108 protein-coding genes, 3 tRNA genes, 2 pseudogenes and 1 other annotated feature (1 of these 114 only partly in view) are annotated in these 110,671 nt (G+C 67.1%); of the genes and pseudogenes, 66 read left to right on the forward strand and 47 right to left on the reverse strand.

Annotated features, from left to right (window positions below):
• A protein-coding gene (locus ACFQXB_RS05265; protein WP_377400197.1) for a hypothetical protein crosses the window boundary here: on the forward strand, nt 1–290 show its 3' portion. It extends 19 nt beyond the left edge of the window; the window shows 290 of its 309 coding nt (coding positions 20–309); its start codon lies beyond the left edge, outside the window; it ends in the stop codon at nt 288–290.
• On the opposite strand, the gene ACFQXB_RS05270 is transcribed toward ACFQXB_RS05265, so the two are convergent.
• Entirely contained in the window at nt 243–449 is a 207-nt protein-coding gene (locus ACFQXB_RS05270; RefSeq protein ID WP_377400200.1) for a hypothetical protein, read from the reverse strand. The genes ACFQXB_RS05265 and ACFQXB_RS05270 overlap by 48 nt on opposite strands.
• Before the next feature lie 51 nt (nt 450–500).
• Nucleotides 501–1,007, reverse strand: coding sequence for a flagellar basal body-associated FliL family protein (locus ACFQXB_RS05275; RefSeq protein ID WP_377400203.1), 507 nt, complete (start codon nt 1,005–1,007; stop codon nt 501–503).
• Nucleotides 1,008–1,243: 236 nt separating this feature from the next.
• Here ACFQXB_RS05275 and ACFQXB_RS05280 point away from each other — a divergent pair, with 236 nt between their 5' ends.
• Both ACFQXB_RS05280 and ACFQXB_RS05285 read left to right on the forward strand, forming a co-directional pair.
• Nucleotides 1,244–1,639, forward strand: a complete 396-nt coding sequence (locus tag ACFQXB_RS05280; protein WP_377400206.1) for a hypothetical protein — start codon at nt 1,244–1,246, stop codon at nt 1,637–1,639.
• Entirely contained in the window at nt 1,636–2,334 is a 699-nt protein-coding gene (locus ACFQXB_RS05285; RefSeq protein WP_377400209.1) for a tetratricopeptide repeat protein, read from the forward strand. Before ACFQXB_RS05280 ends, ACFQXB_RS05285 begins: the two co-directional genes overlap by 4 nt.
• A gap of 524 nt (nt 2,335–2,858) precedes the next feature.
• On the opposite strand, the gene ACFQXB_RS05290 is transcribed toward ACFQXB_RS05285, so the two are convergent.
• Genes ACFQXB_RS05290 through ACFQXB_RS05315 form a run of 6 tightly spaced genes read right to left on the reverse strand, consistent with a single transcriptional unit; the run spans nt 2,859 to nt 6,446 of the window.
• A complete protein-coding gene (locus ACFQXB_RS05290; protein ID WP_377400212.1) occupies nt 2,859–3,350 on the reverse strand; it encodes a hypothetical protein in 492 nt (163 codons plus the stop codon).
• A complete protein-coding gene (locus tag ACFQXB_RS05295; protein ID WP_377400215.1) occupies nt 3,350–3,592 on the reverse strand; it encodes a hypothetical protein in 243 nt (80 codons plus the stop codon). The genes ACFQXB_RS05290 and ACFQXB_RS05295 overlap by 1 nt, the downstream gene beginning before the upstream one ends.
• A gap of 8 nt (nt 3,593–3,600) precedes the next feature.
• The gene (locus ACFQXB_RS05300; protein ID WP_377400218.1) at nt 3,601–3,903 is read right to left on the reverse strand and encodes a flagellar biosynthesis anti-sigma factor FlgM; all 303 of its coding nucleotides are present in this window, start codon (nt 3,901–3,903) and stop codon (nt 3,601–3,603) included.
• A 35-nt stretch (nt 3,904–3,938) separates the two neighbouring features.
• Complete coding sequence (gene flgA / locus ACFQXB_RS05305) at nt 3,939–4,655, reverse strand: flagellar basal body P-ring formation chaperone FlgA (protein ID WP_377400221.1); 717 nt, start codon at nt 4,653–4,655, stop codon at nt 3,939–3,941.
• Nucleotides 4,652–5,857, reverse strand: a complete 1,206-nt coding sequence (locus ACFQXB_RS05310; RefSeq protein ID WP_377400223.1) for a flagellar assembly protein T N-terminal domain-containing protein — start codon at nt 5,855–5,857, stop codon at nt 4,652–4,654. Before ACFQXB_RS05310 ends, flgA begins: the two co-directional genes overlap by 4 nt.
• Nucleotides 5,850–6,446: an LPP20 family lipoprotein gene (locus ACFQXB_RS05315; RefSeq protein ID WP_377400227.1), complete on the reverse strand. Its 597-nt coding sequence runs from the start codon at nt 6,444–6,446 to the stop codon at nt 5,850–5,852. The genes ACFQXB_RS05310 and ACFQXB_RS05315 overlap by 8 nt, the downstream gene beginning before the upstream one ends.
• A gap of 244 nt (nt 6,447–6,690) precedes the next feature.
• Here ACFQXB_RS05315 and flhA point away from each other — a divergent pair, with 244 nt between their 5' ends.
• Genes flhA through ACFQXB_RS05335 form a run of 4 tightly spaced genes read left to right on the forward strand, consistent with a single transcriptional unit; the run spans nt 6,691 to nt 11,646 of the window.
• Nucleotides 6,691–8,811 (forward strand): flagellar biosynthesis protein FlhA, encoded by a 2,121-nt coding sequence (gene flhA / locus ACFQXB_RS05320; RefSeq protein ID WP_377400229.1) that lies wholly within the window; start codon nt 6,691–6,693, stop codon nt 8,809–8,811.
• Nucleotides 8,812–8,819: 8 nt separating this feature from the next.
• Nucleotides 8,820–10,079 carry a hypothetical protein gene (locus ACFQXB_RS05325; RefSeq protein ID WP_377400232.1) on the forward strand — a complete coding sequence of 420 codons (1,260 nt, stop codon included), beginning with the start codon at nt 8,820–8,822 and terminating at the stop codon, nt 10,077–10,079.
• A 29-nt stretch (nt 10,080–10,108) separates the two neighbouring features.
• Nucleotides 10,109–10,912, forward strand: coding sequence for a P-loop NTPase (locus ACFQXB_RS05330; protein ID WP_377400235.1), 804 nt, complete (start codon nt 10,109–10,111; stop codon nt 10,910–10,912).
• 14 nt (nt 10,913–10,926) lie between these two features.
• Nucleotides 10,927–11,646: a sigma-70 family RNA polymerase sigma factor gene (locus ACFQXB_RS05335; RefSeq protein WP_377400238.1), complete on the forward strand. Its 720-nt coding sequence runs from the start codon at nt 10,927–10,929 to the stop codon at nt 11,644–11,646.
• Nucleotides 11,647–11,845: 199 nt separating this feature from the next.
• Here ACFQXB_RS05335 and ACFQXB_RS05340 read toward each other — a convergent pair whose 3' ends face one another.
• The 3 genes from ACFQXB_RS05340 to ACFQXB_RS05350 all read right to left on the reverse strand — a co-directional run bounded on the left by ACFQXB_RS05340 (nt 11,846) and on the right by ACFQXB_RS05350 (nt 13,651).
• The gene (locus ACFQXB_RS05340) at nt 11,846–12,631 is read right to left on the reverse strand and encodes a flagellar hook basal-body protein (RefSeq protein ID WP_377400241.1); all 786 of its coding nucleotides are present in this window, start codon (nt 12,629–12,631) and stop codon (nt 11,846–11,848) included.
• 62 nt (nt 12,632–12,693) lie between these two features.
• Nucleotides 12,694–13,041 (reverse strand): hypothetical protein, encoded by a 348-nt coding sequence (locus ACFQXB_RS05345; protein ID WP_377400244.1) that lies wholly within the window; start codon nt 13,039–13,041, stop codon nt 12,694–12,696.
• Between the two features lie 4 nt (nt 13,042–13,045).
• Complete coding sequence (locus ACFQXB_RS05350; protein WP_377400247.1) at nt 13,046–13,651, reverse strand: hypothetical protein; 606 nt, start codon at nt 13,649–13,651, stop codon at nt 13,046–13,048.
• A 104-nt stretch (nt 13,652–13,755) separates the two neighbouring features.
• Between ACFQXB_RS05350 and flgB the strand changes: the two genes are divergently transcribed.
• The 13 genes from flgB to ACFQXB_RS05415 all read left to right on the forward strand — a co-directional run bounded on the left by flgB (nt 13,756) and on the right by ACFQXB_RS05415 (nt 32,607).
• On the forward strand, nt 13,756–14,145 hold the full coding sequence (gene flgB, locus ACFQXB_RS05355) for a flagellar basal body rod protein FlgB (protein ID WP_377400249.1): 390 nt from the start codon (nt 13,756–13,758) through the stop codon (nt 14,143–14,145).
• Nucleotides 14,145–14,564, forward strand: a complete 420-nt coding sequence (gene flgC, locus ACFQXB_RS05360; protein WP_377400252.1) for a flagellar basal body rod protein FlgC — start codon at nt 14,145–14,147, stop codon at nt 14,562–14,564. The genes flgB and flgC overlap by 1 nt, the downstream gene beginning before the upstream one ends.
• Before the next feature lie 34 nt (nt 14,565–14,598).
• Nucleotides 14,599–15,303: a flagellar hook assembly protein FlgD gene (locus ACFQXB_RS05365; RefSeq protein WP_377400255.1), complete on the forward strand. Its 705-nt coding sequence runs from the start codon at nt 14,599–14,601 to the stop codon at nt 15,301–15,303.
• A gap of 31 nt (nt 15,304–15,334) precedes the next feature.
• Nucleotides 15,335–19,087 (forward strand): flagellar hook-basal body complex protein, encoded by a 3,753-nt coding sequence (locus ACFQXB_RS05370; RefSeq protein WP_377400257.1) that lies wholly within the window; start codon nt 15,335–15,337, stop codon nt 19,085–19,087.
• A gap of 103 nt (nt 19,088–19,190) precedes the next feature.
• Nucleotides 19,191–19,952 (forward strand): flagellar basal body rod C-terminal domain-containing protein, encoded by a 762-nt coding sequence (locus ACFQXB_RS05375; RefSeq protein WP_377400260.1) that lies wholly within the window; start codon nt 19,191–19,193, stop codon nt 19,950–19,952.
• 1,381 nt (nt 19,953–21,333) lie between these two features.
• Nucleotides 21,334–22,122: a flagellar basal-body rod protein FlgG gene (flgG, locus tag ACFQXB_RS05380; RefSeq protein ID WP_377400263.1), complete on the forward strand. Its 789-nt coding sequence runs from the start codon at nt 21,334–21,336 to the stop codon at nt 22,120–22,122.
• Between the two features lie 15 nt (nt 22,123–22,137).
• On the forward strand, nt 22,138–22,806 hold the full coding sequence (locus ACFQXB_RS05385; protein WP_377400266.1) for a flagellar basal body L-ring protein FlgH: 669 nt from the start codon (nt 22,138–22,140) through the stop codon (nt 22,804–22,806).
• Between the two features lie 16 nt (nt 22,807–22,822).
• Nucleotides 22,823–23,968, forward strand: a complete 1,146-nt coding sequence (locus ACFQXB_RS05390) for a flagellar basal body P-ring protein FlgI (RefSeq protein ID WP_377400269.1) — start codon at nt 22,823–22,825, stop codon at nt 23,966–23,968.
• A 7-nt stretch (nt 23,969–23,975) separates the two neighbouring features.
• Nucleotides 23,976–24,296, forward strand: a complete 321-nt coding sequence (locus ACFQXB_RS05395; RefSeq protein ID WP_377400272.1) for a rod-binding protein — start codon at nt 23,976–23,978, stop codon at nt 24,294–24,296.
• A complete protein-coding gene (locus ACFQXB_RS05400; protein ID WP_377400275.1) occupies nt 24,293–28,528 on the forward strand; it encodes a FlgK family flagellar hook-associated protein in 4,236 nt (1,411 codons plus the stop codon). Before ACFQXB_RS05395 ends, ACFQXB_RS05400 begins: the two co-directional genes overlap by 4 nt.
• A 17-nt stretch (nt 28,529–28,545) precedes the next feature.
• Nucleotides 28,546–29,835, forward strand: a complete 1,290-nt coding sequence (gene flgL / locus ACFQXB_RS05405; RefSeq protein ID WP_377400278.1) for a flagellar hook-associated protein FlgL — start codon at nt 28,546–28,548, stop codon at nt 29,833–29,835.
• Between the two features lie 27 nt (nt 29,836–29,862).
• On the forward strand, nt 29,863–31,101 hold the full coding sequence (locus tag ACFQXB_RS05410) for a hypothetical protein (protein WP_377400281.1): 1,239 nt from the start codon (nt 29,863–29,865) through the stop codon (nt 31,099–31,101).
• 357 nt (nt 31,102–31,458) lie between these two features.
• Nucleotides 31,459–32,607, forward strand: coding sequence for a sigma-54 interaction domain-containing protein (locus ACFQXB_RS05415; protein WP_377400284.1), 1,149 nt, complete (start codon nt 31,459–31,461; stop codon nt 32,605–32,607).
• A 439-nt stretch (nt 32,608–33,046) separates the two neighbouring features.
• On the opposite strand, the gene ACFQXB_RS05420 is transcribed toward ACFQXB_RS05415, so the two are convergent.
• The 3 genes from ACFQXB_RS05420 to ACFQXB_RS05430 form a co-directional block, all read right to left on the reverse strand.
• Nucleotides 33,047–33,550 carry a pseudoazurin gene (locus ACFQXB_RS05420; RefSeq protein ID WP_377400287.1) on the reverse strand — a complete coding sequence of 168 codons (504 nt, stop codon included), beginning with the start codon at nt 33,548–33,550 and terminating at the stop codon, nt 33,047–33,049.
• Between the two features lie 129 nt (nt 33,551–33,679).
• A complete protein-coding gene (secD, locus tag ACFQXB_RS05425; RefSeq protein ID WP_377400290.1) occupies nt 33,680–36,127 on the reverse strand; it encodes a protein translocase subunit SecD in 2,448 nt (815 codons plus the stop codon).
• 36 nt (nt 36,128–36,163) lie between these two features.
• Nucleotides 36,164–36,541: a hypothetical protein gene (locus ACFQXB_RS05430; RefSeq protein WP_377400293.1), complete on the reverse strand. Its 378-nt coding sequence runs from the start codon at nt 36,539–36,541 to the stop codon at nt 36,164–36,166.
• Between the two features lie 741 nt (nt 36,542–37,282).
• On the opposite strand from ACFQXB_RS05430, the gene ACFQXB_RS05435 reads away from it, so the two are divergent.
• The 5 genes from ACFQXB_RS05435 (at nt 37,283) to ACFQXB_RS05455 (ending at nt 41,334) form a co-directional block, all read left to right on the forward strand.
• Complete coding sequence (locus ACFQXB_RS05435; protein WP_377400296.1) at nt 37,283–37,585, forward strand: SH3 domain-containing protein; 303 nt, start codon at nt 37,283–37,285, stop codon at nt 37,583–37,585.
• Nucleotides 37,586–38,022: 437 nt separating this feature from the next.
• A complete protein-coding gene (locus ACFQXB_RS05440; RefSeq protein WP_377400299.1) occupies nt 38,023–38,580 on the forward strand; it encodes a methanogen output domain 1-containing protein in 558 nt (185 codons plus the stop codon).
• On the forward strand, nt 38,577–39,626 hold the full coding sequence (locus ACFQXB_RS05445; protein WP_377400302.1) for a sensor histidine kinase: 1,050 nt from the start codon (nt 38,577–38,579) through the stop codon (nt 39,624–39,626). Before ACFQXB_RS05440 ends, ACFQXB_RS05445 begins: the two co-directional genes overlap by 4 nt.
• Complete coding sequence (locus ACFQXB_RS05450; RefSeq protein ID WP_377400305.1) at nt 39,623–40,189, forward strand: response regulator; 567 nt, start codon at nt 39,623–39,625, stop codon at nt 40,187–40,189. Before ACFQXB_RS05445 ends, ACFQXB_RS05450 begins: the two co-directional genes overlap by 4 nt.
• Before the next feature lie 542 nt (nt 40,190–40,731).
• Nucleotides 40,732–41,334: a superoxide dismutase gene (locus ACFQXB_RS05455; RefSeq protein WP_377400308.1), complete on the forward strand. Its 603-nt coding sequence runs from the start codon at nt 40,732–40,734 to the stop codon at nt 41,332–41,334.
• A gap of 1,096 nt (nt 41,335–42,430) precedes the next feature.
• Here ACFQXB_RS05455 and tpiA read toward each other — a convergent pair.
• Entirely contained in the window at nt 42,431–43,177 is a 747-nt protein-coding gene (tpiA, locus tag ACFQXB_RS05460; protein WP_377400311.1) for a triose-phosphate isomerase, read from the reverse strand.
• A 1,217-nt stretch (nt 43,178–44,394) separates the two neighbouring features.
• Nucleotides 44,395–44,751: a HesB/IscA family protein gene (locus tag ACFQXB_RS05465; protein WP_377400314.1), complete on the reverse strand. Its 357-nt coding sequence runs from the start codon at nt 44,749–44,751 to the stop codon at nt 44,395–44,397.
• 107 nt (nt 44,752–44,858) lie between these two features.
• Here ACFQXB_RS05465 and tspO point away from each other — a divergent pair, with 107 nt between their 5' ends.
• A complete protein-coding gene (gene tspO / locus ACFQXB_RS05470) occupies nt 44,859–45,335 on the forward strand; it encodes a tryptophan-rich sensory protein TspO (RefSeq protein ID WP_377400317.1) in 477 nt (158 codons plus the stop codon).
• Here the strand turns inward: tspO and ACFQXB_RS05475 are convergent.
• Both ACFQXB_RS05475 and rimK read right to left on the reverse strand, forming a co-directional pair.
• Entirely contained in the window at nt 45,328–45,693 is a 366-nt protein-coding gene (locus ACFQXB_RS05475) for an SUF system Fe-S cluster assembly protein (RefSeq protein WP_377400320.1), read from the reverse strand. The genes tspO and ACFQXB_RS05475 overlap by 8 nt on opposite strands.
• A gap of 58 nt (nt 45,694–45,751) precedes the next feature.
• Nucleotides 45,752–47,164: pseudogene (gene rimK / locus ACFQXB_RS05480) on the reverse strand (30S ribosomal protein S6--L-glutamate ligase).
• A gap of 90 nt (nt 47,165–47,254) precedes the next feature.
• Between rimK and tgt the strand changes: the two are divergent.
• The 7 genes from tgt to ACFQXB_RS05515 all read left to right on the forward strand — a co-directional run bounded on the left by tgt (nt 47,255) and on the right by ACFQXB_RS05515 (nt 55,576).
• A complete protein-coding gene (gene tgt / locus ACFQXB_RS05485) occupies nt 47,255–48,385 on the forward strand; it encodes a tRNA guanosine(34) transglycosylase Tgt (protein ID WP_377400323.1) in 1,131 nt (376 codons plus the stop codon).
• Between the two features lie 42 nt (nt 48,386–48,427).
• Nucleotides 48,428–49,000, forward strand: coding sequence for a hypothetical protein (locus ACFQXB_RS05490; protein WP_377400326.1), 573 nt, complete (start codon nt 48,428–48,430; stop codon nt 48,998–49,000).
• Between the two features lie 175 nt (nt 49,001–49,175).
• Entirely contained in the window at nt 49,176–51,581 is a 2,406-nt protein-coding gene (gene lon / locus ACFQXB_RS05495) for an endopeptidase La (RefSeq protein WP_377400329.1), read from the forward strand.
• A gap of 1,145 nt (nt 51,582–52,726) precedes the next feature.
• Nucleotides 52,727–52,801 (forward strand) — tRNA-Val (locus tag ACFQXB_RS05500).
• 408 nt (nt 52,802–53,209) lie between these two features.
• Entirely contained in the window at nt 53,210–53,944 is a 735-nt protein-coding gene (locus ACFQXB_RS05505) for a PIG-L deacetylase family protein (protein ID WP_377400332.1), read from the forward strand.
• A 2-nt stretch (nt 53,945–53,946) separates the two neighbouring features.
• Nucleotides 53,947–54,903 (forward strand): VOC family protein, encoded by a 957-nt coding sequence (locus ACFQXB_RS05510; RefSeq protein WP_377400335.1) that lies wholly within the window; start codon nt 53,947–53,949, stop codon nt 54,901–54,903.
• A gap of 1 nt (nt 54,904) precedes the next feature.
• Complete coding sequence (locus ACFQXB_RS05515) at nt 54,905–55,576, forward strand: 4-carboxy-4-hydroxy-2-oxoadipate aldolase/oxaloacetate decarboxylase (RefSeq protein ID WP_377400338.1); 672 nt, start codon at nt 54,905–54,907, stop codon at nt 55,574–55,576.
• On the opposite strand, the gene ACFQXB_RS05520 is transcribed toward ACFQXB_RS05515, so the two are convergent.
• Complete coding sequence (locus ACFQXB_RS05520; protein ID WP_377400341.1) at nt 55,573–55,695, reverse strand: hypothetical protein; 123 nt, start codon at nt 55,693–55,695, stop codon at nt 55,573–55,575. The two genes, ACFQXB_RS05515 and ACFQXB_RS05520, sit on opposite strands and share 4 nt — an antisense overlap.
• Nucleotides 55,696–55,711: 16 nt before the next feature.
• On the opposite strand from ACFQXB_RS05520, the gene ACFQXB_RS05525 reads away from it, so the two are divergent.
• On the forward strand, nt 55,712–56,773 hold the full coding sequence (locus tag ACFQXB_RS05525; protein WP_377400344.1) for a 4-oxalomesaconate tautomerase: 1,062 nt from the start codon (nt 55,712–55,714) through the stop codon (nt 56,771–56,773).
• A 91-nt stretch (nt 56,774–56,864) separates the two neighbouring features.
• Entirely contained in the window at nt 56,865–57,752 is an 888-nt protein-coding gene (locus ACFQXB_RS05530) for an NAD(P)-dependent oxidoreductase (protein ID WP_377400347.1), read from the forward strand.
• 268 nt (nt 57,753–58,020) lie between these two features.
• On the opposite strand, the gene ACFQXB_RS05535 is transcribed toward ACFQXB_RS05530, so the two are convergent.
• Nucleotides 58,021–59,202 carry a LysR family transcriptional regulator gene (locus ACFQXB_RS05535; protein ID WP_377400350.1) on the reverse strand — a complete coding sequence of 394 codons (1,182 nt, stop codon included), beginning with the start codon at nt 59,200–59,202 and terminating at the stop codon, nt 58,021–58,023.
• Nucleotides 59,203–59,363: 161 nt separating this feature from the next.
• On the opposite strand from ACFQXB_RS05535, the gene ACFQXB_RS05540 reads away from it, so the two are divergent.
• On the forward strand, nt 59,364–59,690 hold the full coding sequence (locus tag ACFQXB_RS05540; protein ID WP_377400353.1) for a hypothetical protein: 327 nt from the start codon (nt 59,364–59,366) through the stop codon (nt 59,688–59,690).
• Between the two features lie 31 nt (nt 59,691–59,721).
• On the forward strand, nt 59,722–60,195 hold the full coding sequence (locus ACFQXB_RS05545; RefSeq protein WP_377400356.1) for a DUF421 domain-containing protein: 474 nt from the start codon (nt 59,722–59,724) through the stop codon (nt 60,193–60,195).
• A gap of 8 nt (nt 60,196–60,203) precedes the next feature.
• Here the strand turns inward: ACFQXB_RS05545 and ACFQXB_RS05550 are convergent, their stop codons facing one another.
• The 5 genes from ACFQXB_RS05550 to tyrS form a co-directional block, all read right to left on the reverse strand.
• Nucleotides 60,204–60,992, reverse strand: a complete 789-nt coding sequence (locus ACFQXB_RS05550) for a hypothetical protein (protein WP_377400359.1) — start codon at nt 60,990–60,992, stop codon at nt 60,204–60,206.
• 668 nt (nt 60,993–61,660) lie between these two features.
• A tRNA-Val gene (locus ACFQXB_RS05555) sits at nt 61,661–61,736 on the reverse strand.
• Nucleotides 61,737–61,982: 246 nt separating this feature from the next.
• Nucleotides 61,983–62,681, reverse strand: coding sequence for an RES family NAD+ phosphorylase (locus tag ACFQXB_RS05560; protein ID WP_377400362.1), 699 nt, complete (start codon nt 62,679–62,681; stop codon nt 61,983–61,985).
• Nucleotides 62,675–63,088, reverse strand: coding sequence for an MbcA/ParS/Xre antitoxin family protein (locus ACFQXB_RS05565; RefSeq protein WP_377400365.1), 414 nt, complete (start codon nt 63,086–63,088; stop codon nt 62,675–62,677). The genes ACFQXB_RS05560 and ACFQXB_RS05565 overlap by 7 nt, the downstream gene beginning before the upstream one ends.
• 962 nt (nt 63,089–64,050) lie before the next feature.
• The gene (gene tyrS / locus ACFQXB_RS05570) at nt 64,051–65,304 is read right to left on the reverse strand and encodes a tyrosine--tRNA ligase (protein WP_377400368.1); all 1,254 of its coding nucleotides are present in this window, start codon (nt 65,302–65,304) and stop codon (nt 64,051–64,053) included.
• 63 nt (nt 65,305–65,367) lie between these two features.
• On the opposite strand from tyrS, the gene ACFQXB_RS05575 reads away from it, so the two are divergent.
• Nucleotides 65,368–66,453 carry an anhydro-N-acetylmuramic acid kinase gene (locus tag ACFQXB_RS05575; RefSeq protein ID WP_377400371.1) on the forward strand — a complete coding sequence of 362 codons (1,086 nt, stop codon included), beginning with the start codon at nt 65,368–65,370 and terminating at the stop codon, nt 66,451–66,453.
• 402 nt (nt 66,454–66,855) lie between these two features.
• Here ACFQXB_RS05575 and ACFQXB_RS05580 read toward each other — a convergent pair whose 3' ends face one another.
• From ACFQXB_RS05580 to ACFQXB_RS05605, 6 genes are all read right to left on the reverse strand, one after another.
• Entirely contained in the window at nt 66,856–67,275 is a 420-nt protein-coding gene (locus ACFQXB_RS05580) for a cupin domain-containing protein (RefSeq protein WP_377400374.1), read from the reverse strand.
• Nucleotides 67,276–67,322: 47 nt separating this feature from the next.
• Nucleotides 67,323–68,597: a phosphopyruvate hydratase gene (eno, locus tag ACFQXB_RS05585; RefSeq protein WP_377400377.1), complete on the reverse strand. Its 1,275-nt coding sequence runs from the start codon at nt 68,595–68,597 to the stop codon at nt 67,323–67,325.
• Nucleotides 68,594–69,013 carry a Fur family transcriptional regulator gene (locus tag ACFQXB_RS05590; RefSeq protein ID WP_377400380.1) on the reverse strand — a complete coding sequence of 140 codons (420 nt, stop codon included), beginning with the start codon at nt 69,011–69,013 and terminating at the stop codon, nt 68,594–68,596. The genes eno and ACFQXB_RS05590 overlap by 4 nt, the downstream gene beginning before the upstream one ends.
• A gap of 131 nt (nt 69,014–69,144) precedes the next feature.
• Nucleotides 69,145–70,581 carry a protein adenylyltransferase SelO gene (locus ACFQXB_RS05595; protein ID WP_377400383.1) on the reverse strand — a complete coding sequence of 479 codons (1,437 nt, stop codon included), beginning with the start codon at nt 70,579–70,581 and terminating at the stop codon, nt 69,145–69,147.
• Nucleotides 70,582–70,650: 69 nt separating this feature from the next.
• Complete coding sequence (locus ACFQXB_RS05600; protein ID WP_377400386.1) at nt 70,651–71,592, reverse strand: nucleoside hydrolase; 942 nt, start codon at nt 71,590–71,592, stop codon at nt 70,651–70,653.
• A 389-nt stretch (nt 71,593–71,981) separates the two neighbouring features.
• Entirely contained in the window at nt 71,982–72,089 is a 108-nt protein-coding gene (locus ACFQXB_RS05605) for an IS3 family transposase (protein WP_377400746.1), read from the reverse strand.
• 86 nt (nt 72,090–72,175) lie between these two features.
• Nucleotides 72,176–72,290 (reverse strand) — a sequence feature (AL1L pseudoknot).
• A gap of 393 nt (nt 72,291–72,683) precedes the next feature.
• Here ACFQXB_RS05605 and ACFQXB_RS05610 point away from each other — a divergent pair.
• Nucleotides 72,684–72,773, forward strand: a tRNA-Ser gene (locus tag ACFQXB_RS05610).
• A gap of 257 nt (nt 72,774–73,030) precedes the next feature.
• Entirely contained in the window at nt 73,031–73,744 is a 714-nt protein-coding gene (locus tag ACFQXB_RS05615) for a phage major capsid protein (RefSeq protein WP_377400390.1), read from the forward strand.
• Between the two features lie 36 nt (nt 73,745–73,780).
• Here the strand turns inward: ACFQXB_RS05615 and ACFQXB_RS05620 are convergent, their stop codons facing one another.
• On the reverse strand, nt 73,781–74,068 hold the full coding sequence (locus ACFQXB_RS05620) for a type II toxin-antitoxin system RelE/ParE family toxin (protein WP_377400393.1): 288 nt from the start codon (nt 74,066–74,068) through the stop codon (nt 73,781–73,783).
• Nucleotides 74,069–74,074: 6 nt separating this feature from the next.
• Complete coding sequence (locus ACFQXB_RS05625) at nt 74,075–74,314, reverse strand: ribbon-helix-helix domain-containing protein (protein ID WP_377400396.1); 240 nt, start codon at nt 74,312–74,314, stop codon at nt 74,075–74,077.
• 219 nt (nt 74,315–74,533) lie between these two features.
• Between ACFQXB_RS05625 and ACFQXB_RS05630 the strand changes: the two genes are divergently transcribed.
• From ACFQXB_RS05630 to ACFQXB_RS05640, 3 genes are read left to right on the forward strand one after another with little or no spacing between them, the layout of a single operon-like run.
• Complete coding sequence (locus ACFQXB_RS05630; RefSeq protein ID WP_377400399.1) at nt 74,534–74,719, forward strand: capsid cement protein; 186 nt, start codon at nt 74,534–74,536, stop codon at nt 74,717–74,719.
• Nucleotides 74,719–75,030: a head-tail joining protein gene (locus ACFQXB_RS05635; protein ID WP_377400402.1), complete on the forward strand. Its 312-nt coding sequence runs from the start codon at nt 74,719–74,721 to the stop codon at nt 75,028–75,030. The genes ACFQXB_RS05630 and ACFQXB_RS05635 overlap by 1 nt, the downstream gene beginning before the upstream one ends.
• Nucleotides 75,027–75,659 carry a DUF6441 family protein gene (locus ACFQXB_RS05640; RefSeq protein WP_377400405.1) on the forward strand — a complete coding sequence of 211 codons (633 nt, stop codon included), beginning with the start codon at nt 75,027–75,029 and terminating at the stop codon, nt 75,657–75,659. Before ACFQXB_RS05635 ends, ACFQXB_RS05640 begins: the two co-directional genes overlap by 4 nt.
• Here the strand turns inward: ACFQXB_RS05640 and ACFQXB_RS05645 are convergent, their stop codons facing one another.
• Nucleotides 75,660–77,006 carry a phospholipase D family protein gene (locus tag ACFQXB_RS05645; RefSeq protein WP_377400408.1) on the reverse strand — a complete coding sequence of 449 codons (1,347 nt, stop codon included), beginning with the start codon at nt 77,004–77,006 and terminating at the stop codon, nt 75,660–75,662.
• A 53-nt stretch (nt 77,007–77,059) separates the two neighbouring features.
• Between ACFQXB_RS05645 and ACFQXB_RS05650 the strand changes: the two genes are divergently transcribed.
• Both ACFQXB_RS05650 and ACFQXB_RS05655 read left to right on the forward strand, forming a co-directional pair.
• The gene (locus tag ACFQXB_RS05650) at nt 77,060–77,479 is read left to right on the forward strand and encodes an acyl-CoA transferase (RefSeq protein WP_377400411.1); all 420 of its coding nucleotides are present in this window, start codon (nt 77,060–77,062) and stop codon (nt 77,477–77,479) included.
• A gap of 26 nt (nt 77,480–77,505) precedes the next feature.
• Nucleotides 77,506–77,694, forward strand: a pseudogene (locus ACFQXB_RS05655) (phage tail tube protein); the annotation flags it as partial.
• Between the two features lie 315 nt (nt 77,695–78,009).
• Here ACFQXB_RS05655 and ACFQXB_RS05660 read toward each other — a convergent pair.
• Entirely contained in the window at nt 78,010–78,651 is a 642-nt protein-coding gene (locus ACFQXB_RS05660; RefSeq protein ID WP_377400414.1) for a nitroreductase family protein, read from the reverse strand.
• Nucleotides 78,652–78,774: 123 nt separating this feature from the next.
• Between ACFQXB_RS05660 and ACFQXB_RS05665 the strand changes: the two genes are divergently transcribed.
• The gene (locus ACFQXB_RS05665; protein ID WP_377400417.1) at nt 78,775–79,164 is read left to right on the forward strand and encodes a winged helix-turn-helix transcriptional regulator; all 390 of its coding nucleotides are present in this window, start codon (nt 78,775–78,777) and stop codon (nt 79,162–79,164) included.
• Nucleotides 79,165–79,741: 577 nt separating this feature from the next.
• Here ACFQXB_RS05665 and ACFQXB_RS05670 read toward each other — a convergent pair.
• The gene (locus ACFQXB_RS05670; RefSeq protein ID WP_377400421.1) at nt 79,742–80,731 is read right to left on the reverse strand and encodes an alpha/beta fold hydrolase; all 990 of its coding nucleotides are present in this window, start codon (nt 80,729–80,731) and stop codon (nt 79,742–79,744) included.
• 132 nt (nt 80,732–80,863) lie between these two features.
• Entirely contained in the window at nt 80,864–82,213 is a 1,350-nt protein-coding gene (mgtE, locus tag ACFQXB_RS05675) for a magnesium transporter (RefSeq protein WP_377400424.1), read from the reverse strand.
• Nucleotides 82,214–83,316: 1,103 nt separating this feature from the next.
• Here mgtE and ACFQXB_RS05680 point away from each other — a divergent pair.
• The gene (locus ACFQXB_RS05680) at nt 83,317–84,141 is read left to right on the forward strand and encodes a sulfite exporter TauE/SafE family protein (RefSeq protein WP_377400427.1); all 825 of its coding nucleotides are present in this window, start codon (nt 83,317–83,319) and stop codon (nt 84,139–84,141) included.
• Between the two features lie 16 nt (nt 84,142–84,157).
• Here the strand turns inward: ACFQXB_RS05680 and ACFQXB_RS05685 are convergent, their stop codons facing one another.
• The 4 genes from ACFQXB_RS05685 to ACFQXB_RS05700 all read right to left on the reverse strand — a co-directional run bounded on the left by ACFQXB_RS05685 (nt 84,158) and on the right by ACFQXB_RS05700 (nt 87,110).
• Entirely contained in the window at nt 84,158–84,352 is a 195-nt protein-coding gene (locus ACFQXB_RS05685; protein ID WP_377400430.1) for a DUF1289 domain-containing protein, read from the reverse strand.
• Complete coding sequence (gene ruvX, locus ACFQXB_RS05690; RefSeq protein ID WP_377400433.1) at nt 84,349–84,831, reverse strand: Holliday junction resolvase RuvX; 483 nt, start codon at nt 84,829–84,831, stop codon at nt 84,349–84,351. The genes ACFQXB_RS05685 and ruvX overlap by 4 nt, the downstream gene beginning before the upstream one ends.
• A complete protein-coding gene (gene ccmI / locus ACFQXB_RS05695) occupies nt 84,828–86,126 on the reverse strand; it encodes a c-type cytochrome biogenesis protein CcmI (protein WP_377400436.1) in 1,299 nt (432 codons plus the stop codon). The genes ruvX and ccmI overlap by 4 nt, the downstream gene beginning before the upstream one ends.
• Nucleotides 86,127–86,567: 441 nt before the next feature.
• A complete protein-coding gene (locus tag ACFQXB_RS05700; protein ID WP_377400439.1) occupies nt 86,568–87,110 on the reverse strand; it encodes a carboxymuconolactone decarboxylase family protein in 543 nt (180 codons plus the stop codon).
• 236 nt (nt 87,111–87,346) lie between these two features.
• Here ACFQXB_RS05700 and ACFQXB_RS05705 point away from each other — a divergent pair, with 236 nt between their 5' ends.
• Nucleotides 87,347–88,528, forward strand: coding sequence for a cytochrome P450 (locus ACFQXB_RS05705; RefSeq protein WP_377400442.1), 1,182 nt, complete (start codon nt 87,347–87,349; stop codon nt 88,526–88,528).
• Between the two features lie 67 nt (nt 88,529–88,595).
• A complete protein-coding gene (gene hpaR / locus ACFQXB_RS05710) occupies nt 88,596–89,108 on the forward strand; it encodes a homoprotocatechuate degradation operon regulator HpaR (protein ID WP_377400445.1) in 513 nt (170 codons plus the stop codon).
• A 4-nt stretch (nt 89,109–89,112) separates the two neighbouring features.
• On the opposite strand, the gene ACFQXB_RS05715 is transcribed toward hpaR, so the two are convergent.
• Nucleotides 89,113–90,039, reverse strand: a complete 927-nt coding sequence (locus tag ACFQXB_RS05715; RefSeq protein ID WP_377400448.1) for a LysR family transcriptional regulator — start codon at nt 90,037–90,039, stop codon at nt 89,113–89,115.
• Between the two features lie 79 nt (nt 90,040–90,118).
• Between ACFQXB_RS05715 and ACFQXB_RS05720 the strand changes: the two genes are divergently transcribed.
• Genes ACFQXB_RS05720 through ACFQXB_RS05745 form a run of 6 tightly spaced genes read left to right on the forward strand, consistent with a single transcriptional unit; the run spans nt 90,119 to nt 93,920 of the window.
• The gene (locus ACFQXB_RS05720) at nt 90,119–90,442 is read left to right on the forward strand and encodes a 2Fe-2S iron-sulfur cluster-binding protein (RefSeq protein ID WP_377400749.1); all 324 of its coding nucleotides are present in this window, start codon (nt 90,119–90,121) and stop codon (nt 90,440–90,442) included.
• Nucleotides 90,443–90,472: 30 nt separating this feature from the next.
• A complete protein-coding gene (locus ACFQXB_RS05725) occupies nt 90,473–91,441 on the forward strand; it encodes a fumarylacetoacetate hydrolase family protein (RefSeq protein WP_377400451.1) in 969 nt (322 codons plus the stop codon).
• 4 nt (nt 91,442–91,445) lie between these two features.
• Nucleotides 91,446–91,904 carry a nuclear transport factor 2 family protein gene (locus ACFQXB_RS05730; RefSeq protein ID WP_377400454.1) on the forward strand — a complete coding sequence of 153 codons (459 nt, stop codon included), beginning with the start codon at nt 91,446–91,448 and terminating at the stop codon, nt 91,902–91,904.
• Complete coding sequence (locus ACFQXB_RS05735) at nt 91,901–92,713, forward strand: alpha/beta fold hydrolase (RefSeq protein WP_377400457.1); 813 nt, start codon at nt 91,901–91,903, stop codon at nt 92,711–92,713. Before ACFQXB_RS05730 ends, ACFQXB_RS05735 begins: the two co-directional genes overlap by 4 nt.
• Entirely contained in the window at nt 92,710–93,084 is a 375-nt protein-coding gene (locus ACFQXB_RS05740) for a hypothetical protein (protein ID WP_377400460.1), read from the forward strand. The genes ACFQXB_RS05735 and ACFQXB_RS05740 overlap by 4 nt, the downstream gene beginning before the upstream one ends.
• Nucleotides 93,084–93,920 carry a DODA-type extradiol aromatic ring-opening family dioxygenase gene (locus ACFQXB_RS05745; protein WP_377400463.1) on the forward strand — a complete coding sequence of 279 codons (837 nt, stop codon included), beginning with the start codon at nt 93,084–93,086 and terminating at the stop codon, nt 93,918–93,920. The genes ACFQXB_RS05740 and ACFQXB_RS05745 overlap by 1 nt, the downstream gene beginning before the upstream one ends.
• Here the strand turns inward: ACFQXB_RS05745 and ACFQXB_RS05750 are convergent.
• On the reverse strand, nt 93,917–94,846 hold the full coding sequence (locus ACFQXB_RS05750) for a LysR family transcriptional regulator (RefSeq protein ID WP_377400466.1): 930 nt from the start codon (nt 94,844–94,846) through the stop codon (nt 93,917–93,919). The genes ACFQXB_RS05745 and ACFQXB_RS05750 overlap by 4 nt on opposite strands.
• Before the next feature lie 254 nt (nt 94,847–95,100).
• Between ACFQXB_RS05750 and ACFQXB_RS05755 the strand changes: the two genes are divergently transcribed.
• The 6 genes from ACFQXB_RS05755 (at nt 95,101) to ACFQXB_RS05780 (ending at nt 100,771) form a co-directional block, all read left to right on the forward strand.
• The gene (locus tag ACFQXB_RS05755) at nt 95,101–95,502 is read left to right on the forward strand and encodes a carboxymuconolactone decarboxylase family protein (RefSeq protein WP_377400469.1); all 402 of its coding nucleotides are present in this window, start codon (nt 95,101–95,103) and stop codon (nt 95,500–95,502) included.
• Nucleotides 95,492–96,388, forward strand: coding sequence for an NAD(P)-dependent oxidoreductase (locus ACFQXB_RS05760; RefSeq protein ID WP_377400472.1), 897 nt, complete (start codon nt 95,492–95,494; stop codon nt 96,386–96,388). The genes ACFQXB_RS05755 and ACFQXB_RS05760 overlap by 11 nt, the downstream gene beginning before the upstream one ends.
• 70 nt (nt 96,389–96,458) lie before the next feature.
• Nucleotides 96,459–97,502, forward strand: coding sequence for a TRAP transporter substrate-binding protein (locus tag ACFQXB_RS05765; RefSeq protein ID WP_377400475.1), 1,044 nt, complete (start codon nt 96,459–96,461; stop codon nt 97,500–97,502).
• A gap of 92 nt (nt 97,503–97,594) precedes the next feature.
• Nucleotides 97,595–98,047, forward strand: a complete 453-nt coding sequence (locus tag ACFQXB_RS05770; protein WP_377400478.1) for a TRAP transporter small permease — start codon at nt 97,595–97,597, stop codon at nt 98,045–98,047.
• A complete protein-coding gene (locus ACFQXB_RS05775) occupies nt 98,044–99,336 on the forward strand; it encodes a TRAP transporter large permease (protein WP_377400481.1) in 1,293 nt (430 codons plus the stop codon). The genes ACFQXB_RS05770 and ACFQXB_RS05775 overlap by 4 nt, the downstream gene beginning before the upstream one ends.
• A 28-nt stretch (nt 99,337–99,364) precedes the next feature.
• On the forward strand, nt 99,365–100,771 hold the full coding sequence (locus ACFQXB_RS05780; protein ID WP_377400484.1) for an aldehyde dehydrogenase family protein: 1,407 nt from the start codon (nt 99,365–99,367) through the stop codon (nt 100,769–100,771).
• A 10-nt stretch (nt 100,772–100,781) separates the two neighbouring features.
• On the opposite strand, the gene ACFQXB_RS05785 is transcribed toward ACFQXB_RS05780, so the two are convergent.
• Genes ACFQXB_RS05785 through ACFQXB_RS05800 form a run of 4 tightly spaced genes read right to left on the reverse strand, consistent with a single transcriptional unit; the run spans nt 100,782 to nt 105,745 of the window.
• A complete protein-coding gene (locus ACFQXB_RS05785; protein WP_377400487.1) occupies nt 100,782–101,498 on the reverse strand; it encodes an SDR family oxidoreductase in 717 nt (238 codons plus the stop codon).
• Between the two features lie 10 nt (nt 101,499–101,508).
• Nucleotides 101,509–102,882, reverse strand: coding sequence for an FAD-binding oxidoreductase (locus tag ACFQXB_RS05790; protein ID WP_377400490.1), 1,374 nt, complete (start codon nt 102,880–102,882; stop codon nt 101,509–101,511).
• Nucleotides 102,879–104,522 (reverse strand): thiamine pyrophosphate-requiring protein, encoded by a 1,644-nt coding sequence (locus ACFQXB_RS05795; RefSeq protein ID WP_377400493.1) that lies wholly within the window; start codon nt 104,520–104,522, stop codon nt 102,879–102,881. The genes ACFQXB_RS05790 and ACFQXB_RS05795 overlap by 4 nt, the downstream gene beginning before the upstream one ends.
• Nucleotides 104,519–105,745, reverse strand: a complete 1,227-nt coding sequence (locus tag ACFQXB_RS05800; protein ID WP_377400496.1) for an alpha-hydroxy acid oxidase — start codon at nt 105,743–105,745, stop codon at nt 104,519–104,521. The genes ACFQXB_RS05795 and ACFQXB_RS05800 overlap by 4 nt, the downstream gene beginning before the upstream one ends.
• A gap of 222 nt (nt 105,746–105,967) precedes the next feature.
• Here ACFQXB_RS05800 and ACFQXB_RS05805 point away from each other — a divergent pair, with 222 nt between their 5' ends.
• The 5 genes from ACFQXB_RS05805 to ACFQXB_RS05825 all read left to right on the forward strand — a co-directional run bounded on the left by ACFQXB_RS05805 (nt 105,968) and on the right by ACFQXB_RS05825 (nt 110,413).
• Entirely contained in the window at nt 105,968–106,978 is a 1,011-nt protein-coding gene (locus ACFQXB_RS05805) for a TRAP transporter substrate-binding protein (RefSeq protein WP_377400752.1), read from the forward strand.
• Between the two features lie 86 nt (nt 106,979–107,064).
• Nucleotides 107,065–108,087, forward strand: a complete 1,023-nt coding sequence (locus ACFQXB_RS05810) for a TRAP transporter substrate-binding protein (RefSeq protein ID WP_377400498.1) — start codon at nt 107,065–107,067, stop codon at nt 108,085–108,087.
• A gap of 44 nt (nt 108,088–108,131) precedes the next feature.
• Nucleotides 108,132–108,650, forward strand: coding sequence for a TRAP transporter small permease (locus ACFQXB_RS05815; protein ID WP_377400500.1), 519 nt, complete (start codon nt 108,132–108,134; stop codon nt 108,648–108,650).
• Nucleotides 108,637–109,932, forward strand: a complete 1,296-nt coding sequence (locus tag ACFQXB_RS05820; protein ID WP_377400503.1) for a TRAP transporter large permease — start codon at nt 108,637–108,639, stop codon at nt 109,930–109,932. The genes ACFQXB_RS05815 and ACFQXB_RS05820 overlap by 14 nt, the downstream gene beginning before the upstream one ends.
• Before the next feature lie 7 nt (nt 109,933–109,939).
• A complete protein-coding gene (locus tag ACFQXB_RS05825; RefSeq protein ID WP_377400506.1) occupies nt 109,940–110,413 on the forward strand; it encodes a DUF3237 domain-containing protein in 474 nt (157 codons plus the stop codon).
• The last annotated feature ends 258 nt before the right edge of the window (nt 110,414–110,671 follow it).

Here is a 110,671-nt window from a genome sequence, read left to right on the forward strand (position 1 = left end):
CCCCCGATCCACCCCGAGAGCCGGAGCCGCAGGGCCCGACGGCACGCCGTGCGCCCTGTGCCCGCTGCCAGTTCATCCGCGGCTTTCTGGTGGCCGCGGCGCTGCTGCTTCTGGTAATGCTCCTGCGGCCCGGCTTGTTCGCACCGCTCGAGGGGCTGCGTCCGGCGCATGTCGCCGGGGCGATGATGATCGCGGGCTGCGCCGGCTTCGCCTGGCGCTGGTGGCACTGGCGCCGTTCGCTCTCAGCGGAGCTTGCGCAGCGGTCGGATGCCCGGGACGATCCGCGCTAGGGCGCGGCCACCCTCCAGGTAACTGCCCAGGGGCAACTGCTGGCGCCGAAGCGGCGCCCCCGCGCTGTCGCAGTGGGTGATGATGATGTAGGGCTGGCGCCCCGCGTCGCTTTCGCGCCCCGAGGCGGCAAGGGCGGGTCCGGTCTTGGGCAGGTGCATGTCATTCTCCTGACGCTGATATCCTGCCAAAGCAGGATCCGTGCCATGTGGTCAGGTCGCGACAAAGCCGGTCAGGATCACCGCGTGAATCTGCTGGTCAAGCCCGCGCCGGGCAAGCTCTTCGTTGAGGGCGGTGCGGATGATCTGGGGCAGCGTGCCGCGCAGGGCCTGAAGATCCTGCTCCGGCTGCGCCGAAAGATGGTCCTGCACGGCGCTGACGCTGAAGGGGCGCAGTTCCGCCTCGCTGTCACGCAAGACCTGTTCCAGAAGCCCCGCCTCGTGTGATGGCAGGCGCAGCTCCATCGCGATCTCGATCCGCAGGAAGGAACCCGCCGCCCGCGTGACGGTGATCGCTTCGGGCCAGGCGACATAGACAGCCGGGTGCTGGGCGGGCAGCACCGGTGCGTCAGGCAGATCGACCGCCGGCGCGGGGCGCAGGGCCGCAAGGCGTTCGGCCGGATCGGGAAGGGCGAGGTGAAGCCCGGCAAATCCCATCGTGACGCCCAGAAGGGCTCCGGTAAAGGCGAGGCTGTTCTGGGTGGCGCTTGCGACGACCATGGCATTCCCCATCCTGGCGATATCGGCAGAATACCGGCCCGGGCACGGCAGGTCGATCCGCGGGCGCCGGCGCATCGGGATGGGTGGCGTTGCAAAGGGATGGGCCATCTCGCGCGGGGCGCGGCGATATGGGAACAGATTTCCGGTCGGCCGGGCTAAAACATCTCTTTCCGGTGCCGATACCGTTAGCGGGGCCAGAGGCAAGAGGCGGTTCAGCATGTCGGAGGAAGTGACGCATGGCCAGAGGTGACGCGCGCGCGCTCGTGCCTGTTCGGAGCGGCCCGCCTCCGGCACCGGTGACGCATGACACCACCCCGCCGGGTGCCGAGGTCGAGCTGGTTCAGGGACAGGTCCATCTTGATGACCGCGCCGCCGTGCAGAAATACCTGCCCGACATTCTGGGACGGGCGCTGGCACGGATCTGGATCGACCCGCAGTTCCTTGCCGATTTCGCCGCCGATCCCAAGCTGACCCTGCGACGCCACGGCGTTCATCTGCCGGACTCGATCTCGATCGAATATACCAAGACGGTGGCCGACCGCCCCAAGATCATCGTCTACGAACAGCATCCCGGCAGCCGGTTCCGGGTGCGGGTTCTGTATCTGCAACTTGTCATGCTGGCGGGAAAATGAGCGGCCTGCATGCCTTGCGGCGGGTGCTGCTGCCGGTCGCGCTGTTGTCGACAGCCGGGGCCGCCGGCGCGGGGCCGGGAGGAGCGCTTGCGCCCGGGGCCGGGGGCCTCGGCACCGACCCGTTCATCCACGCCGCAGCGGCGTTCGAGGCGCGCGATTATCCTGCCGCGCTTGCGGGCTTTGAACAGGTTGCACGGGCAGGGGATGCGGAAGCGCAATATCTGCTGGCCTTGATGCATTGGGCCGGCAAGGGCGTGCCGCGCAACTTCCGGCAGGCGCTTTACTGGGCCCGGCACGCGCAGGTCTCGGGCTATCCGGAGGCCGAAGCGCTGGTGCGCAGGCTGATGCCGGTTGTCCCGCCCGATGTTCAGGCCGAGCTGGGCCTGGCGCTTGCTGCGGATATCGGGGGGCGGGCCAGGGCGGGCGAACGTGCGGCGATCATGCCCTACGGGCGGGTGCTGGCCGAGGTTCTTGTCGAGCCTGATCTTGAGGCTGCCTATGTCTGGTTCTCGATCGCCCATGCGCTTGATCTCCCGGGCAGTGCCACGGCGCTTGCACGCATCGGCGCGCAGCTGGCGCCCGATACGCTTCTGGCGGCTCAGGACCAGGCGGTGCAGATCTACGCAGCCGCACCCTTCCGGAACCCCGCGGAGCCCCTGGCGCCGGCCGGGGACGGGTTCATGACCGACGACTAGGCGCCGCCAGAGGTGGATGGACGTGATGTCTATGAAGCCAGAAAGCTTTCGGCGGTGTTGACGTAACGGGTCGCGACCCGGCGCGCGTTCCCGAGCGTGTCGAAACCGCGCGCCACCAGCTTGCGCAACGACTGGAGTGAATGATCCCCCCGACCCGTATCTTGTGTGATCTGCGCGCCGGAATCGGGGCGAGCACATCCGGCGCCTCCGTCCTGTTCCGAATGCTGTCAGCGTCAAAGCCCCTTTTGGCAACACGGCCTTGGCCAAGGCGCGCTATTGCCGCTCGTGTGGGGAAGGCGGCCTTCGCATGATCCTGTTGCTGGCCTGCGGTGCCCCTGGCGTTCTGGCGCGCGTTGCGCAGGAGAGATCCGGTGTCGCGGGGCCTCCGGCGGCCCTCGTCAGGGGCCGCAACAGCGCCCGGTGCAGGCGCCCGAGGATCATCGGGCAACTTGTGCGGGTGTCGGGCGCTGCGGAAGGCCGCTGGGGACGCCGCTGCGATCAGGCGCCCTTCGGGCCGGACCCGGTCAGTTCGGCTGTGCCACGCCACCGTCGATCCGGCGCGGGCGGTGCCCCAGGGTGATGATCTCGATCTCGCTGCGCATCAGGCCGGTTTCACGGGCGATGGCCGCGGCGTCGAGGCCGCTGCGCGCCAGTTCGATCGCGCGGCCAAGCGCACGCTCGTCGTCCTGACCGCTCAGATGGGTCTGGATTGTCTCGATCTCGCGGCACAGGGCGTGAAGTGCGGCTTCCTGGGCAGCGGTCCCGCTGGCCGCACGCGCCTGAAGCGCATCGATCCGCAGCCGCAGCGCAAGGATTTCCGCGCCCTGCTGTTCGCTGTCGCGCCGCAGCCCGTCCACGGTTCCCGAAAGGCGGGCAAGCTGATCCGACTGCAGGCGCAATGCCGAGGCCAGATGGCGCGCGGCCAGCCACAGGCCGATCGCAAACAGCGCAAGCGCGCCCAGCGGCACTGCCTGCGACACAAGCGCGGCAAGGATCTGGGACGAAAGGACAGTCATCAAGGCATTTCTCCGGCGCGGCTGCGAACGTGCTGCTCCAGCTCTTGCAAGTCCCGCGCCAGGTCCTCGATCCGCCCCGGATCCAGATGCGGCGAGGCAAGCGCCGCCGGCAGATCCTCGGCGATCCGGTCCAGCAAGGCGGTGGCAAGCGCCTGCAACGCATCGGGCGCGTCAAGGGCGGCGCGTGCCTCGGCGACATGGGCCGCAATTCCGGCAAGCGGGTCGTGGGCGCCGTCGGTCATGCCCGGCCTCACGAGGTCATGTCGAGAAAGCTTTCCATCAACCGCTCGGTGATGCGGTCAAGGTCGAGCGGGTAGTTGCCCGCCGCGATCGCCTCGCGGATGCGCGATACCGCCTCGAGATCGACGGGCGGGTCGCGCGGGATCTGCGCGAGGCTCTGGCGCGGAGCGAAGGGGCTCATTTCCACGGTATCCGTGGCGGTAACCGCAGCCGGCCCTGCCGGCGGCAGCGTTTGCTCTGGCACCCGCAGGACATCTTCCTGGGCGCGGGGGGTCCGGATCGTCTGAACCCCAGACAGTAGCGGATCAACCATGACAATTCTCCTTCGCAGCCGACAACGACAGGGATTCAGTTCATGTTAGGGTGCGCGCGGACTTTTTTATCGGCGATGACGATGGCGCGGATTTCGCGGTTGCTTTGGGTATTCAGAACGCGGATCACATCGCCGCGCTGTCCGCGCATCAGCGCAGTGCCGGCACTCTGGGCAACGAACGGGCCGGCCCGGCTTTCGATCACCACCGGATGGCCCTGTTCGACCAGCCACACACGTTCCAGATGCCGTGCCAGAAGCGGCGCACCCGCGTTCAGCGACACGGCCAGCCGCCGTCCTGCGACGGCGGCGGGATCGGTGAAATCCACGGTGCTGCCGGGGGCGAGGGGGGCAAGCTCCAGGTCCTCGGGGGCAAGCACCGCGCCCTGACGCAGCCCGTGGCGCAGGCGCAGCCCCTGCGGGCCCATGGTGCCGGGCGCGGTATCGGGGGCGGTCGCGGGTGGCACAGGCGCAAGAGCCGGAACGGTGCGCAATGCCACATCCCAAGCGCGGGGGCTGGTGCAGCGCACCTGCACCGTGTCCCAGCCGTAAAGGGCAGTGACTTCGGGCGGGTGATCGCAGGGAAAGAAGCGCCGCGAGGCGGCAAGGGTGACGCTGCGTGCCTGGCCCTGGGCGGCAAGCGCCTGCTGGACATGGGCCGCCATTTCCGCGCCGGTGATGGCGGCTGCGCCGCTCGTGGCAAAGACCAGCAGAGCCGCCGTTACAAGCGACACTCGCCACTGTGCGCCGGTCATCGCGCCGCTGCCATGAACTGGATCGTTCGCCCGGCAAGGCTGTTCAGCGGACGGTTGCGATCAATCGGACGCAGTTCGGCGGATGCGTCGCCCAGCTGCACGATCTCGAGGATGTTCCAGGGCGTATCCTCGCCGCGGGTGAAGGCCAGGCTTTGCGGTGTCAGCCCGTGGCGGCGGCCCAGCGGCACGGTCAGCCGGCCGCCGGCCAGCGTCAGTTGCGCCGTCATCGGTTGGCAGAGCAGCTGATCCACCAGGGCAACAAGCTGTCGGTCCACGCCCTGCGCAAGTTCGGCCGCCATCTGCAGCCGTGTCTGACCTGCCAGAACGCTGGCCGACCGCAGGGGCAGATGCGGCGGAAGCCGCGTTTCACTGCGCAGCACCTGTTGCGCCGCCAGGGTTGTCCCGCCGGCGCGCAGTTGCAGATCGGTGTCGAGGACCACACGCGCCCCGGAAAGGCTGTTTCCTCCGGCAGCAAGCGTCAGCGTGAAGACCGGCACGAAGGCCAGATCGCCGGGCGCGGGGGCGGTGCTGCCGCGGGTCAGGGCGGTGTAGTCGAATCCCGGCGCGGTGCGTCCGGCGTCCGGCAAGGGCGTGCCCGTGGCGCGGCGCAGGCTGACCGCCGGGTGGCGATCAAGGGCTGCCAGAAGCTGATCCGTCACGGCGCCGGCCACCTCGATCCCCCAGGCGGGAACCTGCGGATCCATGCGCAGCTGCGGCTGATAGGCGGTGATCTGAAGATGACGGCGCGCGCTGCAGCCGGCCTGTGGCGGCGGGCCGATCAGCGCGCGCACCGTGACCTGCCAGAACGGCCCGCTCTGGCCCTCGGCCATAATGCCATAGTCAAGAACTTGCGCCGCCGGGCGCACAAGCGTGGTGTCGCTGGTGATTACCGACTGATTGGTGATGGTATGGCCGCGCACTTCGGCGCCGCCCTGCAGGGCCGCTGCAAGCAAGGCATCTTCAAGCGCACGGCGCCGCGCGGCATCCATCCCGGCGCCGCCCTCGATCACGGCGCGGCCTGTCGCCTCGACCAGCCGGGCTTCGGCCTGCGCCAGGGTCGGCAGAAGGCTGGGGACGGTGCCAAGCACCAGCCACAGAAGCACCAGAAAGACCTGTCGGCGCGCCTTGCACCACGGCAGGCCGCCCCTTGCGGGCAGGGGCAGACGGGCCGCCCGCGCGGCCGGAACCAGGGCCTCAGGCATGACCGCGCGCCAGATTGATCAGATAGCCGATCGTGTCCTGATCAAGCTCCAGCAGCACCTCATAGCTGTCGGCGCCCTTCGGGGTGATGCGCACCGTGCGCGCGCCCCGGATCGAGCCGGAAACGGCGGCTGTCAGCCGGTCGTCACGGACCATGGCCTGTTGCAGCGTCAGATAGCCGTCGATCCGAAGCCCGTGGATCTGCTCGGTCAGGTCGCGCATCGCCTCCATCCGTGCGGCCTTGATCGCCATCAGCCGCTTCTGGTTCAGCCCCTGCCCGGGCTGCGAGGAAACCACTGCAAAGCCGAGCCCGGTGATGGCCCCCGGTGAGGCCTGCACCAGCGTCATCCCTTCGGCACCGGGCATCGGCGGAAGGCTTGCAATGGTCTGCGGGCGGCTGGGGGCGGTCTGGGCATCCAGCATGTCGTTCATGTCCTTGACCTCGGCCAGCGTCCGGGTGCGCGGGCTGTGATCGGCCGGCAGGAAATCGGTGGCCTGCTGCGGGGCGGGCGGGCTGGCGGAACAGGCCGCCACAAGCGGCAGCGCCAGGAACAGCGACAGGGGGGTCAGGGAAAATCGGGGCACGGGCATGGTTCCTCATCTGGCGGGGCTGCGGCGGGCGCGGCGGGGATTGCCCGCGATGTGCAGGTTCCGTGCCAGCCGTGCCCGCGCCTCTCTCGTCCGCAGTTGGTACGGCAGTTGCATTCCCGTCCCTGAACGCCAATCGCAGCCAGGAGCCGCGGCAGATGAACAGGGCCCCAAGCCTTCAGGAACAGCACAACACCCCTTGTCCGGGTGCGGCGTCGCGTCGGCTTTCCGACGCCGGGCGGCTGTCATGGAACTGACGGGCGGGCGCGGCACGCTGGGCTTGCTGCGGCAGACAGCGGGCGGGATCGTCCTGCCGCTGGGCATTCTGGTCATCGTGGCGATGATGGTTCTGCCGCTGCCGGTGTTCCTGCTCGACAGTTTCTTCGTGCTCAACATCCTGTTGTCGCTGCTGGTGCTGATGGTGGCGATGCACAGTTACCGGCCGCTTGATTTCTCCAGCTTTCCGACGCTGCTGCTGATCGCAACGGTCCTGCGGCTGGCGCTGAACGTCGCCTCGACCCGCGTCGTGCTGAGCGAGGGCCACACCGGCCCGGACGCGGCCGGCAAGGTCATCCAGGCCTTCGGCGAATTCGTGATCGCAGGCAACTTTGCCGTCGGGATCTTTGTCTTTGCGATCCTGGTCATCATCAACCTCGTGGTGATCACCAAGGGCGCGGGCCGGGTGTCCGAGGTTTCGGCGCGCTTCACGCTGGACGCCATGCCCGGCAAGCAGATGGCGATCGACGCCGATCTGAACGCCGGCATCCTGACGCCCGAGGAAGCGACGCGCCGCCGCGCCGAAGTGGCCAGCGAGGCCGACTTCTATGGCGCGATGGACGGTGCCTCGAAATTCGTCAAGGGCGATGCGGTCGCCGGCATCCTGATCCTTGCGGTCAACATCATCGGCGGGCTGATCATCGGCGTGGCGCAGCACCGGATGTCGATGCTGGCCGCCGCCGAAACCTATGTGCTCCTGTCGATCGGGGACGGGCTGGTGGCGCAGATCCCGTCGCTGCTGCTGTCCATTGCCACCGCAATCATCGTGACGCGGGTATCCTCGACGCATGACATGGCCGAACATATCGCGCGGCAGGTGAATCTCTCGCGCGCCTGGTTGCCGGTGGCGGGGGTGATGATGATCCTCGGCTTCGTGCCGGGCATGCCGAATGCGCTGTTTCTGGGCAGCGCCGCCCTGGCCGGTTTCGCCGCATGGGCCGCGCGCGGGCGCGAGGGCGCCGATCCCGGCCCGGCCGAGGGCCCCGCGGCCGCGGGCGAAACAGGTCCGGACGGCGCGCAAGAGGCGATCACCGCCGAGGATGTCACCGATTATTCCGCCATTTCGGTCCAGCTTGGCTATGGGCTGATCGATCTGGTGGATACCGAGGCGGGCGGGCCGCTGGTCAAGCGCATCACCGGCATCCGGCGCGACGTGTCGCGCAGCCTCGGCTTCGTGATCCCCGCCGTCCGGATCCGCGACGATCTGGCGCTGGGGGCGCGGCAATACCGCATCCGTATCGGCCAGACCATTCAGGGCGAGGACGAGATCCACCCTGACCGCAAGCTGGCCATCCCGGGGGCGGGATCGGCACTGCGGCTGAAGGGGATCGAGGTCAAGGACCCCAGCTTTGGCCTGGACGCGATCTGGATCCTGCCGCACCAGCAGGCCGAAGCCGAGGCCGACGATCATGTGGTGGTCGAGCCGGATTCGGTCATTGCCACCCATCTCAGCCAGATCCTTTACAAGAACGCGGCCGAGCTGCTGGGCCAGGACGATGTTCAGGCGCTTCTCGACAATCTTGGCCGCGTGAGCCCCAGCCTCGTGCAATCGGTGGTGCCCAAGCTGGTGCCGCTGCATGTGCTGACGGCGGTGCTGCGCGCCCTTCTGGCCGAACGCATCCCGATCAGCGATCTGCGCCGGATCCTGGAAGGGATGTCGGCGATGTCGGGCCGGAACCTCGGCATCACCGACATGGCCGAGGCGCTGCGCCCGGGGCTTGTGCCGCTGCTGATCCAGCAGGTCGTGCCCTTGAACCAGCCGTTGCCGGTGGTGACGCTGGCCCCCGATCTGGAACAGCTGATCCTGCGCATGGCCCGGCAGGGCGGCGAGGGCGGGCTGATGCTGGACGCTTCGCTGGCCGAGATGCTGGTGCAGGGGCTCAATGGTGCGACCGAACGTCTGGCCGCCGAGGGCCGTCAGGCGCTGGTCGTGGTGGCGCCGCAGATCCGCCGCGTCTTTGCCGATTTCCTGCGCGTCCATCTGCCGGATGCGATCGTGCTGGCGGTGACCGAACTGCCCGAGGCGCGCCGCGTCGAGATCATCGCCACCCTGGGCGGGGCCGAGGCCCTTGCACAGCCCGAAATGTCATGAGGTAAGACATGCCATCGCTGACCGTCCTTGCCCCGGATTCCGCGCTCGCCATGGAAATGGTGATGAAGGAACTTGGCCCCGACGCCTTCATCCTGTCCACCACCCAGCGCGATGGCCAGATCGAGATCTGCGCCACGAACGATCCGATCCCGCAGACATCGCGCCCGGTCTCGGCCGCCCGGCGGAACTTTGGCGCGCTGCTGGCCGCCCATGCCGAACGCGCGGAACCGGTGCTGTCGCCGCTCGCTGGCCGGCAGCCGTTGCCGCCCCGCAGCACCCCCGGAGCCGGGGCGGAACCCGCCGCGCCAATGGCCGCCCTTTCGGCCGCGCGCGAGGCCGCGCGCATCGCCGCGGCGCCCCCGCGCCCCCCCGAAAGCACCGGACCCGAACGCGCCGCATCCGCACCCGCCGGCGCCCCTCCGACCGAGGCGGGGCTTCAGGCGCTTGAGGGAACCCTGCGCGGCCTGATCGAAAGCATGCAGGTCGGGGTGATGGCCGGGGCGGGCGCGGCGGTGGATACCTCGAGCCATCCGGTCGCGCTGCTGCTGGGGCGGGCAGGATTTTCCCCGCGCCTGATCGCCGAGCTGCGCATCACATTCGAGGCCGCCCCCGACGCCGCCACCGGCCGCACCGCCTTTGTCGAGGCCGTGGCAGCCCGTCTCGCCCCGCCCGAGGTGCAGGACCTGACCCGCGCAAGGGTGATCCTTGTCGCCGGCCCCTCGGGCAGCGGCAAGTCGATGCTGGCGGCCCGGCTGGCGGCCCATCTCGCAACCAGCGGCATCACCCCGCGCCTGGTCGAGATTGCACCGGCCGCGCTGGGGGCGGGCGAGCGGTTGCGGATCTGGGCGCGGATGCTGGGCCTGCCGGTGCGGCGCTGGGATATTGCCCATCCGCCGGCCGTCGCCGGTATCGGCGAAGGTCCGGCGATCGTCGATCTGCCATCCAACCCCGAACTTGCCCGACGGCTGGTCGAACGGCTTCTGGCGGTGATGCCGCCCGGCGCGCTTCAGCTGCTGATCGCGCTTCCGGGCGGGGCGAGCCGGCATCTCGTGACCACCACTTGCACGGCCTATGCCGGGCTTGATCCGACACTGGTCCTGACCCGGCTGGATGAATGCGACATCACCGCCAATGAACTCTCGGCCATCGCCGAACTTCAGGTCCCGCTGGGCTGGATGGCCGCGGGCGAGGGGCTGGCGCAGGCGCTTGTGCCCATCACCCGCGCCGTTCTCGTTCAGCACATCGCCCAATGGCTGCCGGCAGCATGACCGCGCCGCACGGAAGGACAGGAAACACCATGATCGAGTCGATCACCATCGCAAGCGGCAAGGGCGGCGTCGGCAAGACCTGCGTCGCGGTGAACCTTGCGCTGACGCTTGCGCGGCAGGGGCGGCGGGTGGCGCTGCTGGATGCGGATTTCGGGCTGGCCAATGCCCATATCCTGATGGGCTGCGACACCAGCCTGTCGATGCGCGAGGTCCTGAGCGGCGCCTGCAGCATCGAAGAGGCGATGGTCGCGACACGTGGCGGCGTGCGGCTGATCGCGGGCGGGGCCGGCGCGACCGAGATGCGCAATCTCGATGCGCTGGCGCAGGCTCAGGCGATCCGGGCCATGGACGGCCTTTCGGGGCAGATTGACCTGCTGATCGTCGATGCGCCGGCCGGCGCCGGCGACGGCACGCTGGGGTTCATGGCCGCCTCTGACCGCGTGCTGGTGGTGATCGTGGGCGAACCGACCAGCTTCATGGACGGCTATGCGCTGATCAAGGCGGCCGCGCAGGAACGCGGGCTGCGGCGCTTCTCGATCCTTGTCAACATGGCGCGCAACGGCGCCGAGGCGCAGGCGCAGTTCGACCGCTTTCGCGCCATCGTCGCGCGGTTTCTGGACGTGGAACTCAGCTTTGCCGGGCATCTGCCTTTTTCGGCGCAGTTGCGGCGGTCGGTCATCGCCCGCACGCCGGTGGTGCAAAGCCACCCCGCAGGCCCCGAGGCCCTGGCCCTGTCGCGGGCCGGTCAGGCGCTGTTGCGGGGGCCGGCCAACGATCTGTCCGGGCTGCGGTTCTTTCAGGACGCCCGGCTGCGTCACCCGGTCGGAACCTGAGGCGAGGGCGCGCGATGAGACCCGGACACTATCCCGAAGGCCGGCTTGATCCCGAAGCGCTGGTCACCCGGCATATGGAACTGGTGCGCCGCGTGGCGTGGCATATCCATGGGCGCGTAGGCCATGCCGCCGAAATCGACGACCTGCTGCAGGCAGGTTACATCGGACTGGTCGATGCCAGTCACCGCTATGTGCGCAGGGACGGGGTGAGTTTTGCCAGCTATGCCGCGATCCGCATTCGCGGCGCGATCATCGATCACCTGCGCCGCAATTCGAACCTCTGCCGCACCACCATCGCGATGCACCAGCGCGCAGTTGCGGCCCAGCGGCGGCTGGAGCAGCGGTTGCAGCGCATCCCCACCAATGTCGAGATCGCCGCCGAGCTGGAGCTTGACCCCGAGGAGTACAGCCGCTGGGCGCAGGCCTTCGAAGCCAACAGCACCCAGTCCCTTGATGCGGTCTATTCCGACCAGTCACCGGCCTTCGAGGCCGCGGGCGGCACCCCGGAGGACGCGCTCGGCCGCAGCGAGACCGCCGCCGCCCTGCGCGCAGCCCTTGCCACCTTGCCCGAGCGCGAGGCGATGGTCCTGCAGCTTTACTATGTCGAGGAACTGAATGTCTACGAGATCGCGGCGGTCCTTGGCGTGACCACCGGACGGGTGTCTCAGATCAAGAAGGCGGCAGTGGATAGGCTGCGGGATGCGCTGCAAGGCGCCTTGGGCGAGCTGTTCTGAACCCCCGGTCCTGGCTCGGGATGCGCTGGGGGCGCGTTGGGCGGGTGCAATGGTTCGCGGCCTTTGCTGGGCATGAACCGCGTTGCAGGTGGCCTTGACCCTGGACGACCGGGCCAGCATCTCGGTTGCTGCACGCCGCACTGGCGTCGCGCTCAATCTGCTGAATCGTGCGCAGGCGCGGGCTTCCGGGCGGCGAGTTTCAGCGGTCGATCAGGCGCTTGTCCATTTCCGCCACGGTCTGAAGCAGCCGCGCGCTGCTTCCGAAGGCCTGCTGTGCCCGGATCAGCGAGGTGAGTTCGCTGGTCATGTCGACATTCGCAGCCTCGGTTGCGCCGGCGACGAGATAGCCGAAGCCTTCATCGCCCGGTGCCCCGATCCTGGGGCCGGCCGCGCCGGGGGTTTCGCCATAAAGGGTGCCGCCCAGGCGCCGAAGCTGGCTTTCATCCTCGAACCGCGCAAGGCCGATCTGGCCGAGGCGGGCGACCGTGTTGATCCCGTAGCGGCCCATGATGGTGCCGTCGGCGCCGATTTCCAGCGCGGACAGCCGGCCGCCTTCACCGGCGGCATCACGCAGTTCGGGCGGAATCACGATGGGTTGCAGCGCGGCCGAGAGAACGGCAAGCCCGTCCATCCCGGTCAGGGTTCCGTCCGGCGCCAGCCGAAGGGCACCGTTGCGGGTATAGACCGGCGTCTCCTGTCCCGGCGGCGGCGCAAGCACCAGCATGCCATTGCCGATGATCGCCAGATCAGTCTCGACGGCCGAGGTGACGATCCCGCCTTGCGTATGGCTGCGGCGCGGTTCTGCGACCAGCGCGCCACGGCCGCGATAGGGCGGCTGGCTTTCGGCCGCGGGATGGGAATAGACATCCTCGAACCGGGCCATCTGGCGCTTGTAGCCGGTGGTGCGCGCATTGGCGATATTGTCGGACAGGACGGCGATTTCCTGGGTCGCCGCAGCGAGTCCGGTGCGGACGATGGAGAACATGGCGGGCCTCATGCGTAACGGGTTGGGCTGACAGGGCAAGAACCGTGCCGGGTGACGGGCAGCTACATGCGAAACCTGGCCTTGCGGCAGTCGTGGCTGCGCAGCGTGCTGCCGCTGAGGATGGCGATGCGGCCATCGCCGCGGTGGACCGAGAGGCTCATGCCCGCGCCTGCGACGTCCAGATGGGTATCGCTGAGCGCGCGCAGCGTCAGGATATGCTCCGCGCCACCTTCGGGGACGAACCGTGCCTCGGCGCCCTGACGCAGCCGGGGCAAGACCAGCGTGAAGCCTGGCTGACCCGCAGCGCCGGGACAATCATAGCTTTCCCGATCGACCCGTGTCAGCAGCGGGCAAGAGGCCGCAAGCGCAGGCAGCGCCAGCAGCAGGACCAAGGGCAGGAACGCGGGCACCGGCTCAGGCTTTCAGCTTGGGCGCGCGCTTGGCACGCGGCTTGGGGGTCTTCGCGGGCGGTTCGGCGGGCGGCGGGGCTTCGGGGGGCGCGTCTTCGACAAGCACCGCCGCACCGGCACCGATCAGCCATTCCGCGCTTTCGGCCTGTACCTCGATCACGGCACCTTCAGGAAAACGCACGCCGTTCACCTCGCCGGCGCGGGTCAGCCGCACACGCTTCCAGTTCGCGCGGACATCGGGTTCCTCGGAATCGACCGGGCGAAAGGCGGGTTCCGCCCGCGCTGCGGGTTCGGGGGCAGAAGCCTGCGCCGGGGCAGGGGCCGGATCGGGTTCGGCAAGCTCGGCGGCCGGATCGAAGCTGTCCGTGGCAATCGCGGTGATCCGGCGCCGAAGCACCGCGATCCGGGCCAGCAGCAGGGCCGTGCGATGGCCTTCATTCGTTTCGGCCTTCAGCAGCGTCGCGATGGCACGCGCCGCCTCGCCCGGGGCAAGGCCCGCAAAGCGTTCAAGCACGCCGTCGCGATAGGCGGTGATTTCGGGGGGAAGCCGGTCGTCCAGGGGCGCGGCGCTCGGGGTGCCCTGGGGTGCGGCGGCGGTCTCGTCCTGCATTTTCTCTCCAATCCGTGGTCCCGCCGGGGGACTTGGCACCGGACTTGCAAAAACCGATCCAGCCACGGCGCCTTGCGCAACTTTTTTCCGGGATGGAGGATCGTATGAAAGCCTTTGCCACGACGCTTGGGGTGCATGCCCAGGCCCTGCAGTTGCGGGCCAGGCGCAACGACATCCTTGCCTCGAACATCGCCAATGCGGCAACGCCCAATTTCAAGGCCCGCGACATCGACTTCGCCGCCGAACTGCGGCGGGTGGCGGGCGGCCCGGGGCCGATGACCACCACCAGCACCAACCATTTCAGCACGCGGGGCAGCATCAATCCGCGCGGGCTGGCCTATCGCGATCCGGTGACGCCCGCGCTGGACGGCAACACCGTGGACATGGGGGTAGAGCAGATGCAGTTCTCCGAGAACGTCCTGCGGTATCAAACCAGCCTCGGATTTCTCAACCGCCGGATCTCCGGCCTCATGTCAGCCATAAAGGGGGAATGATGACCGCGATCCAGTCGGTTTTCGATGTGGCCTCGCGCGCGTTGTCGGCGCAGCAGGTGCGGCTGAATGCCGTTGCATCGAACCTTGCCAACGCTCGCAGCGCCGCCGGCACCCCCGAGGAAGCCTATCGCGCGATCCGCCCGGTGTTCGAGACGGAGTATGCCCGCCAGATGGGCGCCGGACGCGGCCTGTCCACGGTCAATGTGGCCGATGTGGTCGCGCTGGACCGCGAACCCGAACGGGTGCTGATGCCCGACCATCCCGATGCCGATCCGGATGGCTATGTCTACCGCGCCGCGGTGGATGTGGACGAAGAGCTGGTGGAGATGGTCGAAAGCAGCCGCCAGTATCAGAACATCCTCGAGGTGGTCTCGACCCTGCGCACGCTGATGTCGCGCACCGTCAGCATGGGCCAGTAGGCCCCACCCAGAACCGCCAGATCCGGAGAGCCAGATGTCCTCGATTGACGCAAATGCCACCGCCGCACAGCAGGCCCTTTTCGACCGGCTGGGCCTCAGCCGGGCCCAGTCCAGCGGTGGATCGGGCCGCGACAGCCTTGGGCAGGAGGATTTCCTGAAGCTGATGACCGTCCAGTTGCAGAACCAGGATCCCTTCGCCCCGATGGAGAACGGCGAGTTCATCGGCCAGATGGCGCAGTTTTCCACCGTGTCGGGCATCACCCAGCTGAACCAGACGCTCAGCAGCATCTCGGACGAGATGAAGCAGTTCCGCATCGCCACGGCCGCGAACTTCCTTGGCCAGTCGGTTCTGGTGCCGGGCAACATCACCCGCGCCGATGACATGGGCGAAATCCACGGCGCGGTGGACCTGCCGCAGACCGTGTCGAACCTGCGGGTGATCTATTCCGACGCCACCAACGGGCAGGTGTTGCATTACGACGATCTTGGCCCGCAGCAGGCCGGGATGATGGGCTTTTCCTGGGTGAACGTGCCGCCGGCCGTGGCGATGACCCGGATGCCGGTGCAGGTGGATATTGCCGCGCTGACCGGAACCGGGATCGAGACGCTGAGCCCGCAGGTCTTTGCGCGCGTTCTGTCCGCCTCGCGCGGGGGGGGCACGGGCGGCGAACAGGAAATGACCCTGACCGTAGAAGATTTCGGCCCGGTGCGCACGGGCAGCGTGACCACGATCCGCTGAAGCGGCGCGGCAGACAGCAAAGGGACAAGCCATGTCATTCTATACCGCACTTACGGGGCTGAACGGCGCACAGGCCGATCTGTCGGCCACCTCGAACAACATCGCCAACGTCGGCACCACCGGATTCAAGCGCAGCCGGGCCGAGTTCGGCGATATCTTCGCCACCTCGCCGCTGCAAAGCTCGGCCTCGGCGATCGGATCGGGCGCAATCCTCAAGGGGATCCGCCAGCAGTTCACGCAAGGCAACATCGCCTCCTCGCTCAATGTGCTTGACCTTGCCATCTCGGGGCAGGGCTTCTTCGCGCTCAAACCCTCGCTCGGGTCCTCGCAGACGGTCTTCACGCGCAACGGGTCGTTCAGCGTGGACAACAACCGCTATGTGGTGGACAGCACCGGCCAGCACCTGCTTGTCTATCCGGTCAACCAGGACGGATCGGTCACCGCGCGCGACCTGATCAGCGCCGTGCCGCTGCAACTGCCGGTATCCTCGGGCGATCCCAAGGCCACCAGCCGGATCGAGCTGGGGGTGAACCTTCCGGCCGGGTCAACCGCGCTTGGGGCGCAGGATGCGGTGCCGCCCACCCGCGCCTTCGATCCCGCCGATCCGCGCACCTTCACCAATTCGACCTCGATCACCATCTTTGACGATCTGGGCAACCCGACCATCGCAACGGTCTATTTCATCAAGACCCAGCTGGCCTCGGCGCAGGATCCGACAAGCAAGTTCGACACCAAGCTGGTGATCAACGGCACGGTGGTCGAACCGAACCTGGTCAAGGCCGTGGACCAGCGTGGCCGCCAGATCTTCATCGACCGCTTCGGCAACCAGACCAGCCAGGTGCCCGATGACAACTATTATCTCGATGGCCGCGCCTCGCCGCTCTACAAGCTGGACGACCTGCGTTCCAAGGTGCCGTCGCAGCCTGCGCGGATGACGGGCGCCACCAGCTTCTTCGACTTCGGCCCCGAAGGCGACCGACTGGTCGAGATCGTCACGGATCCGCTGATGTTCCACGCCACCCGCGATTCCGGCAATGCAGAAAGCAACGTCTACTGGGGCCGCGACTTCCTGATGGTCAATGTGGATGATGGCGATCAGCCGGTGTCGGTCAACATCCGTCCGGGCAAGTACACGGCCGCCCAGCTGGCGGCCGAGGTCGAACGCGCGATCAACGAAGCCTATGGCGACGACCGCAAGATCCGCGTGGTCAAGAATGTCGATGACCGGATGACGATCGACCTGTTCCGGCTGAACAGCGACGGCACGACGATCGGGCTTCAGCCCAAGTTGACCCTGGATCTGCTGCGCCCCAGTTTCGTGAGCGAGCAACTGGGCATCAACCTTGACGTGCCCGGCCCGAATTTCCGCCGCGACGAGTTCCTGGCGCATATGCAGGCCACGATCGTCAACGGGCTGAACGACTATATCTTCGATTCCAGCGGCGCGATCTCGGCACCGCTTGCCGAAGGGCTCGGCGTGGGGCAGCGGCTGTTCACCCGCGCCGCGGGCGAGCGGATGGGCCAGGTCTATCGCAGCACCGAGGTGATTTCCTTCGATTACGCCCAGCAGCGCGATGGTGTCTGGGCGTCGCAACCGAAGCATCTCGTCTATTCCACCTTCGCAAATCGTCCGACGCTGTCGGTCTATGACAACCGCACCGCCCTTTCGGCCGCCGGCGCCGGCAATGCAGTCACCTATGATCCGGGCCAGAACACGCTGACCATAAACGTCCCGGCCGATTTCGACATGGGCTCCAGCCCCACGATCCGCCTCGCGGGCACCTTTGCAAGCGATCTTGCCGCAACCCATCTGAACGGGCGCGAACTGCGCGTGTTCGAGGTGGTGGATCTCGTCGATGCCGACGGCGCCCCCTACAAGCGACTGCGCGTGGACACGACCCAGCTGGGCATGCCCGATACGCCCTTCAGCCTGGCCGCGAACGGTGCGATCAGCATCCTGTCGGGCGCCTCGGAAGAGGTCGAGGCCTTCTTCGAAGGCGCGGGCGCCGATGGGGGGCTCGGGATCCTGGGCAGCGAACGCATCGTGTTGCGGGAAAAGGGTGCGGCGGCAACCCGGTCGGTCGGCTATTTCGACGGCGCGCCGCCCGTGTTCACCGTGACCGGCGCGCTGCTGGGCGGGGACGTGGCGCTGCAGGCGCTGGGGCTTCAGTCTGCCGGTGGCGCGGCGGCGCTGTCCAGCAAGGTGATGTGGGTCGATGAACGCAACCCGCCGATCCGGGCCAATTACGATCATGTGAACCAGCGGTTCCAGTTCTCGGTGGAACGCGGCAGCCTTGGCGAAGGCTCGCCCAGCAACTTCCATTCCTTCTCGGTGTTCGGCTATCCCGAGGCGCTGTCGGTCAACAACCTGGGCATTCCGGGGGGCAATGACCGCCAGCAGGTGCAGATCCGCGGGGAAGAGGTGCTGTCCACCCGGCCCTTCGTGGCACAGGGCGGCGACATCCAGCCCAATGACCGCCGCTATGGCATCCGGGTGACCTATAACAGCGATACCCGCAACTTCAGTATCGCCAGCGGCACCACCGGCGAATCCATCGCTGCCAATGGCGCAGTCGGGGTGCGTGCGGCGCAGTCGGCCTCGAACATCCAGGTGGGGCGGCGCACGATCCTGGCCGATGGATCGGTCGATCCCAACGAGAGCTTCGACCGCAGCGCCCGGACGCTCGGCTTCGGCGACAACCACCTGATGGGTTTTGGCCTGTCGAAAAGCAGCGTGGGCTTCGAGGCCGGGCGCGGGCTTGCGGCGCAGCCCGCGACGGTGCGCGGTGGCACGGCGCTGGTGCCCCTGAACCAGGTGTTCCGGCTGAGCGAACTGGGCGGCGAGAACCGCTTCTCGATCTCGGTCAACGGGATTTCGGGGGTGATCGAACTGCCGCCGGGCTCCTATGTCGGCTCGTCCCTGGCCGCGGCGCTTGAGGAAAGGATCAACCAGATCGAGGATCCGCTTACCGGGCGCACCGTGGGCGGGGTCAAGGTGCGCTATCTGCCCGACAGCAACAGCTTCGAATTCACCACCGGCACCACCGGTGACAATTCGATCATCCGCGTCCGTGGTGCCGCCCGGTTCGGCCTAGACGATGTCGCGCTGGGGGTGGGGTCTGTCCCGCAGATCTTCAATCTGGTGCAGGCGACCTCGCCCGAGGGGCTGCCGCTTTATGTCGATGCCTCGGGCAAGGTGGTGACCACGCCGCCCGACAACCTGGTCAGCGGTTATTTCCCGCTGTACATCGACGAGGGGGAACTGACCTTCGACCGCGCCGGCCGGCTGCTCAGCCCCTCGACCAGCGTGCGCTATGACCAGTTCGGTTCGGGCGTGTCGCTGTCGCTTGACATCGACTTTTCCGGCTCCACCCAGTTCGCGCAGCCCTTCTCGGTGCTGACACTTCAGCAGGACGGTTTTGCCTCGGGCCGGCTGGACGGGATCGAGATCGACGCCTCGGGGGTGATCCGCGCCTCCTATACCAACGGCCAGAACAAGCCGCTGGGCAAGGTGGTGCTGGCGACGTTCAACAACCAGAACGGGCTCAAGCAGATCGGCAATGCGACCTATGTGGCAACGGCCTCGTCCGGGGCGCCGCAGGTGGGCGAAGCCGGGGGCGAGGGGTTGGGCAACATCCTGTCCGGTTCGCTTGAACGGTCGAACGTGGACATCACCGAGGAGCTGGTGAACCTGATCACCGCGCAACGCAACTTCCAGGCCTCGGCCAAGGCGATCGAAACCACGACGACCCTGACCCAGACCATCATCAACATCCGCGGCTGATCCGCCGCGCGACCCCGAGCCAAGGGCCCGCGCCAGGCGCCGGCCCTGACCCCATCGGCCCGCAGCCGTCCTGTTGCGGGCCGTTCAACCGACCGGAGGCGTCATGGACCGGATGATCCACACCGCGCTGAGCGCGCTGCACAATCTGCGCGACAGCCGCACCATCACGGCGCAGAACCTTGCCAACCAGAACGTCCCCGGGTTTCGCCGCGATCTGCCGAACGAAGGCGGCAGCCGCTTCATGGCGCAGTTCGACGAGATCTCGGCCCGCGCCTTCCCGCTGGAACGTGGCCCGCACCTGTTCTCGGACCTTGCCGGTCCGCTGGTCGAAACCGGCGAGCCTGCCGATGTGGCGCTGGCGGACCGCGGGTATTTCTATGTCCAGCCCACGGGCGGGGGCGGCCTGGCCCTGACCCGTCGGGGCGATCTGTCGCGCGATGCCGAGGGTGTGCTGCGCAACGGCGCGGGCGACGCGTTGCTGGACGTGGAGCTGCAACCGATTACCGTTGATGCCTGGCGGGCGATCCAGATCAACGAACTGGGCCAGATCTGGATCGAACCGCAAGAGGGCCAGCCAGGCCAGATCGAGCTTGCCGCGACGCTGGCCACCGTGGACCCCGAGGGGCTGCTGCTGCGCAAGGGGCCCGACGGGCGCATCCGCCCGGCCGAGGGGCCGCTTCCGCCCCCCGACCAGCGCGGGCGCGTGCAGCAGGGCTATCTGGAATCGAGCAATGTCAATGCGGTGGAAGAGCTTGTCCTGTCGCTTGAACTCCAGCGCGAGTTCGAGCTGAACGTCAAGCTGATCACCACCGCGCGCGAGATCGACGAGGGCGGCGCACGGCTGCTGCGCCTGCCCGAGACCTGATCCCGGCAAGGAGGCGGTTCGCGCCCGCGCGAGCCGCGGTGTTCGACAGCACCCGCCGGCGCGGGCAGTTCAGCTTAGAGGGTTGAAATTGCACCGTTGATCACGGCGATGTGCTGTGGCCGGGCGGCCTCCCGCTTCCGCGAGGACATGTCGGCCCCACAACGACCCGAGGAAGGTGAGGGCAGTCCGCAGGGGCCAAGCCACAGAATATTCACGGAGCGGGAATGCGGGGCGCCGACGGCAAGGCCGCGTGCTGCCACAGCTGCCCGCGTCTTCCCCGCGCAGGCGACGGGTTCTAATCGGGTGTGCCATGGATTGGCACAAATGACCCGTCTTCCCCCCGCAGGCGACGGGTTCAGCCATCAACGCCAGACGCCCGTTCCGCGCTTCCGTGCAAGCCATTGCCGCGCGGCTGCCCGGGAGGCAGGAGTCCTCCGTCAGTGCCGGGCAAGGGGCCGCGCCGGGTGACTGGAACAGCTTCGGCACGAGGCTTTGCGCGGCCGCCTCCCTCGGGCTGCCGTTGAGGCTGCTGGCACGGGCGGGCGGAGGGGGCGAGCTGCGTTCGGGTGTCTGCGGTGCAGGGCGGGTCGGCCCTGACGATGCGCGTGGGACCGCGGTGTTTTCGGAGGCCAGCGTGTCCAACGGGCGGGTTCGGTGTGCCTGCGAGGTTTGTCGCCGCGGCCAGGAGCCGAGGGTTGCGTGGGTGATCCTGCGCGCGCACCGGATCCTGTTGCTGCCCCCGCGGACATGCCGGCACGTCAGGGGCCGGGGAGCTCCCGCCCGTCTTCACCGCCTGCGGCGGTTCATCCCGTTGGGCCGGGCGCCGCCTTCGGCGGCGCGCTGGCGGGACCGGGCTCAGCGGCACAGCGGGGGTGGGTTTGCGCGTGACGCAGCTTGCGATGCAGGGGCTGTGCCCGGCGGGCATGGCGCGGGCGCGGTATCCCAATGGCATCCGAGGGCTGGCGGTGCGATCCCTTCGCGGGAATGCGAAGCAGCATTATTGGCCGTGTCCGTTTCGGAAGCTCCACGACCACGCACGCCGTCAGAGCCGTAATAATGAGGGCGGGCCGCCGTTGCTCCGAGGGCCGGCCCGAATGAACGCAAGCCTCGCTTGCGCGGCTGAGTGACGGATCGGGAAACCCATACCACTGGCGAATTTGCCCAAGCGTTCGAGGGGCGAAGATCTCGAGCTGGGGCCAGAGGAGCCATGTTCGACAGATCTGACCAAGGCCGACGAGGCGGCGATCGTCGCCTTCCGGTGGCGCGCGCTGCTGCCGCTTGATGACGGACTGCACGCTCTGTTCCGATCTGGCACGGCGCTTGCAGATGCCCCTCCGACAACCGGCGCCCGCGTTTGGCCGCCCGAGCAGGAGATGCAGCAATGTCGTCCAGTGCGATGCATGTGGCCAAGACCGGCCTGAACGCCCAGCAAACCCGGATGCAGGTGATTGCCAACAACCTGGCCAACGTAAACACCACCGGCTTCAAGCGCGACCGCGCCAATTTCGAGACGCTGCTGTATCAGATCGACCGGGCTGGCGGTTCGCAGACATCCGAGGGCACGGTGCTGACCTCGGCTTCGGCGCTGGGGACGGGGGTGCGGGTGGTCAATACCGAAAAGCTCTATTCCCAGGGCAGCCTGATCAACACCGACAATGCGCTGGATGTGGCCATCGACGGGCAGGGGTTCTTTCAGGTGCTGATGCCCGACGGGCGCATCGGCTATACCCGCAACGGGACGTTTTCGCGCAACGCCGAGGGCACGCTGACCACGCCCAGCGGCTATGTCGTGCAGCCGCAGATCCAGATCCCCGAAGGCGCGATGGAGATCAACATCTCGGCCGATGGCATCGTCAGCGTGACCCTTGCCGGGCAGGTCGCCCCGCAAGAGGTGGGCCAGATCACCCTGGCGAACTTCGCCAATCCGCGCGGCCTGCAGCCGATGGGGGAAACCTTTGTCATCGAAACGCCGGCCAGCGGCGAGGCGATCATCGGTGCGCCTTTCGAACAGGGGTTCGGCAAGCTGGTGCAGGGCGCGCTTGAGGCATCGAACGTCAACGTGGTGCAGCAGCTTGTCGATATGATCGAGACGCAGCGCGCCTATGAAGTCAGCTCCAAGGCGATCACCGCCACGGATGAAATGCTGCGCTTCCTTTCCAACAATCTTTAAGATCGGTTTCTTTCCATGACCTCTCTGCTCCGCCTTCCGCTTCTGGCTGCCCTTCTCGCCACTGCTGCCTGCAGCACCTATGTGGAAGAACGCGCCTCGGACGCCTATGCGCCGGTCTATGCGCCCGAACCCGAGCCCGACCGGCTGAGCCTGCCCAGCGGCGCGATCTACAACAGCCGCCAGCAGGGCCTCTTTGTCGCCGACCGCCGCGCCAGCCGGGTGGGCGACATCCTGACGGTGACCTTCAGCGAACGCTTCCAGGCTTCCAAATCGCAAAGCGCCAGCGGCTCCAAAAGCGGCAGCTTCGAGCTGGACCTGCCCGATGTCCTGACCGGGGGGCGGAACGAGGCGCAGTTCAACAGCGCCTCGGCCCGGGGCTTTTCCGGTTCGGGGGCGGCGGCGCAGGCGAATTCCTTTACCGGGCGCATGTCCGTCAGCGTCGTGCGGGTGCTGCCGAACGGCCATCTGGAAATCGCGGGGCAGAAGCGGATCACCCTGAACAACGGCGACGAATATGTGCGCCTGCGGGGCATCGTGCGGCCCGAGGATATCTCGGCCAACAATATCGTCAGTTCGGACCGCATCGCCCATGCCGATATCCGCTATATCGGCGCGGGCGACGTGGCGGATACCGCCCAGCAAGGCTGGCTGGCCCGCGCGGTCAATACCGTTTCGCCCTACTGAGGCCGGTGGGATGCGGATGGTCCTTGCCCCGATGCGCCTGCTGGTGACGGCGATCACCGGCGCCGCCGTTGCCCTGCTGATGCTTGCCGCGCCGGCCCGGGCCGACCGGATCAAGGACCTTGCCGCCGTGGCCGGGGTGCGCGCGAACCAGATCGTCGGCTATGGTATTGTCGTGGGCCTTTCCGGCACCGGTGACGGCAATTCGGGCCTGACACTGCAATCGATGCAGTCGATGATTTCGCGGTTCGGCCTGCAGACGGAGATCCAGGGCCTGAGCGCGCGCAATGCGGCAGCGGTCATGGTGACTGCCGATCTGCCGCCCTTCATAAAGCCCGGACAGACGATTGATGTCACCGTGTCCACCGTCGGGCAGGCCAGTTCACTGCGCGGCGGCACGCTGCTGATGACCCCGCTTCTGGGCGCGGATGGCGAGGTTTACGCGATCGCGCAGGGCAATCTGGTCGTGGGCGGCCTTGGGGTCGAGGGCAAGGACGGGTCGCGGCTGATCGTGAACGTGCCGACCGTGGGCCGCGTGCCGCGCGGTGCCTCGGTCGAGCGCGTGGTGCCGACGGCCTTTCTGGACAGTGACTTTCTGGTGCTGAACCTGCATCAGGGCGACTATTCGACCGCCACCGCCCTGGCAGAGGCCATCGACAACGTGTTCGGGCGCGGCGTTGCCGTGCCGCTCGATGCGACATCGGTGCGGGTCCGCGCCCCGTCCGACCCGGCGCAGCGCGTCTCGTTCATGAGCCTTCTGGAGAATATCGAGGTCGAACCCGCCGCCCCAGTGGCCAAGGTGGTCGTGAACGCGCGTACCGGGACGATCGTGATCGGCGGGAATGTCCGTGTCACGCCGGCTGCCGTCACCCACGGATCACTCACCGTCAAGGTGCAGGAGGATTTCGACGTCACGCAAGGGACCGATATCATCGCCACCGACAACGCGGTCGTCGCCACGCCCGCCGATCCGGTCATCACCCCGGACAGCGCGCTGAGCGCCGAACAGGAACCCGCCCGGGCGTTCATCTTCGATTCCGGCGTTTCGCTTGCCTCGCTTGTGGATGCGATCAATGCCGTGGGGGCCAGCCCTGCCGACCTTGTCGCCATTCTCGAGGCGCTGCGCGAGGCCGGGGCGCTTCGGGCCGAACTGGTCATCATATGAGGTTGCCATGACCGAGATCCCGCGCCTTGGCTCGCCCATCCGGGCCGACGTCCCGCGCCCGCCCGCTTCGGCCACCGCCAACGGGCGCGACCCCGAGGCGGTGCTGCAGGCGGCGCGGGGGTTCGAGACGATGTTCCTGACCCAGATGCTGCGGCAGGCGCGTGATACCGCGCTTGCCGAGGATCCGCTTGCCAATGACGCCTCGCGGCAGTTCACGGCGATGCTGGACGATGAACATGCCGGGGCGGCGACCCGAAGCCTTGATCTGGGCATCGCGCGGGCCATCGCCGCGCAGCTGTCCGCCGCGCCCGCGCGCAGCAGCAGATGAGCAGCCTTCTTGATATCGCCCGCAGCGGCATCCTGGCCTATCGCAGCGCGCTGGCCGTGACCGGGCAGAACATCGCCAATCTGAACACCGAAGGCTATCACCGGCGCGAGGCGTCGCTGATCGAGGTTGCCGGCGCCCGCACCAGCCCGACCACGCTGGCGACATCCGGGCAGGGCGTTCTGCTGGAAGACGTGCGTCGCGCCTATGACAGCTTTCTTGCACAGCGGCTGCTGGATGCGCGCGGCGCCCAGTCCTCGGCCGGGGCCTTCGTGGATCAGGCGCGCGCGCTTGAGGATGCACTGCTGCCCGGCGAGCGTTCGCTTGGCGCCGCGCTGGAAGGGTTCTTTGACGCGATCGCACGGATCTCGGCCGCGCCGGCCGATTTGGCCACCCGCGCGGTTGCGATCGAGGAAGGGCGGCTGCTGGCTGGCACGGTATCGGACATGGCGATGCGGCTTGTGCAGCTTCAGCAGGCAATCGAGGGTCAGGCCGAACAGCTTGCCGGCGAAGCAAACGGCCTGCTGCGCGCCCTGGCCGATACGCAGGGCCGGCTGATGGTGGCGGGCGGTGGCGGAGCCGGGACGGCGGCGCTGCTGGATGAACGTGATCTGCTTCTGGGTCGGATCGGAGAGATCCTGGGCATCTCCGTCACCCATGGCGCCCATAACGCGATGACGGTGACGCTGGGGGCGGCGGGCAACGGGCCGGTGATCCTTGCCGACCGGACGGCCGCGAGCCTGTCGTTCCTGAACCTTGAGGGCCAGATGCGGCTTCAGGTGCGGCAGGATGGCCGCGTTCAGACGATATCGCAGCTTGGGGGCGGGGCGCTGCATGGGCTGATGGCGGCAAATTCTGCCCTGTCCGAGGCGCGCGGCCAGCTGGACCGGCTGGCGCAGCAGGTCGCCCGCGACATGAACGCGGCGCATCGTCAGGGGCTTGACCTTGATCGTCAGCCGGGCGGGCCGCTGTTCTCGCTCAATGGCTGGAAGGCCGAGATGGCCCCGGGCAACCTTGGCCGCTTTGCGCTGGATGTGGCCCTGCCGGCGGGCGAGCTTCCGCCCGGGCAGGTGCGGTCGGTCCAGCTTGTCTGGCATGCGGCGGCGGGCCAGTGGCAGGCGCATGACGACAGCGGCAGGCTTCTGGCCACGGGGCGCGAGGAAATCACCCTGGGCGGCGTGCGGATCCGGCCCACGGGCGCGGCCGCGGATGGCGACACCATTCGGGTGGAACTGACCGAAGGCCGCGCCGCCGACATGCGGTTCCTGCTGACCCGCCCCGAGGATTTCGCCGCGGCGGCCCTGCGGCTGGTGCAGGCCGATCCAGCCAACACCGGCCGCGCCACCCTGGTGGCCGATCCGGCGCAACAGGCCTATGGCGGGCCGGGGCTGATGGCGCTTGCCCAGCTGGCCGGGATCGAGCCTTCGGCGATCAGCGCGCTGCATCTGCGTCAGGACGGCGTGGTGGGGGTGCTTCCCGCGGGCACCATGCGGGCGGATCTGTTCAGCCTGGCGCGCCAGCCCAGTCTGGGCCTGTCGCTCACTGCGCAGGAAATGATCCTGGCCGAGCGGCTGCGCCTTGACCTTGGCGCCGAGGGTATCGCCGAGATCGCGCTGCATCCGCAGACCGACGGCCCGCTCTGGACCGATATGGCCCAGCTTGCGCGGTTGCTGAATGGCGGGGTGCTGCGCACCGCGGACGGGCGCGCCCTTGCGGATCTGGGGCTGCATGCCTCGGGCGCCGAGGGGCGGCTGACGCTGGCGCGCGCCAGCGGACCGATCGGCGCGGACAGCGGCGTGGTCGTTGCCGGACAGCTTGTCACCGGCAAGCTCGACCCGGGCATGGCGCTGGCATCCGACATCCAGATCTTCACCCGCGAGGGGCGCCATATCGCCGGCACGGCGATGACTCCCTTCGACATTGCGGCCCTGATGATCACCGCCAACGGCTTTGACGCCGAGGCGCGCTATCGTGCCGACTACCTGAATGCCGAAGGGGCTGGGGCCGGCTATCGCGGTCTGACGCTGATGCGGGGGTCGGTGCCGGGCGATCATCTTCTGCGCCTTGCCCCCGGGGACGGCCTGCCGGGGGCGCCGGTGCTCTGGCAGGGGGCGGCTGAGCCCATGCCTGCGCCGCCCGGGCGGCTGACGCTGGATCTGGGCGCGGCGGGTCGGGCCGAGATCCTGCCGCCGCAGGGGGCAACCGCGGGCCATGTGGCCGATCTGATCAACGCCCTGTCGCCGCGCCTGCCGCTGCGCGCAGTGGCCGAAACGCGGGTCGAGATCCTGGCGCCCGAAGACGGGATCCTCAGCTTCCGTCTGGCGGGGCGCAATGTGCAGCCCCTCGGCATCACGGCGCCGGTGGTGGGCGGCAACCTTGCGGCCCTTGCGGAAAGCGTCAACCGCATCAGCCATGAAACCGGCATCACCGCCAGCCTGTCGCCCGCAGGGGGGCGGCTGATCCTGCACAGCGCCAGCGGCCATGATATCAACATCTCGGCGCTTGGTCACAGCGTCGCCGATACGCCCGTCACCCTGCGCGCGGTCGATGATCGGGGCGTGGCCCTGCCGGGAACCACGGCCGCGCTTGGCACGCCCGGCGGCGCGAACGGCGCGCGCTTTGCGGGGGTGCTGACGCTGCAGGCGGCGGGGGCGTTCCAGGCGGGCTTTGGCGATGCGCTGCAGCCCGCGCTTGCCGATCCCACCCGCGCCGGCCTTGTCCAGCGCGAGGTTCTGGGCGCGGGCACCGTGCAGCGGCTGCGCTTTGGCGTGCTGCCGGGGATAGATGGCCATGCCGGTGATCTGACCGGGCAGGCGGCGATCGCGGCGGCCGCGGCCTATGATCTGAGCCTGCCCACCGCGCCGGGCCTGCCACCGTTGCAGGCGCGGGTATCGGCGGCGCTTCTGCCCTCGGCCACCCCTGCGGCGATTGCGGCGGCGCTGGCGCAGGCCCTGCGCGCACAGGCGCCGGTTCCGGCACTTGAGGGCGGGGCGCTTGCCAGCCCGCCGCCGCCCGGAAGCACAGTCGCGCTGATGCTGGGGAACGAACGCTACGTGGTCGAAATGACGCGCGACGGCCCTGTCGTCACCGGGCCCGAGCCTGACCGGCTTCTGATCCAGACCGAGGCCGACGGGCGGCTGCGCATCGTCGCCAACGGTGGCATAACCGAGGGTGCGGGCCTCCGCCTGGCCCGCGAAGCCGAGGCACCCGGCAATGCTGCGGCAGCGGCGCTGTTCGGCCTCTCCTCTGCCGAGGCGCGGCTGACGGGTGTGGCGGCCCTGCCGGGAACCCTGCCACAGGGCGAAACGCGCATGACGGTGCAGGTGAACGGCACGTCCCATGACATTGCGATAACCCGCAGTGGCGACGCGCTGACGATCGCCGCGCCCGGTTTTCCCGGCGCCGTGACGGTGGACCCGGCCAGCGGCCGGCTGAGCCTGCGCCTTGATGACCCGGGGGCGGTGCTGCTGGTGCCTCCTTCCGAAGGGGCGCAGGCGCTGGGGTTCGTGACTTCCTCCGCGGCGCTGAGCGTTGTTGGTGACAGCCTTGTCCTGCGCGCGCGCGGCGATCAGGCGCTGGACGTGGCGGCCCGCGGCGAAAGCCTCGCCGCCAACCGGATCAGCCTGTCAGGCCTGCCGGACGAGGATCTGATCGTGGTGCTCAGCGGCGGCGGCGCGCGGCTTCTGGCCGGCAGCATCGCCCTGCCGACGGGGCCGCGCCCGCCCGCCCAGCCCGAGGTGACATTTCGCGTGATCGACCCCCGTGCCGGGCTGGTCGAGGTGCTGGATGCAGCAACCGGCCATTCCATCGCCACGCGGCAATTGCGCGAAGGCGCCACGCGCGCTGCCGGCTACAGCTTCCTCCTCAGTGGTCTTGCCGGGACGGGCGACAGGTTTCATGTCGGCGCCTCGTCCGAGGCGAGCGGTGACGGCCGCAACCTGGATGCGATCCTTGCGTTGCGCGACCGCGACCCGGTGACGGGCCGGGGCGGCTTCGGAGACCTTTACCGCGCGCTGCTTGCGGATGCGGGGGCGCAGGCGCGATCGGGTCAGATCCGGCTGACCAGCACCACCGCACAGCGCGATGCGGTTGCCATGCAGGTGGCCGAACGCAGCGCCGTCGATCTGGATACCGAAACCGCGCGGATGATCGAACAGCAACAGGCCTATCAGGCCTCGGCGCGGGTGCTGGCCATGGCGCGCGAGTTGTTCGACACGCTGTTGCAATCCATGTGATCCCGAAGGAGCAGGGCATGAAGATCGGCACACGGCTTTTCAACGATCTCTCGCTGCGCCGCTTCAGCGCGCTGGGAGAGGAGATCGCCACGCTTCAGGGCAAGATCGCGACGGGGCGCAACCCGGTGCGGCCTTCGCTGGATCCGGTCGCGGCCTCGCGCCTGTCGGCGGCACAGGACATGCGCGCGCAGATGGCGCGCTTTTCGGGCAATACGGCGCGTGCGAACGAACGCCTGTCACAGGCCGATGTGGCGCTTGGGGAAACCGCGCAGATCATGGCGCGGCTGCGCGAACTGACGATCCGTGCCTCAAGCGATGCGCTGACCACCAACGACTGGCGCGCGATCCGGGTCGAGGCGCAGCAGCTGCGCGGCACCCTGTTCGATCTGGCCAATACCCGCGATGCCCAGGGCCACAGCCTGTTTTCGGGATTTCGCGTTCAGGCCCAGGCCTTTGTCGAAACGCCCGACGGCAGCATCCGCTATGCCGGCGACCGGGGGCAGCACCAGCTTCGGGTGTCGGAAACCGCGCGGCTTGCGACCGGCCTTGATGGCGCAAGCGTCTTTGGGGCAGCCACGACGCCCTCGGGGCCACAAAGCGTCTTTGACATCGCCGACCGGCTGATCGCCGCCCTGACCGAGGGCGGCAGCCTGTCGGGGCAGGTGCAGGCCGACACGGGGCGGGCCTCTCTGCGGCTTGAAACGGCGCGCGATCCGGTGGCATGGCGTTTTTCCCTGTCCGGGCCGCTGGGCCATGCCGAGATCGCGGCCAGTCTGATCCACGGCCTGCCCGGCCCGCTGGTGGAGGCGATCAACGCCGCAAGCGCCCGAACCGGTGTCACGGCCGAGCTGGCTGAAGGCGACAACCGCATCGTGCTGCAATCGCTCAACAGCGGGCCGATCATCCTCTCGGGGCTGACCACGGGGCCGGGCGGCACCGCCCCGCCGGTGCCCGGCCAGCGTGCGATGCTGCAGCCGATCGGCCCGGACGGGGCTGAACGCGGCCCGGTGCAGCCCTTCCGCGATGCGCGCCTGGCGCTGGAACAGTCGCTGGTGGATATCGAGGCCGCCGGCGCGCATCTGTCGTTGCAACGCGCCCGGATCGGGGCGCTGGCCAATGCCGCGACGCATCACGAACGGGTGCTGACCGACCGGCAGGTGCAGCTGGATCAGCTTGTTTCCGGGATCGAGGATACCGACATCGCCGCGGCTGTCACCGAGCTTCAGACCCGTCTTCTCAACCGGCAGGCCGGCCAGCAGGTATTCGCGAAGATCAGCCAGCAAAGTCTGCTCGATTTCCTGCGCTGATTGGCGCGCCGCTTGCACTGGGGGGCCATGACCCACCGTTTCGTGCCGATCCGATGCCTCTGGGCCCGCTGGGCTGCCGCCGCCGTTCTTCTGGCCCTCGGCGGGCCGGCGCTTGGCTGGCAGGGCGCAGCAGATCCGGCGCAGATGGTCGCGGATTGTGAAACCCTTGCCGCAGCGCGCGCGGCGCAGGCAGGCATCCCGCCGGGCCTCATGCCCGCGATCGCGCGGGTCGAGGCCGGCCGGGGCGACGGGCGGGGCGGGCGCCGTGCCTGGCCCTGGACGCTGAACCACTCTGGCAAGGGCATGTATTTCGAAACGCGCGAGGCGGCGCTCGATTACCTCTATCGCGCCATTGCCGAGGGGGCGACGAACATCGACATCGGCTGCATGCAGGTGAACTACCACTGGCATGGCGACCATTTCCGCAGCCTCGAAGAGATGATCGATCCGCTGCGCAATGTCGATTATGCGGCGCGGTTCCTGATCGATCTGCACCAGCGTCTGGGAAGCTGGGAGGCAGCGACGCGCCACTACCATTCCGCCGATCCGGCCCGGGGCGCGCGCTATCAGGGGCTGGTGACGCAAGCGCAGACGATCATGGCGCGGGCCGGTCCGGGCGGTTCGGTGCCCGACTGGTCTGCCCTGGCCGGCCATGCCCCCGTGTCGGGCTGGGAAGGTTCCTATGCGGCGGTCAATGACCTTGATGTGCCGCGGGTTCTTGACCTTGCCCCCGCGGCGCCGCGGCGGACGGGTCCGGCCTTCCGGCAACCGCTGGGGACGGTGCCGCGCTATGCCGGGCCGCTGGTGCCGCTCTCGGGGGCAGACCGCCATGTGGCGGCCTCGCTGGCCGGGCCGGGACTCGCCCGCCACTCCGATCCGCACGATCCGGACGGCGCCTGGCAAGGGATGCACGCGGACGCGCCCGAGGGGCTTGGCCCGGATCCCTGGGCGACGGGGCTTCTGGACCCCGGCCCCCTGGCCGGGCTGGACGATGCTGCCGGCCGTCCGTCAGATCCGGACATCTGGGCCGCTGATCCCCCGAATGCCGAGCCTCTGCGCACGGCCGCGCTCGTGCCCGGCTTCGGACCGCAGGCGGATCCGGCCTTTCTGCGCGCCGATCCCCGGCAGAACGGCGCCGTGTTCATGGATTGGCGTCATCCATCCCCGGCCGAGGCGGCTCTGCCAGACGCCCTGGGGGCCGAGATGCCCTGGATCCCGCCCGAGCAGTGGGAAGCTGCCGCAACCCCAGGCCCGCAAGAGCCTTGACCACCCGGGCCTGACGGCGTGTCATCCTCCGGCGCCCGCGGCCGGATGCCGCTGCCGGCCGCCGCCCAGGGGCGGGTGCCCCTGGGTCCGCAAAGATGCGCAGGGGCCATTCGCTTCCGCTGTCGGAAAACCGACTCGCGGCCGGCAGCGGCCGCGCCCGGGGGGCAGGGAAGGGCGCGTTCTGTGCCTTGCCAGCGCACATCCGGTCAGTTCGGGCACGGAAAGGGATCGAGCAGTCTCTTACGGATGGCCTCATCCCCGCCACATGGGGCTCCGGCATACCTCCGCTCGGCTTGTCAAATTCCCGTCAGGGCGCCAGTTTTGCCAACAATTCGAAACAAATGCGAAAGCTGGGCAATGGATCTTTCCTGGAGCATCCCGTCAGGCGCCGCAGCGCAGCCGGTCGCCGAACACGACGATCCGATCGCGGCGCTGATCCTCGGCCGCTCGACCGAGACGGTGCGCCTGCGCCAGCTGATTGCCCTTGTGGCGCGATCGCAGGCGCCGGTGCTCGTGCAGGGCGAAACCGGTGCGGGCAAGGAACTGGTGGCCGAGGCGCTGCACATGGCCTCGGGCCGCAAGGGCCCGCTGGTTTCCGTCAACTGCGCGGCGATTCCGGCCGAACTGCTGGAATCCGAGCTGTTCGGCTATGAGAAGGGCGCCTTCACCGGCGCCGACCGTCAGCGGCTGGGCCGGTTCGAGATGGCGCAGGGCGGCACGCTGTTTCTGGACGAAATCGGCGACATGCCGCTGGCGCTGCAATCCAAGCTGCTGCGCGCCCTGGAACGGCGGGCGATCCAGCGTCTGGGGGGCGGCGCCGACGTCCGGGTGGATTTCCGGCTGGTCACCGCCACCCATCAGGATCTGGCGCGCAAGGTCGAGCGCGGCGAGTTCCGCGCCGATCTGTTCTTCCGCCTCAATGTCTTCCCGATCGAGGTGCCGCGCCTGGCCGCGCGCCCCGGCGACATCCCCTTGCTGCTGGACATGTTCCTGGACCAGCGGCGGCGCCAGGAACCGGGGCTGCATCTGCCGGTATTCGATGCCACCGCGCATCAGGCCCTGCGGGCCTATGGCTGGCCGGGCAATGTGCGCGAGCTGCGCAATGTCGCCGAACGCGCCTGCGTGCTGTTTCCGGGGCGGGTGGTGACGGGGCGGCATGTGAAGGAGAACCTGCTCAGCCTGCGGATGCCGGATGTGCTTGATCAGGCCGAGCGTGCGGCGCTCTGGCACGGGACCGAAGGGCTTTCGGGCACCGGGTTTGACCTCGAGGCGCTGGCCGAGGCCGCAGGCCCCGTTCCGCATCCTGAGCATTATCGCGGCGTCTTTGCCGCGCGCGAGGATGTGGATCTGCGCATTCTCCTGCGCGACATCGAGGTGGTTCTGATCGAGGCCGCGCTGGATCGCCACAACGGCCTTGTCAGCCGCGCGGCCGAGTCGCTCGGGCTGCGGCGCACGACGCTGATCGAGAAGATGAAGAAACTGATGATCACCCGCCCCGTCACCTGACCGTGAGCCTCCGGCGGGGTCACCCCGAAGCCACCGCGGGTTGAACCGGATGGACCCTGACTCCGGCCATGGCGGGGTGAGGGGGCTGCGAGGGCGGGTCAGACGAGCTGCCGCGCAACGAACACCTTCGGCGCGGCAATGTGGATGGGATCGAAGCGCTGGTTGCAGATGCACAGGCCCTTCGGGGGGTCGGCCGCATGGGTGATCATGGGTGATGTGGTGCGACGACGCGATTTGCCGGCCGTGGCTGCAACAGCCCTTCTTCCCGATGTCGGCTCTGCGGCGCTGGGGGCGCCAGTGCCGAACATGACAGGAGGAGCGGGGCGGAAGGTCGCCCTGGATCTGTTCCGGCGCCCGGCGGTCCTGGGGCAGCCGGAGAGCGGCCCGCACATTGACAGAGGCGTCGGGCCCGGGCGGAGGCCGCCCGGGCCCTTCGGGATTAAACGAAGCCGCGTTCTTCCGCGATCGCCTCGATCTCGGCAAGATATTCCTCGAAGCGGCGGGTGGTGTCGCGCCCGCGCAGGTTGGCCCCGGCTTCGCGGACCTGCTCGAGGTTGCCGGTGAAGTCGCCGACCAGGATGAAGCCGATCATGCCCATCGTCTGATGCGGCTGGCAGATATAGCCGTAGATGCCTTCGGTTTCGAAGGTCACCTCGATCTCCTCGTTGATCCGGCCGCGGAACGGCTCGGCGCCTTCCGGGATCATGCCGTCGATCGACTGGGCGTTGTGACTGCGGCTGGCCGCCACGAACCTGACGCTATCGCCCGGCGCGACCTCCAGGATCGCGGGGCGGAACACCATCCGCTGGCTGCGGTCCTCGGGGTCGAAATCGCGCATTTCCACTTCGTGCAGCGTGTCTGCCCGGGCCGGACCGGGGCGCAGCAGGATCGGCGCGGCCATGGCGCCACCAAGCATCAGCAGATGCGTGCGTCGGGTAATCATCTCGTCTCCGTCGGTTGCACTGGACCAGAGGTAGTAAGCCGCCGTCCGGGTGCCATGCGGCACGCTGTCACCCGGCGGCCCGGCGGTGGCCCTGGCCCGCCGGGGCAGGATGTCGCCGCGACGCTCGGCTCAGGTCGCCGGAAGGGCGCGGGGCGCGCGACCTGCGGCCATCCAGGCCAGCAACGGCCCGGCAACGAACAGCGATGAGGCCGTGGCGATCACCACCCCGGCGATCATCGGCCAGGCGAAACCCGCAACTGCCGGCCCGCCCCAGATCGCCATCGGGATCAGCGCGGCCAGCGTGGTACCCGAGGTGAAGATGCAGCGCGCCAGAACCTGGTTCAGGCTCTGGTCCACGATCTCGGCAAAGCCTGATTTCTGGACCCGCATCAGGTTCTCGCGCACGCGGTCGAACACCACGACCTTGTCGTTCACCGAATAGCCGATCAGGGTCAGCAGGGCGATGACGGTGGTCAGGTTCACCTCCCAGCCCGCCAGGGCGATGACCCCCAGGGTCTTGGTCACGTCCAGCGCAAGAACGGCAATCGCCGAAAGCGCGAAATGCCACTCGAACCGCAGCCAGATATAGACCAGCATCGCCACCAGCGCCGCCGAAAGGGCCAGCGCTCCGGACCAGGCCAGTTCGCCGCTGATCGTCGGGCCGACAAGATCGATCTGGTCGAAGACCACATCGGGAACCAGGGCGCGCGCCGCATTCTCGAGCGCCGCCACCGTGGCCTGGGTGGCATCTCCCTGAAGCCGCAGCAGCACTTCGGATGCGGTGCCGAAGGTCTGCAGGGTGGCATCCCCCAGGTCCGCCACTGCCGTGCGCAATTCGGCAAGCGGGATCGGCTGCGAGGCGCTCAGCGTCATCTGCACGCCACCGGTGAAATCGATCCCCCACCGCGGACCCGGCCAGATCAGCGCGCCCAGCGCAAGCACCGACAGCAGCGCCGAACCGGCCAGCGCGAGCCGCCCCCAGCGCAGGAAGGAGAACTGGCCCGGCTGCGGCACCCGGCCCAGCAGCGGCGGGATCTCCAGCCGTTTCAGCCGCCGGTGGCGCGCCCAGCCCTCCATCACGATACGCATGAGCGTGATCGCCGTGAACATCGAGATCAGGATGCCCAGCGTCATTGTGACCGAGAACCCCCGGATCGCCCCGGCCCCCAGCGTGAACAGAAGCCCCATCGCCAGAAGGGTGGTCACATTCGCATCGATGATCGTGCCCCAGGCAAGGTCATAGCCCCGGGAAAGCGCCTTCATCGCGCCGGCGCCCTTTGCGGTTTCCTCGCGGATGCGGCTGAAGATCAGCACGTTTGAATCCACGGCGATGCCAAGGCAAAGGATGATCCCGGCGATGCCAGGCAGCGTCAGCGTTGCACCGATCAGCCCCAGGACCGCCAGTGTCAGCGCAACGTTCACCCCGAGGATCGCCGAGGCGATCAGCCCCCAGGCGCCGTAGAGCGCGACCATGACCGCCACGACAAGGCCAAGCCCCACGAGGCCCGAGACAAGCCCCGCCCGGATCGAATCCGCCCCGAGCGAGGCACCGACGCTCCGCTCCTCGATGACCTCGAGCGCGGCGGGAAGCGAACCCGAGTTCAGAAGCACGGCGAGCGTCTGGCTTTCCTCGGGGGTGAAGCGGCCCGTGATCTGGCCGCTGCCGCCGTGGATGGGCTGCTGGATCACGGGCGCGGTCAGCACCTCGCCATCCAGGACGATGGCGAATTGCCGGCCGACATTGGCCGAGGTGATGCGCCCGAACTCCAGCGCGCCGGCCGTGTCGAAGCGGAAGGTGACGATCGGCTGGCCGGTCTGCTGATCGAAGCCCGATGCGGCCGAGACGAGGTGTTCGCCCGACAGCGCCACCCGGTCTTCGACGGCGATCATCCCGCCGTCGCGGGCGGGCATCAGGCTGAAGCCGGGCCGGGCGGTGATTGCGCCCTCATCGACAAGATGAAAGCTCATCAGCGCTGTCGATCCCAGCAGCGCCCGCAACTGCGCCGGGTTTTCGACGCCGGGCAATTGCACAAGGATCCGGTCGCCCCCGACGCGGCTGATCTGCGGCTCGGCCACGCCCACCTGATCGATCCGGTGACGGATCACCTCGAGACTGCGGGCAGCGGCGTCGCTGGCAAGCCGGTCCAGTGCCGCATCGGGGATGCCGAGGCGCAGGCGTTCGCCGTCGCGCTCGATGACGAAGCGGGGCGCACTGGTGGGCGCGAGCCCCTCGGTCGCCTGCGCGCGCAGCGCCGCTGCGACGCCCTCGGAATAGGGCAGCGTGACTGCGCCTTCGGAGCGGCGAACCTGCCGCGTCTCTGCGCCCTGGCTGTCCAGCACCGCGCGGGCCCTGTCCGCGGTTTCCTCGAGCGCATGCTCGGCCAGCGCCGCCCGGTCGATCGCGAGCAACAGATGCGCCCCGCCCCGGAGGTCCAGCCCCAGCGAGACGGTATTGGCCGCAAGCACCCGCGGCAATTGGGCCCGGGTCTGTTCAGGAAGGAAATTCGGCACCGCAAGCGCGATTCCGGCAAGAAGAAGAATGGCATAGGTCGCGAGGACCCAGAAAGGTCTGCGCATGGCATGTCCTTGGCAAGAGTGTCGTTCAGGGTTGCGTCAGGCCGCACGCCCTGGAGGACCTCGTGCCGGAGGAGATGCCGCCTGCCGCGTCAGGGCGGGCGTCGCTGCGGAGGGGCAGGAAGCAGTTGCGGCAGCATCCTGCCGACCCGGTGCCGGTGTCGCGGGCAATTGCGCATCGTCCAGATCATCGGGGGTCGCGGCAACAGGCCGTTGCGGCGAGGGAACGACCGCCGTGACCTGCCATTGCAGATCGCGGGCGCTTTGCCGTTCGCCCGCCAGGCCCGTGGCCGCGCCCGGCAGCCATCCCGCGATCAGCAGGATCAGCGTCAGAAACAGCGCGGCAAGGTCGCCCCAGGCCGCAGCCCACGTCGCGCGCCGCCCATGTCTGTGCCAATCGCCGCCGACGCGGGCCATCGGTCGGCCGCGGCTGGAAGGCGATGAACGGGTTGGCGGCAAGGGCACGGCTGGACAATCCGAACGGCTTCGGGGCGAAGCCACAGCAGTCGTGAGGCTACCATAACCATATAGCCCGCCCCCTGCCGGGAAACAATGAAGCTGAAGAAGCTTTCACGGGCGGCGGATGCGCGGGCGTCAGCGCCGCCGGCCTCACCTGCATCCGCGCTCTGCCCCGGGGCAAAGCGCGGTCCGGCTGGCGTTGCTGCCCGCCGGGGCTGGACCGTCACGCCAAGGGCAGCGGTAAACCCTCGCCCGGGGGCGGCCGGGACCCGCCGCAGGCAGTGCGCGTTACGGAGCGTCAAGCCCGCTTCCCGCCCGAGGGGCCGACCGCGCCACGCCGGCCCGGGCGACAGCCGGGGGCGCCCCCGCCGCGCCTCGGCAGGCTTTCGCGCCCTCGGCAGGTTCTCGCGCGCGGGGGGACGGGCGCGCGGCCGGACGGGCGCGCGGGGGGACGGGCGCGCGGGGGGACGGGCGCAGGGCGGGACGGGCCGTGGCACCCTGCCGCTGCCGTGGCAGCCGCCGAAACAGGAGAGACCCGCCTGCCGAAGTCGAAGCGGCTGCCGGTATCGGTCCAGCAGACCCGCCGCCGCGTGCGATTGCGCCCTCCTTCCAGCCTCTGCCGCAGCGGGTGGCGTTGGCTTTTCCGTTCAGGCTTTTGTAAGACGGCCGTGCACGATGAGGCTGCAACAGGAGAAAGCAATGCGCAAAACCATCCTCGCCGCGCTGGCGGTCGTTGTGCTGAGTGTTTCTGCCGGCACCGGTCCGGCTGCGGCAGCCTCGCCCGGGCGCTACGAGGTCCATGGGGTCGAAGGCGACGACATGCTGAAGATGCGCGAGGGGCCCGGTACCGGCTATGTCGTCATCGTCGGCCTGCCGAACGGCGCGGTCGTTCGCGTTCACAGCTGTCAGCAGACCGGCAGCACCCGCTGGTGCAGCGTGACGCTGGAACGGGCCCGCAGCCTGAGGGGCTATGTCTCGGCCGCCTATCTGCGCCGCATGTGAGATCAAGCCCTGCCGCCGCGGCCGCCCGCCGTCGCCGTCCATCCTCCGCGTGTGCGAGCAGAGGGCCGTGGCGGGACGGATTCCGGCCCGGCCACCAAGAGGACCCGCGCGCGCGCCCCGGGCCGGCATGAACAGGGGGCGCTGGTGGCAGGCCGAAGGCCGATGTTGGCCGTCCTGACCATGCCGATCAGGTGGCGCTGTCTCTGCCGCTCCGGCTCTGGCGTCCCTGGCGGGTGCCGGCAGGGACGCCCGGGCGGTGCGGGCGCAACAGGTCTGACGGGCTGCGGCCTCCGGGGCGGCCGCTTTCCCGCGTGCGCCGGACCGGCGGAAGCTGCGCCGCTGCATGACCCTGGGGAAGTTCGCGCCAGAGTTCAAAGCCTGATGACAAACGCGCAAAATCGATCCTAATGGCTGCAGGCATTATCCTGAGGTGTTCCATGGCAGATATCTTCACCCAAGGCGCTGCCGGCTGCACGCCCGGCGGCGTCGAAACCGCCGATATCGATCTTGAACGCGACCTGTTCCTGCGATCGCTCCTGCGCGAGCTTGCCGGCACGCTTGAAAAGGTCGTGGGCCTCTCCGAGGCCTCGGGCTATATCAGCGTTGTCGGCGGCACGATCGGGGAACAGATCGACACATCCTATCGCCGCGCGCTGGCCGTGGACCGGCTGACAAAGGCCCAGGTCCGCGATGTGCTTGTGGATCTGAAACGCCGCATCCAGGGCGATTTCTACGTCATCGAGGAACGCGAGGATTGCATCATCCTCGGGAACCGGACCTGTCCGTTCGGCGCCTTCGTCGAGGGCCGTCCTTCGCTCTGCATGATGACATCGAACGTCTTCGGCGCGATCACCGCCCAGAACCTCGGGTATGCGCGCGTCGAGATCGATGCCGCAATCGCACGCGGGAACACGGAGTGCCGGATTCTTGTTCATCTTCGACCGTCGGAGCCGGTCGAACCGAACGCGCGGGAATATTTCCGGATGGAAGAATGACAGGATCCGCAAGTCACGAGGGCATCGGCCTTGATCTGGAGTTTCTTTCCGAACCGGCCCTGATCGTCACCGTGGCAGGAGAGGTGCTGGGCGCCAACTCCTCGGCGCGTCGGCTTTTCGCCCCTGCGACGGAGATCCCAAGCCTGTTCACGCTGCTGGAGGAGAGCGAAGAGGAGGTTCGTTCCTATCTGCGCCGCGCCAGCGGGTCCACCACCTCGCTGGTCGGGGCGATGACGGTGGTGGCTGCGGGCGGTGCGCCGACGCGGTTTCGCACGCTCGCGGCGCGGCTGCGCGCCCGGAATGGCCTCGGCGCGGCTCTGATCCTGCGGCTGCTTTCGGTTCATGACGATCAGTTCAGCATCCTCAACCGGCGCATCCGTGAAGTGGACCAGCAGTTGCGCCAGCGCCTGAAGGAAAACGCCCTGCTTCAGGAGGCGCTGGCAGACAACCGCGTTCTGGTGCGCGAACTTCAGCATCGGGTGAAGAACAACGTCCAGCAGATGCTGTCGCTGATCAGGATGTCGGGCGCGAAGGATCCGTCCCCCGGCGTGGCCGAGGTGATTGCGACCGCATCACGCCGGCTTCAGGCCATGGCCGCCATCCAGGAGGCGCTGTATCAGAATGCCGGCGCAAGCACGGTCTCGGCCGCCGATTTTCTGGGACAGGTCGTGGAGGGGGCCGCGCTGAGCTGCGGAGCGGCCGACCGGGTGCAGAGCGCCATTCCCGATGTTCCGATGACGGCGGAGAAGGCGCATTGCCTCGCGCTGATCGCCAATGAGCTGGTGACCAACGCCTGCAAGCACGGACTGAACGGCGCGGTCGGCGGGATCCGGGTAAGCCTTGCGCCCGAGGGGGCGGGCCTGCGGCTGGATGTTCAGGATGATGGCCCGGGCTTTGAGGAGGGAACCACGGCGCGCTCCTCGGGTTTGACGCTGGTACGCGCGCTGTGTCGGCAGATCGGGGCGCGGCTGGAGATCGTGAACGAGCAGGGTGCCAGGTGTTCAGTCCATTTTCAGTCGGGTCTTTCCGCGCCGGAGCGTCAATGATGCGACCGGGGCACATCGCTCGCCCGTCGAGAGAGGCGCCCGTCACCGGGGTGGCGGATCTGTCCGGGACGGGGCAGAGTGATCCCGGCGGCCCGCTGCCGCCGCCTTCCGCGCGCCCGATCAACCTGGCCCCGGGCGATGAATCGGGTCCGCTCGTCGCGCAACCTGCCGCGCTCCCTGACCCGGAAAGGGCGCCGCGACCTGCCGTCCGGGTGCTGGTGGTCGAGGACGAGGCCATCATCGCCATGGAACTGGAGATGATGCTTGAGGAGCTGGGCCACGAGGTGGTGGGCGTTGCCATGTCGGCGTCCGAGGCGATCGGGCTGGCTGAACAGCACCGGCCCGACTGCGTGACCATGGACATCAGCATCAAGGGCGCGGCAGATGGCGTCAGCGCCGCCACGCAGCTTTACGAAGCCTATGGCATTCGCGCGGTCTTCGTCTCGGCCTATGGAAATGCCGAGACGCGCGAACGCGCCGCAGCGGCTCATCCTCTGGGCTGGCTGAAGAAGCCGCTGATGATCGACGAACTCCGGTCGGTGCTGGAGCAGATCGCGCTGTAGATGGTGCGGCATCGGAGGAAGGCTGCCGCAGACGCGCGCTGCGGAGCCGTCACGGCATCCCCCGGGTCCGGCAGGTGCTGATGCGCTGGCCGCCGGGCGCGCCGCAGGCCTGTTCCGGGGCCGGCCGGTCGGCTCGCCTGCTTGCGCGGCCGTGCCGGCAAGGCTCGTGGGCGACGCCAGTCTGAAGGAAAGGTCCACGTGCGCCGTCCGGCGAGCCGCCTTCCCCTGGCGCTGCCGCGCCCCCGTCGTGGCACGAACTCGGGGCGGCGGCCCTCGGGCGGCAAGGGTGCCGGATCGCCCGATCTTCCGATCCCGCTTTCGACCTGTCCCGTCCGGCGGCCCGGCCGAGCGGAGGGAGCACAGAGGGCCACGCGCGCGTCCTTGGCACGGGGCCGGTTTCGGGGCCAGGATCGCGGCCCGGCCGAGGCGCGGCCCCGGAGCGACCGGCGGAAACGGGTCGCGAATTGCGTTCCAAGCCTTGACCTTGGCCGGACGAGCCGCCTTATTCCCTAGGACCACATCTAGCGCGAGAGGAACACGCGATGGCTTTCGAACTTCCTGATCTTCCCTATTCCCACGATGCCCTGGCTGATCTGGGCATGTCGCGGGAGACGCTGGAGTATCACCACGACATCCACCACAAGGCCTATGTGGACAACGGCAACAAGCTGATCGCCGGGACCGAGTGGGAGGGCAAGAGCCTTGAGGAGATCATCAAGGGAACCTATCAGCCCGGAGCGGTCGCCCAGAACGGCATCTTCAACAACGCAAGCCAGCACTGGAACCACAACCAGTTCTGGGAAATGATGGGTCCGGGCGAGAAGAAGATCCCCGGCGAGCTTGAGAAGGCGCTGACCGAGGCCTTCGGTTCGGTCGAGAAGTTCAAGGAGGAATTCTCGGCGGCCGGTGCTGGCCAGTTCGGTTCGGGTTGGGCCTGGCTGGTGAAGGATACGGATGGAAGCCTGAAGGTGACCAAGACCGAGAACGGCGTGAACCCGCTCTGCTTCGGTCAGACGGCGCTTCTGGGATGCGACGTCTGGGAGCACAGCTATTACATCGATTTCCGCAACAAGCGCCCGGCCTATCTGTCGAACTTCCTCGAGAAGCTCGTGAACTGGGAGAATGTCTCCGCGCGGCTGGCGTGACCCAGCGGCGGCCGGGCCAGGGCCCGGCCAGGCGATATCTCACCCCCGCGCCGCCGGCGCGGGGCTTCGTGTTGGGCAACCTGGCTCCGGATAAGGCGGCTCATGGGCCGGCTTGCCTGGCGGGCCGGGGCGCATGGCGCGCTGGCTTTCGGGGCCGAGCGTGGCCTGCCGCAGCTTCGGGGGCCCGGTGCTGCCGGGCGTTTGTGTGACGCAAGGCCGTGGCCGCTGATCGGGCGCCGAAAATGGCCGGGGTAGCGGGGAAGCGCCGGATCGCGGGAGGGACCCGCCACGCCCGGCCCCGAGCACAGCCGGACAATCCTGCTGCGGAAGCTTCCGAAATCAACAGGATCTGGCACCCGCAGCACGGTGCCGCCTGTCCGCCGGGATCAAGGCTTCTGACCTTTGGTGCCACGTGGATGCGGCAGGCGATGGCGCGAGAGGCAAGGCCGCGGCACCGCGGATGGCGAGGCGCGCATCAGGCGAGGGGGAAGCGAAAGCACCAGCTTCGGGGTGCCGGCGGTTGTCCGCGGCCGGCACGGCGGGGCGGGGCGACCGGTGTGCCAACCCTGGGGGTATTGGCAGGAGTCGGCCAGAAGCCCGGGGATCTTGCCCGGGGGCCGCCGTGCAGCCCTCGCGGTGCAACCCAACGCGCAGCGATTCGTGGCACAGGTGCGCGTTGCCGCGATTTCGAGAGCCTGCGGCCCCCTTCGCGGGACACCGCGCCGCGCAGTTGTTCGTGACACGGGCCTGCCGCCGGCGCACATGCGGCCATTGCGACAGCCTGCCAGCCCCGGCGTCGAGGCGTGGCTGCGGCGGTCGGCCGGAAGGCTCGCGCTGCAGGCGCCGGCTGGTGAAGGATGCGGCCTGCCGCCGCCCGTTCGCGGCAGGCGCGTCCATTGGGCGGCCGTAGGCTCTCTGTCACGGCTTTGGCCGGGCGGGGCGAGCAGCGACCTGCGGCGTCGGCGCCTCGCGCGGCGGGTCGGCGGAGCGCGGGTGCTCTGGAAGCTTGACGCTGCTGTCGCAGGGGCAGAGACCCTGCCGATGAACTGGCCGGTCCGCCATGTTCCGGCGTCTGCACTGGCTGCGCGCGGCCTTTTCAGCCCTTGGCCGCGGCGGCCAGGGCCGAAACGATGGCGCCGAACTCATCCGCTTTCAGCGAGGCGCCGCCCACCAGGGCCCCATCCACATCGGCAATCGCGAAGATCTGGGCAGCGTTGGCGGGCTTGACCGATCCGCCATAGAGCAGCGGAACACCGTCCGCCGCCGCGCCGAACCGCCGCGCCAGTGTCGCGCGCATCATGGAGTGAACCTGGGCAACCTCGGCTTCCGTGGGGGTGCGCCCGGTTCCGATCGCCCAGACCGGTTCATAGGCAATCACCAGGAGCGCGGGATCATCGGGAAGGGCGCCTTCAAGCTGGCTGGCGATGACCTCGACGGCGCGACCGGCATCGCGCTGTGCTTCGGTCTCGCCCACACAGACGATGGCGACGAGGCCCTCGGCCTGCGCAGCAAGCGCCTTGCTGCGCACGGCCGCATCGGTTTCTGCGTGATCGGCGCGTCGTTCGGAATGGCCGAGGATCACATGGCTTGCGCCTGCATCGCGTAACATGGCGGCCGAGATGTCGCCGGTATGTGCGCCCGAGGACGCCGCGTGGCAATCCTGCCCGCCGACAAGAATCCGCGCTCCCGCCCGTTCCGCCATTCGGGCGACAAGGGTGGCCGGCGGGCAGATCAGCACGTCGCAACCGCTGTCCGGAAGCATGGCGCCGAGGCGGTCGATCTCGGCCAGGTCAGCGGCCAGACCGTTCATCTTCCAGTTGCCGGCGGCAAGCTTGCGGGCCATTCGTCTCTCCCTCTGGTAATCCTGTAAAAGGGATAGGGGAAGGGCGCGCGGGGGTAAAGGCGGTTTGTCGTGTCCGGCGGGCAATGGCAGGATCCGGCGCTGCGGCCGCGGGAAGGCGCGCGGATCGGGTGGCGCGCTGCGGCGCCGTGGCGCCACATCGGGCCGTCCATGTCGAGCGGATGCGGCCGGGCACCCCGGGCCAGGGTCGAGCCGCTTTCGGGTGCCGCTTGCGGACGACCGTGTCATGGCGCCGGGCGGCGGTCTCCTGCGGAACGACAGCTCCGCGGCACGGGTTTCGGATGTGCCGTCGCAGGCATCCGTCGGGGAACGAGAGAATGGCGGACCGGCGTCGTGGCGCCCTGGCTGCGGCATGGCCGGCCTGCCCGCAGGGGTCCGAGGCAGGCAGGGCAGGCGCGCGCCGGACGCGGACGCCGCTGAAGATGCGGAACCGCCCTGGCGACCTGCGGCGACCTGCGGCGGCCCGATAGGTCAGGCGACGGTGCCGATCCGGCGCGATGCGGGCCGGCGGCGGGATGCGACCGGGCCGGGGCTGGCGGTCCGAAGGGCCATGCATCCGGCGGGTGCGTTTTCGTCGCGGGCCTGGCCCGGGCAAACCGTGCCCACGGGTGCCCGAGGTCGGAAGATGGGCAGACCTCTCCGTGCGGGCGCCCCCGGGGCTTGTCACGCACAGGCGCGCTTCGGGCTGGCGGGGCGGGATGTGGTGAGAGGTGCGGAGCTTCGGAAGCGGCAAGCCGGCGCGCGCCCCGGCGCCTCCGGTTTCCGGGGGCGCTGCGCAGGAAAGAACAGGGCCGCCTGATGCCCCAGGCCGCGTGCGGCACTGGCCGACGCCAGAGAACCGCTGGGCTGCCGGATGCGGCAGCGACCGAGGAGGCGCATTTTCGGATGACGCGGGCACAACCGCCCGCATTTTACTGGCGACGTCCGGCCCGGTGACCGCGCGACAAGCCACAGGTTCTGTATCGGCTGCGCAGGGTCATTTTCGCCGGGTGCGCGCGCCGGGTTCGCGATGGTGCCGGGCGGGACGGGTCAGACGATGCCCTGAACATGCGGATCGTTCGGGAGCCGGAGCGGAGGGAAGGCCGAACCGCCATGTCGCGGTTGCCATGTCCGATCATGCCTTGCGGGGGCAGGCGGGGCCGACCCTGAAACGACCCTGGCGGATCAGCGCGTCCCGCCGCTCTGCAACCCGCGCAAACTCAGGCTTCGGCGTCCTTGAACTTGATCGACTCGCCACAGCCGCAGGCTTCGGCCACATTGGGGTTGCGGAACTTGAAGCCGCTTTCCAGCAGCATGGTCTCATAGTCGATCTCGGTTCCGAACAGGAACATCTGCGCCATGGGGGCGATCATGACGCGTGCGCCGTCCTGTTCGACCACCTCGTCCATCGGATCGACGTCAGAGACATAGTCCATCGTATATTCCATTCCCGCGCAGCCGCCCTTCTTGACGCCGATGCGCAGGCCAGAGACGCCCTGCCGTTCCATCAGCCGCGAGATCTGGCGCACCGCCGCAGGGGTGAGGGTGACGGGGGCTTTTCCGGGAATGCCGAACATGGTTCTTTTCCTTCGCGTTTCGAAGCCTAATGTAGTCACCGTCAGGCGGCCCGGCAAGCGGGGGCGGCACTGGCGCTGCGATATGGCAGGCGGGCAGGAGCTTCGGCATGGACTGGATTACCTTCGGCATCCTTCTTCTGGCCTGTGGGGCCTCGGCCGCAACGGGCGTGCTGTTTCCGCCGGGTCGCTGGTATGCGGCGCTCAGAAAACCCGGTTTCACCCCGCCCAACTGGGCCTTCCCCGTGGCCTGGAGCCTGCTTTACATCGCCATGTCGGCGGCGGCGGCGCTGGTCGCGGGCCAGTCCGGCCAGCCCGGGGTCGGGCTGGCGCTTGCGCTCTGGGCGGCGCAGATCGCGTTCAATACGCTCTGGACGCCGGTGTTCTTCGGGCTGCACCGGGTGCGGGCGGCGCTGGGGGTCATCGTCGTGCTGTGGGGGCTGGTGCTGGCGACGCTGGTGGCCTTCTGGCAGATCGACTGGCGCGCGGGGCTGCTGATGCTGCCCTATCTGGGCTGGGTCAGCTATGCGGGGGCGCTGAATGCCGCGATCTGGCGGCTGAACCCGCGCCCCGCCGAGGTTACATGAAGCCCAGTTCCAGCCGGGCCTCGTCGCTCATCATGTCCATGCCCCACTGGGGTTCGAAGGTCATCTGAACGTTCACCTGCTTGACGCCGGCCAGCGGCTCGACCGCATCGGCGACCCAGCCGGGCATTTCGCCGGCCACCGGACAGCCGGGGGCGGTAAGGGTCATGGTGATGTCCACCTCGTTCTCGGGGCTGATCTCGATCGTGTAGATCAGGCCCAGATCGTAGATGTTCACCGGGATTTCCGGGTCGAACACCGTCCGGCAGGCTTCGACGATCTGATCGTAAAGCGGATGATCGGTGGTCGAGGGGCGGATCAGGGGGGTGCCCTCGACGGGTTCGGCGGCTGGAACGGTCATGGATGCCTCGCTCATGGTTGAGCGAATATATAGGGAAAGAGCCGGGAAGCGTAAAGTCTCAGCGCCGCGGAACCTTGCGGGGGGCAGGGGCGGGGCGCACGCGCTTCTCGATCTCGTCGAAGAGCGCGGCGGCTACATTCCGGCGCGAGGCGCTTTCGATCCCCTCGAACCCGGGCGAGGAGTTCACTTCAAGCACTTTCGGCCCTTCGGAAGACCGCAGCATGTCGACCCCGGCAAGGTTGAGCCGGAAGGCGCGCGCCGCACGGATGGCAGTGTCGCGTTCCTCGCGGGTGATGCGCACCGGCTCGGCCGATCCGCCCTGATGCAGGTTTGACCGGAACTCGCCCTCGGCGGCGCGGCGTCGCATGGCGGCCACCACGCGCCCGCCGATGACAAGGCAACGGATATCCTCGCCCGCCGCCTCTTTCACGAACTGTTGCACAAGGAAATTCGCCTTGAGCCCCCGGAAGGCCGAGATCACCGATTGCGCGGCCTTCTTCGTTTCGGCCAGCACCACGCCCTTGCCCTGGGTGCTTTCCAGAAGCTTCACCACCAGCGGCGCATTGCCCGCAAGCGCGATCAGGTTGTCGGTATCCTTGGGGCTGGAGGCAAAGGCCGTGGCGGGCATGCCGATCCGGTGGCGTCCCAGGATCTGATGCGCGTGCAGCTTGTCGCGGCTGGCGAGGATCCCCTCGGCGCTGTTGACGCAGAAGGTGCCGATGGATTCGAACTGTCGCATGACGGCGGCCCCATAGGCGGTGACCGAAACGCCGATCCGCGGGATCACCGCGTCGAAGCGGGGCAGGCGGGCGCCGTCATAGTGAACTTCGGGCGCAAGCGCGTTGATCGCCATGTAGCAGCGCGTGGTGTCGATGATCTCGACGACATGGCCGCGGGCCTCGCCCTCCTCGACGATGCGGCGTGTGGAATAGGCGCCGCCTTCGCGGGACAGCACGGCGATGCGCAGCGTGCGGGCAGGCGCCGCCGCCGCCATCTGCGCCGAGTGATAGACATCATAGGACAGTTGCGGTTGGCAGAAGCTTTCGCCGGGCACGATCACGACATCGTCAGACAGCGCCTAGCGGCCCAGAAGCATCCGGTAGGCCATCGCCCCGCGATCGGTCAGCGTCAGCTCGATCGGCCAGCGCCGCGTGCCGATCGCGATATCTGACCGGATGACAAAGCGGAACTCGGTCTCGCCATTCGAACTTGTGACTTCGCGCCGGTCGATCACCTCGGCCGAACAGGGGATCACCAGATCGGTGCGCCCCGGGATCGGATGGACCGAAAACCGGACATGCGGCGCCTTCGCGGGGCCGAAGGGTTCGATATCAAAGGCATGCAGCGCCGAGGTGCGCGCCCCGGTATCCACCTTGGCCTTGAGCGCGGGCAGCCCGAGGCCGGGAAGGGACAGCCATTCCTCCCAGCCGAGGCGGAAGGACTCGGCCATGCCGGGGGTCGCGTCGTTCATCATCGTTTCTCTCTGACAGGGCGGGGCCCTTGGCTTTGCCGGGGAATCGCCTAAAAGGGCTGCGGCCCGAAGGACGCGCAGAGATACCAGATGACAAAGAAATTCAACTTTGATGTGACAGCCACCGACGGGCGGGCCCGGACGGGGGTGATCACGACCTCGCGCGGGGATATCCGCACGCCGGCCTTCATGCCGGTGGGCACGGCGGCGACCGTCAAGGCGATGCTGCCCGAAAGCGTGCGCGCGACGGGGGCGGATATCCTTCTGGGCAATACCTATCACCTGATGCTGCGCCCCACCGCGGAACGGATCGCGCGGCTGGGCGGGCTGCACCGCTTCATGAACTGGGAGCGGCCGATCCTCACGGACTCGGGCGGGTTCCAGGTGATGAGCCTTGCGGGCCTGCGCAAGCTGACCGAAGAGGGCGTGACCTTCAAAAGCCATATCGACGGATCGCGCCACGCGCTCACGCCCGAACGCAGCGTGGAGATCCAGGCGCTGCTGGGGTCGGATATCGTGATGGCATTCGACGAATGCACGCCCTATCCGGCCGACGAGGCCACGGCGCGGCGCTCGATGGAGCTGTCGATGCGTTGGGCGCGGCGGTCGCGCGACGCCTTCGGTGACCGTCCGGGGCACGCGCTGTTCGGGATCCAGCAGGGCAGCATCTATCGCGACCAGCGCGCCGAAAGCGCCGAGAAGCTGCGCGAGATCGGTTTCGACGGCTATGCCGTGGGCGGCCTTGCCGTGGGCGAGGGGCAGGAGATGATGTTCTCGGTTCTCGACTACGCGCCCGAGATGCTGCCGGCGGACAAGCCCCGTTACCTGATGGGGGTCGGCAAGCCCGATGACATCGTGGGCGCGGTCGAACGCGGCATCGACATGATGGATTGCGTGCTGCCGTCGCGGTCGGGGCGGACGGGCCAGGCCTTCACCCGCTTCGGCGTGGTGAACATCCGCAACGCGCGCCATCAGGACGATCCGCGCCCGCTGGACGAACAGTGCACCTGTCCCGCCTGCCGGAACTATTCGCGTGCCTATCTGCACCACGTCAACCGTGCGCAAGAGATCATCGCCTCGATGCTGTTGACCTGGCACAATCTGCATTACTTTCAGGAACTGATGCAGGGGCTGCGTGACGCCATCGCCGAGGGGCGGCTGGCCGGCTTCGTGGCCGATTTCCATGCCCTGCGCGCCGGGGGCGATATCGACCCGCTCTAGGGCTCGCGGCCCGGTGTGCAGGCGATGCCGAAAGGACGTTTCATGCCGATCCCGATGTTCCGCCTTGTGCCGCTTGCGCTGCTGGCTGCCTTCCCGGCGGCGGCCCAGACCGAGGATTTCTGTGGTCTTCCCCCCGAAAACTGGCCCGCAACCGTCACCCCGCTTGTCGCCGGAAGCTGGCAGAGCGAAGCCCTTTCCGGCCTCGCGGTGGTCGAGGGCGAGGCGCTTGCCATGCCCGAACGGGTTCGGGGCCTTGCCAGTTTCCGCGCCGATGCGGGGCGGCTGTTCCTGACCCCACCCGATACGCCGGCCGAATTCGAGCTGCGCCCCGCCGAGGGCGAGGACTGGGATCTCGCCATGCCCGGCGAGGCCAGTCTGCCGGCCGCGGAGGTCTTCGCCGATCCTGCCTATGGCCTGGGCCTGCCCTGTCCGCTGGCCGATCTGCCGCGCTATCGCACCGAGGGCCGGCTCGAGGATGCCGAGGGCGGGGTGGAGTTCAGCCTGTTCCTGGTTGTCGCGGATCCGGGCACGATCTATGGCGTCACCACCGCCGATCTGAGCGCCCCCGACGGCACCGCCGGCGTTGCGCGGGTGGTCAGCCGGTTTCTGCGTTAGCCTCTCTTGCAAAGGCGTCTTGCCCGTGCCAACGGGTGCGGGCATGGTGTCACGAAGCTGTCACCGGGATTGGTTGAATCCGGCGGGTCAAACCCCCAGATATGCCATAGTCCGGGGGAGGCCGGGGCTGCCGATGACCGGGGCCGGAGCCTTCCTGCCACTATAAGGAAAAACGATGCAAGAACCTCTCGCACAAAGCTATCCCGTCCTGCCGCTGCGCGACATCGTTGTGTTTCCGCACATGATCGTGCCGCTGTTCGTCGGGCGCGAGAAGTCGGTGCGTGCCCTCGAAGAGGTCATGTCCGATGACAAGCAGATCCTTCTGTCCAGCCAGATCGACCCGGCTGTCGACGATCCGACCGCCGATGGCATCTATCGCGCCGGCGTGCTGGCCAATGTGTTGCAGCTGCTCAAGCTGCCCGACGGCACCGTGAAGGTGCTGGTCGAAGGCCGCGCGCGGGTGAAGATCGACGACTTCATCGAGAACGACTCGTTCTTCGAGGCGCGCGCGACCCTGCTGGAAGAAGTGCCAGGCGATGCCGAAACCGTCACCGCGCTGCTCCGCTCGGTCGGCGAGGAATTCGAGCGTTACGCCAAGATCAAGAAGAACATCCCCGAAGAGGCGCTGGCCGCCGTCACGGAAACCCGTGATCCGGCCAAGCTTGCCGATCTGGTCGCCGGCCATCTGGGCGTCGAGGTCACCCAGAAGCAGGAGCTTCTGGAAACGCTCGACGTCAGCGCACGGCTTGAAAAGGTCTATGGCCTGATGCAGGGCGAGGTTTCGGTCCTGCAGGTCGAGAAGAAGATCAAGACCCGCGTCAAGTCGCAGATGGAGCGCACCCAGCGCGAGTACTATCTGAATGAGCAGATGAAGGCCATTCAGAAGGAGCTGGGCGACGGCGAGGACGGCCAGAACGAGATCGCGGAACTCGAGGAGCGGGTGAAGAACACCAAGCTGTCGAAAGAGGCACGCGAAAAGGCCGAGGCCGAGATCAAGAAGCTGAAGTCGATGTCGCCGATGTCGGCCGAGGCGACGGTGGTGCGCAACTACCTCGACTGGATGCTGTCGATCCCGTGGGGCGTGAAAAGCCGCGTCAAGAAAGACCTGAACAAGGCGCAGGAGGTTCTGGACCGCGACCACTATGGCCTTGAAAAGGTCAAGGAGCGGATCGTGGAATACCTGGCCGTTCAGGCACGGTCGCAGACGCTCAAGGGGCCGATCCTCTGCCTTGTTGGCCCTCCGGGTGTGGGTAAGACCTCGCTGGGCAAATCGGTGGCAAAGGCCACGGGGCGCGAGTTCATCCGCATCAGCCTTGGCGGCGTGCGCGACGAATCCGAGATCCGCGGCCACCGCCGGACCTATATCGGCTCGATGCCCGGCAAGATCATCCAGGCGATGAAGAAGGCCAAGACCACGAACCCGCTCATCCTGCTCGATGAGATCGACAAGATGGGGCAGGACTTCCGTGGCGATCCGGCCAGCGCGATGCTCGAGGTGCTTGACCCCGAACAGAACGCGACCTTCGTCGATCACTATCTGGAAGTGGAATATGACCTGTCGAACGTCATGTTCCTGACCACGGCCAACAGCTACAACATGCCGGGGCCGCTTCTGGACCGGATGGAGATCATTCCGCTCTCGGGCTACACCGAGGATGAAAAGCGCGAGATCGCCAAGCAGCACCTGGTGCCGAAGCAGATCAAGAACCATGCCCTGCGCAAGGGCGAGTTCTCGGTGACGGACGCGGCGCTGACGGAGATGGTGCGCACCTACACCCGCGAGGCCGGGGTTCGGAACCTTGAGCGCGAGATCGCGAAACTCGCGCGGAAGGCCGTGACCGAGATCATCAAGGGCAAGGCAAAAACGGTCGAGGTGACGCCGGAACGTCTGGAAGAGTTCCTTGGGGTCAAGCGCTTCAAGTATGGTCTGGCCGAGAAGGAAGATCAGGTCGGCGTCGTGACGGGCCTTGCCTGGACCAGCGTCGGCGGCGAGCTTCTGTCGATCGAGGCGCTGCGCCTGCCCGGCAAGGGCCGGATGAAGACGACCGGCAAGCTGGGCGACGTGATGAAGGAGTCGATCGACGCGGCTTCCAGCTTCGTGCGCTCGATCAGCCCGGAACTCGGGATAAAACCGCCGAAGTTCGAGACGCTGGACATCCACGTCCACGTTCCCGAAGGCGCGACGCCCAAGGACGGGCCGAGCGCGGGCATCGCGATGGTGACCTCCATCGTCTCGGTCCTGACGGGCATCCCGGTCCGCAAGGACATCGCGATGACCGGCGAGGTGACGCTGCGCGGCAATGTGCTGCCGATCGGCGGATTGAAGGAGAAGCTTCTGGCGGCGCTTCGGGGCGGTATCAAGACCGTGCTCATCCCCGAGGACAATGCCAAGGATCTGCCCGAGATCCCCGATAACGTGAAGGAAGGGCTGACGATCATCCCCGTCAGCAACGTGCGCGAGGTGCTGAAACATGCGCTGGTGCGCCAGCCCGAACCGGTGGAATGGGACGAGGCGGCCGAGGAGGCCGCGCTTGCCGCCCGCCGCAGCGAAAGCCAGGGCGCGGCACAGACTGCCCACTGACCCTACACTTCTGCCAGGGGCCCGGTTCGCCGGGCCCTTTTTTCTTGTTGCTGACGTGCGCTGCCAGCGAATGCTTCAGAACAGCTGTCTGCCGGCGCGAATACGCAAGGTTCGCAGCGGAGCGCCCCTGAACGCCTCTGGCGGAGCACTGACCCCACTTCTGCCAGGGCCCGGTTCGCCGGGTCTTTTCGTTCGGATGGGGCTTTGCGCGACCAGCGAGTGTTTCGGACCATCTGCCTGGCCGCCCTGGATGCGCAAGGACCATCCGCAGCGGGGCGCCCTGAGCGCCTCTCGCGCCTTTGTCCAGCGGCAGCCAGAGGCCCCTGCCGGAAGGTCCGAGGGCCTGGCAGGTTTCTTTCAGCGCAAAGGCGGTTTTCGGCCCGGGAACATGTCGCCGGGGAAAGACCCGGTTCGCGTCGCTTGACGGCGGGCGCGCCTTTCGTCGTCTGCGCGGATCTGGCAACGCCGGGCCGACTTCCCGCCCCTGATCTCTTCGCCGGTGCAGGATCCCGCGCCCATTGTCCTGCTTCGGGCTGCGGATGGCCGGCTTGTTGGCACCCCGGCGGACCATCAGCTTCGTCACAGTATTCAGGGCTGGCCGGTTTATCCGTTACCTCGCATCGTGCTGATGTCGTGCTGGCAAAAGCCCGGGTCCGGGGCCCGGCCATGACCGGCGACGGTGTCAACGACGCGCCCGCGCTCGAACCTGCCGATGCCGGTTTGCCAGGGGCCGCAAGGGTTCCGAGGCGGCGGATCTGGTATCCGCTGGCGCCTCGCCGCGGCCGAAAGCCGGATGATCGGGTGTCTTCGGCGGCGGCGGGCCGTCGTTGCGGGCCGCCAGAACGTGGTCCCCTGCAATCCTGCGCAGAGGGCGGGACGCCGACCAGGGGACGGCGCCGGCCCCTCGGCCTCCGCCGTCACTTGCGGTGGCGACCCTGCGGCGGGGGCTGTTCCGATGGCGGAGGCGTTGCCCGTTCTTCACGACGAGGGGGGCAAGCTCGGCGGGTGCCCTGTGGCAGGCTGTGGCGCCCCGCATGACCTGCCGCTGACACCAGACTGCGGGTCCAATATCCCCGGACCAACCGGTGACTGCGCTGCGATTTTCGCTTGCGACCGGGAACGACTGGCGCTAAAGACGGCGCCGAGGGTGATTAGCTCAGTGGTAGAGCGCTTCGTTCACATCGAAGATGTCAGGAGTTCGAATCTCTTATCACCCACCATCCATTCCACGGGTCGACTGAAACTTGCGAACTTCTCGAAGGTTCATTCGAGCTTTCGCAGCTTCCCGGGGACCGGAGTGTCGACGGCTGCGGCCGGATCATCTGCGCATTGCGGGCTTGGAAGTTCCCAGGGGTTCGTATCTCTTTGCGGTGACATCACCGGAACGATGACTTCGGCAGCGATGCAGCGATCCCGCCCGCACTGACCTGCCTGTCCGCCTTGCCCTTTCGTTCTGCCCTTCGGCACGAGCTGACCGCTTGGTCACCGGGGCGCTGCCGCGCTCCATCCGCGGATCCGGATACTTCCGTGTCTATAGCATAATGTTATGGCGCGCGCTGGTTTTCTGAATTGAACCTTGCAACCGCGGGATGCCAAGCTGTCGCAAAGGTCATCTGAAAGGTCAACACATGTCCGACAGCAAGACGGCGCTCGTCATCAGCGCCCATGCCGCCGATTTCGTCTGGCGTTGCGGCGGGGCCATCGCCCTGCATGCGCAGACGGGGTATAATGTCACGGTGGTCTGCCTCTCGTTCGGCGAACGCGGTGAATCCGCCAAGCTGTGGAAAGAGCCCGGAATGACGCTGGACCGCGTGAAGGACGCGCGCCGCAAGGAATCCGAACAGGCGGCCAAGGCGCTTGGGGTGCATGATCTGGTCGAGTTCGACCTTGGGGATTATCCCCTGCACCTGGAACAGGAAGACAAGTTCCGGCTGGTCGATGTCATCCGCAAGGTGCAGCCCCGCTTCATGCTGAGCCATTCGCAGTTCGATCCCTACAACACCGACCACATGTATGCGACGCAGGTGGCGCTCGAATGCCGGATGATCGCGCAGGCCTGGGGACATAACCCCGGGGAAAAGGTGCTGGGCGCGCCGCAGCTTTACCTGTTCGAGCCGCATCAGACCGAGCAGATGGGCTGGAAGCCCGACACCTTCCTTGACATCACGCCGGTCTGGGACCGCAAGCGCGCGGCGATCGAATGCATGGCCGGCCAGGAACATCTGTGGGACTACTACACCCGCGTTGCCGAAAACCGTGCCAACCACTTCATGCGGAATTCCGGCGGGCAGTCGGGCGGGCGCAAGGCGAAATATGCCGAGGGCTTCCAGTCGGTCTTCCCGCGCACCGTGGACGAGCTGTAATCATGGAACCGTGCCACGACATCGCGCATCTTGGTCATGTCGAGATGCTGACCGACCGGTTCGAGGAAAGCCTTGATTTCTTTACCCGGATCTACGGGTTGAAGCTGTCGGGGCAGGACGAGAACAGCGCCTGGCTTCGTGCCTGGGATGACTACGAATACCACTCGCTCAAGCTGACCCGCGCCGACAGGACCGGCGTGGGCCATATCGGCTATCGCGCCGCAAGCCCCGAGGCGCTGGCCCGCCGCGTGGCCGTGATCGAGGCGTCTGGCTACAAGGTGCACGGCTGGGTCGAGGGCGATCCGGGCCATGGCCGGGCCTTCCGCTTCGAGGATCCGTTCGGCCATGTGTTCGAGATCTATTACGACACCACCTGGTATCGGCCGCAAGAGGCGGCGGAGCGGCCGGCGCTCAAGAACACGGCTTCGGCCTTCACCGGTGCGCCGCCGCGGCGTCTGGATCACCTGAACCTTCTGGCCGCCGATGTGTCCGAGTTCCGGCGCTTCATGGAAACCTGTCTTGGTGCCCGCGTCACCGAGATGATCCAGCTGGACAATGGCCGCATCGGCGGCTGCTGGTTCACGATCAACAACAAGACCTATGACCTTGCCTGCACCGAGGAACACGGCGGCGGCCACGCGCGCCTGCATCACGTCACCTATGCCACCGACCAGCGCGAGGATATCCTGCGCGCGGCCGACATCTTCCTGCAGAATGGTGTCCATATCGAAACCGGGCCGCACAAGCATGCGATCCAGGGCACGTTCTTCCTTTACGTCTGGGAACCCGCGGGCAACCGGGTCGAGCTTGCCAATGCCGGGGCGCGGCTGATCCTTGCCCCCGACTGGCAACCGGTGGTCTGGACCGAGGCCGAGCGTCGCAAGGGCCAGGCCTGGGGGCTCAAGACCATCGAAACCTTCCACACGCATGGAACCCCGCCACTCGGAAAGGAGCACTGACATGGGTGTTGTTGTCCAGAACATCGAACGCGCGGCGACCGACACCATTGAGGGGCTGGCCGAGGCCGGGGTGGCCACGGTTCACGAGGCACAGGGCCGGGTCGGCTGCCTTTCATCCCGCATGCGTCCGATCTATCCGGGCGCCCGGATCGCCGGAAGCGCGGTGACGATCAGTGCGCCCCCGGGTGACAACTGGATGCTGCATGTGGCGATCGAACAGCTGAAAGAGGGTGACATCCTTGTGCTTGCCCCGACCAGCCCCTGTGACAACGGCTATTTCGGCGATCTGCTTGCCACCAGCGCAATGGCGCGCGGCTGCCGGGGCCTGATCATCGACGCGGGCGTGCGCGACGTGCGCGACCTGACCGAAATGGGCTTTCCGGTGTGGTCCCGTGCGATCAGCGCGCAGGGCACCGTCAAGGAAACGCTGGGCAGCGTGAACATTCCCGTGGTCTGCGGGGACCAGATGATCGAGGCCGGCGACGTGATCGTCGCCGACGATGATGGCGTCTGCGTCGTGCGTCGCGCGGATGCCGATCAGGTGCTTGCCGCGGCGCGCAAGCGTGTTGCGGCGGAAGAGGCCAAGCGGCAACGCCTGGCTGCGGGCGAACTTGGGCTGGACATCTACGACATGCGCCGGCGGCTGGAAGAAAAGGGCTTGCGCTACATCTAGGTTCCGGCCCGTTCCTGGGTCTGGGTCTGGGTCTGGGTCTGGGTCTGGGTCTGGGTCTGGGTCTGGGTCTGGGTCTGGGTCTGGGTCTGGGTCTGGGTCTGGCGATCATGGCGCGGCAAAGCGGAGTTGCGGACGATGAGTTACGATGAAACCGGCATCCCCTGCCTCTGGATGCGGGGCGGCACATCCAAGGGTGCCTATTTCCTGGCCCGGGATCTGCCCGCGGACCGGGCCGCCCTCGAGGCGCTGCTGCTTGCGATCATGGGCTCGCCCGATCCGCGGCAGATCGACGGAATCGGCGGCGGCGATCCGCTGACCTCGAAGGTCGCGATCCTGTCGCCCTCGTCGCGCGATGATGCGGATGTCGATTACCTGTTCCTGCAGGTTTTCGTCGATCAGGCGCTGGTTTCGGATGCCCAGGCCTGCGGCAATATCCTTGCCGGCGTCGGCCCGGCGGCTGTCGAACGTGGCCTGGTCCCCGCGCAGGAGGGCACGACGCCGGTTCGGATCCACATGCTGAACACCGGCGAGGTCTCCACGGCGGTCGTTCCGACTCCGGGCGGGCGCGTGACCTATCGCGGCGACCAGGCAATCGACGGGGTCCCGGGCCACCACGCCGCCATACCGCTGATGTTCGGCGATGTTGCAGGATCGATGTGCGGGGCGCTGCTGCCCACGGGGCGCACGGTTGACATGATCGATGGCATCGCCTGCACCCTGATCGACAACGGTATGCCCTGCGTGATCCTGCGCGCGGCTGATCTGGGTCTGACCGGCCAGGAAACCCCCGCCACGCTGGAAGCCGACACGGCTCTGCGGGAGCGGGTGGAACATCTCCGGCTGCTCGCCGGTCCGATGATGAACCTGGGCGATGTCGCCCCGAAAAGCGTGCCGAAGATGACGCTTGTCTCGCCACCGACGGCAGGGGGGGTGATCGCGACGCGCAGCTTCATCCCGCATCGCTGCCACACCTCGATCGGCGTGTTCGCGGCGGTCAGCGTCGCCACCGCCTGCACCCTTCCAGGCAGCCCCGCCGCCGAGGTTGCGCAGTTGCCACCGACCGACCTCTTCGCCGTCGAACATCCCGGCGGCGCGGCCGAGGTGCGGCTGGAGCGGGATGCCGAGGGCAAGGTGTTGCGGGCGGGCACGATCCGGACGGCGCGAAAGCTGTTCGACGGCAGGGTGTTTCCGCGCTGACGGAACCACACAGCCAGGCGTGGCGCGGAAGCGCCGGGCCGGTGTGCCTTGCGGCGCGGCTCGGCACAGCTATGACGAGGAGAGAACCACCATGAGCGTCACGGTCACCGACACACTCCGCCTCGGCCTCATCGGCTTTGGCGAGGCCGCCGAAGCCTTTGCCACCGGCTGGGGGCGCGAACTCACGGCCCATGCCCGGGCCTATGACGAGAAATGCGACAATCCCGAGACCGAGACCCTGCCGCTCGAACGGATGCGCCGTTCGGGCGTCGCCCCGGCTGCGACCCGTGCCGAGGCTCTGGCGGGTGCAGAGGCCGTATTCTGTCTTGTGACCGCCGACCAGGCGGTGCGTGCTGCCGAACAGGCGGCGCCCTGTCTGGCGCCGGGGGCCTTCTGGTTCGACGGCAACAGCTGTTCGCCGGGCGCCAAGCGCAAGGCGGCCCAGCTGGTCGAGGCTGCGGGCGGACGCTATGTCGATGTGGCGATCATGGCTCCGGTTCATCCGCGGCTGCATCGCACGCCGCTGCTGATCGCGGGGCCTCATGTCGGGAAGGCTGGCGCGCTGCTCGAACGGCTCGGGATGGTGGCGAAGCCGGTGGGGGAAACCGTCGGCGAGGCATCGGCCATCAAGATGATCCGCTCGGTCATGATCAAGGGGATGGAGGCATTGACCGCCGAATGCCTTCTCGCTGCCCGCCGCGCCGGGATCGAAGAGCGGGTGCTGCAATCGCTTCAGGCCTCGAACCCCGGAATCGACTGGCCGAACCAGGCCGCCTATAATCTCGAACGGATGATGGTGCACGGCAAGCGCCGCGCCGCCGAGATGCGCGAGGTCGCAGTGACGCTTACGGAACTGGGCCTTCCCAACGGTGTCGCCTCGGCCACGGCCGACTGGCAGCAGCGGATCGGGGATCTGGCGCTGCCGGCGGGCGAGGATGCCTTCGCCGACCGGGCCGACGCGATCCTGAAGCGGCTTTAGGCGCAGCCGGTCCGGCCAGGACGATGCGTTCGCACGTCGCCTCGGGGATCTGCCGGATGCCGGTTTTGGCGATTTCAGGTCTGGCATCCCGGGCGGCTTGCGGGGGAAGCGGAGCCCCTCCCGACCAGACACGGCCCGGAATTCGGCATCCGGGAATGCCGGCGGGCGCCGGCGCCCCGGCCGCGCGCACCGCTGCAGATACGAAACGGGGCGATTGCGCAGGCGCTTGACGGCCTTTGCGGCCACAAGAGACCGGGCGCGCTGGCGGTCAGGACATGCCGGCGGCCGTCTGGCGCAGCTGGTTGAGGAAATCGCGTTGCGCGCGGGTGGGTTCCCAATCGGCGCGGGTGGTGACACCGATTGCGCGCCGCGCGTTTTCCAGCGCCACCGGCAGAATGCTCAGCGTCTCGGCCTCGACCTCGGCCTGCATCCGTGACAGCCCGCCGAGATAGTCGCTGTCGCGCAGGATCTCGCGCAAGAGGCTCACCGATGAGGTCTCGACCACGTCAAGCGGCGGATTGTCGGCCAGCGCCGCATCAAGCACCGCCCGCAGCGGGGTCGAGCGGCGGGGCATCACCCAGGGGAAGCCGCGCAGATCCTCGAAGGTCAGTCCTGCCCGCGCAGCAAGCGGATGGCCCCGGCGTGCCACCACGGCGGCCTCGTCATCGAACAGCCGTTCCTGGTGGATGTCGTCGATCGGGCTGGGCAGGCGCAGCGCGCCCAGCATCAGGTCGATGTCGCCCCGGCGCAGGCCCAGCAGCAGTTCGTCATAGCGGCCGTCGATGATCTGCAGGGGCAGGGCGGGGCGTTGCCGGCGAAAGGCCAGAATTGCGCGTGGCAGCCAGCCCGATCGCGACAGCGGCAGCGCGCCGATCACGATGCGGCCCACCTCGCGCCCCTCGAGGTTGCCCAGATCCGCCCGCGCCTGTTCAAGCTCGGCCAGGGCAAGCCGCGCCGCCTGTGCCAGCTGCAACCCTGCCCGTGTGGTGATCAGGCCATGGGCCGTGCGCTGGAAGAATACCGTGCCCGCCGCCTGTTCCAGCGTCGTGGTCGCGCGATGCACCGTCGGCTGTGCCAGCCCCAGCCGATGCGCGGCCAGCGTGAAGCTCTCGGCCTCGGACACCGCGACCAGCGCCGCCAGTTGCGGCCAGGTCGCCTGGAAACGGATCTGGCGCGCCATTTCCGACATCACCTGATCCAGCCGCGCGATCGCGCGCGCGGCCCGATGGTGCAGAACCTCGCCGGCTTCGGTCAGGAACAGCCCATGCGGGTTGCGCAGGAACAGCGCATGTCCGGTCTGGCGCGACAGCTTGGCCATGGCCTGCGTGACCGCGGGTTGCGACACGTGGCAGAGTTCGGCCGTGCGTGTGGCGGACCCTGTCCGACCCAGGATCAGGAACATCCGCAAATGGCGGATACTGGGGGGCGAAGGTTCGGTTCCGGCGGCCATGATCGGCTCTGCCCTCTCTGCATCGGGATCGGGCCCTGAATGCGCCATTTGCGGCGGCTCTGCAATCACCCGGCACAGGGCAGGGGGGAAGGCCCCACCGCCCGCAGCCGGAACCGATCCCGCACACCACGGTTGACCCCTGTCAGACAGAGGAGGCACGAATGAAGATCCCTTATCATCGCGCATCTGCCGGCATTGCCCTGGGGGCAGCTCTGATTGCGGCACCGGTCCTGGCTCAGGAAACCGCAATGGCCTGTGAGAGCCAGCAGAGCCTGCAACAGGTTCTTGAGAGCAATGGCAGCATTCAGCCCGACGATTGCCGCCCCATCGGCATCGCGCAGCTTGAGGCCTCGGGGCGGTCCCTGTGCCTGATCGACCTGTCACAGCAGGATGGCGGGTTGATCGATGATCTGCGGGGCGTTGCCGCCGCGCAGGAATGGTGGCTGGACTGTTCGGAACTGACGCGCCTTGCCGATCCGGCGCCGTGATGGTGCCGCCCTGGTGCCCGAGCGTTGCCACATGAGCGGGGCGATCCTGTTCGACGGCTGGTCCGGCCCGTTGCGGATCCTGACCGTGGGCACGCTGGCCTATCTGGGGCTTGTGCTGCTGCTGAGGCTGACCGGCAAGCGGACCCTGAGCAAGATGAACGCCTTCGATCTGGTGGTGACGGTCGCGCTGGGATCGACGCTTGCCACGGTGCTGCTGGATCGTGACGTGCCGCTGCTCGAGGGGCTTGCCGCCCTGGGCCTGCTGGTCCTTCTGCAATATGTCATCACCTGGGGTTCGGTGCGGTCGCCCACGCTGCGCCGTCTGGTGAAAAGCGAGCCGAGCCTTCTGGTGCGCGACGGAAGCTATCTTCCCGGTGCCATGCGGCAGGCCCGGGTCACGCGCGATGAAGTCGATGCGGCGCTGCGCCAGCACGGGGTCGGCGATCTGTCGCAGGTTCGCCTGGTGGTTCTGGAAACCGATGGATCGCTCAGCGTGGTGACCTGAGGCCCGCGTCAGGCATCGCGCGCCGCAACGCCAGCCAGATACTGATCGGCGAACTGCGGATCATGGCGCGCCATCTTGCGCAAGACGGGCGCGAAATAGCTGTTGAGCTGCGCGATCGTCTCGGGCTGAAGCTCGTGAAGGTGCCGTCCGGGCAGGATGTCGCTGCCTTCCCACTTGTTGCCGATCCAGCGTGGATTGCCGGCAAGCGCCTCGGGCCGCTCCAGCGCCAGGGCCTTTTCGCAGCGGGCATCGGGGGTGAAGCCGGTAAAGGTGATCAGGCTGGCGATCAGCCCGTCGAAATCGCAGCACAACCGCGCATAGGTCGCAAGAAGCACATTTTCAGCCGGGGCCTGTTCCAGCAACCAGAAGTAGGTGTCGTAAAAGCGCCGCTCGGCCGGGGTTTCGAGCCGCGAGAGGATCCAGGCATCGATCCCCTGAGCGCGGACCCGTTCGCGGCGGGCCCGCGTTTCGGCTTCCGTTTCATGGGCGGCAGGGTGGCTGAACTGCCAGTGGTAGATGTTGCAGAGCCGGTCGCGCGGATCCCGGAAGTTCACAAGAAAACGGTAATCGGCCAGTGGCATCTTCCGGTTGAACCGGCCGGCGCTGTTGTGCAGCAGGATGTGACCGGTCTTCGGCGGAACGGTCCGCTCGATTTCTTCGCGCGAGAGGCCTTGAAGCACGTCGCGGAAATAGCGCACGAAGGTCATGCGTCCGCCGTTCAGGGCCTCGATGATCCGCACGAGCGAGCCGGTGCCGCTGGTCGGGGTGCTGTAGAGGATGATGCTCTGATCGGTCACGCGCGCCCCCTGGTCCGGCGCAGTATAGAGCCATAGCCGGGGCAGGGGAATGCGTTTCTGGCCGCCCGGGATCTCTGCGCCCCCTGTGCCGGAAGGCCGGAACAGGCGCGATCGCCCGCAGGGGTCGCAGCTGCGGTCGGGGTGCTGTCGCGTCCGCATCAGCCGCGCGCCGCCTGTGGCTCTGCGGCCTGCCTGCCTGCCTGCCGGGCCGGTGAACGGGCACGGGGAGAAGACGCCTGCGCCAAGGGATTGCGGTCTCTGCCGGTTTCCTCGGGCGGAACGGGCACGAACCCGCCCCGGTCCGGCCCGGCTGTCCTGGGGCGCCCGGGGGATTCTGGATCGCCGAAGCGACCGCATTTGGCGCAGACACCAAATGCGTTCCTCGCGAAAAGGTCGCGTCATGACCCAGGATAAGGCGTTCTGCCGCATGGGGCCCGGCGGGCGGCTTGCGCTTCCCGCTCGCACTTGAAAGGGCGCGGCGCAGCGCCGTCAGGTGAATCGGACAGCGGGCGCCTTGCCCGGCGGATCGCTGCCGGAGGTGCCGGCGCGTTTGTGCGCTTCGCATGGCGAGGATCCGACCCTTGGTCTGGTGCGGGCAAGACCTGCCACGATGCTTCAGCTGACGTGGCCGCGGAACCGGGGGGTTCACCCTTCTGGCCAGGAGAGGATGGTGGGTCGTGACGGATTCGAACCGCCGACATTCTCGGTGTAAACGAGACGCTCTACCAACTGAGCTAACGACCCGACGCGGGCGGGTATTAGACCGGGCGGCAAGCTTTGGCAAGGGGCGATGCGTCAGGCTTTCGGCGCGCGGCGATCCGCAGGAGGGGTGCGGGCCGTCGGCGGGCCGCGTGGCAACCGCCCCTGCGCAGCGACCGCGCTGCGGCACAGGGACGGGATCCGGAAAGGAAGCGCCCAGCCGGCCCCTGTTACGGCTGGAGGTGGCGTTGCAACAGGCCGGGATCCTGCCGCGGCAATCGACGGACCGGATCAGCCGGGAAGAACCGCCATCACCGCGCCGGTGTCGATCTGCTTGATGAAATCCACCCGCTCGCCGTTCCAGTGATAGGCGAAATGCGCCCCCTGGGCCGGGATCGGGATCACGTCGGGCCAGAAGACGGCGATACAGCGGCCGCCGGCGTAGCGCAGGCTGGGCCAGGTGATCCCGTTTGCCCCTTCGGCGCGCCGCCGCGCCCCATAGCGCTGGGAGGCGCTGTAATCCTCGGGGTGAAGCAGGTCCCCCAGCCCTGCAACATCGTCCAGATCGGCATCGACCGTTCCGATCAGTTCCCGGAACTGCGCCGTCCAGCCCGGCGCCTCGTTGGTGGCGCGCATGAAGCGGCTGTGATGATGGACGGTTTCGGCAATGGCGACTTCGGTGCTGTCTCCGGCATAGTAAAGGCCGAAGCTGCCGTCGCTGAACCGCCCCGGCCGCAGGGGCGAACAATGGACGAAGGGGGCCATGAGCCAGCTCGCACCCGGCCCGGACACCCGCCGCGCCACGGGCACCTTTGACAGATCACCGATGCTGTCACGCAGCCGGGGGTTGAACTTGGCCTCGGCCGAGGCCAGCGCCTCCCAGTCGGCGGGGTCGGCGATGTCTTCGAACAGGTCGATCGGCGGATGGATGGTGCGGATGATGCGCACGCTGCGCGGCCAGTTCACCCGCTGTGACGGCGCTGTCACCATGCACCACGCTCGGCATCCAGATAGGCGCGCAGATCCAGAAGGTCGGTGATCTCGCCGCGCAGAAGGATGTCCAGCCCGCTTTGGCCGTCCAGCGCGGCGCTCGGGCTGCGGATCCAAGCGTAGCCGCGCGCGGGATCGCTGAACAGGTAGCGCAGGGCCTTGTGAATCCCCATCAGGATCGACATCCGCGCGCGCAGATCACGGTCGATCCGGCCGATATTGCCCTCTTTCCAGCGCGCCCAGGTGCGCGGCGACATGTCGCCCAGCAGCACGCGCGCCTCGGCATCGCTCAGCTGCCATTTGCGGAACAGGTTTACCGTGGCACGGGCGAGCGCGGCGGCCTCGGCATCCGTGATCGCTGGAACTCCGGGGCTTGGGGCGACGGGTTGCACGGTGGCGAATTGCATGGCGCTCTCCTTTGGCATCAAGATAGGCATTTTATGCCAAAAGGCAAGACATGACAGTGTTGCCCGCGGTGATGCGGCGTCGGTGTTCGCGCCGGTTTCGAGGGCAGGTGCAGGGCTTCGGCTCTTGGCAGCCGGTCTCCCGCCAGAGAGGGCGGGAAGCGACTCTGCCGAAGGGCAGACGCGGTGGGTGACCTGCGGGCGCCGGTTCCGCGATGGCTGTCCTCATCATGCATCCCTGCCGTGCTGCGGGTGCGCGCCGGCATCGCCGGTGGCTTTGGCATCGTGCTTCGGGCGGGGGCGCCAGCCCGGCCTTCCGGGATCATGACAGGTGGCGGACGCAACCCCTGCTGAAAGGAACAGAAGCGCCGGCTGGCGAGCCTGTGGTGTTCGATGCATTTGTGACGCTGCGCTCCGGTTTTCAGACCTGAACCGCCGCCCTTGGGCGCTGGAGCGGCAACGCCAGGCGGAGAGGTGCGGAATGACGACGCCGCGTCCAAAAGCGCCTGCTCGGGGTGCAAAGACCGCGCTCGGGTGCAGGTGCCCCCTCCGGCGCGATCGTTCTACCGATGGCGCAGCGGCCTGTGCGCCCGGCCACGATGCCGGAGGCGGGCCGGCGTGTGGCTCCGCTCAGCCGGCCGAGACACCTGAAACATCAATGATCCATTCGCCCCGGGATGCCCGGCGCGGGCGGAATCCCGCATGGCTTTTTGCGAATGGCATCACCACGTCGTTGGTCGGCGGGATCGTCGGAGACAGGCGCGATGCCACGTCCGGAAGATCCCGCGCGCGCAGCGGCGCGTGCCTCCGGGGTTGCATCCGATGCTCGTGGTACGGCTGACCGGGCGCCCGGTGCCGGTGCTCAATGGGTGGGACCGTCTCCGGTGCCTGTGCCGGGGCTTTCCGGCCGGGGGTGCCGACAAGGCGAAGCTCCGGCCCCGCGCGGGCAGGGCCGGAGGGGGGCGTCACTGGGCGAGAACCACAAGCGCGTGGCGTTTCTTGCCGGCGGTCAGCTTCAGCGGCTCGGCGAGATCACCTGCGGCATAGAACTGCCCCGGATCGGTGACATCAATGTCGTTGACCCGTGCACCGCCCTCGGTGATCAGCCGTTTGGCGTCCTTGCCGGATTTCGACAGGCCCGAGCGCACGAAGAGCTGCGCAAGGCTGATCCCCTCGGCAATCTCGGCCGCGTCCAGCGCCAGCGTCGGAAGATCATCGCCCACGCCGCCCTTCTCGAACACCTCGCGCGCCGTCGCCTCGGCCGCCGCCGCCGCCTCGGGGCCGTGGCAGAGGCTCGTCACCTCATTGGCAAGGATGATCTTGGCCGCGTTGATCTCGGCCCCCGCCAGCGCACCCAGACGGTCGCATTCCTCGACCGGAAGCTCGGTGTAAAGCTTCAGGAACCGGCCCACGTCGGCATCGGTCGTGTTGCGCCAGAATTGCCAGAACTCATAGGGGCTCAGCATGTCGGCATTCAGCCACATGGCGCCGCCTGCCGATTTGCCCATCTTGCGCCCGTCCGAGGTGGTCAGCAGCGGCGAGGTCAGCCCCCAGACCTCATGGTCGATCACCCGGCGCGTCAGGTCCACGCCATTGACGATGTTGCCCCACTGGTCCGACCCGCCCATCTGCAACAGGCAGCCATAGCGGCGGTTCAGTTCCAGGAAGTCATAGGCCTGCAGGATCATGTAGTTGAATTCGAGGAAGCTCAGCGACTGCTCCCGGTCCAGCCGCGACTTGACCGATTCAAACGACAGCATCCGGTTCACGCTGAAATGCCGCCCGATGTCCCGCAGGAATTCGAGGTAGTTCAGGTTGTCGAGCCATTCGGCATTGTTCAGCATGATCGCATCGGTCGCGCCCTCGCCGTAGCGGAGGTATTTCGCGAAGACCTGCTTCATGCCGGCGATGTTCTCGTCGATCTGGTCGGGCGTCAGCAGCGGGCGTTCATCGGAGCGGAAGCTCGGGTCGCCCACCTTGGTGGTGCCGCCGCCCATCAGCGTGATCGGCTTGTGCCCGGTCTTCTGCAGCCAGCGCAGCATCATGATGTTGAGCAGATGGCCCACATGCAGCGACTTCGCCGTCGCGTCATAGCCGATATAGGCAGGAACGACCCCCTTGACCAAAGCCTCGTCCAGCGCCTGATAATCGGTGCAGTCGGCAAGATAGCCGCGCTCGATCATCACACGCATGAAGTCTGATTTCGCATGGTATGTCATCGGGGTCTTCCCTTGTTTCAGTGCCTCCGTCTATAGCTTTCATGCAAGGGAAGGGAAAGCACCATGAACGCCATCTGGGCTTTGGGCACGATGTCGGGCACTTCGCTTGACGGGGTCGATGCGGCGTTTCTGCGGACCGATGGCGAAAGCATCAGTGCCTTTGGCGAAACCGCCTATCGCGCCTATGCCGAGCCTGAACGCGAGGTCATTCGGCGTGCCTTCGGCCTCTGGCCGGGCGATGACGGGGTGGCCGAGGCCGCCGCCCTGGTCGAGGCGGCGCATGTCGCGGTTCTGGGGCCACTAGCCTCGGGGGCCGATCTCGTGGGGTTCCACGGCCAGACGCTGGCCCATGATCCGGGCGGGCGGGGCACGCATCAGGCGGGCGACGGCGCCGAAGTGGCGCGGCGCCTCGGGCTGCCGGTTGCCTGGGATTTCCGCAGCGCGGATGTGGCAGCAGGTGGGCAGGGCGCGCCGTTGGCCCCCTTCTTCCACCACGCCTGCGCCCGCTGGGCGCGGCTTGGTCAGCCGGTGGCGTTCCTGAACCTTGGTGGCGTGGGCAATGTGACCTGGGTGGACCCTGCCGCGCCCCGCCCCGAGGACCCGGGCGCCCTGGTTGCCTTCGATACCGGTCCGGCGAATGCGCCGCTCAACGATCTGCTGCTCGCGCGGCACGGGATGGCGCAGGACGAGGGCGGGCTGCTTGCGCTTTCCGGCCAGGCCGATGCGGAGGTGGTGCGCGCCTTCCTGTGCAACGACTGGCTGTTGCGTTCCCCGCCCAAATCGCTCGATCGCCATTTCCCCGATCTTCTGGCTGCGGTGGAAGGGTTGTCCGTTGCCGATGCGGCGGCGACGCTGGTGGCTGCGGCCACGGCCTGCGTTGCGGCTTCGTTTGCGCATATGCCTGCCCGGCCGGCCCTGCTTCTGGTCTGTGGCGGGGGGCGGCACAACCGCGCGCTGATGGAGGGGCTTGCCGCCGCCGCGCCCTGTCCCGTCGCGCCGGTGGAAAGCATCGGGCTGAACGGCGACATGCTCGAGGCGCAGGCCTTCGCCTATCTCGCCGTCCGGGTGCAGCGCGGCCTGCCCCTGTCGGCGCCGATGACAACCGGCGTGCCCCGGCCACTGCCTGGTGGGCGCATCAGCCTGCCCTGACCGGCTGTCACCCGGGGCTGCCCGGCGAGGCTGCGGTGCCTGGGCGCTCGGAGGTCCGGCAGCAACGGCCAGCGGGGCCATCAGCGAGGATCATCCCTGGACGGCCCGTCCAACCGGGCGGTGAATCTGCTGTGGCGCGGGGCGCCAGGGTCGGGGGCTCCGACGCCAGGCCGCCCGCACCGCCGGCGAGTTCATCGCGCCACCTGCACCTCCCCGGGCGGCACAGCGGATGGCTCTCCCCGGGGCAGTTCCGGGCCCACGCGCCGCGGTCTGGGTAACGACCAGCCAGCCACCACCAGATCGGATCAGGCGCCGCCGCATTCACCCGCTCCACCGCGCGGGCGCAGCCCGCGCCCGGCCCAACGGGATGAGATGCGCCAGCATCGAAGACGGGCGGGAGGGCTACGCCCCGATCTCGAACCCGGGCGGAGCAAGTTCGAACCCGTCGAACCGGAACCCGGGGGACACCGTGCAGCCCACAAGCGTCCAGTCGCCGGTCGTCTCGGCCGCCTGCCAGTGATGCGGGGGCACGATGATCTGCGGCTCCTCGCCGGCCAGCAGATCCGGCCCCAGCCGATGCGCAAGCGCGGGGCCAGCGGCATCGGCGGCGATCCGCAGCACCAGCGGCGCTCCGGCATGGAAATGCCAGATCTCGGTCGCGTCCACCCGGTGCCAGTGGCTGCGTTCGCCTGCGGCCAGCAGGAAATAGATGCAGGTGCCGCTGGGCCGCCCCGCGCCTTCGGCCACCCAGGTCTGCCGATACCAGCCGCCCTCGGGGTGGCGCTCCAGCCGCAGCCGTTCGATCAGATCCTGAGCCGTCATTGCCGCCTCCAAAGAAAAAGGCCCGGGGCAATGCCCGGGCCGATCCCTTACTTCAGAACCGAGCGGCCGGCATATTCCGCCGTTTCGCCCAGCATTTCCTCGATCCGGATCAGCTGGTTGTATTTCGCCAGCCGGTCCGACCGCGAGAGGCTGCCGGTCTTGATCTGGCCGCAGTTCGTTGCCACCGCGAGGTCGGCGATGGTCGCATCCTCGGTCTCGCCCGACCGGTGGCTCATCACCGAGGTGTAGCGCGCGCGGTCGGCCATGCGCACGGCGTCCAGCGTCTCGGTCAGGGTGCCGATCTGGTTCACCTTGACCAGCAGGCTGTTCGCGCAGCCCCGGGCGATGCCTTCGGCCAGGCGGGTCGGGTTGGTCACGAACAGGTCGTCCCCCACCAGCTGCACCTTGCCGCCCAGGCGATCGGTCAGCATCTTCCAGCCGTCCCAGTCATCCTCGGAACAGCCATCCTCGATCGAGATGATCGGATAGTCGCCGCAAAGCGCCGCCAGATAATCGACGTTCTCGGCCGCCGACAGCGTCTTGCCTTCGCCCGACAGCACGTAGCTGCCGTTCTTGTAATACTCGGTCGCCGCGCAATCGAGTGCGAGGTAGATGTCTTCGCCCGGCCGGTATCCCGCCTTCTCGATGGCCTTCAGGATGAAATCCAGCGCGTCGCGGGTGCTCGACAGGTTGGGGGCAAAGCCGCCCTCGTCACCGATGCTGGTGGACAGGCCCGCCGCCGACAGTTCCTTCTTCAGCGTGTGGAACACTTCCGACCCCATCCGCACCGCCTCGCGGATGTTGTCCGCGGCGACCGGCATGATCATGAATTCCTGGATGTCGATCGGGTTGTCGGCATGTTCGCCGCCGTTGATGATGTTCATCATCGGCACCGGCAGCACGCGGGCCGAGGTGCCGCCCACATAGCGGTAAAGCGGCTGCATCGTCGCCTCGGCCGCGGCCTTGGCCACCGCCAGGGACACGCCAAGGATCGCGTTCGCGCCCAGCCGGCCCTTGTTCGCGGTGCCGTCAAGCTCGATCATCGCCCGATCGATCGCCACCTGCTCGGTCGCATCATAGCCGACCAGCGCCTCGGCCAGTTCGCCGTTCACGGCCTCGACCGCGGCCAGCACGCCCTTGCCAAGGTACCGGCCCTTGTCGCCGTCGCGCTTTTCCACCGCCTCATGGGCGCCCGTGGATGCGCCCGACGGAACCGCGGCCCGGCCCAGCGAGCCATCCTCCAGGATCACGTCCACCTCGACCGTCGGGTTGCCCCGGCTGTCAAGGATCTCGCGGCCGATGATGTCGATAATCGTGCTCATGTTTCGTCCTTCTTCAATGGCACGCCATAAAGCTCCAGCCGGTGGCCTTTCAGCCGATAGCCAAGGCGCGCGGCGATGCGTTCCTGCAGTTCTTCGATTTCCGGGTCGATGAACTCGATCACCTCGCCCGAATTCATGTCGATGAGGTGGTCGTGGTGGTCGCGTTCAGCGTCTTCGTAACGGGCGCGCCCGTCGCCGAATTCGTGCCGGTCAAGGATGCCGGCCTCTTCGAACAGCTTGACGGTGCGGTAGATCGTGGCGATCGAGATCCGGGGATCTATTCCGCTGGCGCGGGCATAAAGCTCTTCGACATCGGGATGGTCGTCGGCGTCCTGCAGCACCTGCGCGATCACGCGGCGCTGCCCTGTCAGGCGCAGGCCCTTCGCCTCGCAGCGCGTGATGATGCTGTCCCTCATGGCACGTCCCGGCCCGTTTCTGAGCCGGGTTCTAGGGGATTTGCGGGCGGGGGGCCAGCCTTTTCGCACCCGGCCGGGTCATCTGCAGGTGGGGGCGCCCGGCGCGCCTGCGCAACCTGTCGTTGTGGGGCTCAGGTGCCGCAGAAGGTGCGCTGCACCACCTCGTCAGGCATCGGGGCCACACGCAACGGCTCGGCCCCCGGGGCGGGGTCGAACGGATTCCGCAGCGCGGCATGAAGTTGCTCGAACGGGGCGTAGTCGCCCTCGAGGGCGGCGGCAATCGCCTCTTCGACGCGATGGTTGCGGGGGATGATCGCGGGGTTGATGCGCCGCATGGCCTCCTGCGCCTGGGGCAGGGGGCGACCCTCGGACTCGAGCCTTGCCATCCATTGTGCGTGCCAGGCGTCAAAGGCGGCGCGGTCCAGGAATTCGTCACGTGCAGTGCCTTCGGCGAGGCCACGGAACACGCGGGTGAAATCCGCCTGGCCCTGCGCCATCCGGGTCAGCAGCAGGTCGATCAGGGCAAGATCGCCGTCCTGCGCCGTGGCAAGGCCCAGCTTGGCGCGGAACCGGGCCAGCCATTCGGCCTGATAGAGATCGGCAAAGCCATGCACGATGGCCGTCGCCTCCTCCACAGCCGCGTCGCGGTCGCCCATCAGGGGCAGAAGGCAGGTGGCGAACTGCGCCATGTTCCAGACCGCGATCTGCGGCTGGTTGGCATAGGCATAGCGGCCCTGCTGGTCGATCGAGGAAAAGACCTTTTCGGGGTGATAGACATCCATGAAGGCGCAGGGCCCGTAATCAATGGTGATCCCGCCGACATGGCTGTTGTCGGTATTCATCACCCCGTGGATGAAGCCGAGCGCCATCCACTGCGCGACCAGCCGCGCCTGACCGGCAACGGCCGCGCGCAGAAGGTCGGCGGGGGACTGCGCTTCGGGAAAGTGGCGGGCGATGGCGTGATCTGCCAGCAGGCGCAGCGCCTCTTCGTCCTGGCGCACGGCAAAGAACTGGAAGGTGCCCACGCGGATATGGCTGGGCGCCACCCGGGTCAGCACGGCGCCGGGCAGGGCGCGTTCGCGATAGACGGTTTCGCCGGTCGTGACGGCGGCAAGGGCGCGGGTGGTGGGCACACCGAGGGCATGCATCGCTTCCGACAGGATGTATTCGCGCAACACCGGGCCGATCCAGTTGCGCCCGTCGCCCATGCGCGAAAAGGGCGTCCGCCCCGCGCCTTTCAGTTGCATGTCCCAGCGCTGCCCCTCAGGGCTCAGAACCTCGCCCAGAAGGATCGCGCGCCCATCGCCCAGTTGCGGGGTAAAGCCGCCGAACTGATGCCCGGCATAGGCCTGTGCCAGCGGCTGCGCGCCCGGTGGCACAAGGTTGCCCGCGAACATCGCGATACCTTCGGGGCTGCGCAGCGCCTCGGGGTCAAGGCCCATGTCAACCGCAAGCGCATCATTCAGCGCGATCAGGCCCGGCGCGCCGACCGGGACCGGATCAAGCCGCGCGTAAAAGCGGTCGGGCAGGCGGGCATAGCTGTTGTCGAACGGAATATGCAGGGTCATCGGCGTCTCCTTTCCCGAAAGATAGGGTCGGAAACCCCGAATGGGAGGGCGGTGCCCGCCGTTCTGCGATCAAAGCCGGCCGATCCGCTCGGTCAGAAGGGCAAAGAAGCCCTCCGCATCCAGATCGCCGATCCAGAGCGCGTTGGCCGGGCGGTCGGTCACGCCCCACCAGTCGGCGACGGTCATGCCGGTGGTGAAGCTGCCCTCTGTCTCGATCTCGACGTTGATGCGCCGGCCGGAAAACAGCTCGGGGCGGATAAGCCAGGCAACGGCACAGGGATCGTGCAGGGGCGCGCCGGCGCTGCCGTATTTCTCCTTGTCGAAGCGTTCGAAAAAATCGGTCCAGGCGGCCACCATGCGCCCCGGCTCGGTGCCAAGCGCACGGAAGGCTTCCACCCGCTCGGCGGTGGTCAGGGCCTTGTGCGTGACGTCAAGCGACATCACCACCAGCGGAGCGCCCGACCCGAAGACGATCTGCGCCGCCTCGGGGTCAACATAGATGTTGAACTCGGCCGCGGGGGTGATGTTGCCCACCTCGAAATAGGCGCCACCCATCAGCACGATCTCCTGCACGCGGCCTATGATGTCGGGGGCCTGCTGGAAGGCGGTGGCGATGTTGGTCAGCGGGCCGATCGGCACCAGGGTCACCGTGCCTGACGGTTCGCGCCGCAGTGTCTCGATGATGAAATCGACTGCGTGCATCTCCTGCAGCGGCATGGCCGGATCGGTCATCACCGGCCCGTCAAGGCCCGTCTTGCCGTGAACATGTTCCGCGGTCACCAGCTTGCGCGCCAGTGGCGCCGCGCAGCCGGCAAAGACCTTGATGTCGGGGCGCCCGGCCAGTTCGCAGACAATCCGCGCGTTCTTCTGCGTAAGCGACAGCGGCACGTTGCCGGCAACGGCGGTGATGCCCAGAAGCTCGATTTCGGCCGGGCTGCCGAGGGCGAGAAGGATGGCGACGGCATCGTCCTGTCCGGGATCGGTGTCGATGATGATCTTGCGCGCGGTCATGGGATCTCCTGTCTTGCGGGGTGAGGAAACCGCATGGGCGGGGGCTTGTCCAGAGCCTGCAATCCGCACCCCGAGTGACGCCACGATCTGCCGCGCGATGCCCGGAATGCGACACCGATGCGCCTTCAGGACCTTCCAGAGAAAGGGGAGGGCCACCAGGATCTGATGCCCGAGGGTGGGCGAGGCGGGGCAAGGAGGGCCTGTCCCGCGGTGACGTGTGCCTCGGGCTGCCGGCCACCGGCGCGTCGCGGATCGTCCAGCGACCGACAATCCGGGCGTACGGGGCCGGCGAGTCGGCTCAGGATTGGTGGTGACGACCTTCTTGCCGCGGACAACGCCTTGTAATCCCGTAGCCTTCATCAGCCTTCATCAGCCTTCATCAGCCTTCATCAGTCTCTCCACGTGCAGAGGGCAATGTCACGGCCGTTGCGGCGCAGCTGATGCCAGACCTTTCGCGCCCCATAACGCCCCCGGCTGCCATCGACGGCCCGCTTGATGCGTCCATGGCCAGCCGATCCTGCCTGGCCCGGTCCGAGGCCGGTTCCCGATCACGCTCCACAGCCCTGAAGGCGTTATACCTCGTGGGTGCAATCCCCGAACCCGGCCGATAGGCCCGACCCGCTTGCGCCACGATGATCCTCAATGAACGTGATCATTTGCGGAACGGGCGGTCGAGCTCCGCCGCCGCGGAATACGCCCTCGCCTTCTTCACGGTCTCGTCGGCCCGGGCAGTTCACGGACCTCGCGCTCAAGTCCCTTGATCCGGTCCTTCTCCGCGCGCGTCAGACCGCCACGCCGACCGGCATCACGTTCGGCCCGCTGGCACCAGACACGCAGACTGTCAGGCGACAGCCAAGCTTCGGCGCGATCGCCTTGCAGGCAGCCCTGTCGCTGGCATCATCGCCGGGGTTCTCCCGGGAAAGCCGAACGCTGCCTTCGCGCAACTCGGCCGTACAGGCGGGGGTGAATCCCTCCCTTGTCACAGGGCTCATCCTCTGAGTGTCTTGCCCTCCGGGAAACCGGGGCGGTTCATTTTCCCCCTTGCACCCGCCGAACCTTCAGACTAAATCGCCCCCAATGACCACCAGCGCGGAGAGGTGCCGGAGCGGTCGAACGGGGCGGTCTCGAAAACCGTTGTGGGGGTGACTCCACCCAGGGTTCGAATCCCTGTCTCTCCGCCATTATCTCCCATAAGTGATTGTTTTTCAATGCTTGGTTGACGACATCGCGAGGCTCACCGCCTTCTGTCCCGCCAACCTCAAAACGCTGTGTTGTGAGCAGAAGCTCGACTGCCGGGTCACAAGGCGCAGCGAACACGCCTTCGCTCAGGCATGTTGATAATTATTTCTCAGATCGGCGCTCATCCGGAGCCAAGGTCGCTATAGACTGTAGGGTAGACGGTTTCGCACCCGTCTGCTCCTCACCGTTCTATAAGGCCATGCACCGGGTCCAGCTCGGCGAGGCGCCGCAGCTGCTGGAGGTGGGCGAGAGCGGCGAGTTCAAGCGCGGCACGCTTGGCGAGAGCAAGGAGAGCTACAAGGTCAAGACCTATGGCCGGGTGGTCGCGATCACCCGCCAGACGCTGATCAACGACGATCTCGACGCCTTCACCCGGATCCCGGCGATGTATGGCAACTCCATTGCTCAGCTCGAAAGCGACGTCGTCTGGGGCATCATCACCGCGAACCCGGCGATGGCCGACGGCAACGCGCTGTTCCACACCACGCACAAGAACCTCGCGGGCACCGGTGCCGCGCTGGATGTGGCGAGCGTCGGCGCGGCCCGGGCGCCGATGGCGCTGCAGACGGGCCTCGACAAGAAGACGGTGCTGAACATCCGCCCTGCCTTCCTGATCGTGCCCGCGGCCCTCGAACTGAAGGCCGAGCAGCTGGTCGCGCAGAACCTTGTGCCTGCCGACAGCGCCAAGGTCGTCCCGCAGTCGATCCGCACGCTCTCGCCGATCAGCGAGCCCCGCCTCGACGCGGCCAGCGCCACCGCCTGGTATCTGGCGGCGAGCCCGAACCAGATCGACACCATCGAGTACGCCTATCTCGAGGGTCAGCAGGGCGCCTATATCGAGACCCGCAACGGGCTTCGACGTCGACGGAGTCGAGATCAAGTGCCGCCTCGACTTCGGCGCCACGGCCATTGACTGGCGCGGCCTCTACAAGAACCCGGGCGCGTAAGGTCAGAACAGGCCGTAGAGGTCGCGCCCTCCGTGCACAGCGCGGACGATCTCGATGTCGTCGCCGACCATCCGATAGAGCAGCAGGTAGGAACCGCTCACCAGATAACGCAGCCCCGGGCGGATATCGTCCCGGGCCGGACCCATCTGAGGATTCCGGGCAAGGTGAGCGGCGGCCTCGTCCAGCCTGTCGAGGACACGGTCGGCCGCGGACGGATCGTCCTCGGCGATGTGTGTCCAGATCGCGATCAGATCCTCGCGGGCGGCGCGCGTGAAATAGACCTGCAGCATCAACGATCAGGAAACGCTGCGGCGGTTGCGCGCCTCGCGCTTGATGTCGGCCATCGTGGTGCCCGGTACGCTGCGCCCGCTCGCGAGTCCCTCGTCCCAGAGTTGCCCGACCACGCGCCGGGCCCGCCACTCACGCAGCGCCTCGCGGACCACCTCGCTCGAGGAGGCATAGGAGCCGCTGCCCACTGCCTCCTGCAGGAGCGCAGCATGCTCGTCGGTGATGGAAATGCTGATCTTGCCTGCCATGTCGGATCCTCCTTTTTCGAAGGTAGGAAAAATTCGTGCTCCCTGCAACCTCGACCAGAAGGAAAGTCCCCATGAAAAACTACGTCCAGCCCGGCAACACCATCACCTTGACCGCGCCTATGCCGTCGCCCCCGGCGATGGCCTAATCGTTAGTTCCATCTCGGCATCGCGGCCGGGGACGCCGCCGTCGGCGAGCCCGTCAAGACTGCACTCGTCGGCGTGTTCGATCTGACCAAGATCGGCAGCCAGGCGTGGGCTGTCGGAGCGACGGTTTATTGGGACGACACCAACAAGCGCTGCACCACGGTCGCCACCGACAACACGCTCATTGGCGTGGCGACCGAGGCCGTGGCGAGCGGCGCGGGCGACACCATCGGCCGGGTGCGCCTGAACGCGAGCTTCTGATGTCCGCCTTCGCCGCTGTCGTCGGCGCGCTCTTCGCCGATCCGAACGTCGGCCGGGACGCGGTCTACATCGCCGACGGCGGCGCGCCTGTCCTGGTGCGCATCGTCGCCGGGCGTGCTGACGCCATATCGGACTTTGGCGACGCCCGGCTCTGGTCCGAGACCACCCGCATCGACTTGCGCGTCGCCGAGGTGGGCAACCGGCGCCCCGGCGACCGCATCGAGATCGAGGGCGAGGCCTTCGTCATTCAGGGTGAGCCCGTCCGCGACCTCGAGCGGCTGATCTGGACCGTGGAATTGCGCCCAGTATGAGACTGAAGCTCGACATTGATCCCGACATCGTCGCGATGATGGCGGCCGAAGTCGCGGCAGGCGAACGCGCCGTCTCGGCCGCGATCCGCGAGGCCGGGTCCGGGCTGAAAGACGCCTGGCGCGCGCAGATCACCGGAGCAGGCCTCGGGGCCCGGCTCGCCCGCACCATCCGCGCCGAGCAGTTCCCGCAGGGCAAGCCCAGCCTCAGTGCAGCGGCACTGGTCTGGACGAAGGCCCCGGTCATCGTCGGCGCCCATGACACCGGTCCGCTGATCCGGTCGAAGAACGGCTTCTGGCTGGCGATCCCGCTTCCCGCCGCAGGCAAATCCCTGCGCGGCGGTCGGATCGCCCCCGGCGAGTGGGAACGCCGCTCGGGCTTGCGCCTGCGCTTCGTCTATCGACGCGCGGGGCCGAGCCTGCTCGTCGCCGAGGGACGGCTGTACACGAAGGGCGGCGCCGTGGCGTCACGGTCGAAAACCGGTCGGGGAGCGACCACGGTGGCGATCTTCCTGCTGGTGCCGCAGGTCAAGCTGCCGAAACGGCTGGATCTGGCGCGGGATGCGGACCGGGCGCTGGACAGCGTGCCGGGGTTGATCTTGGCTAAATGGGTGGAGGGCAGATCCGGATAATCACCCAACGTGGACCGTGACGTCGTATCCCAGAGACTTAAGAGATTTCGACGTTCTCCCATTTCGAGGCGGGAATCGATCCGGCAAGGCCCAGCTGACAAGTTCCCCCAATGCACTGACCCCGAGGCCTTCGATCTTCCATTTCGGGTCATGAAAGGCGGTCCAGAGGCGCTCAGGCAACTGTGCCTCCGGACCACCATAGAGGATGAACTTCAAGAGCTGCTTCACGTCATTGCCGCCAGCGGACTTGTCGCCCCAAATCCGTTTCGAGAGCGCGTCGACCTTTTCTGGTATGCTGTACGTCGTCCCGTCCTCACGAAGACCGACAGCCTTATTCGCGACGCGTCGCGCATAGTCTTTGATGGAATGTATGCGCATGCAGATCTCGCGAAAGGCCCCGTAGTCCATATTGTCGATGGCCTCGGCAGTGAGCGCCTCGCGCAACATCGGCGCGGTGGAATTCAACATGACGTCCTCTTCGGTCGGTGCCTTGGAGAGGTTGCGCCACCACTTGATAGCGTCTGCGAGAGCAGCATCAGGGTTCCTCTTGTTCTGTTCGAAATGCTCAGCGTAGAGGGCTCTGCGTCCGTCGAAGGTGCGCTGATAGTAGTGCGCATGGAGGAACTGGTCGCCCTGAGCGCCCGCAGGCGCATTGCTGTCAATCCACGAGGGTCTGTTCTCGGGCTTGCTCACCAAGTTTCCGATATCGCGCAGTTGTTGAAGCGTTGAGTGCCATTCCTCGAGGAATGCCTCCCGGCGCCGGTCAGTGGCCTTTTTCTTCGCTGTCTGCACGAGCCCGGACCACTTGTTGAAACTTGGGCTGTTCCAGAACTCTTCGGACGGTGGCTCCGAACGCATAATCTGCTTTTCGCGCTTTTGCATGACTCCGAGCAACTCGTCTGTCAGCGGCGTTGAGTTCCGATCGAGCACGTCGAAAAGTTCAAGGATATCTTCTGCCATTTCGTCTGTGATCTCGGCTTCGGGAAAGAAGCAGCCGGCCTCGACGTTCTTGTACCAAGCACTCGCTGTGAGGTTCGCGGATCCGATATAGAGACCGTACTCGCGCCACCAGATGACCTTTGCATGGTGATGCTGAACGAGGCGGCATTGGAACCGGGCCGACTTGCGGGCGAGAAATGCGGACAGGATGGAAGTCTTGACCGGCACGCCTTCGACCAGACGGCCATAATACTTGAGCCGGATCCTGTTGTTCCAGCACCAGTCAAACAGAAGGTCCATTTCTGTCGCGTAGGCGACCGCGGCCAAGACCTCTTGTGTCTCAGTGGCCGCGTTCAGCGTGATGTTAGTGAGATAGTTCCCGTTGATGCCGCCCATCATCAATTGCATCGTCGTCTCGCCGATTTGGTTACCGTTTCCATACATTAGACTAAAGGATGGCCATGCCCACCCTCCGCGAAACCATCCTCGCCGCTCTGCACGCGCGACTCTCGACGCTGCCCGCCACTGCCTTGCGCGGCGAGGTGCTGCCCGAGCGCGTGTCCGCAGCGGGTCTCCTGATCCTGCGCGACGGCGAGTCGGGAGAGCCCGAGGTGACGCTCTCGCCCCTGCGCTACCACTACCGCCACCGCGGCGAGATCGAGGCGGTCGTGCAGGGCGCTGATCGTGACGCGGCGTTCGACGCGCTCTGCGCCAGCGTCGGTGCAGCACTGGCCGCCGACCGCACGCTGGGTGGGCGATGCGACTGGGTCGAGGCGGAAGCCCCACGCCCCGTCGATCTACCCGTTGTCGGCGCGGCAAGCCTGAAGGCCGCCGTAATCCCGGTCATCCTCCACTACACCACGGGCGACCCGCTGGCCTGACCCCCAACACCACAGGAGACAAGACAATGGCACGAGCCCATGGGGCGCGGGCGCAGATGGCGCTGGCGTTCGAGACCACCTATCGCACGCCGCCCCAACCAGATGCAGAGGGGGGCGGCTACACGCGGATGCCCTTCGCCAGCACCACGCTGGGGGCCGAGCAGCTGCTGCTGAACTCGGAGCTGCTCGGCTATCCAGCAGATGCTGGACGACCGTTTTGTCGCCGACCTTCTCGCGAAGTCTGACGAGGAGGTTCTTGCCGAGGCCAGCGCGGATGGCCGCTCCGGACACCCTCTTTTGCAGGGGGCGGGCTCAGCGGATGCCGTCGCCCGCGGCGGCAACGGCCGCGATGACCCGCCGCCGCGTCAGACGGGCAGCTGACAGCCGAGGCCTGGCAAGCGTGCTGTCGTGCGCCAGGCCAGATACTCCGAAGGAGCCTGTCATGGCGGCCCGCGGCGCGGCATCAGGCGCGGGGATCATGATCCCCGCGCTTCGCAGAGGAACCGAAAACCTTGCGCTCTGCCGCTGCTTCACGCGACCTCTGTCACGATGGACTTGCGCGGTTTGCGCACCTTGACCATCGGCAAGAGCCAGTCGCCTGCCGGGTCGCGGTAACCCAATGGCATCAGCACGACCGAGCGCAGCCCCCGTTCCTGCAGGCCAAGGATCTCGTCCACGGCAGCGGGGTCGAAGCCCTCCATCGGCGTGCTGTCGACCTCCTGCTCGGCTGCGGCCACCAATGCGACACCCAGGGCAATATAGGCCTGACGGGCAGCATGGTCATGGTTTTCCCTGGCCTCGCGCGGCAGGTAGGCAGCCTTGAGGTTCTCGTAATAGCCGCGCAGCGTTGGCAGGTCGCCACGGGCATCGACGTTCAGCTTCACGACCTCATCAATTCTGTCTGCGGTGTAATTGTCCCAGGCTGCGAAAACCAGCAGGTGCGAGCCGTCGGTGATCTGTGCTTGCCCGCCCGCTGCTGCCGCGATCTGGTTGCGGACCTGCGCATTCGTCACGACGATCACTTCGTAGGGCTGCAATCCGCTGGAGGTGGGGGCCAGGCGGATCGCCTCGAGGATCGCATCGACCTTTTCCTGCGGCACTGCCTTGGCGGGGTCCATCTTCTTTGTGGCATAGCGCCAGGTCAGGAGATCGTTCAGCGTCTTCGGTGTCATGTTTTCGCTTCCGTTGTCAGATCTTGAAGAGCAGTATATATTTGTAACCGGATATCTAACGAGAACCAGAACCCGTCACAAGAAGGCACATTTCTGAACCTCGGTCACATACAGGGAACCACCATGCCGGACACCGCCGGATGCCCCGATTGCGAACGTATCAACGAAGTCCTGTCGCGCGTCGGCGACCGGTGGAGCGTGCTTGTCGTCATCTCGCTGGCCCGGTACGGGACGCTGCGATTCAACGAACTCAAACGAAACCTCGGTATTTCTCAGCGCATGTTGAGCTTGACGCTGAAAGAGCTGGAAAGGGATGGCCTCGTGAACCGAACCTACCATCCGACAATTCCGCCAAAGGTGGAGTATACCCTTACCGAAATGGGGCAGTCGTTTCACGCGCCGGTAAGCGCCCTGGGCAGTTGGGCATTGGGTAACCTGAACAGGATCGATGCAGCACGCCAGGCCTATGACAACAAGGCGGGAGGAGAGATCGGCACCGACGCGCCCGCCTAGCTTCAGGGAAAGCGGATAGCCGAGCCCCACCATTGGGGTGTCCTTGCGGCTGCACGCGCTGCAGCGCGCGGCGATCAGCATTCGGATGGCCCCGATCGGGAAAGGATCCGACCCCCAGCGCACCATACGAAAGCTGGCCCTCGGCCGAGGGCGCTTCTTCGATTGCCGTTGAATCAGGCCGCATGTCGTCATGAGCCGGACAGGCACCAGAAGCCGGCGCCGGACCATGTGACCGAGATGCGGCGCCAATGCGGCATCCGCCCTGCCAGCAGCAGTGCGGCCAGAGCAGCGTTTTCGCCCCGGGCGGGTCCGACGGCGCATCCGTTCGGCGCCGGCAAGTCTCGCAGCCGGGTACGGTTGGCGCCGCCGCGGCGATAGGAACGGCGCGGGCTTCCGGGGGGAAAGCACCCAAAGGATGCGCCTGTGTCCAGGTTGAGGCGCGCACCACCGACGCCGGCTCCGGCCCCGGCCCCGGCCGAAAGAGTTTCGCATCGTCGCGCCGCATCCACGCTATCTTCCTGCGAAGGGAGAGCCATCTCTCGCAAGGCATGTCGAGAGCCGGCAGAACAGATGGGCGTCACCGCTCCCGATTCACGGTGGCGACTGCGGCGAGGATTTCCTGCGGGATCAGGTGGTGCATCATGTGGCCCACGCCCGCGAACTGGCGGAACTCGGCTTGGGGCAGAAGGGCGGCAAGGCGGGCGCTGTGGTCGGCGGTGCGCACGAAGGCATCGTCGCGTCCCGCAAGGATGACCAGCGGAACCTCCAGATCGGCATAGCGGGGTGCAAGCCGTTCGGCTGCGGCCAGAATGCCGGCCATTTCCGCGGCCTGGGCACGCAACTGTTCCGGTCGGAAGGCCATCCAGGCCGGGAAGCGCCAGAAGTGGCGCGGCACGGGGGCGGGGGCGAACAGCATGCGCGCCATCAGCGGCCAGGCCATCCGGTGCACGACCGGCGAGACCGAGTGCCGCAGCATGCCGCCCAGAACCGGCGCGACATTCGGGGCCCGCATCAGGATGTCGAACCGGGGGCGCGGGAAGTAATAGCCGGATTCGAGCACCAGCCCCCGCACCATCTGCGGATGATTCAAAGCCAGTGCAGCGGCGACCATGGCGCCCCAGCTGTGCCCGACCACCAGGGCCTCATCCACGCCGATGCGGCGCAGCGCCTGGTGGATCACCTGGGCCTGACGTTCCGGTGTCCAGCCCCGGGCATCGCGCGGGGGGCTGCTGTGGCCATAGCCGGGCCGGTCGATCACGATCACCCGATAATGGGGCTGGGCCATCCGCACCAGATCGCTGAGCAGGAAATCGAGCCCCATCATGGTGTTGCCATGGATCAGCACCAGAGGCTGTCCGGATCCGCGCTCGACATAGTGCAGCCGCATGCCGTCAACATGGACAAAGCGGCCGGTGGGCGGGTTTTCGGCTTCGGCCTCGGCGCTCTTGCGGCGGGTATAGGCGGCAGAGGCGACGCCGGCGACCGCGAGCGCCAGCACGGGAAGCAATCCCCTCGGCAGGACGCGCCGGCGGTTGCGTATCCGGCGATGGGGCGGGGGCATGTGCATCGGGCTCTCCTGTCGGTGGCTGTCGGGATGAAACTGCCGCGTGGCGCGACTGTTCCCGCGCGTCACCGGGAGCCGCCTCGGCTCGGCCCGATGCCGCCCGATGGCAGGCCACCGGGCGGGCGGGGGCGGGCTTCAGCCCGCCGTGAGGCCAAGGAACCAGGTGGCCATCGCGAAATAGATCACCACGCCGATGGCATCGGCCAGCGAGGTGATCAGCGGCGCCGAAGCCGCCGCCGGATCAAGCCGAAACCGCGACAGGATGAATGGCATCGACATGCCCAGCACCGATCCGACCAGCACGATCAGCACCATGGTTGCCGATACGACCACCGCGATGTCGGGCCCTCCGCGAACAAGGCCGATGCCGGAAACGGCCAGCGCCATCGTCAGGCCAAGGGCCGCCGCAACCGCCAGTTCCCGCCCCAGCATCCGGCCCCAGTCGGACAGCTTCACATCCCCCGTGGCCAGCGCGCGCACCATCAACGTCGCCGACTGGCTGCCGGCATTGCCACCGGAATCGACCAGCAGCGGAAGGAAGAAGACCAGCGCCACATAGCTGGCAATCGTATCCTCGAAATAGGCGATGCCGGCGCCGGAAAAGATGTTGCCGAACACGAGGATCACCAGCCAGGGCACCCGCTTGCGGTAGAGCAGCGCGAAGGAGGCGTCGAGCATGTTGGTGCCCAGACCGGCGACGGCCGAGGTCTTGTGGAAGTTCACGTCCTCGGCCTCGCGCGCGACGTCCATTGCATCGTCATAGGTGACGATCCCGGCCAGCCGGTCGCCGCCGTTGAGAACGGGCAGGGCAAGCACGTCATATTTCCGGATCAGCTCAACCGCCCGTTCCCGGCGATCCTCGGCGCGCAGAAAGGGCGGATCGCGACGCATCACCTCTGACACAAGCGCATTGTCGCGCGCCACGATCAGATCCCGCAGCGAGACACTGCCGACCAGCCGGCGTTCATCATCGACGACATAGGAATGATAGATCGTTTCGGCGTCCGGCGCGATCAGCCGCAGATGTGCCACCGCTTCGACCGTGGTAAGGCCGGGAGGCAGGGTTGCATAATCGGAGGTCATCACCGATCCGACCGTGCCTTCACGATAGGCGGCAAGCTTGCGCAGATCCTCGCGTTCGGCCTGCGCCAGGCCGGGCAGAAGCGCCTCCTTCTGCGCCTCGTTCAGGCGGGCGAACAGATCTGCGCGTTCGTCATGGGCCATGGCGCCGAAGATCCGGGCCATGTCGGCGCGGTCGATGGCATGGGCCAACGCCACCTGGGTTTCGGCGTTGAAATAGCCAAACAGCGTGGCCTGCCGGACATGATCCAGGCACAGCAGCACCCGTGCCACGTCGCGCAGGGGCAGGGTGCCGATCATGCCGACGATATCGGCGGGATGTTCGTGGCGCAGCACCTGAGCCACAGGGGTCATGTCGCCGTTTTTCAGGGCGCGGGTGATGATGTCGATGGTCTGGGTCTTCATGGTCATGCTCCGTCAGGGCAGCGGCCCCTCCGCATGACCAGGGGTCACAGGTTCAGCCGCACGCCGGAATCGTTTGTTGGGAACGTGATCCGGCCAGGGACGCGGTGCGCAGCCCGGCCGGGCCTCTACTTCCGTCTTCCAAGGCAACCTCCGTTATTGCCCGCCCGAGGTCGGACGTGCGGTGAACGGGCGCGGGGTACAGGCGTGGCGATCGGCTGTCAACGCCCGAAGGCCCGTATCCGTTTCGGAAAGCGGCGGCCTGCGCTGCGGGCACAGGCCGGGGACACGACCGCACGCACAGGGGAACTTGCAGGCGGTTCCGTCGATACCTCGCCGATGCGCCCTCTCGGCGCTGGAGTGTCGGGCAGGCAGGGGAAACCGCCGCCCGCAAGCGGCCGGCAGCGCCGGCGCCAGTGACTTCCCGCGCCGCGCCGGATCGATGCGCCGGTGGGGGATTCTGCCGGCGGGGACAGAGCGCCCGCGATGAAGACGGCACGCTCTGCCGCCGCTGCACCGGGGCCGGGACAAGGCCCCGAACCCCCGTCTGTTCCGGACCAGGATGCGTCTCGGCGTCCCCGATCGGCCACCGCCGTGACCGCCAGAGCCGGATGAGACGGGACGCGCAGGGCGCAAGGCCCGCGCCAGGCAAGGGAGAGCCGGCACGCCGTGTGACGGCGGGACCCGCCGGCCACAGATGATGCCGATACGGCACATGGCGCTGCGCCCTCGCTGCGCGAACTGCCTTGGCTGCGGCTGCGCGCGTCGGGGCGGGATGACGACCGGCGGCGCCGGCGAAACGGCGGTTTCGCCCATCCGCGGAAGACCAGAACGGTGGCGAGGGCCTGGTGCCGCCCGCCCGGGGCTGTGCATCCCCCCCTCGGTCGCCGCGTCAGAGAGCGCCCACGGAGGAACGCCGGGCGCATTTGCAGGGCGTGCGGGGCCGGCAGCACTGTCCGCGGCAGGGGGGCCTTGTTTCGCCGGTATCGGCGGCCGCGGTATAGCGGGGCGGAGGGGCGGCAGGGTCTGTGCCCGGGAATGGGCGGCAGGTCTGGCACCTGCACCGGCAGTTGTGTATCGGGGACCAAATGTTGCGGGGAATCGCTATGGTTGATCTGTCTGTCGTGCTGCCGATGCTGGGCCTTCTGCTGGTGATCGGCGCCTTTGCCGGCGTGATCGCCGGGCTTCTGGGTGTCGGAGGGGGCATCGTGCTGGTGCCGGCCTTCTTCTATGCCTTCTCGGCCATCGGCTATGGCAGCCCGCAGCTGATGCAGATCTGCCTTGCGACCTCGCTGGCCACGATCATCGTGACCTCGATGCGGTCGCTGTCGTCGCATAACAAGAAGGGTGCGGTGGACTGGCCGGTGCTGAAGCAATGGGCGCCGGGCATCATGATCGGGGCGCTTGTGGGGGTCGCGGTGGCGGCGCAGCTGTCCTCGACGGTGCTTCAGGGCATCTTTGGCGGCCTTGGGCTGCTCATCGGGATCTACTTCATCGTCGGAAGCGACCGCTGGCGCATCGCCGACCAGATGCCGGGGCTGATCACCCGCTCGATCCTGTCGCCGGTGGTGGGGGTTCTGTCGGTGCTGATGGGCATTGGCGGCGGATCCTTCGCGGTGCCTATCATGACACTTTACGGCGCGCCGATCCATCGCGCCGTGGCCACGGCCTCGGGGTTCGGGCTGATCATCGCGCTGCCTTCGGTTCTGGCCTTCCTGTTCGTCCCGATCCCCGAGGCGGTGCGCCCGCCCTTCACGATCGGCGCCGTCAACCTGCCGGCATTCTTCATCACCATCATCACCACGATGTATACGGCAACGCTGGGCGTTCGGCTGGCACATGCGATGGACCCCAAGCCGCTCAAGCGCGTCTTTGCGGTGTTTCTGATCGCCGTGGCGCTGAACATGATCCGCAAGTCGCTGGGCTACTGAGCCCGCGGCCGGCCCGCTACGGGCTGCCGTCCAGACGCGCGGCGCGGGCAGGAAGGGCGGCCATGATCGCGCGCCGCTCGTCCGCGCTCAGGCGCGACCAGGCCGCGATCTCGTCGAGGCTGCGCAGGCAGCCGGTGCAAAGGCCATGCGCGGGATCGATCACGCAGATCTTCACGCAGGGGCTTTCCATCTGGTCGCGCTGCCGGGTCATGCGCCGCTGCCGCGGCCAAGATGTGCCAGACGGTCCAGGGCGCCCTGCAGGATGAACCCTGCCGCCACATGGTCGATCACCTCGGAACGGCGTTTTCGCGATGTATCGGCCTCGAGCAGTGCGCGCTCGGCTGCCACGGTCGAAAGCCGTTCGTCCCAGAAGGTGATCGGCAGATCGGTAAGCCGCGCAAGGTTGCGCGCAAAGGCGCGGGTGGACTGGCAGCGCGGCCCTTCACTTCCGTCCATGTTGCGGGGCAGGCCAAGGATCAGCCCGCCGAGGTTGCGGCCCGTAGCGATGGCCAGCAGGCGATCGGCATCCTGGGTGAACTTGCTGCGCCGGATCGTTTCCAGCGGTGTCGCAACCGACAGGAAGCTGTCCGAAACGGCAACGCCGATCGTCTTGTCGCCCAGATCGAGCCCGGCCAGCGCCCGCATCGGCGCCAGCTGCCCGGCGAAGTCTTCGATCGTGTCGCAGATCATGGCTGCGCCAGCCCTTCGGGCGCCGGGACCGGTGGCTCGGCATCCGCTTCGGGCGCGGCAAGGGCGGCGGCGGGCGGCAGCCCGGCTGCCTCCGCGGCCTCGGCGATCAGCGCCAGAAGTTCGGGGCGGTGCTGGAAGTTGATCTGCGCCTCGGTCCAGATCGCCTGCGCAGCGCCGGTTTCGCCCAGCGCGCCATAGGCCGAGATCAGCCGCGCCCAGTCCTCGGCGCTGCCGCCCTGGGTGGACAGCCGGTCCGACAGGCCCTGAACCATGCCGCGGATCATGGCCTCGCGATCTTCGGGGGGAAGATCGGCCGCAGCCTCGATGTCGGCCAGCGAGGGGCCGCGCGCTGCATCGAGGGGCGGCAAGGTATAGGATTCGCCGGCACGCCAGGCGATTTCCTCGATCTGCGCCCGGACCAGCGGCACCCAGGGCGCGTCAGCGGCGCTTTCCTCAAGCAGGCCGCGCCACATCCGGAAGGCGATGTCCGGGCGCCCGGTCTGGGCGAACATCAGCCCCGAGTAATAGCGCGCGGTTCCGTTACGCGGATCGCGCCGCAGCGCCTCGGTCAGCGCGGTTTCGGCCTCGGGCGACACATAACCGCCGGCGGCAAGCACCATCAGATCCGCCAGCGCGGCATAATCCTCGGCCCCGGCATCATCGCCCCGCAGGGCGATCACCTGCGCTTGCGCCGTGCGTGCAGCGACATAGTTGCCAAGCGCGGCCTCGTTCCGGGCCAGCAACTCCTGCCCGCGCAGATCAAGCGGCCGCTCGGCCATGGCGCTGCGCAACTGCTCCATCAATGTCAGGAACTGCGGGTCAACCTCGCCGAAAGGCGCGCCGGCGGGGGCTTCGGCCTCGGCATCGGCCTGACCGGGGCGGGTGGCGCGCCAGGTCTCGGCCGCGGCGATCCGCGTCGCGAGCGGCAGGTCGGGATAGCCCGGCGCCCCGATGCGGCTGTAGGTCCAGAAGGCTGTCGCGCCGGCGACTACCACCACCGCCAGCGCCGCCAGCGTGGCGACACGCGGCGGTTGTGCGGCGGGCAGCGCGCCGCGCGCGGCGGCACGGTCGGCCTCGAGGATCCGGCGCGAGACCTCGAGGCGCAGGCGTTCGGCATCCTCGGGGCCGATCACGCCACGGGCAAGATCCTTGTCCACTTCGCGCAGCTGGTCGCGATAGACCCGCAGGTCGTATTCCGCGGCGGCGGGGTCTGCCCCACGTCCGCGCAGCAAGGCCAGCACCAGAAGCGCTGCAACCGCAAGCGCCATTCCACCTGCCGCAATCCAGAAAACCATGCGCCCTCCTTGTGTCCGTCCCTGATGTAACGCTGCACAGCACCGGGCAAAAGCCCAATCGGCACCAATCAGCCGGGGGGCGACCAAATGCCCATGCGACGCGCGGCCCCTGAGCGCCCAAGGTTCCCGATCATGCGGCAAGCGCGCGCGGATGAAGCCGGATCACCTGCGGCCGGGGCCAGCAGGATCTGCCGCACCGGAGCCGAGCCACCCTGAACCGCTGGTCCGGCTGCGCCATCACGCGCGGTCCTGCGCCGCCACCCGGATCCGGGCGGTCTGAACCGCCCTGGAAGCATGCGGCGCAGGGGTGGTGGCGCTGGTGAGGCCCGGTGACCGGCAGCAGATGGCCGAAGCGCCGGGTTTCGTGCCTCCCGCAGCCCGTTCGGGACCTGACGATTGTGTCATCCTGGCGGGGTCGTTTCGTTCATGCCCCTCTGCATGTCAGAGCGGCCGTTCCGCGAGCTCGGCGGCAATCTCCTGATCCAAGGGCGGATCGTAGGTGTTGAGAAGATAACCGAGACACGAGTAGAAGCCGACGGTTGCAATGAGGTCGAAGACGGCGGAGCGTCCAAGCGCCTCGGCCAGCCGATGCTCCAGGATCGGCGGGATGCGTCTGTCGTCGAAAAGCGCGTCCACTGCCTCGGCAACAAGCCTGTCCGAAGGCGCCATGGCGTCGACCTGTCCCCTGAGGCTGTCGATCCGTGTGTCACTGAAGCCCAGTCTGCGGGCCCGGGTCACATGGTGCGCCCATTCATAAGCTGAACCAAGCCTGAAGGCGGCGCGGAGGATGACGACCTCGGATCGTTCAGCGCCCAGCGCGTTGTCGATCACCACATGCTGTCGCAGGGGTGCCCAGGCCGCAAGCAGCGCCGGGTGGTTTGCCATCAACCTGTACACGTTGAGCTTGCCTGCGAAGCCCTCGCGCATGTGCTCGATCTCGGCTGGCCACTGGTCATCATCGACTATGGTGCAGGGGGCGATCATCGTGGTTTCCTCCATCTCGGGTTGGACCTGAAGCAGGCGATTGCAACATACCCCGGGCTGCCACTGCGCCGAAGGTCCTCGTGGCGCGTCGATCCTACATCGCAATGATGGCGGAATGATCGCTGATCCGGCTGTCCGCTGGTCTGACCTCATCGATAGAGGCTATGCAGGCGGTTGCATTGCTTGTCCACAGGATGACCGACTACCCGTGGGGCAGGATCCTGGAGGAGGACGAGATGCCCAGACCCGTGCCCGTCATCGATGACGTGACGCTCGACCAGCTTTTCGCGGACCCGTACCCGATCTACGCGCGTCTGCGGCGCGAGGCCCCGGTTGCCTGGCTTCCGGCGGCGCGGATCAATCTTGTCACCCGTTTCGACGACATCATGGCGATCGAGCGGGATCACGATGCCTTTCCCGCGAACGACCCGCGGTCGCTGCAGATCAAGGCGATGGGGCATTCGCTGATGCGCAAGGACGGTGCGGACCATGCGCGGGAACGCAAGACGCTGGAGCCGAGCTTTCGCCCCGGAACGGTCAAGAACTACTGGCGGCCCCGCTTCACGGCGATCTGCAACGGGCTGATCGACGAAATCGGCCCCCGGGGAGAGGCCGACATCTTTGACGACTTCGCGGCTCCGATGGCGGCACGGGCGCTGATGGAGATCACGGGCCTTGTCAATGTGGACTGGCAGGACATGCTGTGGTGGTCGCAGTCGCTCATCAATGCCACGGGCAACTATGGCGATGATGCCGCCATCTGGTCGAGGAACGACGAAGCGCGCCGGCAGATGGACCTTGCCATCAACGACCGCATCCGGGAACTGCGCGGCACGGACGATCTATCGGCGATTTCGGGCATGATCAACGCGGAGGATCCGCTGAGCGAAGACCAGGTGCGGGCAAACGTGAAAGTCATCATCGGCGGCGGGCTGAACGAGCCGCGCGACGCGATCTGCACTGCCGTCCATGGGTTGACCCAGAGCCCCGACCAGCTGGAGCGCGTGCTGCGCAACGAGGCCGACTGGCGGCAGGTGTTCGAGGAAAGCGTACGCTGGATCGCGCCGATCGGCATGTATCCGCGGCGCACCGCGCGGGCTGTGGTGCTGGGGGATATCGAAATCGGTCCGAACGAGCCGCTGGGGCTTTCCGTCGCCTCGGCTTGCCATGACGAGAGCCATTTTCCTGATGGCGATCGCTTTGACGTGTTCCGCGAACGCAAGCCGCACCTCGCGTTCGGGGCGGGGCCGCACTTCTGCCTTGGCACCTGGGCCGCCCGGATGATGGTGGGAGAGGTTGCGGTGCCGGAGCTGTTCACGCGGCTGAAGAACCTGCGCGCGGATCCGGATCAGCCCGCGCGTCTGGGGGGCTGGGTCTTCCGCGGGCCGCTGAGCGTGCCGGTGCGCTGGGACTCCTGAGCTTCGGGATTGCCCCTGCGTCCGGCTGCTTCTATTCTGCCGGCTTTCCATGACCATGGATGGCAGAATGGGTGAAGGTCCTTCAGCGCGCAAGACGGTCAAGCTGCGGAGCTTTTCCCGGTCCTTGCCGATGTCTCTGCTTCTTGCACGCGAGGCCGTGATGCAGAAGTTCCGCCAGCCGCTGCGCCGCTTCGGCACGACCGAACAGCAATGGCGCGTTCTCCGCGCCCTGAGCGCGGTCGAGGCCATCGAGATCACGGAACTGGCAAAGGCGACCGGGCTTTTGTCGCCGTCCCTGTCGCGCATCCTGAAGGATCTGGAGGAGCGCGGCCAGATCGTCCGCATTCCGGTCAAGCAGGATCTGCGGCGGGCCGAAATCTCGATCACGCCGCAGGGACTGTTGCTGATTGACAGCATGGCGCCCTATTCCGAAGGCATCTATGGCCAGATCACCGAGGCCTTCGGACAAGAGCGGCTGGATCTGTTGCAGAAGCTGCTGAGAGAACTGGTCGAAGTGGCCGAAAACCTGCCGCCACCGCCGCTTCCGGACGAGGATGCCAGCCGGATCGGAAAGGACTGAGGCGTCAGGGCCTGGGCAGGATCCGTCCCTCGGCCTCCAGCTGCCGGATCACCTCGACGATCTTGGTACGGAGCCAGCGGTTGATGGGCCGTTCGTGGGACCGTGCGTTCCAGAACATCTGTTCCTTGAACCGGCTGTCGAACGGCACGGAAATGCGCGCGCAGCCGGGCAGCACCGCATGCAGGCCTGAGGGCGCCGTCAGAAGCAGGTCCGTTCCTTCGATATATCGCGAGACGTTTCCGAAGCTGGGAAGTTCCAGTGCAGGTTCCACGGTGATGCCCTGTTCGGCCAGAACCGCATGGTAGAACGGGCGCCAGTGTTCCTGATAGCGGACCGCGACATGTGCGGCTTGCGCATAGTCGGTCATGGTCATCTGCCTGCCTGCAAGGCTGCTGTCGTGGCTGACAAAGCCTGCGTAGCGTTCCTCGAACAAGGTGCGGACATAGAGACCGGCGGTATCGCTGACAACCGGGGTCAGAAGCAGATCGCATTGTTCGTCCAGCAGCTGTTCATGGCCGCGGGCATTGGCCTGGATGATCGAGAGCCGCATGTGCGGGGCCTCTTTCCTCAGGATGCGGAACAGGCGCGGCAAGATGATCTCGCGCTCGTAGAAGTTGCACGAAATCACCACCTTTTCACGGCTCTCCGAAGGCTCGAAGGTCGCGGGGACGGTCAATTCCTCGAACTGGCGGACGAGGCTGGCGGCGCCCCGGGCGATGTCGTCGCACCGCTGCGTAGGACGGATGCCCTGGCCGACCCGAACGAATAACGGATCCCCGAACACCTTTCGCAGCCGGTTGATACCATAGCTGACCGTGGACTGGTTCAGTCCCAGGGCCTCCGCCGCCGCCGAGAAGGACCCGAGTCGGTGGACGGTCGCCAGAAGGCGAAGGGCGTGGAAATCGGTGCGGGATTCATCTATGCTTTCCATGGACCCTATCTAACCGATCGAATTGATCAAAGATAAGCGCCGTGGTCTCTCTGGGTCAAGCTTGGAGGAGGGGGTGACCATGCCCATGATCACATACGTCGATCCGAAAGGGATTCATCACACCGTCGACGCGCCGGCTGGCGCCTCGGTGATGGAAGTGGCGTTGAACAACAACATCAGCGGTATCGTCGCTGAATGCAACGGCAGCGCGGCCTGCGCCACGTGCCATGTCTGGATCGATGAACGGATGCTGGATCTTATCCCCGCGCCCGAGCCGCACGAAGCCGAGATGCTGGAATTCACCGCCGCCGAGAGCAGGCCCAACAGCCGGCTGGGCTGTCAGGTCCGGATCGAAGAATCCCTTGCCGGCATGGTGGTGACCATTCCCGAGACACAGGTGTGACATCAGCGTGAAGAACAAGGCGGAGGCGGCATGAGACTGGCGAGTTTCCAGCACGAGGGCACTGATACCATCGGGATCGAGGCAGGGGGGAAGCTGTATCCCCTGGACGATCTCTGGGCCGCCATGGGGCGGAAAGAACGATTTTCGGACATGCGTGCGCTGATCGAGGCAGGCGCCCCGGCGCTTGAGGCGGCCCGCGCCGCCGCGCACCATCTGGAGCAAAAGCCGGAGGGCAGTGCTGGTATTGACCCCGAGGCGGTTCGCTGGCACCCGCCGGTGCGGCGGCCCTACAAGATCTGCGGCATCGCCATGAACAATTCGGCGAGCGACTCCCGCAAGATCAGCGCGCCGGACCATCCGCTGTTTTTCCTCAAGCCTGCGTCATCGCTGGTCGGCCATAACGAGCCGATCGTGGTGCGCGACGACTATGGCAGCGTCCACCCCGAGCCGGAGCTTGCCGTGATCATCGCCGAGACCTGCCGTGATGTGCCGGTCGAGGAGGCCATGCGCTATGTCTTTGGCTATACCATTCTGAACGACATGACCGGAAACGGGATGCGGGCAGAGGACAGGGTGCATTACTATGCGCTTTATCCGCGGGCCGACGATCCCGACCAGCTGGAAAGGCGCGAACAGCATCTGTCCTATACCGCACGCTACAAGGGCACGGACACGTTCGGGCCGATGGGGCCCTATCTGGTGACCCCGGACGAGGTGCCCGATCCACATGCGCTGGACGTGCGCTGCTGGCACAACGACGACCTGATCGCCGACGATTCCACCGCCTACTACACCTACTCGATCCCCGAGATCATCTCCTTCGTGTCGCGTTACCATTCGCTTTGGCCGGGCGACGTGATTTCCCTGGGCACGGCATTCCGGCCAAGCGCGGGGCAGAAGCGGAGCCTGCATACGGCTGATGTCACCTCGCGCGGGGGGGCGGTGAGTATCGAGATCACCGGGCTGGGCCGGCTGCACAACCCCGTCCGGAAGGTGTGAGCGGATGGATGCGGGGCGCGATCCGCTTCGGACAGGGGACCGGCTGGCGATCACCGCGCTGAACGACCGGTTCGGAGAGGCGCTGGATCACGCGAAGCTGGACCAGTTTCTTGATCTGTTTGCGGACGGGGTGATCTATGTCAACGGCGACCGCGTCCTGCGCGGCGTGGAGGAGTTGCGCGCGTTCTTCATGGCGCGGGCAGAGGCGGGGCGGGTGTCGCGGCATATCTACAGCGGCTTGCAGATCACCTTTGACCAGGGCGGCAGGGCGACAGGGCGAAGCGTCTGGCTGACCTTCGCCGGAGAGGGGCCGGTGCCGGTCTCGCGGACCGATCCGTTCGTGGTCGCCGACGTGACCGATGAATACCGTCGGGACGACGCGGGAACCTGGCGCATCGCCACTCGCCACATCCGGCCGGTCTTTCGCAATCCCGCGATCGCTGCGGTGGGGGCCAAGGCATGAACTGCGGGCCGATTGACGTTCCTGGCGGCCGACTTTGGTGCGACGCCAGGGGAACGGGCGCGCCCGTGGTGCTGGTGCACGGGTTTTCGTTCGATCTCCGGTCCTGGGCTCCACAGGCTGAGGCACTGTCGGGTCGGTATCGCGTCATCCGTCACGACCTTCGCGGGTTCGGCCGGTCGGATGTGCCGACAGGGCCTTATTCCCATGCCGAGGATCTGGCGGAGGTGATCGGCCATCTGGGGCTGCATCGCCCATTGGTCGTGGGGCTGTCGCTGGGGGCGAATGTGGCGATGGCCTATGCGTTGCAGTATCCGCATGGCCTTTCGGGGCTGGTGCTGGCCTCGCCCGGGCTGCCGGGCCATCGCTGGACGCGGGAACGGCCCCCCGATGCGGCGATGGCCTTTGCCCGGGATCATGATCTGGGCGCCACGCGGCGCTTCTGGCTGGATCATCCGATGTTCGCTTCGTTGCAGGATCACCCGGATGCGCGGGCGCGTGTTGCAGAAATGGTGGCGGATTACGGCGGCTGGCACTGGCGCAACGAAGACATGCAGCACCCGGCGGCGGCGCTGTCGGATCGCATCGCGGCGATCAAGGTCCCGACGCTGGTGATCTCGGGCGGCAGGGATGATCCGGGCTATCGGGAGATTGCCGAAGTGATCGCCGCCACCATCCCGCAGGCAGAGCTTTTGCGGTTCGACCGGGCCGGCCACATGGTGAACCTGGAAGAACCCGATGCCTTCAACCGCGCCGTCGCGGATTTCGCCGCGCGGTGCCATTTCCCTGTTCCCAGCCCGGAGGCGCAATGAGCAACTCGATTCCGCTGACCCTCGATCCGCCGGGGACATATCTCTATACCGGCGAAATGGCCTCCCGCGGATTTCGGCTGACACGGTTCGGGTTGAGCCTTCGCAACCCTGACAACCGGGCCAGGTTCCTGCAGGACGAAGCCGCCTACATGGCCGCCGCCGGCCTGAGCGAGCAAGAGATGACGCTGGTCCGGGATCGGGACTGGACGGGGCTTATCCAGGCGGGCGGGCATCTCCAGGCGATGCTGAAGGTGGCTGCAACGGTGGGGCAGAATCTCTGGCATATCGGTGCGCACAACGCAGGCCTGACAGCCGAGGAGATGATGAGGATTTGTCCGCGCAATGTCAGCGCCGTGCCGGGGGATGAATGATGGCGAGGATCGTTGGCGGCTTCGGGATTTCGCACACGCCCTCGATGGGGCTGGAATATGATCGGGGCGTGGCCGGAGGCTTTTCCCCGGCGTGGCAGAAGTGGTTCGACGGCACGCGCCCGGTCAAGGACTGGCTGGCCGGCGTGGCGCCGGACCGGATCGTCATCATCTATAACGATCACCTGAACCATTTCGACTTCAGTGCCTATCCGACCCTTGCCATTGGCGTGGCGCAGGAGTTCCGGCAGGCGGATGAGGGTTGGGGGCTGCGGCCGTTTCCTTCGCTGGTAGGGGACGAGGATCTGGGATGGCACCTGACCAATCATCTGGTTCGGGGCGGCTATGACCTGACGGTTTGCCAGGATCTGGCGGTCGATCACGGGATCTATTCCTGGATGCCCTACCTGATGGATCTGCCGTGGCGCATTCCCATCGTGCCGATCGCGGTCAACATGGTGCGGCATCCGATCCCGACCTCGCAGCGCCTCTACCGGTTCGGCAAGGACATCGGCGCCGCGCTGCGGCATTTCCCTTCGGAGGAGCGGATCATGGTGGTGGCGACCGGAGGCATGTCGCACCAGATCAGCGGCGCGCGGTTCGGCATGGCCAACCAGGACCTTGACCTCTGGTTTCTGGAAAACCTCCGGGCCAACGTGGATGAACTTGTCGCGCTGCCGCAGGAAGAGCTGATGCGGCTGGGCGGAACCGAGGCCGCAGAGCTTGCGATCTGGTTCACCATGCGCGGCGCGCTGTCCGACCGGATCACCGAAGCCTATCGTTACTACACCTTTCCCGCCATCACCGGCTGCGGCGTGATCGCCTATGACGAACCCTAGGGCTCGACGCCGCCTGGCGGAAGGCTGCGGGCAGTATCCGCGATGATCTGCCGGAACCACTGATGCGCGCCCGCCGTGTGGGTGCGGCCGGCCCATGCCATCTCCACCGGGAACATGCAGGCGAACGGAGCCGGAACACAGGCGATGCGCGGCGTGAACACACGGGCCAGGCCGCTGGTGGCCGTGAGGACAAGGTCGGTGTTTGTCAGGATCCGGTCGATTTCCCCGAACGACGGGACCTCGAGCACCGGGTTGATCGACAGGCCAAGCCGGTCCAGTTCCTCGTGAAAATAGGGGCGCCAGCCGAAGGCCGGCTTGACCAGGAGATGGCGTGCCCGGGCGTAGTCATCCAGGGTGATGCCCTTCTGCGCCAGCGGATTCCTGTGCGAGACAAAGCAGGCATAGCGCTCGGTCAGCAGGCGCTGGGAATACAACCCTGACTGCCGCGCCATGAGCGGAGCCACGACGACATCGCAGATCCCTTCGGAGAGCTGCCGGTGTCCTTCGGAATTCGCTTGAATTACCGAGACGCGGATATTTGGCGCCTCACGCGCGACACGTTCCATGATGCCGGGAAGAAGGATACTGCGCTCGTAAAAGTTGCAGGACAATACGAAACGATCGGTCGCAGTCGACGGGTCGAACCGCTGCGGCACGGCGAGGTCCTGGAACTTCTGCAGCATCACCTCGATCCCCTCGACCACCTGCGTGCAGCGATCGGTGGGGCTGATGCCGCGACCCATGCGGACGAACAGCGGATCGTTGAACACCACGCGCAGCCGGTCGATCGCATAGCTGACCGAGGATTGGCTCATCCCCAGGTCATCGGCCGCAACGCGAAAGGATGACGTTCGGTGCACGCATCGCAGGATGTGAAGGGCGTGAAGATCCGTCCGCAGCGGATCATCGCGGGACTGGTCGTTCATCTCTGCGGCCCCTCCCATGGCCTGGCGGCAGCCTAGCCGACTGATCGGATAAGTCGATAGCACAAAGCGGACCGGTCAGGTTGTTCGGGCCGGGCGCAGCCCGTAGCCTTCAGGTGCAACCATGGTGAAGGGAGGAGCACCAGGGCGGCGCCGAACCGGGCAGACCAGCCGGGGCTGCCGCACGTCATCCTGACTCCTCCGATCATCCACGGCAGGCCCGCGGGCGCACGATCACCTGTAGCATCGGAGAAAGCATGAACGACGAAAACTTCCAGAAGGGACTCGACCTGCGCCGCGCCATGTGGGGCAAGGAAGGCGCCGAGGACCACATCGACAACGCGACCGAGTTCATGGCGCCCGTCCAGGACATCGTCACCCGCATCTGTTTCGGCGAGATCTGGCAGCGACCCCATCTTGATCCGCGGACGCGCAGCCTGATCACGCTGGCGATGCTGGCAGCGCAAGGCCGTACACATGAAATCAAGATCCATACGCGCGGCGCCGTCGCGAACGGCATTTCCAGGGACGAACTGAAGGAGTTGTTCATCCACGCCTTCCCCTATTGCGGGTTGCCGCTGATGATCGACGGTATCCGCGCCTGTGAGGACGCCCTGGCAGAGATGAACGGCAAGGCAGGGGCGGGCGATGGTCACTGAGCGGATCGGTTTCATCGGCCTGGGGCATATGGGTGCCCCGATGGCGGCCAATATCGCACGGGCGGGCGCGCGGCTGACGGTTTTTGACCTCGACAGCGCAGTGACGCGGCGCCAGGCCGAGGCCACAGGCGCCTCGGCGGCGGCCGATCTTGCGGCATTGGGCCGGCAAAGCGACATCGTCGTGACAATGCTGCCCACCGGCGGCATCGTCCGGCAGGTGATGCTGGACGGGCCTTCCCCGCTGATCGATGCGCTTGCGCCGGGATCGCTGGTCATCGACATGAGCTCCTCGGAACCCGAAGGATCACGCAGCCTGCACGAAGCGCTTTCCGGGCGCGGGATCCGCTTCGTTGATGCGCCGGTATCGGGGGCCGTGCCGCGGGCCACCAACGGAACCCTGGCCATCATGGTCGGCGCCGCGGATGACGCGGATTTCGGCCGGGCCGAGCCGGTTCTGCGGATGATGGGTGACCGTATCTTCCGAACCGGGGATGTGGGCACCGGACATGCGATGAAGGCACTCAACAACTACGTCGCGGCAGCTGGCTTCGCGGCAGCGTCGGAGGCGCTGATCCTCGGGGAAAGGTTCGGTCTGGATCCGGCAGTGGCGCTGGACATCATGAACGTGTCGACGGGACGCAACTTCAGCACCGAGGCCACGATCAAGACAGAGGTGCTTACCCGCGCGTTCAAGTCCGGCTTCGGGCTTGCGCTGCTGGCCAAGGATGTGCGGATCGCGGCCGATCTGGCGTCGAACCTTGGGGCGCGGTTGCCGCTGGTGGCGGAAACCGATGCCTGGTGGCAGCACGCGCTGCATGAACTGGACGGCCGGAAAGACCACACGGAGGCTTTCGCCGTCTGGAGAGGCGAAGTCATGGGACAGTGACAGCCCTGGGGTGTCTGGGAGGAGACACGCCAGGGTGACCTTGGGTCTACACAACGTCAGGGAGGACGAGATGACCAAATACATCACGCAATACTGCAAGAGCGGCGCGTTGACCGCCTTGTTCGTGGCCTTGCCGCTGACGGCGGGGGCAGAAACCGTGCTGCGGCTGAACAACTGGTTGCCGCCGGGTCACAGGCAGATGACCGGCGTCATCGAGCCCTGGATGGAGCAGGTCGCGGAAGCAACCGAGGGCCGCGTCCGGATCATGCCGACGGATGCCTCGCTCGGGGCACCGCCGCGGCAGTACGATCTGGCGGTTGACGGGATCGCAGATGTGACGGTCGGCGTGCTCGGCTATACGCCCGGTCGCTTCACCTTGGCCGGTGTCGCCGAGCTGCCATTCGTGGGGGAAACCGCAACCGGGCTCTCGACCGCGCTCTGGAAGGTGCACGAGGAATTCTTCCAGGAAGCTGACGAATACAAGGGCGTGCAGCTTCTGGGCCTTTATGCGAATGCCACCGGGCACATAATGACGGGCGCCAACGTTACGCCGGTCCGGCAGATCGCTGACTATGGTGGCAAGAAGTTCCGCGTCGGTGGCGGCATCGTCCAGGAGGTCAATCCGGCGCTCGGCGGAGTCAACGTGGCCGTCCCTGCCAACGAGGTCTACGAGATCCTGTCGCAGGGGATCGCGGATGGCACTCTGCTGCCCTATGAGGCCTATCCCAGCTTCAACCTTACGGGCGTGATCGGTGCCTCGACCACCGTTCCGGGCGGGCTTTATTCATCAACCTGGTTCGTCGTCATGAACAAGGCACGGTTTGACGCGCTTCCGCCCGAGGATCAGCAGGCGATCATGAGCGTATCCGGTGCAGCTCTCGCCCGGCTTGCCGGAGAGGCACAGGACGCCGCCGAGACCGAGGCCCGCGCGATCATGGAGGCCGACGGGGTCGAGATGATCGTGGCGGATGAGGCATTCGTGAGCGAGGCTCGGGAACGTCTTGCCGCGCTCGAGGCGCAGTGGGTCGATGCGGCCGGGCGCCTGGGTGTCGATGGGGCGGCCGCGCTGGAAATGATGCGGCAGGAAGTGGCCGCCGTCGAAGGCGCGCGCTGATGGGTGCCGCTGCCAGAGGAGCGGGGATTGACGCGGCCGGCGGGGGCAAAGCCTCCCGGCACGCACCTGCCGGATTGGTGCGGGCGGTGGAAATGGTGTTCCTTTCGGCGGCGGCGCTCTTGCTGTTTCTCATGATGGTCATGACCTTCGTGGACGTCACCGGACGGTACCTTCTGAACCAGCCGCTCGGCTTCGCGTTCGAGATGACGCAGATAATGATGGCGGCCATGGTATTCTGCGCCCTGCCTTCCGTCACATTACGCGATGAACACGTCACGGCGGGGCTGTTCGACACGCTGTTTCGCGGACGGCTTCGGGTTGCGCGCGATGCCTTGATCGCGGGCGTCGTGGCTTTCGGCTGCGGGTTTCTCGCATGGCGCCTGTCGTTCTTGGCAGAACGGTTCATGACCTTCGGTGACCGGACCTCGGCGCTGCGGTTTCCGGTCGGGATCGTGGCGTGGTTGGGCGTGGCCTGCCTTGGAGCCGCTGCGGTGGCGGGGGTGGTCCTCCTGCTGGGCGTGGTGCGGGAAAGGAATGCGCGATGAACGCAATTGCGGGATTTGGCGCGCTCTTCGCCGTGCTGTTCTTCGGGGTGCCGCTCGCCTTCGGACTGGGCCTGATCGGGTTCACGGGCTTTGCCCTGATGACAGGGGTGCTGCCCGCCGGCGCCATGAGCGCGCAGATCGCCTGGGACACGCTTTCGTCCTACAGCCTGTCGGTGTTGCCGCTGTTCGTGCTGATGGGAAACCTCGTCAATCACTCCGGGCTGTCGCGGGATCTTTACGCGGCATCGAACGCAGTGGTGGGGCACTACCGCGGCGGCCTTGCCATGGCCACGATCGTCGCTTGCGGAGGGTTCTCGGCCGTGTCGGGGTCGAGCCTGGCAACGGCTGCGACCATGTCGCAGATCGCGCTGCCCTCGATGCGCCAGTACGGTTATTCCGACCGGCTGTCGAGCGGGGCGGTCGCTGCGGGGGGAACGCTGGGCATCCTGATCCCTCCCTCGGTCATCATGGTCATCTATGGCAGCATGACCGAAACCAGCATCGGCAAGCTTTTTGTCGCGGGAATCCTTCCGGGGGTTCTGGGCATCCTGTTGTATCTGGGCGCTGTGATGATCGTGACCTGGCGCGACCCGGCGGCGGGACCTGCGGGGCCGCGGCTTTCGCTGCGGGAACGCTGGCGGGCGGTGGCCGATGTCTGGTTGGTGCTCGGCCTTTTCGCAGTGATCATCGGCGGTATCTACCTTGGTGTCTTTACGCCGACCGAGGCCGCGGGCATTGGCGCAACCGGCGCCTTCCTGATCGCCCTGGCCAAGCGGACGCTGACGCCGCGCGCCCTGGCGCAGGTCCTGTTTGAAACCGTGCGTACCTCGGCGATGCTGATGGCGGTGCTGGTGGGGGCGCTGATCTTCTCGAACTTCATCAACATCGCCGGACTGCCAAGCCAGGTCGTGGGCTTCATCCGCGAACTTGGCCTTGGCCCGACCGGGGTGATGCTGATGCTGATCCTGTTCTACCTGGTGCTGGGCTGCGTGTTCGACTCGCTTGCCATGATCCTGCTGACGGTGCCGATCTTCTTCCCGCTGGTCGTGTCGCTGGGATACGACCCGGTGTGGTTCGGAATCCTGCTGGTGGTCACGGTGGAAATCAGCCTGATCACGCCGCCCATCGGCATGAACATCTTCATCATTCGCACCATCATCACAGACCTCCCGGTGGGCACGATCTATCGTGGGGTCATTCCCTTCATCATCGCGGATGTGCTGCGCCTGGCGCTGATCCTCGCCTTCCCGGCGCTGATCCTGTTCCTGCCGGGCCAGATGTCCAATTGACCAGACCTTGTACAAGCGGAGACATGACATGAGCGAGTACACAATGCTCATCGGCGGGCAGAGCCGATCGACGGCGGATCATCGGGATGTCGAGAACCCTGCAACGGGCGAAATCGTGGGCAGGATGCCGATGGGGAGCCGCGCCGATCTGGACGATGCGGTGGCAGCTGCCCGGGCAGCCTTCCCGGGCTGGGCCGCCCGCCCGGATGCCGAGCGTCAGGCTGCCTGCAACGCCATAGCGGAGGCCCTCGTGCGGGATCAGGAAGAGCTTGCGCGCCTGATCACGCAAGAACAGGGCAAGCCGCTCGACGGGCTTGGCTCCCGGTTCGAAATGGGCGGCTGCGTCGGCTGGACCCAGGCAACCGCCGCCCTGACGCTGGAGCCCGAGGTGATCCAGGACAACGAGGCCGGCCGGATCGAGCTGCACCGCAAGCCGTTGGGTGTGGTCGGTTCCATCACGCCGTGGAACTGGCCGGTGCTTATCGCCATCTGGCATGTCATCCCGGCGATCCGCACCGGAAACACCGTCGTGATCAAACCGTCTCCGTTTACGCCGCTTTCGACGATCCGGTTGATCGAACTCATGGATGCGGTTCTTCCGCCGGGGGTGGTGAACGTGATCACCGGCCCGGATTCCCTTGGCGCGGCGATGTCGGAGCATCCGGGAATCGACAAGATCGTGTTCACCGGATCGATTGCCACGGGGCGCAAGGTGATGGCGGGAGCGGCCGAAACGCTCAAGCGGCTGACGCTGGAGCTGGGCGGAAACGACGCGGGGATCGTTCTTCCCGATGCCGACCCCAAGGCCATCGCACAGGGGCTGTTCTGGGGGGCCTTCATCAACACCGGGCAGACCTGCGGCGCGATGAAACGGCTTTACGTCCACGACAGCCTTCACGACCGGCTGTGTGACGAGCTTGTCGCGCTGGCCCAGGCGATCCCGATGGGAAACGGGCTGTCGGAGGGAACGGCGCTGGGTCCGCTGAGCAACCGGATGCAGTTCGACCGCGTGCGCGACCTGGTCGAGGATGCACGCGCCGCAGGTGGACGTATCCTTTGCGGCGGCGCGCCAGGGAATGGGCCCGGCCACTTTTACCCGATCACCATCGTGTCGGAATTGCGCGACGGCACCCGGCTGGTGGATGAGGAACAGTTCGGGCCGGTGTTGCCGGTGATCCGCTATTCTGACGTCGATGAAGTGATCGCCCGTGCGAACGACAACCCCCACGGGCTTGGCGGCTCGATCTGGACGTCGGACCCCGCGCGCGGGCGCGACCTGGCGCAGCGGCTGGAATGCGGCACCGCCTGGGTCAACAAGCACGGCGCCATCCAGCCCAACGTCCCGTTCGGCGGCGTGAAGTCCTCGGGCATCGGCGTCGAGTTCGGGCTCGAGGGGCTGAAGGAGTATACGTCGGTCCAGACGGTCTGGCTGTGAAGGCGGGGGATCATCCCCGCCCAAGGAACGGGATGCGCACCGGCAGGATCGTTGCGTCAAGCAGCGAAAGCTCAGGCGGCAATCGCGCAATATAGGTCATCAACTCGCCCAGCTGCGCGGGATCGAGGCAGTCGCCCTGAAGCTTGTCGGTGATGCCGGGCGCAAGTTCCGACCGGGTTGCGCCGGGGTGGAGGATGCCGGCGGTGACCAGATGGTCCCGCCCATCCAGCGCCAGTGAGCGGGTAAGCCCCTCCAGGGCGAACTTGCTGGCGGTATAGGCGGGCGAATGGGCGCGCGGAATACTGGCCGACAGCGAACCGATCGTCATGATCCGCCCGCCGCCCTGCGCCTTCATCCGCCGCATCGCCGCGCGGCTGCACAGGAAGGCAGAGGTGAGGTTGGCGTCCATCACCTCGCGCCAACGGGCCAACGTCAGGTCATCGATGGCCCTGTCATCTGCAATCCCGGCATTGTTGACCAGGAGCGAGAGCGGGCCCGACCGGTCCGCTTCAGCGAACAGCCGCTCGACGGCAGCCTCATCCGTCACATCCGCGGTTACCGGGACGATGCGGCCACTGGTTTCCTGCGCCAGCGCGGCGAGCCTGTCCTGCCGACGTGCTGCCGCAACGACGGTCATTCCCGCCTGTGCCAGTGCGATCGCGATCCCGCGGCCGATGCCGCTGCTTGCGCCGGTGACAAGCGCCACCTTTCCGGTCAGATCCTGCATTGCCGCCTCCCTATCCTGCGTCGCCCATCTTGCCGGGATTCATGATCCCCCTGGGGTCAAGCGCTGCCTTGACCGCCTTCATCACGTCCACCGCATCGCCATGTTCCTCACGCATCAGGCCGAGCTTGCCCGCGCCGATGCCATGTTCGCCGCTGACGGTTCCGCCCGCGGCCAATGCGCGTTCGGCAAGACGATGGGCGAGGCGTTCGGCCTCTGCGACCTCTTCCGGGTTGTCGGGATCAAACAGATAGGCGGTGTGAAAATTGCCGTCGCCCACATGGCCGATGATCTGGCCCGGCAGGGAAGAGGCGTCGATATCGTCGCGCGCCGACTCGATGGCATCGGCCAGACGAGAGATCGGGACACAGATGTCGCCGGTATAGATCGCGGCACCCGGCCGCATGGCGCGGGTGGCCCAGTAGAGATCGTGCCGCGCCTGCCAGAGGACGCGGCGCTCGTCCGCCTCGGATGACCAGCGGAACGCGGAGGCTTGGTGACTCTCGGTAATGTCCTGCACCGTGCGGGCCTGTTCATCGACCCAGGCGGGGGATCCATGGAATTCGAACAGCAATGTGGGCGCCACCGGCAGGGTGAGGCCGGAGTGGGAATTGACGTTGGCGATGGCGACCTGGTCCAGGAATTCCACCCGTGCAACAGGGATGCCCGACTGCACGGTCTCGATCACCGCCTCGACCGCCGCGCGCACGGACGGAAAGGCGCAGATGGCGGCGCTGACGGCCTCGGGCACCGGGTGCAGGCGCACGGTCAGTTCGGTGATGATGCCCAGCGTGCCTTCGGACCCCACGATGAGATGGGTGAGGTCATAGCCGGTGGAGGATTTGCGCGCCCGCGACCCGGTGCGAATCACCCGCCCATCGGGCAGCACCACCCGCAGCGCCAGCACGTTTTCCCGCATCGTGCCATAGCGCACCGCCATCGTGCCGCTGCCCCGGGTCGAGGCCATGCCGCCCAGCGACGCATCGGCTCCCGGATCGATCGGGAAGGTCAGGCCGGTTGCGCGCAGGTCGGTGTTCAGTTGCAGCCGGGTGACGCCGGGCTCCACGACCGCCAGAAGGTCTTCGGCGGCGATTTCACGGATGCGGTTCATGCGGCTGGTGTTCACGGTGATGCCGTTACGGACGGGGATGGTGTGCCCCTCCATCGACGAGCCGGCACCATAGGGGATGACGGGCACGCCCGCCGCGTGGCACTGGCGCAGGATGTCCTGCACCTCGGCCTCGGTTTCGGGCCAGACGACAGCATCGGGCAGACAGGGGGGCAGGCGCGACATGTCGCGGCTGTGCTGGTCCCGGATGGCATGCGAAGTGGCAATCCGGTCGCCGAACCGCGGGCGCAGCGCCTCGATCACGGAGGCGGCGGTCATGGGAACCTCGTCGGGTGCTTGGAGCTGTCGAGTTCCTGGCTGGTGATGAATTCCAGCAGGGCGGGCTGGCCGGCCTCGGTTGCCGCGATGCCGCGCTTGATGGCCGGGATGATCTCGTCAGGCGTGGTGATGCGTTCGCCATAGCCGCCAAGGGCGCGGGCAAAGGCGGCATAGTCGCCGGAGATGTCGGTGGCGCGGTATTTTTCGGTGGAAACCGGCATGATCGGCAGTTCCATGGCCATTGAATGGTTGTTGAGCAGGATCGACAGGATCGGGACGCGTTCCCGTACCGCCGTTTCAAAGTCCATGCCGGTGAAGCCGATGGCCGAATCACCCCAGACGTTGATGCAGAGCTTGTCCGGCCGCGCCAGTTTCGCCCCCATGGCAAGGCCAAGGCCATAGCCCAGCTGCGTGGACTTGCCCCAGCCGATATAGCTGAGCGGGGTGATGGACTTCCAGAACGGGGTCAGCTGGTCGCGCGGGCTGCCGGCATCATGGGTGATGATGGTGTTGGCCACGTCCACGGTGTTCTGCAGGTCCCACAGCACACGGTAGGGCGTCATCGGCGCCTGATCCGAGGTCAGGCGCGGCATCCATTCCTTCAGCCATTCACGATGGACCTGCGCGATTTCCGCCGCCACCGCATCCGGGGCGCGGCGTTCGGTTCCGCGTGCGGCCATCGCGGCCAGCAGGGCATCCAGCGTCAGGGCGGCATCGCCGATCAGGGCAAGGCGGGCCTCGTAGTCCTTGTTGATGTGGTTGGGGTCGAGCGTCGAATGGATCACCGTCTTGCCGCGCGGCATCTGCACGCCGAACGCGGTTTCGGTAAAGGAACAGCCGATGCCGAAGATCAGGTCGGCCTCGTCAAGGAAATGCCGCACGGCGCGCGGGATTGCCGCGCCCCCTGATCCAAGGGCGAGGGGGTGGGTTTCAGGAAAGGCGCTTTTGCCCTCAAGGCTGGTGCAGACGGGAACGGACAGGTGCTCGGCAAAGGCGCGGAGCTGGTCCCAGGCCCGGGCGTAATGGATGCCCTGACCGGCATAGATCACCGGCCGCTTCGCCGCCAACAGCATGTCGAGCGCCTGTTCGACGCCGGCGGGATCGGGGGCGGGCCGGGCCGAAACGACGGGGCGGTAATCCAGAGGTTCGGCGACGTCTTCGTCCCAGATGTCGCCGGGGATCTCCACCACGACCGGGCCGCCACGGCCGTTCCGCAGCATGGAAAAGGCGCGGCGGAAGATGTTGGGGATCTCCGCCGGCAGGTTGATCGGTTCCACATGCTTGCTCACGTCGCGGAGCGACCGGCTGGCATTGTAGTTCGGCGCAATATGGGCAAGACGGCGCGCATAGCCGCCCGGCAGGACCAGCACGGGAACCGATTCCGAATAGGCTTGCGCGATACCGCCATAGGCGTTTTCCGTCCCGGGGCCCGATTGCATGGCAAAGACGCCGATCTTCTGCCCGGACGTGAGCCGAGACAGCGCGTCGGCCATATGCACGCCCGTGCGTTCCTGGCGCACGATGATGGTGCGGATATCAGCCATCGCCGCATGTTCGATGATGTGGTTCACCGGATAGCCGAAGAGGATCTCCACCCCCTCGCGCTTCAGTATTTCTGCGATTGCATCGCCGGTTTTCATTCCGTCCCTCCCTCGAAATCCTCGCTGCGCCAGCGGCGCGGGTGGCGCACCGCAAGCTGCCGTGCCCCCGCCACCGTCAGGGCGCCGCTTTGCGCAAGCGCGATGCGGAACTCGTCCATCAGCGTGTCCGCCACGAAGTCGGCCCCGGCCGCGCCATAGGTTGCGAGGCCATACATGAAGCCGCGCCCGACCATGACGGCATCCGCTCCGCAGGCGACCGCCCGCAGAATGTCGAGGCCGGACATCACGCCCCCGTCCAGCAGGACCGGCATCGGGCCTGCCGCGTGTCGCACCGCGGGCAACACATCCAGGGGGGCCGGGGCGGCATCGAACTGCCGTCCTCCGTGGTTGGAGACCACGATGCCATCGGCGCCATGCGCCCGCGCACGTTCCGCATCGCGCGGATCCATGATGCCCTTGATGACGAGGTCGCCGTCCCAGACCTGCCGCAGGCGGGCGATGAATTCCCAGGTCGCGGCCCCACCCGCACGGGCCTGCCGGGCATACTGGACCAGCGGCATGTCAGCGGGGCAGTGGGCTTCCAGGTTGCGGAACTGCGGCCGCCCTTCACGCGCAAGGGCGGCCAGCCAGGCGGGGCGCAGCGCGGCCGCCAGTGCCATTCGGGGATGAAGACGGAACGGCAAGGCAAGGCGGTTGCGCATGTCCGGCACCCGCCGCGCCGGAAGGGGGATGTCTATGGTCAGCGCAAGGACCCGGACGCCTGCGGCCTTGGCGCGCGCGACAAGCGCAAGGCTGTCCCGGTGGTCCTGCTCGGGCATCGTGTAAAGCTGAAACCACACTGACTCTGCCGCCAGTGCGACGGCTTCTTCCAGCCGCGTCGCCGAAAGCGTTCCGATCATGTAGGGAATGTTGCGGGCGGCTGCGGTCCGGGCCAGATGACGCCCCGCGCCCGGCCAGATCGCCCCGTCCATTCCGACGGGCGCGATGAGCAGCGGCGCCGCGTAGGTCCGGCCGAACAGCGCCACGCTCGGGTCGGTGGCACCCACGTCGACTGCATGACGGGGGCAGATTTCGGTCGCGTCGAAGGCCGCGCGGTTGCGGGGATGGCCGGTTTGCCGATCCGTCCCGCCCTGAAGGAAGTCATAGCAGAACGAGGGAATCCGCCGCCGCGCCTTGCGTTCAAGAAAGGCAAGTGTGGGGCTTTCGGCGCGCATCGCCGCAAGCCGGGCAGGGGAGGTTCCAGTCGCCGTCGATTGTCTCATTCGTCGCCTCCTCCCATGGCTCTGAAATAAAACGACAGGCCATTTTGCATACATTGGCACGGATCGGCACAGCCGCCCCGGCCGGGCATCGTCATTGGGTGCGATGTTGTTTTTTCTTGTCAGGCAAGAGTATTCATGCTGATATTCGGACACAAGACAAGAAGAACATGAAAGGCACATACATCTTCTGACTGCGAATGGGAGGATTCAATGTATACGAAGATGCTATCGGCATGCGGTGTAGCCGCATGCCTTGCTCTGCCATCCGGGGCGACCGCACAAGAGCTTGGTCTTGCCCATTGGGTTCCGGGAACCCACCCCCTGCAAACGTTGGGAATGGAGCCCTGGGCCGCGTCCATCGCCGAGGCATCCCAGGGCCGGATCACCATCACGATCTTCCCTGCCCAGCAGCTCGGCGCGGCGGCAGATCACTATGATATGGCAAGGGACGGGATTGCGGACATCGGTTTCATCAATCCCGGATATCAGCCCGGCCGTTTTCCGATCATTGCCGCGGCCGAGCTTCCGTTCCTGTTCGCCAATGCCAAGGGAGGGGCGGCGGCGCTGACGGAATGGTACGACGCCTATGCCGAGCAGGAGATGGGCGACGTCTATTTCTGCATGGCGCTGCTGCATGATCCGGGGACATTTCATGGCAAGCAGCCGATCGTGGTTCCCGAAGATGTCCGCGGCAAGAACGTGCGCCCGGCCAATGCGACGCAGGCGCGGTTCGTGAACCTTCTGGGCGGTGCCTCGATTCAGGTGTCGGCCCCGGAAATGCGCGAGGTGTTGTCCAAGGGCGCTGCAGATATTACCCAGGCACCGTGGGAATCGCTCTACATCTTTGGCGCGGACACGCTTGTGACGCATCACCTTGACGCGCCGATCTACGGGTCGATCAATGCCTTTGTCATGAACAAGGCGCTGGTGGAGGGCATGAGCCCGGAAGATCGCGCCGTGATCGACGATCACTGCACCCCCGAATGGGCCGAACGCATGTCGGCCGGATGGGCGGATGTGGAGGCCGCGGGCCGCGACAAGATCGCCGCCGATCCTGCCCATACGCTTCATCGTCCGAACGAGGAGCAGATGGAGCTCTGGCACCAGGCGGCGGCCCCCCTTACCGAGGAATGGAAACAGGCCATGGCCGGCACGGGGCTGGATGCCGACGAGGTTCTGAATGGCCTGATCGCCGCGCTTCAGGCGCACGACTCGTACGCAGGCGACCAGTAAGAGTAACGGCGACCCGGCCAGAGGAGGGCTGGCCGGGACATGTCAGGCCCCGCATGGGGCCGAATATCGTTTCAGGGAGGAAACGCATGACGATCAAGCAGTTGGCGCTTGTCGGGGTTCTGGCCCTTTCGACGGCGCTTCCGGCCGGCGCGGCCGATGTTGAACTGACGCTTTCGCACTGGGTGCCGGGGACTCACCCGCTCCACGTGACGGGAATGGAGCCTTGGGCCGAGTCGATCCGCGACGCATCGAACGGGCGGATCGAGATCACGATCTATCCCGCACAGCAGCTCGGCAACGCGGCCGACCACTACGACATGGCGCGCGACATGGTGGTGGACATCGGCTTCATCAATCCGGGCTACCAGCCGGGCCGGTTCCCGATCCTTGCCGCGGGCGAACTGCCCTTCATGTTCTCCAATGCCGTTTCGGGGTCGCGGGCGCTGCACGAATGGTACGCCCAATATGCCGAACAGGAAATGGCGGATGTCCATGTCTGCATGGTGCACCTGCACGACCCGGGCACGCTGCATTCCAAGACCGGTCCGCTGCTGGTACCTGAGGATCTGCGCGGCAAGAACATCCGCCCGGCCCACGCCACGATGGCCCGGCTGGTCAGCGCCCTTGGCGGAGCTTCAGTTCAGGTGCCTGCGCCGGAAATCCGCGAGCTTCTGTCGAAGGGCGCTGCGGACATGACTGCGTCACCCTGGGGGTCTGTCTTCACATTCGGGCTCGAGGATGCGGTCACACACCACCTGGATATGCCCTTTTACGCCACAACCTTCGCCTTCGTGATGAACAAGACGGTGGTTGACGGTCTCTCTCCCGAGGATCGGGAAGTGATCGACGCGCATTGCTCGCCCGAATGGTCCGAACGTATCGCCACCGAATGGGCCGCATACGAAGCTGCCGGACGCGAGCGCCTGCTGGCGACGGAGGATCACACCTTCCACACCCCTGATGCCGCGCAGATCCAGCTCTGGAAAGCAGCCGGCGCGCCGCTGACCGATGAATGGAAGCGCGCCGTCAGCGCCGCCGGGCATGACGCCGACGCGATCTACGAAAGCTTCATCGAGACCTTGCGCCGGCACAACGCGCTGGTCGAGTGATCTCGGACAGCCCGCCCGCGTTCGGGCGGGCCTTGGGAGACATCATGTTCCGTAAGCTCGAAACATTCTGCGAGCTGGTGGAGCGGGTTGCGGGGGTTCTGCTCGCACTCGTTACGCTGCTCATCGTCGCGTCGGCGGTCGGTCGCTATGTTCTGGCGACGCCGGTTCCCGATGCCTTCGACCTGTCGCGCTTCCTGATCGGTGCCTGCATCATGTGGGGCTTTGCCTCGGTCGGTTATCGTGGCGGACATATTTCGGTGGATCTGTTCGTGGAAATGGCCTCTCGCCGCTGGCGGCGGGTGATCGATCTGTTCGCCTGGGCGACGCTGCTGTTCTTTGCCGTGCTGCTGACCTGGAAGATGTGGGGCCGCGTCACCGGCGCCTTCGCCAGCAACGAAAGCACCTTTGATCTGCGCCTGCCGGTCTGGCCGCTGCTTGCGCTGATCTGGGCGGGGGCAGCGGCAAGCGTCATCACGATCGCCTTGCGGGTCGTCACCATCGCCATCGGGCGCGAACCACTGCAAAACATCGAACAGGAAAGCGCTCTCAATGACCCTCGGTGACTGGACGGCTCTTCTGGGATTTGGCGCGCTGTTTTCGCTGATCGCCTTGCGCGTTCCGATCGGGATTGCCATGGGCCTGGTAGGCATCTTCGGCTTTGCCGCCGTCCGCGGAATAAACCCGGCGCTGAACCTGCTCACGACCTCGCCCGTGCGGGTCATGGCGGATTTCAACCTGAGCCTCGTCCCCTTCTTCATCCTGATGGGCGTGCTCGCCACCAATTCCGGCATGTCGAAGGAGATGTTCAGGGCGGGGAACGCCTGGCTCGGATCGTTCAGGGGCGGGCTCGCGCTGTCCACCATTGCGGCCTGTTCGGGGTTCTCCGCCATCTGTGGCAGTTCGGTGGCCACGGCCGCCACCATGAGCAAGGTCGCGCTGCCAGAGATGAAGCGCGCCGGCTATAGCGATGCGACCGCGTCGGGCGTGGTGGCTGCCGGCGGAACGCTTGGCATCCTGATCCCGCCTTCGGTGGTTCTGGTGGTCTATGCCTACATCACCGAAACGGATGTGGGTCAGTTGTTCATCGCGGGGATCATTCCGGGCATCCTGGCGACGCTGATGTACATGGCGACGGTGCGCATCGCCCACCGCAAGGGCCTGCCACCGGGGGCCAGGTTCGACCTGCGCGAGGCATTCGTGTCGCTCAAGGGGATCTGGGCGATCAGTCTTTTGTTCATCACCATCATCGGCACGATCTATTTCGGGGTGGCCACGCCCACCGAGGCCGCCGCGATCGGGGCGCTGCTGACCCTGATCATCGGTGTCGTGCGCGGGCGGCTGAACTGGGAGCGGATCGTGGCCAGCCTGGTCGAGGCGCTGCGGACCTCGGTCGCAGTCTACACGATCCTTATCGGCGCGGTGTTGTTCGGCTATTTCCTGGCAATCACGCAGTCGCCGCAAAAGCTGACCGCCTTCCTGATCGACCTGGGCTACGGCCCCTATGGAACGCTGGCGCTGATCCTGATCTTCTTCGTCATCGCGGGATGTATCCTCGATTCGATGGCGATGATCATCCTGCTTGTGCCGATCGTCTTCCCTGTCATGATGCAGCTGGGCTTTGATCCGGTCTGGTTCGGGATCATCATCGTGATGACGGCCGAACTTGGTCTGATCACCCCGCCGGTGGGGATCAACGTCTTTGTCATCAACTCGATCGCGCGGGACATCAAGCTGACCTCGATCTTCCGAGGAGTGTTCCCGTTCATCATCACCGATATCATCCGGCTCGTGCTGCTGGTGGCCTTCCCGGCGATCATTCTGTTCCTGCCGATGACAATGAAATGACGCCAAGATGACGCTGACCCACGATGATATCGCTGCCCCCGGGCTTCGCCACCTTTGCGATCTGGAGGCGACGCTGGGGCCGATGATGGTGCCGGGAGACGTGCAGGCAGGACAGCGGCGCATGGTCCCCATCACCGGAGGGCGCGTGACGGGGCGGCTGCGGGGGCATGTGCTGAACCTGGGCGCAGACTGGCAGACGATCCTCCCGGACCGGGCAGAGCTTGATACCCGCTACGCCATTGAAACAGAGGACGGCGCAGTGATCGACGTGCGGAACTTCGGCATCCGCCACGGCCCGGCCGATGTGCTGGACCGTGTGGCGGCGGGCGAGGTAGTGGACCCCGCGCTTTACTACATGCGCACCCATCCGCGGCTGATGACCGGCGATCCGCGTTATGAGTGGCTGAACCGGACGATCCTGCTGGGAACGGGGGCGCGGCTGGCAGACAGGGTGCTCATCCGCTTTTACGAGGTGACATGACGAAGGCCCATCCGGCGAAGCGGGCCATCGCGTCTGCGCGAAGTCTCGGCTGCCGCGGCAAGCCCGCTGGGTCACGGATGGCTCACGCTCGCTGAGGCGACAGGCCCGGGCGGGGCAGGGCAACCGCGCCTGGCTGCGGGTCGGGTTCAGCCGTCGGCACCAGGATCTTTGACAGCCGGTTGCGTGTCACCGGTCGAACTGTCCGGTGCAGTCCCGGCTTTCGGGTTGCCAGAGATCATCATGCCGGACGGCCTGGCC

Source organism: Halodurantibacterium daqingense (assembly GCF_042666235.1).
In the GTDB taxonomy this organism is placed as follows: Bacteria; Pseudomonadota; Alphaproteobacteria; order Rhodobacterales; family Rhodobacteraceae; genus Halodurantibacterium; species Halodurantibacterium daqingensis.

Coding starts and splice junctions, on each gene's coding strand:
- ACFQXB_RS05270 (WP_377400200.1), bottom strand. CDS start 449: ATGCACCTGCCCAAGACCGGACCCGCCCTTGCCGCCTCGGGGCGCGAA.
- ACFQXB_RS05275 (WP_377400203.1), bottom strand. CDS start 1,007: ATGGTCGTCGCAAGCGCCACCCAGAACAGCCTCGCCTTTACCGGAGCC.
- ACFQXB_RS05280 (WP_377400206.1), top strand. CDS start 1,244: ATGGCCAGAGGTGACGCGCGCGCGCTCGTGCCTGTTCGGAGCGGCCCG.
- ACFQXB_RS05285 (WP_377400209.1), top strand. CDS start 1,636: ATGAGCGGCCTGCATGCCTTGCGGCGGGTGCTGCTGCCGGTCGCGCTG.
- ACFQXB_RS05290 (WP_377400212.1), bottom strand. CDS start 3,350: ATGACTGTCCTTTCGTCCCAGATCCTTGCCGCGCTTGTGTCGCAGGCA.
- ACFQXB_RS05295 (WP_377400215.1), bottom strand. CDS start 3,592: ATGACCGACGGCGCCCACGACCCGCTTGCCGGAATTGCGGCCCATGTC.
- ACFQXB_RS05300 (WP_377400218.1), bottom strand. CDS start 3,903: ATGGTTGATCCGCTACTGTCTGGGGTTCAGACGATCCGGACCCCCCGC.
- flgA (WP_377400221.1), bottom strand. CDS start 4,655: ATGACCGGCGCACAGTGGCGAGTGTCGCTTGTAACGGCGGCTCTGCTG.
- ACFQXB_RS05310 (WP_377400223.1), bottom strand. CDS start 5,857: ATGCCTGAGGCCCTGGTTCCGGCCGCGCGGGCGGCCCGTCTGCCCCTG.
- ACFQXB_RS05315 (WP_377400227.1), bottom strand. CDS start 6,446: ATGCCCGTGCCCCGATTTTCCCTGACCCCCCTGTCGCTGTTCCTGGCG.
- flhA (WP_377400229.1), top strand. CDS start 6,691: ATGGAACTGACGGGCGGGCGCGGCACGCTGGGCTTGCTGCGGCAGACA.
- ACFQXB_RS05325 (WP_377400232.1), top strand. CDS start 8,820: ATGCCATCGCTGACCGTCCTTGCCCCGGATTCCGCGCTCGCCATGGAA.
- ACFQXB_RS05330 (WP_377400235.1), top strand. CDS start 10,109: ATGATCGAGTCGATCACCATCGCAAGCGGCAAGGGCGGCGTCGGCAAG.
- ACFQXB_RS05335 (WP_377400238.1), top strand. CDS start 10,927: ATGAGACCCGGACACTATCCCGAAGGCCGGCTTGATCCCGAAGCGCTG.
- ACFQXB_RS05340 (WP_377400241.1), bottom strand. CDS start 12,631: ATGTTCTCCATCGTCCGCACCGGACTCGCTGCGGCGACCCAGGAAATC.
- ACFQXB_RS05350 (WP_377400247.1), bottom strand. CDS start 13,651: ATGCAGGACGAGACCGCCGCCGCACCCCAGGGCACCCCGAGCGCCGCG.
- flgB (WP_377400249.1), top strand. CDS start 13,756: ATGAAAGCCTTTGCCACGACGCTTGGGGTGCATGCCCAGGCCCTGCAG.
- flgC (WP_377400252.1), top strand. CDS start 14,145: ATGACCGCGATCCAGTCGGTTTTCGATGTGGCCTCGCGCGCGTTGTCG.
- ACFQXB_RS05365 (WP_377400255.1), top strand. CDS start 14,599: ATGTCCTCGATTGACGCAAATGCCACCGCCGCACAGCAGGCCCTTTTC.
- ACFQXB_RS05370 (WP_377400257.1), top strand. CDS start 15,335: ATGTCATTCTATACCGCACTTACGGGGCTGAACGGCGCACAGGCCGAT.
- ACFQXB_RS05375 (WP_377400260.1), top strand. CDS start 19,191: ATGGACCGGATGATCCACACCGCGCTGAGCGCGCTGCACAATCTGCGC.
- flgG (WP_377400263.1), top strand. CDS start 21,334: ATGTCGTCCAGTGCGATGCATGTGGCCAAGACCGGCCTGAACGCCCAG.
- ACFQXB_RS05385 (WP_377400266.1), top strand. CDS start 22,138: ATGACCTCTCTGCTCCGCCTTCCGCTTCTGGCTGCCCTTCTCGCCACT.
- ACFQXB_RS05390 (WP_377400269.1), top strand. CDS start 22,823: ATGGTCCTTGCCCCGATGCGCCTGCTGGTGACGGCGATCACCGGCGCC.
- ACFQXB_RS05395 (WP_377400272.1), top strand. CDS start 23,976: ATGACCGAGATCCCGCGCCTTGGCTCGCCCATCCGGGCCGACGTCCCG.
- ACFQXB_RS05400 (WP_377400275.1), top strand. CDS start 24,293: ATGAGCAGCCTTCTTGATATCGCCCGCAGCGGCATCCTGGCCTATCGC.
- flgL (WP_377400278.1), top strand. CDS start 28,546: ATGAAGATCGGCACACGGCTTTTCAACGATCTCTCGCTGCGCCGCTTC.
- ACFQXB_RS05410 (WP_377400281.1), top strand. CDS start 29,863: ATGACCCACCGTTTCGTGCCGATCCGATGCCTCTGGGCCCGCTGGGCT.
- ACFQXB_RS05415 (WP_377400284.1), top strand. CDS start 31,459: ATGGATCTTTCCTGGAGCATCCCGTCAGGCGCCGCAGCGCAGCCGGTC.
- ACFQXB_RS05420 (WP_377400287.1), bottom strand. CDS start 33,550: ATGATTACCCGACGCACGCATCTGCTGATGCTTGGTGGCGCCATGGCC.
- secD (WP_377400290.1), bottom strand. CDS start 36,127: ATGCGCAGACCTTTCTGGGTCCTCGCGACCTATGCCATTCTTCTTCTT.
- ACFQXB_RS05430 (WP_377400293.1), bottom strand. CDS start 36,541: ATGGCCCGCGTCGGCGGCGATTGGCACAGACATGGGCGGCGCGCGACG.
- ACFQXB_RS05435 (WP_377400296.1), top strand. CDS start 37,283: ATGCGCAAAACCATCCTCGCCGCGCTGGCGGTCGTTGTGCTGAGTGTT.
- ACFQXB_RS05440 (WP_377400299.1), top strand. CDS start 38,023: ATGGCAGATATCTTCACCCAAGGCGCTGCCGGCTGCACGCCCGGCGGC.
- ACFQXB_RS05445 (WP_377400302.1), top strand. CDS start 38,577: ATGACAGGATCCGCAAGTCACGAGGGCATCGGCCTTGATCTGGAGTTT.
- ACFQXB_RS05450 (WP_377400305.1), top strand. CDS start 39,623: ATGATGCGACCGGGGCACATCGCTCGCCCGTCGAGAGAGGCGCCCGTC.
- ACFQXB_RS05455 (WP_377400308.1), top strand. CDS start 40,732: ATGGCTTTCGAACTTCCTGATCTTCCCTATTCCCACGATGCCCTGGCT.
- tpiA (WP_377400311.1), bottom strand. CDS start 43,177: ATGGCCCGCAAGCTTGCCGCCGGCAACTGGAAGATGAACGGTCTGGCC.
- ACFQXB_RS05465 (WP_377400314.1), bottom strand. CDS start 44,751: ATGTTCGGCATTCCCGGAAAAGCCCCCGTCACCCTCACCCCTGCGGCG.
- tspO (WP_377400317.1), top strand. CDS start 44,859: ATGGACTGGATTACCTTCGGCATCCTTCTTCTGGCCTGTGGGGCCTCG.
- ACFQXB_RS05475 (WP_377400320.1), bottom strand. CDS start 45,693: ATGACCGTTCCAGCCGCCGAACCCGTCGAGGGCACCCCCCTGATCCGC.
- tgt (WP_377400323.1), top strand. CDS start 47,255: ATGACAAAGAAATTCAACTTTGATGTGACAGCCACCGACGGGCGGGCC.
- ACFQXB_RS05490 (WP_377400326.1), top strand. CDS start 48,428: ATGCCGATCCCGATGTTCCGCCTTGTGCCGCTTGCGCTGCTGGCTGCC.
- lon (WP_377400329.1), top strand. CDS start 49,176: ATGCAAGAACCTCTCGCACAAAGCTATCCCGTCCTGCCGCTGCGCGAC.
- ACFQXB_RS05505 (WP_377400332.1), top strand. CDS start 53,210: ATGTCCGACAGCAAGACGGCGCTCGTCATCAGCGCCCATGCCGCCGAT.
- ACFQXB_RS05510 (WP_377400335.1), top strand. CDS start 53,947: ATGGAACCGTGCCACGACATCGCGCATCTTGGTCATGTCGAGATGCTG.
- ACFQXB_RS05515 (WP_377400338.1), top strand. CDS start 54,905: ATGGGTGTTGTTGTCCAGAACATCGAACGCGCGGCGACCGACACCATT.
- ACFQXB_RS05525 (WP_377400344.1), top strand. CDS start 55,712: ATGAGTTACGATGAAACCGGCATCCCCTGCCTCTGGATGCGGGGCGGC.
- ACFQXB_RS05530 (WP_377400347.1), top strand. CDS start 56,865: ATGAGCGTCACGGTCACCGACACACTCCGCCTCGGCCTCATCGGCTTT.
- ACFQXB_RS05535 (WP_377400350.1), bottom strand. CDS start 59,202: ATGGCCGCCGGAACCGAACCTTCGCCCCCCAGTATCCGCCATTTGCGG.
- ACFQXB_RS05540 (WP_377400353.1), top strand. CDS start 59,364: ATGAAGATCCCTTATCATCGCGCATCTGCCGGCATTGCCCTGGGGGCA.
- ACFQXB_RS05545 (WP_377400356.1), top strand. CDS start 59,722: ATGAGCGGGGCGATCCTGTTCGACGGCTGGTCCGGCCCGTTGCGGATC.
- ACFQXB_RS05560 (WP_377400362.1), bottom strand. CDS start 62,681: ATGGTGACAGCGCCGTCACAGCGGGTGAACTGGCCGCGCAGCGTGCGC.
- ACFQXB_RS05565 (WP_377400365.1), bottom strand. CDS start 63,088: ATGCAATTCGCCACCGTGCAACCCGTCGCCCCAAGCCCCGGAGTTCCA.
- tyrS (WP_377400368.1), bottom strand. CDS start 65,304: ATGACATACCATGCGAAATCAGACTTCATGCGTGTGATGATCGAGCGC.
- ACFQXB_RS05575 (WP_377400371.1), top strand. CDS start 65,368: ATGAACGCCATCTGGGCTTTGGGCACGATGTCGGGCACTTCGCTTGAC.
- ACFQXB_RS05580 (WP_377400374.1), bottom strand. CDS start 67,275: ATGACGGCTCAGGATCTGATCGAACGGCTGCGGCTGGAGCGCCACCCC.
- eno (WP_377400377.1), bottom strand. CDS start 68,597: ATGAGCACGATTATCGACATCATCGGCCGCGAGATCCTTGACAGCCGG.
- ACFQXB_RS05590 (WP_377400380.1), bottom strand. CDS start 69,013: ATGAGGGACAGCATCATCACGCGCTGCGAGGCGAAGGGCCTGCGCCTG.
- ACFQXB_RS05595 (WP_377400383.1), bottom strand. CDS start 70,581: ATGACCCTGCATATTCCGTTCGACAACAGCTATGCCCGCCTGCCCGAC.
- ACFQXB_RS05600 (WP_377400386.1), bottom strand. CDS start 71,592: ATGACCGCGCGCAAGATCATCATCGACACCGATCCCGGACAGGACGAT.
- ACFQXB_RS05615 (WP_377400390.1), top strand. CDS start 73,031: ATGCACCGGGTCCAGCTCGGCGAGGCGCCGCAGCTGCTGGAGGTGGGC.
- ACFQXB_RS05620 (WP_377400393.1), bottom strand. CDS start 74,068: ATGCTGCAGGTCTATTTCACGCGCGCCGCCCGCGAGGATCTGATCGCG.
- ACFQXB_RS05625 (WP_377400396.1), bottom strand. CDS start 74,314: ATGGCAGGCAAGATCAGCATTTCCATCACCGACGAGCATGCTGCGCTC.
- ACFQXB_RS05635 (WP_377400402.1), top strand. CDS start 74,719: ATGTCCGCCTTCGCCGCTGTCGTCGGCGCGCTCTTCGCCGATCCGAAC.
- ACFQXB_RS05640 (WP_377400405.1), top strand. CDS start 75,027: ATGAGACTGAAGCTCGACATTGATCCCGACATCGTCGCGATGATGGCG.
- ACFQXB_RS05645 (WP_377400408.1), bottom strand. CDS start 77,006: ATGCAATTGATGATGGGCGGCATCAACGGGAACTATCTCACTAACATC.
- ACFQXB_RS05650 (WP_377400411.1), top strand. CDS start 77,060: ATGCCCACCCTCCGCGAAACCATCCTCGCCGCTCTGCACGCGCGACTC.
- ACFQXB_RS05660 (WP_377400414.1), bottom strand. CDS start 78,651: ATGACACCGAAGACGCTGAACGATCTCCTGACCTGGCGCTATGCCACA.
- ACFQXB_RS05665 (WP_377400417.1), top strand. CDS start 78,775: ATGCCGGACACCGCCGGATGCCCCGATTGCGAACGTATCAACGAAGTC.
- ACFQXB_RS05670 (WP_377400421.1), bottom strand. CDS start 80,731: ATGCACATGCCCCCGCCCCATCGCCGGATACGCAACCGCCGGCGCGTC.
- mgtE (WP_377400424.1), bottom strand. CDS start 82,213: ATGAAGACCCAGACCATCGACATCATCACCCGCGCCCTGAAAAACGGC.
- ACFQXB_RS05680 (WP_377400427.1), top strand. CDS start 83,317: ATGGTTGATCTGTCTGTCGTGCTGCCGATGCTGGGCCTTCTGCTGGTG.
- ACFQXB_RS05685 (WP_377400430.1), bottom strand. CDS start 84,352: ATGACCCGGCAGCGCGACCAGATGGAAAGCCCCTGCGTGAAGATCTGC.
- ruvX (WP_377400433.1), bottom strand. CDS start 84,831: ATGATCTGCGACACGATCGAAGACTTCGCCGGGCAGCTGGCGCCGATG.
- ccmI (WP_377400436.1), bottom strand. CDS start 86,126: ATGGTTTTCTGGATTGCGGCAGGTGGAATGGCGCTTGCGGTTGCAGCG.
- ACFQXB_RS05700 (WP_377400439.1), bottom strand. CDS start 87,110: ATGATCGCCCCCTGCACCATAGTCGATGATGACCAGTGGCCAGCCGAG.
- ACFQXB_RS05705 (WP_377400442.1), top strand. CDS start 87,347: ATGCCCAGACCCGTGCCCGTCATCGATGACGTGACGCTCGACCAGCTT.
- hpaR (WP_377400445.1), top strand. CDS start 88,596: ATGGGTGAAGGTCCTTCAGCGCGCAAGACGGTCAAGCTGCGGAGCTTT.
- ACFQXB_RS05715 (WP_377400448.1), bottom strand. CDS start 90,039: ATGGAAAGCATAGATGAATCCCGCACCGATTTCCACGCCCTTCGCCTT.
- ACFQXB_RS05720 (WP_377400749.1), top strand. CDS start 90,119: ATGCCCATGATCACATACGTCGATCCGAAAGGGATTCATCACACCGTC.
- ACFQXB_RS05725 (WP_377400451.1), top strand. CDS start 90,473: ATGAGACTGGCGAGTTTCCAGCACGAGGGCACTGATACCATCGGGATC.
- ACFQXB_RS05730 (WP_377400454.1), top strand. CDS start 91,446: ATGGATGCGGGGCGCGATCCGCTTCGGACAGGGGACCGGCTGGCGATC.
- ACFQXB_RS05735 (WP_377400457.1), top strand. CDS start 91,901: ATGAACTGCGGGCCGATTGACGTTCCTGGCGGCCGACTTTGGTGCGAC.
- ACFQXB_RS05740 (WP_377400460.1), top strand. CDS start 92,710: ATGAGCAACTCGATTCCGCTGACCCTCGATCCGCCGGGGACATATCTC.
- ACFQXB_RS05745 (WP_377400463.1), top strand. CDS start 93,084: ATGGCGAGGATCGTTGGCGGCTTCGGGATTTCGCACACGCCCTCGATG.
- ACFQXB_RS05750 (WP_377400466.1), bottom strand. CDS start 94,846: ATGAACGACCAGTCCCGCGATGATCCGCTGCGGACGGATCTTCACGCC.
- ACFQXB_RS05755 (WP_377400469.1), top strand. CDS start 95,101: ATGAACGACGAAAACTTCCAGAAGGGACTCGACCTGCGCCGCGCCATG.
- ACFQXB_RS05760 (WP_377400472.1), top strand. CDS start 95,492: ATGGTCACTGAGCGGATCGGTTTCATCGGCCTGGGGCATATGGGTGCC.
- ACFQXB_RS05765 (WP_377400475.1), top strand. CDS start 96,459: ATGACCAAATACATCACGCAATACTGCAAGAGCGGCGCGTTGACCGCC.
- ACFQXB_RS05770 (WP_377400478.1), top strand. CDS start 97,595: ATGGTGTTCCTTTCGGCGGCGGCGCTCTTGCTGTTTCTCATGATGGTC.
- ACFQXB_RS05775 (WP_377400481.1), top strand. CDS start 98,044: ATGAACGCAATTGCGGGATTTGGCGCGCTCTTCGCCGTGCTGTTCTTC.
- ACFQXB_RS05780 (WP_377400484.1), top strand. CDS start 99,365: ATGAGCGAGTACACAATGCTCATCGGCGGGCAGAGCCGATCGACGGCG.
- ACFQXB_RS05785 (WP_377400487.1), bottom strand. CDS start 101,498: ATGCAGGATCTGACCGGAAAGGTGGCGCTTGTCACCGGCGCAAGCAGC.
- ACFQXB_RS05790 (WP_377400490.1), bottom strand. CDS start 102,882: ATGACCGCCGCCTCCGTGATCGAGGCGCTGCGCCCGCGGTTCGGCGAC.
- ACFQXB_RS05795 (WP_377400493.1), bottom strand. CDS start 104,522: ATGAAAACCGGCGATGCAATCGCAGAAATACTGAAGCGCGAGGGGGTG.
- ACFQXB_RS05800 (WP_377400496.1), bottom strand. CDS start 105,745: ATGAGACAATCGACGGCGACTGGAACCTCCCCTGCCCGGCTTGCGGCG.
- ACFQXB_RS05805 (WP_377400752.1), top strand. CDS start 105,968: ATGCTATCGGCATGCGGTGTAGCCGCATGCCTTGCTCTGCCATCCGGG.
- ACFQXB_RS05810 (WP_377400498.1), top strand. CDS start 107,065: ATGACGATCAAGCAGTTGGCGCTTGTCGGGGTTCTGGCCCTTTCGACG.
- ACFQXB_RS05815 (WP_377400500.1), top strand. CDS start 108,132: ATGTTCCGTAAGCTCGAAACATTCTGCGAGCTGGTGGAGCGGGTTGCG.
- ACFQXB_RS05820 (WP_377400503.1), top strand. CDS start 108,637: ATGACCCTCGGTGACTGGACGGCTCTTCTGGGATTTGGCGCGCTGTTT.
- ACFQXB_RS05825 (WP_377400506.1), top strand. CDS start 109,940: ATGACGCTGACCCACGATGATATCGCTGCCCCCGGGCTTCGCCACCTT.